The sequence below is a fragment of the Psychrobacter immobilis genome (assembly GCF_904846225.1).
Lineage (GTDB): Bacteria > Pseudomonadota > Gammaproteobacteria > Pseudomonadales > Moraxellaceae > Psychrobacter > Psychrobacter immobilis_F.
This window is the reverse complement of sequence record NZ_CAJGZJ010000001.1, coordinates 57,672-173,014: the sequence shown is the minus strand read 5'-3', so window position 1 is coordinate 173,014 and position 115,343 is coordinate 57,672. Positions and strand designations below refer to the sequence as shown.

Sequence of the window (115,343 nt, the reverse complement as noted above, 5' to 3'; positions counted from 1 at the left end):
GTAATATTATGATGACCTTGACGCACTATGCGACGGGCACTGCACCAGTTATTTTTAACTCTGGCTATGTAACATTAAAAGAGTGGTGGAGCATTGGCGCGATTATGAGTGTGGTGAACTTAGTTGTTTGGATAGGTTCAGGTCTGATTTGGTGGAAAGTACTTGGCTATTATTAAGAAGTAAACTTATATGCTCTAAATAATTAAGGACATTTATAACTAGACATACTCAGTTTCAAAGAGAACCCACTAAAAGCGTTCGTCTAACGTGTCTAACGTATAGTTAAGTGCATCAAAACAGACATCAGTATTAAATCCTCTGTATTGCAAAAACCGCAATTGGCGCGCTTTGTCTTTTTGCTCAATAGGTATATCGTCGCCATACTTTTTGGTACGTGCGGCGACTGCCAACTTCAGCCAATCGACACCGTCAACTAAACTGTCTACGTTGTCATCTACAAATTCGCTGAACTCATCAGACTCGGCGTTGGCCATATCAATAAGCTCATCAATATTATTGGGCATAGCAATCTTCTTACGATAAAACTCTTGCTTGATGCGTCCACGTCCACGACCTTTGCGAATATTTTCACGGATCAGCATCAACGTGGTGCGGTAATCACTTTGATAGCCTTTTTCTTCAAACTCATCGAGTAGGGCATCGATCTTGTTTGGGTCTTGTTCTTTATCGATCAGCTTTTGTTTTAGTTCAGCCTTGCCATATTCACGACGTGATAAATAGTAAAATGCCAACCAACGCAGACGACTTTCAGCCTTAATCGCATCGACGTCTGCTTGTCGTTGTTCAGGTGTGCGTAAATACGCTTTTAAGGCAGCGGGTAAGTTATCGGCTTGGCTATCTGAGTCACTGTCATTCGTCGCTGCTAACGCAAGTGGTTGCGTCGAGCTTTCTGCAGAGGAATCAAGACCAATAATGGAGTCGCTCTCGTCTTCAGTCCCATGAACGTTGCTTTTTACTTCTGCCAGCATCTCTTTGATGCTTTGCGCGGCAGGCGGCTGATAAGCAGGCACATCGCTAGACTCAGCTGTAAAATTAGCAGCTGGATGAAAGCGTTTTTTAGGTTTTTTGGACTTGGGAGGTTTTTTTATATTAGAGAAGTGCTCATTGGTTGCCTCTACTTCAAGGCTAGAGTCATCAATTAATGAATGGTCTTTACGAGAATAAGTCGAGCGTTTGAATATTTTAGCCGATGGTTTAGGCTCATCTTTATATAAGTGCTTAGAAGGTTTTTTTGATTTAGAATGGATGTTACTCGCTGAATCGGTATCCGATTCAGCAAGTATTTCAGCTAAGGTTTTAATTTTCATAACGAGTCATGATTATTGATAGCAGTGGACAGTTAAGCCGTTATTATACAGGTTCAGAAGCAAGATCTTCATTGGCTTCATTAGAGTCCTCTGCTTTGGCTTCTTTTTTCGATCCAAGCTTTTCATCACGAATTTTATCTTCGATCTCTTTTGCAATAGCAGGATTTTCTTTTAAGAACAACACCGAGTTGGCTTTGCCTTGACCGATTTTTTCATCGCCATAGCTGTACCAAGAACCTGCTTTGCCAACGGCGCCAATCTCAACACCCAAATCAATGACTTCCGCTAAATGATTAGTACCTTCACCGTAGGTAATTTCAAATTCGGCTTGGCGGAATGGCGGTGCCATTTTGTTTTTGATAACTTTAACACGGGTTTGGTTACCAATAATTTCATCACCGTTTTTGACGGCACCGATACGGCGTATGTCCATACGTACTGAGGCGTAGAACTTAAGCGCATTACCGCCAGTCGTGGTCTCAGGACTACCGAACATAACACCAATTTTCATACGGATTTGGTTAATAAAGACCACCATACAGTTAGAGCGTTTGGCGTTACCAGTGATTTTACGTAGTGCTTGACTCATAAGGCGTGCTTGCAGTCCCATGTGTGAGTCGCCCATTTCGCCCTCAATCTCTGCACGCGGAGTCAACGCTGCAACTGAGTCGATAACGATCATATCAACCGCGCCAGACCGCACTAGCATGTCGGTGATTTCAAGCGCTTGCTCACCGTTGTCAGGCTGAGAAAGTAGTAGGTCATCCGTGCTCACGCCAAGCTTGCGTGCATAAACGGGATCTAGTGCATGCTCAGCATCAATAAAGGCACAGACACCGCCTTGCTTTTGGCATTCTGCAATCGCCTGCAGCGTCATTGTGGTTTTACCAGAGCTTTCTGGGCCGTAAATTTCAACGATACGGCCTTTTGGTAAACCACCAATGCCAAGGGCAATATCCAGACCTAATGAGCCTGTCGATACCACATCAACGTCCATAATGGCAGAGTTATCGCCTAAATGCATGATGGTATTTTTACCAAATTGTTTTTCAATTTGACCTAATGCTGCTTTGAGAGCTTTGGCTTTATTGTCGTCCATACTGGCTTCCTTGTTTGCAATAATGAATTTGAAACGATTAACTTTAATGCTATAAATGAGATATCTGTAAGATTAAAAGCAACGGTTATTAAAAATGATTGAGCAATCATGCTGACTGTCACTTAAAGCCTTATTCAAAGCGCTAAATATTATTAACGTTTTGCCAAGATAAGTAAGTTGTTATGTTAGTTAGAGAGTGATATTTAAAATATCACCCCACTATACAGTAAAATTAAATAATGAGAGTAGTAAAATTAAGTCCATAGTTAGTAGCCGCCATCGCAATTTTTGAGTTATGTTATTCTCAATAATGACGAACCCATCTCTACAGCGCTATTAATTAGATAAGGCAATTATAACAAAATCCAAGAGCCATATAGAGCATGAAATTATGCTAAACGACATCAGCTGTCGCATGTTATAAACTTTGTTATTTCATAGAAGAGTCGATAATCAATTGTTAGTTTTGGACATTATAACTAGGATGTTTGTCAATAGGTTCGGGACTTGTCCACAATGAATAAAGTGTCTTTTATTTACAGATTGTGAAACATTTGTGACAATAAAATTTTTTTAGAGAATATTAAAAATAATTTTTTATAGATAGATAAATAGTTTAAGTTATTGATTTAAAAAGTTTTTTAAATTGTACAAAAAATGAACGATTTTACCTAGCCCTTTATTCTATCTAGGAAAAATCTTGTCAAGTAGCGACTTATACACAGGGTTATCCACAGCTTATGGGGAGAACTCACGAAACCCTTATAGTGTCATTGATTGAGTAGATAGTTGATGTCACAAGATAGGCATACATTATTTTTTTGGTTCTTATATAAATGGATATTCGTAAAGAAAGTGCCTAATCATAGCGATGTTTCACGTATGAAAATATTATCCATTTTTTTATAAAAACATATCTACAGCCTGTAGATTAAGGGGTATGGCTAGAAAATGAGTAGATATTATCCTCTAATCTTATAAATTCTCAATTAGCAAGTACAAAAAAGCGGCTAAATATCTTAGCCGCTTTATCAAAAAAATATTGAATGTAAAGCGATAAAGGTCACGCTTTGATATAGATTAAATCCCAAACACCATGTCCGCGCTCTAAACCACGGCGCTCAAATTTGGTCATTGGACGAAAGTCAGGACGGTCAGTGAAGTTGCCAATACCTGCTTGATTGGTCAATCCTGCAAATCCATCTAAGACTTCAACCATCCAGAACGCATAATGCTCCCAATCAGTGGCTGTATGGAACCATCCACCTTGCTTTAAGCTATGAGTAACGATGGCCATGCGTTCAGCACTGACGAAACGACGTTTGTAGTGACGCTTTTTTTGCCAAGGATCAGGGAAGTAAAGCTGGATACGATCGATATGGTTTTCTGGTAGTTGTTTAAGCAGCTGAATGGCGTCACCATTGATGATTTTGACATTGGTCAAACCTTGAGTGCCTGCCATATAAGCGCACTTACCAATACCCGGCTCATGCACTTCGACGCCAACGAAGTTACGGGTAGGCTCGGCTGCTGCCATCTCGATGAATGAATCACCCAGTCCAAAACCAATCTCTAAGGTGAGTGGGGCTTCACTGCCATTCGGGCTATCCGTGAATAGTGAGCGCAAGTTATCAATACCATCGAGATTGCCATCACCGAAACTATTATTGACCAGATACGCTGAAAATGCTGGATCAGTCAAAGCCAGCTCGGCATTTTTATTCATGTGCGTACGCCGCTTCATAAACGTATTAACGATACGAATATGCTTATCAGCGGTAGGCTCTGTCTCATTACTGGCACTGGTATCAATATCGATAGGTTTGTTAGTGCGACTAAGGTTTTGCTCATCAGTAATAGGATTACTGTCGGCGTTATCATTGATATCAGGATGTTGACTCATAGGATTTATAAAGCTTAATTAGGTGGGTAAGATTGACTCATTATAAGTTAAATCGATACAACTGTGAACGTACAATCTGATTTTAGCGCGTTTGCTACTGACTTCTCTGATTTCTCTATGCTATGCAAGGGTTTTGGCGTTACCATATAATAATCGTTGATAGCGTATTTTTTCTAGAAACCCATAGAGCGTATTGCCATGCTATTTATTGAGACGGACTCGCCGCCACCATTTTATCAAGAACAACTGACTCCTGCCAAGCGTAAGAAGCTGGATAAAGGGTTCATCGGTCATCGTACCCAGCCTTATTATCTTAAACGCTTCGAGCAGTTTGATACGCAAGGTTATCTGTCCCCAAAATGGCACTGGGCCGCGTTTTTTGTCACCTTTCCTTGGCTACTATATCGTAAGCGTTATATGGATGCGATTGTCTATAGCGTGGCAGGATGGTCATTTATTCAGCTCAATATTGTGATTATATTGGTCGCATTTGAATTTGTGGCGATGTCTTATATTCCTGATGCTTATCAGATGGCCATACGTGTCAGCATTGCCGCAGTGATTTGGCTGTTTTGGTCATTTATGGTAGCACGCTGGACAGACGCTTATTATTACCGAATGGCGCGCCGTGAGATTGCAGATGCTCTCAATGATTATCCGCAAGATGAGGCGGCACAACAAGCGCATTTGCGCCGAGAAGGTGGGGTAAGTTTATTTGGTTTAGGCTTGGGGTTTGGGTTTTTCGCGTTTGCTTTAATAGTGATTAAGGTGCAGTTTTTGCCCATTATCGCTAAGCCAAAAGCGAACGAGGTACTGTTTGACGCTTATGACACGGCCAAAACAGCACAAAATCGTGTGGCATTGATTTATCAGCAAACAGGCCAATGCCCAATAAATTTGCCTTTAGACATAGACACGCAGCAAGTAAACATTGATATCGATACCAAAGTCGCTGGTGTCGCAGAAACCGATTGTGCGGTCATTGCGACCATTCAGGATGTTAAGTTCCCTATACGCTATCTGAATAATCAGACGCTAATCTTTTACCATGTATCTGGTAGCGATAATTGGGGCTGCATGAGTTCATTAAATAAAAAGCAATCGCCCCCAGGTTGTAATGCTAATTAGATAGAGTCGATACTGAATAAAATGGAGACACGACACTATACTGCGTGACTAGGACAAATTTTTCTTGCTTGCTGTGCCTGCGCAGACAGAGGCGACAAAAAATTTATCCCAGCCCCGTTGTCTCTTTTTTATATTGACCTGGCTATATTTATAACGATTAATTTTTAGAATCAGTCGCGAGATCGTCTTCATCATCAACTGCGGTCGCTTGGGTTTTTAGAGCATTTTGGAACTCACTCAAATCTATTTTTCGGGATTTATAAATGTCTTCATCAAATAAACTTTCTAGCTCTGTCATCGCCGATTGCGCCGATTCAATCATACTGGCTTCATCGTCATAGATAGCTTGCTGACGTTCAATTAAATCATCATCGTAGTCGCGGAATGTTTGCACTGTCTCGCGTGCCTTTTCAGGCGAGATGCCAAGCAGCTGTAGCGACTCACGTGACATATCCAAAGACGTTAAGTAAGTCTCACGCCAGATATGACGCACACCAACCTCACGTAAACGATAATAATGCTGACGGTCACGAGCGCGCGCTAAGACCACCATGTCTGGATAATTTTTACGCAAGTATTGAGCGGTCGTAATAGAACGCTCTAAATCATCAATAGCGAGAATAAATATGCGTGCTTTTTTGATACCAGCGGCGCGTAGTATTTCTGGATTTTTGGGATCACCATAATAGACTTGATTACCAAATTTGCGGACGAAATCTACACGATTTGCAGAGCGCTCGATAGCGGTAAATTCGATATTATGCATACGCAATACACGACCGATAATCTGTCCGACGCGTCCGAAACCAGCAATAATTACCTGATGTTCGTGGTCTGGAATGGTATCGTACTCGCGGCTTGGTTTGTTTTTGGCAAATATAGGTTCGCCTACTTTTTCAAGCAATAAAAAAGCCAATGGCGTAAGTGCCATAGAGATGGTTACGATGAGGTTTAGCGTATTGGCCAGCTCAGGTCTTAATACATTTTGGGCAGTCGCCACACTGAACAACACAAAGGCAAATTCACCACCTTGAGCGAGCGTGACACCCAGTCTGATACTGGTCGGCCAGCGATTGCCTGATACTTTTGCAATCCCTGTAATGACACCGAATTTGATCAGCATCAATCCTATGGCGCAGCCAATAATAAATAAAGGCTGTGCCAAAATGAGTTTAACATCGGTCAGCATGCCGACTGACATAAAGAACAGTCCTAGTAATAGCCCTTTAAAAGGCTCAATACTGGCCTCTAATTCGTGGCGATACTCAGAATCTGCTAGCAATACGCCTGTCAAAAATGCCCCTAGCGCCATCGAAAGACCGATCTGTCCCATCAAAATAGACACGCCCATCACGATAAATAGCGCCACTGCTGTCAGTAATTCTGATGCCCCGCTTGACGCGACAAACTTAAAAAATGGTCGAATAATATAACGACTGGCAAAAATGAGTCCAGCAAAAACGGCGAAAACCTTACCAAAATAAATCAAATCATAGCTTTGTTCGCGCACGCCCGACAAGAATGGAATGACGGCAAGTAATGGAATAACAGCAATGTCTTGGAATAATAAAATCGTAAACGCTTCACGACCGTGGGTACTTGAAAGCTGCTGTTTTTCGGTCAATATCTGTAATACAAAAGCAGTGGAGGAGAGCGCGAGGCCAAAGCCAACGATAAAAGCCGTATCGATTTGCAAGGCAAAAAACTGAACTAAAAGCCACATTAACAATGTGCCAGTAAGACCAACTTGCAAACCGCCAAGGACAAATATAGAACGTCGTAATGCCCAAAGCCGTGAAGGCTGTAGCTCGAGCCCGATGATGAACAGCAGCATCACCACACCAAATTCAGAAAAATGCAATAAGCTCTCAGCATCGCCTGCTACATCTAAAGCACTTGGCCCCAATATCAGTCCTGTAATGAGGTAGCCTAACACGGTCGCGATACCGAAGCGTTTGCCAAGAGGTACAAAGAGCAGTGCTGCGCCCAAGAAAATCGTAGCTTGTAACATTAAATTTGGTGAGCCGGCGGCGGCAGCGAACATCTTGTATCCTCAAGGGTGGTGATAAAATAAGCAATATAAAGCGGCAATGATAAAAATAATATAGTGATAAAAAAATATAGTGTCGACGTAAGTTATTTCTTACGATAAATTTTCCAAATGCCATTATCCGCAAGCGGATTAATATAAGCGTCATTACGGCGCTTACGCGGCGTTTGGCGACTGTCTATGATTTTAAATTCAGGCAAAGCATGAACGATAAGTCCTGTGCGATAAAAGCGGACGCGCTCAGGTTCCAACATCTCACCCTTGTTATCGCGGCAAAAAACATACGCTCGCAAATCAATAAACTCACGATGCGCCACCAATCGCGCTTCATCATCATTGTCAAACACTGCTGTCATACGCGCAATTTCATCAGCGGTATAATCACCACATTTATCGGTAAGTGCACCTACCGAGCCAAAACTTTTGGATTCTTTGGCGAAAGTTTTGGTCAGATGCAAGCGTTGAACATGATAGATAAACTGTGGTATCTCAAGGCTGGCTGGTAATGACAGATAGTCAGGTGGTAGATTGGCAGCGGGATAAAACGTCATCGCACGCTCCAGCAAAGGTTGCCATCGCTGCTGATACGTCTGAACCTCGGCTAGGTTGCCTTCGTAAATAGGCATATCACGAATTTGACGTAAAATATCAGGTGGGAACTGCTCATTACGAAAGCGATCAATGTCTTCTTGCAGCGTTGACAGTAAAACCTTGGCGTGTTTTTTGCCGTCTTTTGATAGGGGATCTTCGATATAATCGGGAGCGACAAAGGCTGCTGAGCGTTTAGACATAGTGATGTATCACCAATAGATAAATAAAAAATATTAATAAGTATGGGGATCAAAGTCAAACGACGTTTAGATTGGTTGTTTAGTATTAAGGCGTGTCTTTATTATAACCATATAAGCTCGCTTAGCTCTTATTTTTTTAAATGGGTAAAGCAATGACACAAATGAGCTATTAGGCTGAATCTTTTATTTTGGTATTTTAGCGATCAGCCATCCTAATATTTTAATGCTCAACAGAAACTACGGTTTGATAAAGGACATTTTTAGCTCCTTAATGATTGTGACCCATATGACTATTATCAACAGATGACTGTGCTGAGATATCGCAAACCAGCGCATTGCTATGCGCTTTAATTGGTGGATGTGACCAACTTTCGACCTGAATGGTAGCATGCTGAATACCAAGTGTTAATAGGCGCTGTTCAAGATTGGCAATCAATATACTGGATTCATGAATATTCATTTCGCCGTCAACAACGACGTGACAAGAAAGGGCGTTTAAGCCACTAGTAATACTCCAAACATGGAGGTCGTGAATCGCTCTCACTTGCTCTTGAGACACTAGTGTTTGCTCGATATCGACTAACGATATATTAGCAGGTGTACCTTCCATTAAGATATGGACAGAATTACGCACAACACGATAACCGCTGACTAATATGAGAACAGCAACGATCACCGAGGCTACGGCATCTGCCCAGACCCAGCCAAATCCCATCATTAATAATGCCGCCACAATAGCAGCAACGGAACCCAATAAATCACTCAGTACGTGCAAGTAAGCACTTTGCATATTTAGATTAACAGGTTCTTTTTCAGTCGATGGCTTGGCCTCATGTGCCTCATGATTGTGGCCATTTTCGTCGCTGTTATGGCTGCCTCGATGCATGAGCCAAGCTACCAAGATGTTGACCAGCATACCGATAGTCGCAATGATCAGCATACCTTGGGTAGCGATTTCAGAAGGTGAATTGAAGCGTTGGATGGCTTCATAAAAAATCATTAACGCGATAATCACCAAAGTAGCGCCATTTACCCCAGCTACCAAAATCTCAAAGCGTTTATAGCCAAAGGTTTTTTGGTGAGTGGCGGCTTTTTCGCCAATTTTGAAAGCCATTAAGGTGGCACCAAGTGCTATCGCATCGCTTAGCATGTGACCAGCATCAGACAATAGTGCCAAACTTCCTGTGAGCCAGCCACCGACGGCCTCGATGACCATATAGCCAGTAATAATAAGGAAGCTAAACAGTAAAATTCGTTGGTAGCCTTTAGTATCTCGCGGCGCTGTCGTCTGCTCTAAATGTGCATCGTGATCATGAGTGCCTTGTTTATCATCAACATAGTTATGGTGCTCATCACCAGATTGGTGTTGATGTTCATGCGTACTAGCATCCCCCTGATGATGGGAGTTGTGTTCTGGAACGTTTGAATTTTCTGGATTCATAGCAATACTCAAATTCACTGACATTAAATTGAATTATCAACCTTTGCTTTGCACAAAGCAGTGACAGGCCTTTGACCAAAAGAGCTTAATAGTCATTATGAATTTAACATAGTCGATTATTAGAAGCTGTAACGGTGGCGTAAAAATAATACAAATATAGTCGGCAACCACTAAAACTCATACCAATTGAACTATAGTCAAAAAACCTTAAAACGTTACGGTACTGCTAATATGCATATTTTTGTAATGAGTGTTTTGCAGCCTCTAGAAGCAATGGCACCGCAAGCAAGAAAAATTGATAGCAGCAATGCGTGATGTATCGATATTACGTTTCACTGACTATATGTTTTTTAAATGACTGTTTTCTAAATGGCTGTTTTCTAAATGGCTCGACCATATAGACAATACAATTTAGAAATACTATAAATTTGTGACATGTAGCCTACCAGCCCACAGGATCAATATCTAAAGTAAGTTTGAGATACTTAGTGCTTGGCAAGGCAAGTACTGGCTGCCACCATTGGTTTAATACGTGGTGTAACTGTCGTCGATCTTTGGCTAATAATAGTAGCTGCACGTGGTAGCGGCTATTTTTTTTACTCATTGGCGCATCGATAGGACCCAGTACGGCCAGATTATGAGCATTTGGAAGGATAGCAATCGCATCTTTGAGCGCTTGAGTAGTAGCAATAAGCGTTTTGCCTTCACAGCGTATCAGCGCGGCAAAGCTTTGAGGAGGCAAACCCATCATTTTGCGTTCTTGCAACAATTCACGAGCAAACGACAAATAACCATCTTTAACCAGTTTTAACAATAGCTCATTGTCAGGTTGCAATGTCTGAATCAGCACACGTCCTGCTTTGTCGCCTCGCCCAGCACGGCCTGCCACTTGAATCATTAGCTGCGCGGTATGCTCTGGCGAGCGAAAGTCTGCGGATAAAAAACCGCGATCGGCATTGGGTAGGCAGACAAGTGTGACATTGGGAAAATGATGGCCTTTAGCGACCATTTGCGTGCCAACTAAAATGGCAGGCTTGCCTTCATTGATACGCTGATAAATGTTTTCCCAGCTGTCTTTACGCCTTGTCGTATCGCGATCGATTTGAATGATGGGGTAGAGCACTTTACTAGTTTGGGGATTGGCAAAAATCGCATGCAAGTTTTCGCTCAGTCTAGTAGTACCCATACCTTTGGCGTCTAAATTTTGACTGCCACAATCAGGGCAAACGCTAGGAATATAGGCTTGCCAGTCACAATGGTGGCATTTTAAATAAGAGCTGTTTGAGTGATTATTGTGCTGAGCTTGGCTATTGTAATGAACCGTTAAATGGGCATCACAGCGTGGACAATCTGCCTGCCAACCGCAAGCTTTGCATAATAAAACAGGCGCATAGCCGCGGCGGTTTAAAAATATCAAAACTTGATCGCCTGCTTCTAGCGTTTGCCGTATGGCCCCAATCAAGGTGTCCGTCAGTCCTGTGTCATAGCGAGCGCCATCGTCAGTGGTTTGTTGATGGGTACTTTGCAAGCGCGCATCGATAAGTTGCATGGTCGCAGGCTTAGCATTGCCAGGACGAGTCTGCAATTGGCAATCGACTAGCTTACCATCATCGACTAACTTTAAATGCTCAAGAGAAGGGGTTGCAGTACCGAGCACGACGGGAATGTTGCACTGAAGACCGCGGTAAAGGGCGACGTCCGCCGCATGATAACGCAAAGTATCTTGCTGCTTATAAGAACCATCGTGCGCTTCATCAACGACGATCAGTCCCAAATTTGCGAAAGGATATAGCACTGCTGATCGCGTACCAATGATGATTTGAGCGTGTCCAGTTCGGCAATCCTGCCATCCTTGTAAGCGATGGGTATTGTTCATACCAGAATGTAACAAGACGATATGAGCGGCAAATCGACTGGCAAAACGCGCTCGCGTTTGCGGTGTCAAACCGATTTCTGGTACCAGAATCAATACTTGCTTTCCTGCTTCTAGTACCGCTTGCATCGCTTGCAGATAGACCTCGGTCTTGCCACTACCAGTAATACCGTTTAATAAAAACCCTGTGTAACATTTAGCCTCATGGGCGGCAGTAATGGCGTTAACAGCAATCTGCTGCTCTGTATTTAGATCAAGTGGCATTTTTGCAAGTTTAACAGGCGAAGGGGCTTGTTTTGGCTGAATATAACGCTCGATAAGACCTTTATCTTCAAGCGCTTTTAAGAAAGCTCGTTGCATACCTTCTAATAAGAGTATATCTTCACTAGCGCCGTGCTCGCCGTGCAGTTTTAGCATATCAAATTGTTGCTTTTGCTTTTTTGCATTGGCACGAAAGTCATCATCAGTGATATGAGGCAAAATTCGCCAATGCGTAATGAGAAGGTCTAAAGGTTTGCCTTGACGAACTAAGCTTGGCAGTATGACTGCTAAAACATCACCGAGCGGATAGTGGTAATAACGTGCCAGCCAATAGGCAAGTTTTAGCATGCTAGCATCTAAAATCGACTCAGCATCTAAGCATTTGTTAATAGGTTTCAGCTTGTTGATTGGTACGCTACTATCCGCTTCCAAGATGTGAGCAATGACGATACCGATTAAGGTTTGACGACCAAATGAAACCTCAACGCGGCTACCGATTTGCGGAATTGAAGCGTTTGGTGCAGCGCTCATATCTGTCGGTAAACTATAGTCAAATACCCGATAAAGGGGCACGGGCAAAGCAACTTGTACCAACATAAAATGCATCCCTAAGCTTTAGATATTTTCATAATAAACTTGATAAGAGTAATAACAGTAAGCCCAAATAGTGATATTTGGGCTTATTTTAAAAATAGTATATTGACTCAAAGATTTGAACATTCATGATAATGATATATTAGAGCTACTCACTATCAAGATCATTCAATATAAAGGTTATCCACTATAGAAGTTATTCAATATAAAGAATAGACTCAATTTCGACCACACCGCCTTTAGGTAAGGCTGCTACTTGAACGGCTGCACGGGCAGGATAAGGTTCGCTCAAATTGGCAATAAATACTTCATTTAAAGCGGCAAAGTCATTCAAATCCGTCAACGATACATTAAACTTAACCACATCGTTTAAGCTACCGCCAGCAGCTTCACAGATGGCCTTAATATTTTCAAAGACTTGCTTCGCTTGTGCCTCAAAACCGTCTTTTAATTCCATCGTATCAGGATCGAAACCAAGCTGTCCTGAAATGTAGACCGTATTACCGACTTTTACGGCCTGTGAATAGGTGCCAACGGCTGCAGGTGCTTTATCAGTTTGGATGGTTTGACGAGTCATATCATGTCCTTTTTATATTTTTCGGGGTTGGTTTACAGGGGCGTATCAGTATCTAATATTTCAAGATTGATGACATGCCTAAAATTTATATGCCAGAAATCAAGTAAAGCAGTTTATCATTATTTTAGGTTTTTCTAAAAACTTCTAAGTTAACCAGTCAATGCTATCGTAAATCACAATTGAGGCTTATCCACCACTCTTATTATAATTGATATAGGCGAATGATATTGGGAAAGCCAAGAAGTGAGCGCAGATCTCGAATGCCTTGTGCTAAGTGATTGCGACTACGCACAATAATATGAATGATGGTGTCACTATTACGGACATCGACTGTTTCGACACCGATGTTTAATTGGCGCAAATGGTAGATGACTTCGGTAATCTGTTCATCGCTCAAAGAAATAGACAACTTTAAATAAGCGGGAAAACGAATTTTCCCAGTGTTTTTTATATCATGCTCGCCCGGATCACCTTGTTTTATAGCTTTATCACTGCGCCAGCGCAACTGGATGACCTGATAGGGATTGTCTTTACGAATATCGTCAAGTGAGAAGCATTTATGTCGATGCACGACCAAACCATGACGTGATAAGTGACCGACGATAGGATCACCATAAATCGGATGACAACAATTGGCAAAATCAAGCTCAACGCCTGAAGCATTCACTATAAGCTGCTGAGGTTGAGTCATATCATCGCTATGCTCTTTGACTTGCAGATCATTGACCTCATCACTAAACAAGCGAGTAACCACCAACTGCGGTAACAAAGTCCCCGAACTTATTTGCTCAAATAGGGCATCTTTCTCTGTTAATCCGCGCCATTCTGTCAAGTTTTTCCAATCACTCTCGGTCAAGTCATCGAGGCTTTTTTGGTAAGTTCTAAGGGCGCGATCCAACGCTTGCTGACCATGATGCTGTTTATCGGCGGTGGACAAATCTTTAAACCAGCGCAAAATCTCTTCACGCGCTTTATTGGTCACCACAAATCCTAGCCATTCTGCTTTGGGCTCTGAGTGGCTGTTTACTTCGATTTCAATCGATTGTCCGTTTTTGACGACCGTACCCAGCTTTGCAGGTTTGCTATCGATATTGGCGCCGACAGCCACATTACCGACCATAGGCCCAACCGCATATGCAAAGTCTAGCGCTGTTGCTCCTTGCGGCAGCTCATAGGCGCGCCCTTGTGGACTATAACAGATGATTTTACTGGAGTGAAGATAGTCCATCAGCTCATTAATAGTAGAAACTGCCGCTGAAAAATCGGGACTGTTTTCATTTAAATCGTCTTCATCGACTAAGTCTTTCATGTTGCGTAATGACGCTTGAATGACTGACTGACTAACATCAGACGCATGCTCTGCGCCGATGACGCCAAGCCTTGCTGCGCTTTGCATTTGCTTGGTCAAAATAGTGACTTTTACCACATCGTTATCACGCTCATAAATAAGCGTGAGCGACTGATTGCCTCCTGGTAGCGGACGGCGAATATTATCAGCGATATGACTGTCATCAATCTGATATTTTTTAATCAGATAATAAGCCAGCTTGTCACAGGCCTCGATATTATCGAGCACAATCTCAAACGCATAATGACGTAATAGCGAACTAACCTCACCGCGATTTCGAAAAAACTGGCGATAAATTACGACGCTATTATCTAAAACTTTGACCAGTCCACTCAATTCCAGATTAGTGAGAACAATATTCAGATAGCGATGAATGGCTTCTTTTTGAAAGTTGCGTCCAAGCCCGTACTGCAAAAGCTTGTCAGAAATCTTGTTATACATATCAGAGTCAAGATTACGATAACAGAGCACCTCGATATAATCAGCAATATCATTAAGGCCCATCAGCCGTGCAAATGGTACATAAAAATCCAGGGTTTCTTGGGCGGTGGTACGTTGTTTTTCGGGACGTACCGCATCAAGCGTGGACATATTATGTAATCGGTCGGCAAGTTTGATGATTAAAACGCGTGGATCAGCAAGTGTGGCTGTCAAAATCTTATGAAAAGTGGCCGCTTTATTTTGTTGCTTATTATGTGAGGAGGATTTTAGCTTGGTCACGCCATCGACCAGCCTTGCCACAACCTTGCCATAGCGCTGCTCAAGCTGCTCGTCACTCACCTCGGTATCTTCGACCGTATCATGCAAAATCGCGGCAATAATGGTGTCTCTATCTAAACGAAAACCTGCCAGTATCTCAGCGACTGCAATCGGATGAGTGATATAAGGCTCACCTGATTTACGCTTGTCTTTAATGTGCGCAATATCACCGAACTCACACGCATCAATAATATCACGGCGTTCAGCGGCAGTGAGATAACCGACTGAACGCAGTAAGTTATATTGAGCATCATCAACTTGATAATGACTGAGTTTGGGTAAGGTTTGACTCATAAAGCAACGATCCTATTTTCCATTACCTATTTGCCTGATTGTCTATCAAGCTATCAAGATAAATAATGACGGAATTGAATACTGGCTACTATACAAAGCCTAGTGAATAAGCTAAAAATAGGTAGACCATTCTCTAATTAATCGTAAATTGCATTCAATGTCAACTGCTAAGCGAGCAGGGACTACAAAAATTTAGAAGTTATACTGCAACAGTACATTGTGAAGTATAAATGGCGACAAAAACAATCAATGCAATATCATTACAACCAAAAAACCACAGCCTATGCTGTGGTTTTTATCGTCACTATGTATATCTCATAAAGCAGTCGTCCGCTTTATGAGATATACAATAGGCTTTACCAAAACGACTTGCTAAAAGCTATGATCGCCTGACAATGCCAAATCTAGTGAACTGGTTGCAAAGTGATGCTCTGGCTGATTTAGAATATCACGTGTGATTTTGCCAGCCGCAATTTCACGTAATGCCAATACCGTCGGCTTGTCATTATCCACGTCAACCATTGGCTCAGCAATACCTTTGGCCAATTGACGGGCGCGCTTGCTTGCAACTAAAATCAGTTCAAAGCGATTATCAACATTATCCAAACAATCTTCAATCGTCACTCGTGCCATAAATAGCTACCTCGGTTGTTTTTATTAGTAATGGACGTTGTCCGCCACTCAATAAAAATAATATCAAATACATAAAGGGGAATAGCCAGACATTATAGCATTTTTTGCTCAGCTGCGTAGTTGCTTTTTATCGCGACTCACTGAGAACGAATTTAGTTCTGTATAGCCATTTTATTTTCAGCTGATTATAGATTCAGTCTTCTGCTTTGTTGCTTAGCAAATTGCTAATGGTACGACGATAACGCTGCTGTTGGCGCTTAAGTGTCTGTCTATCAGCCACGATAATCGCTTTTAGCTCAGTCAAAGCCACTTCAAAATTGTCATTAATAATCACAAAATCAAAATTTACGTATTGTGCCATCTCGTTTACTGCACCCGCCAAACGCTGCTCTATCACCTCTATCGTATCTTGCCCACGAGTCGATAGGCGTTGACGTAAAGTTGCGATACTTGGCGGTAAAATAAAAATCATGGTCGCTTCAGTGAATATTTTTTTGACTTGTAGCGCACCCTGCCAGTCAATCTCCAAAATGACATCAACACCTGCCTCTAATTGCGCTCGAACACTTTGCTCTGAGGTGCCATAATAATTACCAAATACCTCAGCATGTTCCAAAAAATTATTGTCACCGATAGCGCTTACAAATTTATCGACGTCAGTAAAATGATAGTGATGACCGTCAATCTCGCCGGGACGTGGCATACGAGTGGTATGCGAGACACTGACGGTCAAATCATTGGTGGTAGCAAGTAGCTGTTTTACCAATGAGGTTTTGCCGGTACCAGAGGCGGCAGTAATAATAAATAATGAACCTGTCATACAATATGTCCTAGTAAAGTCAGTGTGTCCTAGTAAAGGTTGTGCTAAAAAACAATTAAAAAATATCTTAATGAACGGCTAAGGGCTGGTAAAAATAAAAATCGCCATCATGTATGGCGATAAGAGTTGGGATCGATACGTCATTATAAACTGCTTTTATGACTTTTATTTTAATTAAAGATATTGTTGTTAATGGCCGATTAATATATTGCTATTTTCATAGCGTACACTGCTATTTTCAAGAGCAATAAAAGTAAATTATGCTAAAGTAGGGCATTGATTTCATCCCAACTTTTGAATTGAAGCTGTGAACGACAAGCTTTCACTATAAATTATCCAATGATAGGCCTTATTATGCAAATTTATCTTGCCAATCCACGTGGGTTTTGTGCTGGTGTGGATCGCGCGATTGCGATTGTTAATGAAGCACTGATACGTTTTGAGCCACCCATTTATGTTCGTCATGAGGTGGTACATAATAAATTTGTCGTCTCTGACTTGGCAAATCGTGGTGCCGTGTTTGTCGAAGAATTACACGAAGTGCCAGATGGCTCTATCGTTATTTTTTCAGCCCATGGCGTGTCAAAAGCTGTCGAAGATGAAGCTGAGCGTCGTGACCTTACCGTATTTGATGCAACGTGTCCTTTGGTCACCAAGGTGCATATCGAAGTCGCCAAATTTGCACAAGACGGTATGGATGCGGTGCTGATCGGTCATGCCGGGCACCCTGAAGTGGAAGGCACTATGGGACGCTTTAACCGTCGCCATGGTGGTCAGATCCATCTGGTCGAAGATGAAAGCGATGTTGAGGCGTTGACGGTGCAAGATGCCGAGCATGTCGCGTTTGTCACTCAAACCACGTTATCAATGGATGACACGGCTCGCGTTATCGATGCGTTGCGTGACAAGTTCCCCAGTATCCAAGGTCCACGTAAAGATGATATCTGTTATGCCACCCAAAATCGCCAAGATGCCGTAAAAGACTTAGCCAGTCGCTGTGAAGTGGTCTTGGTGGTCGGTTCGCCAAATTCTTCAAACTCTAATCGTCTACGTGAGCTGGCAGAGCGTATGAATTGCCGTGCTTATCTGATTGATAATGCTAGCGAAATGGATATTAGCTGGTTGGAAGGTGTCCAAAGTATTGGCGTTACTGCTGGTGCTTCAGCGCCTGAAGTGCTCATTCAAGAAGTGCTACAACAGTTACAAGATTGGGGTGGTGACCTGCCAAGTGAGCTGTCAGGCATCGAGGAAAACGTGACGTTCAGTCTGCCTAAGGCGCTGCGTATTCCAATTACTCAAGTTGGGAAATAGAATAAGAGTCATCTGTATATCAGCGCTTTTGACGAATGCGATTTGATAAGAAACATCGACTAACAATCATCTAATAAAAGCCACCTACTATGGATAAGGTAGAATGAAAAAACAGAAAACCAAATTTGTCTTGGCAGAAGCGACACTGGATGAGGTGAACAAACAGTTAAAAATAAATATGTTTGTTATTGTCATGATTGCTTTGATACTGCTCCTAAATATCACGAACTTCATGCAAGATTACAGTCTTTTTTATGGGGCATTCGTGGTAGTGATGATTTTTTTCTTATTCATTATTATAAAAAGCCGCCAAATTCTTAATATGAGAAAACAAGTGCTCATTGATGACGTATAAAAGTGAGCAAAATCTTAGAAATCTTGTAAATAATCATACCAACATAAAGACAGAAGTCATTAAATAGAGCGTACTTAGCACGCTTTATTTAATGATTATTTAATGATTAAAAGTCACGATATCTTTCCATATAACGACCTCTCATAGCAATCAAAACACTGAATCAATGAGAAGGACTTGATAAAAAAGTAAGGACAGTCATGTCAGCTTATTACACCTTGATTGAACGTGAACAGCAGGAAGGCGGTGTCAATATTGCGCATTATCAACCAACCAAACACGCACAAGGTGCTTGGAATGAGCATGAGCAACACATGGCACCAGCGACAGGCGTGCTCACGGCTGAGCTAAACAGCTATGCGCCACAAGCCAACATGCGTCTCGCCCGTATTAGCCTTGATATTTTAGGGCTCATACCGCTTGATGACTTTACCATTACCACACGTTGTATTCGTCCCGGCAAGACAATCGAGCTTATTGAAGCGGTAATGAGTAGTCGTGGCCGAGATGCTATTATCGCGCGTGCATGGCGACTCATGACCCAAGATACCAGTGAGATTGCGGGGCTTGAGGATCAAAAGGCGCTACATAATCCTGAAGATTTGCCAGTTTGGGATGGCATGAAAGGTTGGCCAGGCGGCTTTATTGAAAGCGTGCGTCTGGTGACGGATTCGCAGCGTCGTCCAGGCAGCGGTATGGTATGGGTAACCAACGATGTCGAGATGGTCGATGGCATGCTAACGGATGACTTGGTGCATTTATTGGGCATGGTCGATACTGCCAATGGTGTCGTGCCAAGGCTTGGTCTTGGGCTATCAAAATTAGAATGGATGTTTCCAAATACTGATTTGCAAATTCACATGCATCGCGCGCCAAAAGGTTGCTGGCTGGGTATCCAAGCGGTGCAGCAATATGGAGATGATGGCATAGGACTGACCAGTGCCGTACTACATGATCTACATGGGCCTTTTGGTCGCAGTGAGCAAATCCTCACTATTCGTCCAATGCCGCGCTAATTTGGACAAAATAGAGGTTAAACCTGCGCTTACGCTTGAAATTTTCTTCTGTGCCCCTATTAGTATAAACAGCTTAGCGGTACTTAAAACTCTGATTTTCTCTACTGTTTATCTGAGCAAATTTAGAATGATTGCCGCTATCTTATAATAAATTTTCACCACCATTAAAGGAGTTTTTTTATGAGTGAGCAAACCCAAGCGAATGACAAAAGCGCTGACGATATCAATGCTAATAAAAGTGCCACTAATACAAGTACCCCTGAATTAAAAAAACACACCTTCGAAGCAGAAGTGGCGCAGTTGCTGCATTTAGTAACGCATTCGCTATATTCTAATGCTGATATATTTGTGCGTGAGCTGGTTTCTAATGCCTCTGATGCTTGTGATAAATTGCGCTTTGAAGCCACCAATGATGACAGTCTTTATGAAAATGATGGTGAGCTGCGTATTCGCATCGCCGTCGATGAAGACGCCAAAACCATTACCTTTACCGATAACGGTATCGGTATGAATGAAGCCGATGCCATTGAAAACCTAGGCACCATTGCCAAGTCAGGTACCAAAGCATTTTTAGACAAATTATCTGAATCGCAAAAGCAAGAAGGTCAATTGATTGGGCAGTTCGGTGTCGGTTTCTACTCTGGCTTTATCGTGGCTGATACGATCAGTGTTGAATCACGTAAAGCGGGCGAGCCTGCTGATAAAGGCGTGCGCTGGGTATCAGACGGTACAGGCAGCTTTACCGTTGAGCCTATCACCAAAGAGGCGCGCGGCACAGCCATCACTTTGCATCTAAAAGAAGAATATAGCGAAGGCGAAGACAGTTATCTCGACCGCAGTAAAATTAAGCGTTTGGTCAATAAATACTCCGACCATATCAGCTTACCGATTCAGATGCGTAAAGAAGTTTGGCAAGAAGACGTCAAAGAAAACGAAGACGATGATACGCCAGCGGGTGGCGAAATGGTGCTGACGGATGAGTGGGAAACCATCAATAAAGCCAGTGCCTTATGGACGCGTTCAGCGTCTGATATTGAAGACGACGAGTATGTCGATTTTTACAAGAACATTACTTATGACATGGAAGCGCCGCTCACTTGGACGCATAACCGTGTTGAAGGTCGTGTTCAGTATACACAGTTGTTATATATCCCCAAAAAAGCACCCGTGGATTTGTACACTCGCGAGCAGCAACATGGCTTGAAGCTTTATGTCAAACGTGTGTTTATCATGGACGAAGCTGAGCAGTTGCTACCGATGTATTTGCGTTTTGTCAAAGGCGTTATTGATTCAGCAGATTTGCCACTGAACGTGAGCCGTGAGCTTTTACAAGAGTCACGTGATGTAAAATCGATTCGTGATGGTAATGCGCGTCGTATTTTGACCTTGCTAGCCAGTTTGGCCAATAGCGAAGACAGCGATAAGCAAGAAAAATTCGCCCAGTTCTACGCAGAGTTTGGTGACGTCATCAAAGAAGGGCTTGGCGAAGACATGGGCAATCAAGAACGTATTGCCAAACTGCTTCGTTATGCGACCAGCACTCAAGATGGTCTTGAAACCAGCTTTGAAGACTATAAAGGTCGTATGAAAGACGGTCAAAAATCCATTTATTATCTAACGGCTGATAACTTGGCCGCTGCAAAAAATAGCCCGCAACTTGAGCTGTTTAAGAAAAAAGGCATCGAAGTTATTTTGATGACCAGCCGTGTCGATGAATGGGCAATGAACTTTTTGACCCAGTTTGATGAAACTCCGTTACAGAATATCGCAAAAGGCGCTGTAGATTTAGGCGACTTACAAGATGAGGCAGAAAAAGCGGAAGCATCAAAGGCAGAAGAAACATTAAAACCTGTTGTCGATAAGCTAAAAACGGCACTAAGCGGTCGCGCCAAAGACGTTAAAGTGTCTACTCGTTTGGTTGACAGCCCAGCTTGCTTGGTCGTTGGTGAAGGGGAGCTATCACCACAGATGATTCAAATGCTAAAGCAAATGGGGCAGGATGTGCCAGAGAGCAAGCCAACGCTTGAGGTCAACCCTGACCATCCACTTATCAAAAAGCTTGAAAGTAGTGAACAGTTTGATGACCTTGCTCAAGTTATCTTTGATCAAGCATTACTTGCAGATGGCGGTCAATTAGAAGATCCAGCTGCTTATTTAAAACGCGTCAATGAGTTATTGATGAGATAATAGGTAGGGTTTGATAATGAAGGAGGTCTTGTTTACAAGGCCTCTTTTTTGTTCAAATTCAAGCAGATTTTACAAATCAGTCTTATCCTCTTGACCGACAATCCGTTACAATCGCGATAGATTAGCGGGCTAAACTATTAAGTTGTGTTATTTGCCAGCTCTCCTTATTTCTTAGTGAATTAAATATAAAACTAATGTTCGTGTGTCCTGCAAAAAGTGTTAATGAATGACATTGAGCGGCTACTACATCGAGGCATTTATAATGGGTTCACTTTATTTTCTCGGCTGGCTAGAGGTCTAAGTCTTTGTCACTTGCGTCGTTAAAAACCGTATCGCTTCAGCGCTTTTCGCTCAATTTTGCTGCAAATATTATCGCAACGCTATGGATGTTAGTGGGGTCGACACGCGCGTTTTCTTGGGTAAAACCGACCTTCATCCAATTTGCTGTATTTGCACTTTTGGCATTGGGCAGCAATGTGCTTTTTTCGTGGCTAGCGGCTGATAGTAGTAGTATTTTTAATGAGCAAGGGTTGGTCAGTTATTTAATATGGCCGATGATCATTCTATTGGGCGGTATTATTTTGGCACGGCGTGCTGCCAATCAAACGCTGGTTTTTGTGCCCGTGGTACTGTGGTTAGTTGCCGATACATTGTCGGCGCTATTACAGAGCTTGGTACAGCTTTTGGGTAGCTACAACTGGTTACCTAATTGGAGTTATTCATTTTTACCCATCCTGTTTTTAGTGCTGTTTTTGTGGCAGACGTTGGCATTACTATGGATTTTTTCTCGCCGCCTACGTATACCGTGGTGGGAGCGTATTATTGTATTGATAGGTGCGGTCGCGCTCTTGACCATGTGGCAGCGCAATGTCGCTGACCAACCGATATTTAAGCAAATCCCTGTAGAGCCTGTATTAGCAGAAGCTGCAATATATGAGCAGCCTCGTTTGCTACAGCAAGCATTGGATGGTATTGAGCCAAGTATCTCAGGTGAAACTGATTGGTACTTTATGGGCGTAGCGGGATTTGCGGATCAAAACGTTTTTCGCTCTGAGATTAATAAAGTACGAGAGTTGTTTGATGTGCGCTTTGGCACTAGCGGCCGCTCTTTATCGTTGATTAACAATGCTTATAGTTGGCTCGATGAGCCAATAGCCACTAAAACCAGTATTTCACGCGGCTTAAAAAGAATTGGTCAGCAGATGAACGCTGATGAAGATGTGTTATTTCTCACACTGTCCTCGCATGGCAATCAAGATATTATCCAACTGGCAAATCCGCCACTTGCAATGGAAAATCTAGATGCAGCGTGGCTACGTGAGGCACTGGATGCCTCAGGTATTCGCTGGCGGGTCATCGTAGTATCAGCGTGTTATTCAGGCTCATTTATTGATGAATTGGCATCGCCGACCACGGTAGTGATTACCGCGTCAGCTGCTGACAAACCGTCATTTGGTTGTACTAATACAGCCGAGATGACGTATTTTGGGCAAGCGTTTTTTGCCGAAAGCCTTCGAAGCAACACCAGTTTTGAGTCGGCATTCAAAGATGCTCGCATACGGGTTCATGAGCGTGAGAGTGTGATGGGCTTTGAGCCATCAGAGCCGCAGATGTCCATTGGTAGTCTCATGGAGACGGCATTACCGGCGTTTGAGCAAGTGCTATTTGATAAAACACGGCCACCAGTCGCCAGCATTATTAACAGCACTGATTCTACTACTACGGATGTATTAGCTGATGGCGCTTCCAGTCAGCCAGTGGATAACACAGCGAATACCGCTGATTAATATTTGAGCATTATTTAAGTTTTTGCACATGCTAGTATGATTTATAAATGCTTTCTAACTTATAAATGTCTTTTGCTAAATTATAAGCACCTTGTATAAGTCATCGTGTATTTATAAGTCATCTTGTATTTTATTTCGGATAAAAGGGATATCACTCATGAATAATTCTCACAATCACAGTTTGTCTGCTAATACTCAGCTCATACAAAAAAGTGTGAACCGCTGCTTCAACGGCGAGCAGCATTATTATAGCCATCAATCAACGTCTACCAAAACGCCGATGACATTTAGTGTTTATCTGCCAGATGAAGCACTAGCAGGTCAGAGTTGTCCTGCGATATTGTACCTATCAGGTCTGACGTGTAATGCAGATAATGTGACGCACAAAGGCCATTTTCAACAAAAATGTAGTGAACTTGGCATGATATTTATCGCACCTGATACCTCGCCACGCAGCAATGATGATATAGATGTGGCGGATGATGAGCGCTACTTTGTTGGACAAGGTGCTGGTTATTATATTGATGCAACCCAAGCTCCATGGGCTGAGCATTTTAATATGGAAACTTATATCGTTGATGAGTTGTGCGATTTGTTACGCGCTGAATTTCCAATCATCAATATGGGTATCATGGGACATTCAATGGGTGGACACGGGTCCTTATTATTAGGATTCAAGCACCCCAATAAGTTCATTAGTGTCTCAGCGATGTCTCCTGTTTGTGCAGCCAGTGAGTCATCATGGGGTCAAGAAGCTTATACTGAATACTTGGGTGATGACAAAACGCTGTGGGCGCACTCTGATGCCTCAAAGGTGATAGCAAGCGTGGGTCAGCAGTATTCAAACATTTTGGTTGACCAAGGCGGTGCTGATGAGTTCTTTTTAGAAGGACACTTACAAACATCAAAACTCCAAGAGGCTTGTGAAAAAGCCAAGCAGCCGCTGACACTTCGCTATCACGCTGGACATGATCATAGCTATTATTTCATACAAAGCATGATGAACGATCACATCGAACATCATTGGCGCATGGCTCAATTCAGCTAGACTTTGATGTTGGACATGCTTTTTTGTTATATGGTTTGATGTTTAAAAGGTAAATTTTATGGCAAGTTATCAAGATTTAGCAGCTTCTGTTGTAGAGCCTCAGTCAGTAGATTCTACTGCGACGAGCGCGACTATGCAGGCCGATATGAATGCTGCTTTAGAAAGCAAGCAACGTACCAATAGTGATCGATTATCGCAGGTCAAATCAGAAGCCTTCATCGAAAAAACGATTAATAACGCTGGCGATAGAGTGCTTGATGAGTCGCAAATCTCGCGAGTGATAGAGATGGCATGGGAAGATAGAACGCCATTTGGAGCGATAGAGCACAGCTATGGTCTTAATGAATCTGGCGTGATTAAGCTCATGCGCCAAGAGTTAAAACCCTCATCTTTTCGACTATGGCGTCAACGAGTGAGTAATCGTGCCACCAAACATCAAGCGAAACGAGGCTTTGAAATAGGTCGCGCTTATTGCAAAACTCAGTATAAACAACGGTAGTAGTTTGAGTGTTGAGCACCAATATTTTAGAGTCTTTAAAATACTTAAGCCTGTTGCAAATCTCTTTTTAATTTATCAATATCTTATATAAACCTAAATTAGGTAGCTACATTATGATCAGTCCTTCCAAACCTTATCTTATTGCACCCTCGATACTTTCAGCTGATTTTGCGCGCTTGGGCGAAGAAGTTGAGAAAGTATTAGAGTCAGGCGCTGACGTGATTCATTTCGATGTGATGGACAATCATTATGTGCCCAACCTAACTTTTGGTAGCATGATCTGTAGCGCCTTACGTGATTATGGAATTGACGCACCGATTGATGTACATTTGATGGTATCACCGGTCGATGGCATGATTGAGCAGTTCCTAGAGGCGGGGGCTAGTATCATCACTTTTCATCCAGAAGCCAGTGCCCACATTGACCGCTCTTTGCAGCTGATTAAAGACGGCGGGGCAGAATGTGGCTTGGTATTGAACCCAGCAACGCCATTACATTATTTAGACTACGTTATGGATAAGGTGGATCAAATCTTGCTAATGAGCGTCAATCCAGGTTTTGGTGGTCAGTCATTTATCGATAGTACTTTAGATAAGGTTCGTCAAGTTCGTCAGCGTATCATTACCAGTGGTCGAGACATCAGATTAGAAGTTGATGGCGGTATCAAAGCCAGCAATATCCGTGCGATTGCCGAAGCAGGCGCTGATATGTTCGTCGCTGGCTCTGCGATATTTAACCAAGCAGATTATAAGGCGGCTATCGACGCCATGCGTGAAGAGCTGGCATTGGCTCATGAATGGCAGTAAGTAAGGGTCATATAAAGTGATAGCTGAATAAAATCCTAAATTTTTTTAGTGACAAACCATTTAGTCAAAAAAGTAGTGGTAAAATGTGCTGTATAACTCATAACTGTGCATAACGGTAAGTGACATAGAGGTGAAATATGGACACAGAAAAATCAGTTGACTCGTTAGGGATTTCTGAATCTTCTAAAGGTACTATGCAGGCAGCTCAATATGAGTTACCGCAACGTAGCCTGGTGCCAAAAGGTATTACTATCGGCTTGGCAACGTTTGCGCTTGTGTTAAGTTTGGCAGGTTATGGTTTTCGTCTAATGGTAGGCGATGACCTTGCAACAGTACTGCGTCACGCGGCGGTAATTGTACCTACATTTGTAATTGGCATTCCTTTATTTTTTTGGTTAGGTTCGCGAGTGGTCAATAAAGTTAAGGGTTTGCATATCGAGACGAGAAATGCATTGACGCTTGGCTGGCTGACCGCTTGTGTGTCGATGTTATGGTTGATGGGTACTTATAGCTAATTGACTATTTTTCGTATCAAATCAGAGCTTCGTATCAAATCAGACGGTTATCAAACTAACTATCCATTGAAAAAATCTTACTCATCAATAAGTCACGCGGTATCAGCGTGACTGGACGCTAGTATGACAAAGTCATTTACCAAAATCACCGATATTATTTTTCCCAAAGATTTACCAAATTGTTTGTTTATTACGCTGATTATCGCTTGTCTATTATTGGGATTGGCCTCGTTGCGTCATGGGACTGATTTACAAGGCTGGTTGAATGTCATTGAAAACTGGCTAATTATGCTGCTGATCTTTCCTACCGCAACTGCCACCGTTGCATTGCCATTCAAATATCGTGATCCAACCTTTGAGCTGAAACTGTCTTATTATCTTGGTATGTTTGTCGCTTTATTATTTACATTGGCAAAGCTTCGCTACTGGCGTTGATGCCATGGATCATAACAAGCTTAACTATCTTTATATAATAGACTTGTGTGACAGCCCTTGAATTTCAGGTTCAAAGCGTCCATTGTATGAGTAAGACAGTTTTACCCGCATTACTATAAGACGATAGCTTTGCTGCATGAGGTTTTCTTTTCAAGTATGAGACGGGACAATAAGGAATAATTTAATGCCATATGATATCGATAATGATATAGAACTAGATAACGATAGTACTGACCAATTTGCAGGATTTGCTAAAGAGACCACACTTGAGCTGGTAGAGGCTGAGGGCGGTAGATTGTTGTTGCGTGATGCTGAGCAAGATGAAGCGCCATTAATGACGATTGATTTTTCTGAAAAGCTCAAAGAGTTGCTCGGTAGCGACACTCAAGCAATCGGTCAACATATGATTCATGCGGCAATTCAGGTGATTATGCAAAAGCAGATGAGCCAGTGGCATGCGCATGTTTATGATAAAGAACCAACGCACTATAGCTAATTGTGAGATGATTGACTTTTAGCTCAGCGATAACAGAAAATAAAAGTTGTAAATAAAAAAAGGGTTTATCAATTGATAAACCCTTTTTTTTGTTCAAATAAAACCATTTATGAAAATGGGGATTATTTGATTTTTGCTTCTTTAAAGATCACATGCTGGCGTACTTTTGGATCAAATTTTTTGATTTCCATTTTGCCAGGCATAGTGCGCTTGTTTTTGGTAGTGGTGTAGTAGTACCCAGTACCAGCGGTTGATACTAACTTAATTTTATCTCTCATGATGGCTTTCCTGTAAATGAGCGGTCTTCAATCGATAGGTATAAATCTAAAGCATTAAGTGGCTATACAAATATGAAATAAATATAGATTTCATAAATATATCGCTTAAAAGCAGTCTAATCAGCTGATTATCATCAGTCAACTAAACTGCCAATAGTCACTTATACTTTTTGACCTTGTGCGCGTAGATCTACTAGCACTTTATCGATACCCAATTTGTCAATGATGCGCATACCTTTGGTAGACACACGTAGACGTATAAAACGATTTTCAGACTCTACCCAAAAACGATGGTTGTGAAGGTTTGGTAGAAAGCGACGACGGGTTTTGTTGTTTGCGTGCGAAACATTATTACCCACCATAGGGCGCTTTCCAGTCACTTGGCAAACTCTAGACATGGCGAACTCCTAATCTATGAGGTATGAGTTTTTCTCATACCAGTCTGGGCAAGTTGCACGTATTTGCGGCATGGACACAGCAAGCGGCAGCTTTGCACCAAACAAAACTATATGAAGGTTGAGCTGGTTTACTGTCATCTAAAGGCAAATAACAGACTAACCAATTCAGAAAATTTTAAAGCCGACATTTATACCATAAAAGAGATGAATATTCAAATATTTTTATGATTATTGTTGGTCTAAAGGATGGCTATTATACCTTGAAATGCATCGTCTATGTTGTTGATTATTTAATAGTAAAGATTAATTTTTAGTTGTAACTTATAACAAAAGTCAGTAAAGTTGCCGTTATATATTTAATACAATCTGTTAATAAAATTGGCTTTAATGTTAATCTGTGTATCATTACCAGTCTCCTATGAGTCTGTGTGATGATTTTTCCTTATTTGCTCGAATAAATTACTGCTCATGCGGAGTTCAAAAAATGTCATATAGCTCATTGCCTCTTACTTCTAAGTTGTTTCAACTCACTTCTTTGACTTGTGCGCTAGCGTTGGCAGGTTGTGGTGGCGGTGATGGTACTGACACGATTGCGCCAAAACCTGACTTGGGTGTCGAACAACCTGGTAATGGTACAGGTGGGAATAATGGTGGAGGCGAGCAAGTACCAGATGTCGAACCTGATTTCTTTTTACAAAAACTCAGCACGACACCTACTATCATCGAGCTATCTAATGAACAGACAACCTTTAATGTCACTGTCAAAGCTGCTGAAGTAGGCTCTGGTGGTGCTATGGTTGGTAAAGCAGTGACATTAAAAGTCGTTAATTCTGAAAATAATGGTATCACCATCGAAGGTCAGAGTACCCAGACGACGGATAATGATGGCAATGCTATCTATATCCTTAAACTCAATCCTCAAGCAGTTGCTGATACAAATTTATTAATAGCAGAAGGATTTACATTAGTAGCAACTGCTAAAAAAGCAGATGGTACTGCTATTGCACCGCAAGAGTTGAAAGTTTCGGTTAGTAGAAAGGACAGTGGCGATGGAACACCAGTTACTGAAAGCAAGCTTGATATTACTTCTTCATTAAGCACAAGTTCGGTCTCTAATAACGCCCTAAACCCTTATGGTGACGGTGCTCAATTGACCGTAATTGCTAAAAATAGCAAGGGTGCCCGTGTTCAAGACGTTAAAGTTGGACTGGGTATTGATAATATCAAAGGCGTCTCTATCGTAGGTGGTAATAGTAAAGTTACCAATTCTGACGGCGTAGCGACTTTTAATATTAAAGTTGACGAGAATCTTTCAAAAGCTGAGCGTGATAAGTTGCTGCAAGGCCAAGGCATTGCATATGCGATTAATATTCAAGAGCAAAATGGTGCAACTAAGCAAGAAACAGGTAATCTGTCCATAGCCTTGCCAGTTTCTGATTATGAGCTAAGCATAGCTAACGTTTCAAAACCGCTGAGTGCTTATGGTGATACTCAGCAATTGACTCTAACTGCTAAGCCAAAAAATAATAGCGTACCCACTAAGATTGAGGGCGCTAAAGTTACCGTCAAGCTTAATGATGCACCTGAAGGCGTCAGCTTAGCCAATAATCAACTGATTTTAGACAGTAAAGGTCAAACCACCATTGCTTTAATAGTAGCACCTGAACTCAAAGATGCTATACGTAGCGCACTTGCTAAAAATGGTATCAGCTATACAGTGACATTATCAGAGCCCAACCGCTCAATCACTCCTAAAACCTTTGAAAGCTCAGTTGAAATACCACTTGCAAAAAATATAGTGAGTTTTGAAGAAAGTAGCAAAAAACAAATATCAAGCTCAGGTGGTAGTGCTGTTATAAGCTTTAGAGTAAATAACAAGAACGGTGGAGCAGTAGCCAATCAATCAGTTTCGGCCACGCTACCCACGGCGCTAACTAGTAAAGGTTTACTCACTATTGATGGTAGTGCTGAGCAAGTTACCAATGATAAAGGTGTCGTAAGCTACACAGTACGTGTACCTGCAGGACTAAGCGAAGCACAAAAAGCGGCATTAGAAAAAGCTGTTAACTTTGTATTGAGTGTCAACGCTGTTGAAACCTCTGGCGCTAGTAGCATAGCAAGTAGCGAGCGCATTACCATTGGCTCAGATATTGGTAAAAGTGATATTACCTTAACGGCCAAAAGCATTCCTACTACTGTCAATGTATTGAAAGATCAGTTTACTTTGCAAATTTCAGCCAAACGTAAAAACGGTAGTGCCGCAGCTGGAAGAACAGTGAAGCTTGTGATCAATGAAGGTTCGAGTACTGGTGTTACTATCGTAGGCAATCAAAAAACTACTAATGATAGTGGTGTAGCAGAGTTCAATATCGGTATTAGTCAAAGCCTCACGCAGGCCCAACGTGATCAACTAATCAAGTCTGGCATTAGTTATACCGCTATCCTAACCGATCAGGATGGTACACAGTCTAAGATCATTCAAACTATCAAGGTTGAGCAGCCAGTAACGAATATCCAGTTTGCCTCTATTACAACTCCAACGATTAGCGAACTTGGTGGTAGTGGTAATATTGGTATTAAACTCACGACCAAAGGTAGCAATGCTAAACCAGTCGAAGCGAAGTCAGTTGCTATTCAGCTAGGTGCTAAAGCACAAGACTATGGGGTTACTATTACCCAGAATAGTACCACTACCGATTTTAGTGGTGAAGCGACATTTGTGGTTACGATCCCAGCAGGTTTAACTGCCAAGCAGCGTGCCGATTTGAAGAGTGCGGGTATTAACTATCAACTCTCTTATGTCGAAAATGATATTACTTATAAGTCTGAAATACAAAAAGTAAAAATGATTACTCCTACAGTTAATTTGAGTATTCTAAATGCAACAAACAACATCGAAAATCAAGCAGGTTATATTCTTAATAATGTAGGTAGTGCTGTTACGATACAAGCCCAGCTTAACAATCAGTCGTCTGGTGAGCAGATAGCCAGCCAGCCAATCAAACTAACCTTTGAAAATAAATCCTTGGCAAGTTTGCTGACAGTCAACGGTCAGCTTGGATCAGCGAACATTGTTGCCAATACGGATACCAATGGTTCAGTTAGTTTTAATGTTGTAGTTCCAAACAACTTAACTGATGAGCAAAAAGAAACGCTTAGCAAGCAGGTATTGACGGCTACCTTGACAGAAACGCTGACGGGTAAGCAGCAACAAGTCAAAATCAAAGTACAGTCTATGACTTCTGCTATCTCTTTGCTGGCTAGTCCATCGAAAGCTTTAAATTTAAACGGTGGTGAGACACAGATCGAAGTAATAGCAAAAGACAAAAAAGGCAGCATTGTCACCGGACAAAAAGTCTTTCTTGCATTACCTGCATCTGTCGCTAGTAATGGCGTAACTTTGGTGTCAGGCGGTAGTCAGACGACCGATAGTTCAGGTAAAGCGGTGTTTACCATAGCTGTATCAAGCAGTTTAACTGATGAGCAAAAAAATGCTATCGGCCGGAGTATTAATATCGGACTATCCGCGGCTGATGCGAATGGCAATATCGTTACGCAACGTACTTCTGTTAGCACCGTTGCCCCTACAGGTACTACTGAAGCCTTAACTGTCGGCGCGAATAAAGTCGTCAATACCAAAGGTGATACATTTAAAGTATTCGTTCGTTTAGAGAATAAAGAAGGTAGTATTGCCAATCGTGAAGTACGTTTGAATGTCGATAATCCTATAAAAACGGGTGTCAGCATTTCTAATGGAACTGCTAACACCAATAGTGACGGCGTGGCTACATTTGATTTAACACTTAAAGACGGTGCTAACGTTAACCAAGCTATTTTAGAAGCTGGTATACGTTTGACGGCGACCACGACGACTGCAGAAAACGTTAAACTAGTTCAAAACTATATCGTTGCTGTAGATACCGCTACGATTGACAGTTATCAGCTAATAGCCTCTTCTGATAAATCTACCTTGAACACGGGTGGTGATCAAACCAATGCAATTTTCCGTGTTACTGATAATAAAGGCGGTATCTTGGCAGGTGTGCCTGTACAGCTTAGTATTGATAATCTCGAAGCAAGTGGTGCAGCTTTGACCACACCAAGTATGGTAACGACTGATGCTAATGGTCAGATAGATGTCGGGGTTATCTTAGCAGCGAATTCAATCAATTCGCGTCTCAATCATAGTGTTGTGATTAATGCCAAAATTGTCACGCCGCAATATGACAAAGATGGCAATGTTAGCATGCAAGTGCGTGAGGAAAAATCTCTAAGCTTGTCAGCGATAGGTACCGAAATTACTCTCACCTCTACAGAAACTAAGCTCAAAGATGGTGGAACCACAACTATTAGCACCACTTCAGTAGATGGTACAGGCCGTGCTATAGCCAATGCTGGTATAGAGTTGGTAAATGAAAATGGTGATGTTATTGCCACTAATGCTACTGCAACTACCGATGCAAATGGTAAAACAAGCTTTACTATCCGTGAAAGTGACTTATCGTTTGATAGCAACGGTAACTTACGTGTGTATGCACGTGCTTTTGGTGAAAACAAGGTTAACACTCAGCGCAGCTTAACCAGCATTGATCTGGTTAAAGTATCTCAGGCAGGCATCAGCTTTATCGATATTAAAAATGTCTACGATGTTAATACGCCACAAATCATCAAGGTTCAGATACGACGTGATACAGCTGCCCAAGCAGCAGAGTTAATCGGAAAGCGAGTCGAAGTACAAACGACACTTGGTGCCTTTGCCAGTGGTAGTGCTGCGAGTAATAATGTGATCGTTACCAAAACTATAAGCGCAGGCGATATAGCAGGGAATATTATCACAGTACCAGTTACCTTAACATCACAGCTAGCGGGCATTACTGCCTTACAAGCGACTGTATTGGGTGACACATTGCCAAATGGTGAGCCGCGCTACAGAGCCACAGTCGACACGCGTTTCCGTGCTACAACACCTGCTAAGATGCTTTTCCAAGCCGTTAAATCTGTGATTACTCCAGGTGGTAGCACCGAAGTGGTTGCTACAGTTAAAGATAAAAATGATGTGCCAGTAGAAGGGAAAACTGTTGTCTTTAGCCGTGCTTCTGATTCTTCCGCAGGTCGTTTGTCTGCTGCAACAGCGGTGACGAACAGCCGAGGCGAGGCACGCGTAATTTATCAAGCCAATGCCAGCTCCCCCATTGGTGGTGTCATTATTAATGCACGTTTATTAGAAGACACTGCAAACATAGGAAGCAAGACTACTAATATTACCGTATCAAAAGAGGCGGTATATACTACTTTAGCTTTTGGTAACAAGCTATCCTCCGATGACATTTACTATACTGTGCGTGGTTCTATAGCTGTCATGGATGGCTCAGGGCGCGCCGTGCCAAACCAAGAAGTGTCGATTAAGTCTTACGCTACTGAATACGCACAAGGCAAATATTGCCTATTAGATAGCACGGTTACTTATCAAGCAGCTGATATAATAGATAAAGATGGGAACGTAACAATACCAGAGCCACAGTCTTTCTCTGAAAAAACTCCTGTACCTCTAAAGTCTGATTGGTATCCCACGGAAGATGCTAATTATAACTATACTTTAGATAAAGATACTGATCTCATCGTAAATGAAGATAAGAATGCAAATGGTGCGCTTGAAGCCATTAACCCAGTAACTATTTTGGTCAATGGGCAGCTTGCAGACGATAATTATACCCTTACAACAAATTCAGAAGGTCGTGCTGACTTTGAGATTCGTTATCCTTTACACTATTCAAATTGGGTGAAAGTACGTTTTGATACCACTACTTTCGTCAATGGTAGTGAAAACATCCAAAGCATCAATTATCAACTACCGACTTCAGTAGATGACTTGGCAGTGAATGGATCAACTCTAATGACGCCTTGGGTCAATAATACCAGTCCGTTTGGTGACGGTGGTGCGACATGTACCAATAGTATGAGCGTTATGATAAATGAGAATACGCCGCGTACTAGAGTCACTTTATCGCCTTATTCACCAAATTACAGTGTTACGATTGATGGTGAGTCATCAACCAATACGCCAACCACAGGTTTTAATTCTTATATAATAGATTTTGGTAAAGCATTTGAATTAGGCTCAACCGTTAATGTAAGTAATAATGGATTCGGCTTTTCTAAAACACTTAAAGTTGAATAGCAATTGGTCTTACTCTAATATTTATTTTTAACAAAAACCCCCAACCCTATGTTGGGGGTTTTTGCGTTATCATCTTAAATAACCAAAAACAATCAACTCTCTCAGCAAAGTTTCGCGAAAGCGATTAAAATAGACGGTTTTCTATGCTCCTGATAATGTATGATTTCAGTAGCAAGTTTTATTTTATTAATTGGGCGTATTATGTCAGACAATACAAAAACCGCTTCATCATCGAATATAAAGCCGAACACAGGTTCTCTTAACATACCAGCGACTGGTGCTATAGATACCGCCACGCTTTTGATCAAATGTAAAGATCAGGCAGGTATCGTACAAGCGGTCTCTGAGTTTATTCATCGCTATGGCGCGAATATCATTACGCTTGACCAATACTCAACTGCCCATGAAGGCGGTCAATACTTTATGCGTTTAGAGTTTGCCTTAGCAGGATTGAGCGAGATTATTGATAATTTTGAAGTCAGTTTTGGTCACACAGTTGCCAAACGTCATAATATGGATTGGCGGCTACATAACAATGCGATTAAGACCAAAGTGGGAATTTTGGTGTCCAAGTTCGATCATGCATTGCTAGATTTGTTATGGCGACATCAACGCGGCTTGCTTGATTGCGAGATTACTTGCGTTGTGAGCAACCATCCTGACTTGCGCCAAGCCGTAAAAAACTTCGGCATTACGTTTCATCATTTGGCCGTTACCAAAGACAATAAGGAACAGGCAGAAGAGCAGATTCATAAATTGATGGAAGGCAATGACTTGCTCGTACTGGCACGTTACATGCAGATACTATCGTCTGACTTTGTGAAGCGCTGGCCGATGCAAGTGATTAATATTCATCATTCGTTTTTGCCCGCGTTTGTTGGTGCAGACCCTTATCGTCAAGCTTATGAAAAAGGGGTCAAACTCATTGGGGCGACCGCGCATTATGTCACGGCTGAGCTCGATCAAGGGCCTATTATTGAGCAAGATGTCCACCGTGTCACTCATCGCCAAGGTGTGACAGAATTGCGAGCGATTGGTCGTGATATCGAGCGCAATGTACTGGCCCGTGCCGTAAACTGGCATGTGCAAAATCGTGTGATTGTGGCGGGTAATAAGACCGTGGTTTTTAACTAAAAATCAATGAATTTAATGCCTAAGCACGCCATTTCAATTATATTTTTTATTTTGAACAGTTGGGCACTCATTTCATTAAACTTATTTCACAAAATAGTTAAGTGGTAGTCAGAATAGGTATTAGATACGATTGGCTACCGCGCTTTTATACTACGAAACAGGTAACAGCATCTCTACAACAAACTTACTACCAACAAAACCAATGGCCAATAAAATAAAAGCGTAAATAGTAATATTGGCAGCACGCTTGCCACGCCAGCCTGCGCGCCAATTACCTAATAGAAGCGTACCGAATAACAACCAAGACAGCACGCTAAAGACCGTTTTATGTACGATATGCTGAGCCATCAAGTCTTCTACATAAATAAAACCAATGCCTAGCGCGATACTCAGTAAAACAAAACCTACCAACAGCATATCAAATAATAAGCTCTCCATACTTTGCAATGAAGGTAGCTTATTAACCCAAAATCGGTGAATGCTCTGATGCTTTAGTTCGCGAATCTGTAGGCGTAAAAATAGCGCTTGAACAGCTGCCATCAGCAGCACACAATAGGCGGCAAGTGACAATAATATATGTGCCTCAAGACCGGTGCTGATATCCGCGAGCGGCTGATAAGGCGCGTGGCCGATATAGCCTATCGTCATTCCTATCAAGGCCGTCGGTGCGGCTAAAATACCGAGGCTCAGAATAGGACGGTATAAGCAAAACAGCACATAAAAGAATAAAGAAAATACGCTGGTCAGGCTTACCACGTTAAAGACATTGAAATTTAGCCCGTATGAGGTAATCACGTACGGGTAAAGTAGCGTCGCATGAGCCAGCATGCCGATCAATAACAAGCCCAAACTCAGGGGTTTATGGATTATTTTATCCTGAGTCAGCGCCCAACCGATGTGGCAGCTGACAATGATATAAGCCATACTAGCAAGTAAAAATGCAAAGTGCACAGGTAAAAAACCTCATTTCATCATGAGCGCAGAACAGCTGCTCAATGCAACGATAAAGTGATATTATCGGAATGATTAGAATAATCGTCCAATTTATCATAAAATGGTGACCAATTGAGCACCATCTTGCTTATTCCTTATAAATGCTTGGCTAAGTCACTCTGAACCAAAACCCAATAAGTGTCAATTGTGGCTTTAATTACCAAGGCTTTTGCAAAACGATTATAAGTTCTTGACCATCTTAATGATATAGTATTGATAATGTGCTGTTTTTATAATGCTTTTATAAAAACGCGACCTAATATTTTACGAAGTACCTTAATATTGTTTATAAGCCATTCAAATGGTTTAATTGAAAATTATTTTAAATGAGAGTTATTTATGTTTGATACCTTAACAGAACGTTTATCGTCGAGCCTGCGTAATATCGTGGGGACTGGACAGCTGACTGAAGACAATATCAAAGACACCTTACGCGAAGTACGTATGGCATTGCTAGAAGCTGACGTGGCATTGCCTGTCACTCGGGACTTTGTTAAGCGTGTAAAAGAGCAAGCGCTGGGTGCTGAAGTGCTGAAAGAGTTGGCGCCAGGGCAAGCATTTGTCAAAATCGTCCATGACGAGCTGACCGAAATGATGGGCAGTGCCAATCAACAGCTAGAGATGACGGGTAAACCGCCGGTCGTCTATCTATTAGCGGGTTTGCAAGGGGCGGGTAAAACCACCACTGCTGGTAAATTGGCCAAATTTTTACAAGAGCGTCATAAGAAAAAAGTGATGTTGGTGTCCGCTGACGTTTATCGCCCAGCGGCGATTGCCCAGCTTGAGCAAGTCGCTGGTCAAGTGAATGCTAAATTCGTCAACTCCAGCACTGACGAAAATCCGATTGATATTGCGTTGCGTGCTATCGAAGAAGCCAAGATCCAATATCAAGATATCTTGATTATCGATACCGCAGGTCGTCTGCACATCGATGACGCCATGATGGATGAGATTAAAGCATTAACGGCAGCGGTCAACCCTTCTGAGACGCTGTTTGTCGTTGATGCCATGACCGGTCAAGATGCAGCCAATACTGCCAAAGCCTTTAACGATGCATTGCCATTGACGGGTGTGATCTTAACCAAAACCGACGGTGATGCCCGCGGCGGTGCGGCGCTTTCTGTACGTGCCATTACTGGTAAGCCTATTAAGTTTTTAGGTCGCGGTGAAAAATTAGACGCGCTAGAGTTGTTCCACCCTGAACGTATCGCTCAGCGTATTCTTGGTATGGGTGACGTACTGAGTTTGGTCGAAGAGGTTGAGCAAAAAATCGACCGTGATAAAGCCGAAAAAATGGCGAAAAAGATGCAAAAGGGCGGTGATTTCGACCTTGAGGATCTATTGACGCAGTTCCAGCAAATGAAGAGCATGGGAGGCATGGCAGGATTTTTGGATAAAATGCCAGGTATGGGCGGTTCTGACATGCAAAAAGCAGTCGAAGATGCCAAACCAGAAGAAAAAGTGCGTGAGATGGAGGCACTGATTAATTCTATGACACCGTTTGAGCGCAAAAACCCTGATAAGATCAACCCAAGCCGTAAACGCCGAATCGCTGCTGGTTCTGGTCGTGAGATTCAAGACGTCAATCGTTTGCTGAAGCAGCACAAGCAAATGGCAAAAATGATGAAGATGATCTCAAAGCCTGAAGGCATCAGTAAAATGATGAAATCTATGCAAGGATTAATGGGTGGCGGCAGCGCAGGTGGTGGCGGTGGTGGCCCTTTATTTGGTGGCGGTCAGCAAGGCGGTGCGAAAGACGTGAACCCAGAGCAAATGGCCAAACAAATGGGTCTTAATTCTAACAACATGCCAAGTACCGAAGAGATGCAAAAACAGATGCAAGACATGCAAAATCAAGCACCAAAGAAGTTTAAAACGCGCTTTTAACCTTTTGATAAGTAGTGGCTAATTTTTAATGAATGGTGACTAGTTTTATTAACAATACTTTTTTAATGAAAACCTCAAAGCTGATATCGTTTTGAGGTTTTTTTATGGCTATTTGACTTAGTCAAATTCTGATGGAGAAAGTGTGAAAAACGTAGAAATTCATAAAATTCGTTTGTCCTAAATGTTATGATAGGCGCTGTTTTATTCAGCCGCTACTTTTTTATAATACCCACAGTGTAAATCGAGGTTTTGATGTTTTTAGCCATGGATACCGTGTTTGATCAGTGCTCGATTGCCATTTTGGATTCGAATGGTCACGTACTATCTAGTCATACTGAAACTGGTAAGCGCCAGCAGACTCAGCAAATATTGCCGATGATTGATGCTGCACTAAAGAGTAGCCAGCTACGACTTGCAGATATTCAAGCGCTCGTATTTAACCGAGGTCCTGGTGCATTTAGTGGTATTCGGATCAATACAGCGGTGGTACAAGCCTTGTCTGTTGCGCACGATATTCCTTGTGTGGGTGTTTCAAGCTTGCAAGCGATTGCTCAAGCGGCGTATCAGAAATATGGTTTGTCCGAAGTGTATAGCGCGCTCGACGCCCGTATGCAGCAAGTGTATTTTGGTCATTATTGTCTCATTGACGGTATCATGCAGCCAAAGCCTGTGCATACAAAATTGACAGATTCAGCAGATACAGAGCAGTTGCTAGATTATGACAGTCAGACGTTGCTGAACCTAGCTATCGTTGGTAATGGTGCTAACTTACTCAAGCATCATAATGAACAACTCAGTTATGACGATATCAATCCTGATGCGGTGGTGATCGGTCAGCTAGGTATCGCTCAGTTTATAATCGCTGGCGGTACCGATGCGTCGCAAGCCCTGCCCATATATCTACGCAATCAGGCATGGAAAACGCTCAAAGAGCAAGGTAAGGCTTAGAGTTTTAAGAAATTATTAGCTATCACTATAATCATATAAATAAAGCTAAAAGTCTATTTTTAGGAACGAAATTGTGGATATCATTTTATTAATTCAAGCTGTCATCATGGGTATCGTTGAAGGTATCACGGAGTTTTTACCCATCTCCAGCACAGGGTACCTGATTTTATCAGCAGATTTGATGGGCTTTTGGACCAAAGAAAAAGTTGATTTGTTTGTCGTGGTGGTACAGCTTGGCGCTATATTAGCCGTTATCTACGATTACTGGGGCAGGTTGTGGCAAGCGTTAATGGGCCTGTTAACGGGTAAAGCCGATGGTATGAAAAACCCAAGGCAGCTGGGACTGAGCTTAATTGTCGCCACTATTCCGGTCATGATTGTCGGTTTTACCTTTGCCGATGAGATCAAAGCGTATCTATTCAATCCTATCGTCGTTGCCATTATGCTGATCGTTGGCGGTCTGTTGATATTTTATGTCGAAAACCGTCCGAAGGCCGTCGTTGCAGAAGAAGCAGAAGATGTAAGCCTAAAAACAGCGTTAATTATTGGCCTGTTTCAGTGTCTTGCTTTGATACCAGGCACCTCGCGTTCAGGTGCGACTATTATTGGTGCGCTGTGGCTTGGCGTATCGCGCAAGGCGTCAGCTGAGTTTTCTTTCTTTTTAGGTATTCCTGTCATCGTGGGTGCGGCGTTATTAGATTTGCTAAAGCATCATGATGTATTGACCAGTAGTGAAGACTGGCTGGTATTAGGGATAGGAACGGTTGTCTCATTTATAGTTGCTTTGCTCTGTATTCGCTTATTGGTTGCTTGGGTCAGTCGTCGTGACTTTAAGATTTTTGCATGGCTACGTATTATTACTGGCGTGCTAGTGTTGATCGCCGCTTGGGGTTTTGGTTATCAAATGGCAGGCTAAGGTTTTGCGATATTTTATCCGTGTGTCAGTAGTCACAAGGAATAGCAGCAACAAGGAATGACCGTCATGAACCGTTTGCAGCACAACGCTAGCGCACTTTTACACTGCCAACTTTTCTATGTTCATGATTCTCAGCAAAGGCAAGTTGAAAACTTGCAAGCATTGATACATCAACATAAACTGCCGATTATTTTAAATGCTGAATTATTCACAGATAAAATGACTCAAAAACGTCGCCAGCAACTGAGTCAAATAGCGATTCAACCTACCTTATTGCTCGATGAAAAAGACAAACTGTCATGGCTGAGCGATGGGTTAAGTGTTGCACCTGAATGGGATAAACTACAACGGCGCGTGGTGAGTGCGGGGCGCAAGTCTGAATTGTTATTGCAAGCTGCAAAAATCACGTCAGATAGCAGGGTAATCGATGCAACGGCTGGTTTTGGGCACGACAGCCTCATCCTAGCCAGTACAGGTGCAAAGGTCATTATGATTGAGCAGCAGCCATTGATGGCATTGCTATTGTTAGTAGAGCAACAGCGTATGAATGCGTTGGCAAATTGGCAGAAGCTTATGTCGCGTTTGCAGATTATTAATACCGATGCACTCAGCTATTTTGCAAGTATGAACAGCGCCGCCTTTACTGATAATAATAACCAAGCCGTCGATGTGATCTATCTAGACCCTATGTTTCCAGAGGACAGCCACCAAGACAGTAAAACAGGAAAAGGCGCTAAAGTGGGTAAGCATATGCAAGCATTGCATCAGTTGGCTGAGCCGCCAACAGCAGATGAGGAGCGGCAATTGCTTCAAAGCGCGTTGGCAGTCGTTGGTAAAAATGGACAAGCATCTGGTCGAGTCATAGTCAAGCGTCCACAATTTGCTCCGTTACTTGCCAATCAATTACCCAGTGAACGCTGGGATAACGAGGCGGTACGTTTTGACGGTTACTTTGTTTGATAATATCAGCTAATATAGCTTATAAGGTTAGGAGCAAGGAATGTCAGCGCTAATTATTTGGGTCATGGGCGCGGCGTTATTGTTAATCAATATCATGCTGCGTACTCGAATCCTTCGTCTTGAAGCACGTCTAAAAGAGTTGAGTAACCCAAAGAGCAGGTGGCATTTTTGCGTGCACAAGCCGCACAAAAAGAGAAAGCTGCCGCCATCAAAGCATTACGAAAACAGTATCCTGAAATCTCACTGATTGACGCAAATCGATTATGGAAGCAAATATAGAGACTCTTAATCAATGACCAATAATCACGCAACCTTAAATTTTAAAGCCAAATTACACGCCTATATGCAGCTGACACGCTTTGATAAGCCAGTCGGTATTGAGCTGTTACTTTGGCCGACGCTTTGGGGCGTGCTGCTGGCGGCAATGGGTCAGGCGCAGCAACAAGGAGCGACGGCGGGTCTACCAAGTATTAAAATATTTGTGATATTTGCGCTAGGGGCGATTTTAATGCGAGCGGCAGGTTGTGCGATTAATGATTTTGCTGATCGTAAAGTAGATGCTCATGTGACTCGTACCAAAGGTCGACCGTTAGCTGATGGTCGTTTGTCCGGTAGAGAAGCGATCGCTGCCTTTTTGCTATTAGTCGTGTTGAGCGTAAGTCTATTATTCTTTTTGCCTGTCGACGAGTTTTATTGGTCGCTTGGTGCCGTCACACTGGCGTTTATTTATCCTTTTATGAAGCGTTATACGCATTTGCCACAAGTGTTTTTGGCAGCGGCATTTGGTTGGGCGATACCAATGGCTTATGTGGCGATACAAGGCGCACCTGATATCTGGTGCTGGCTGTTATTTATCGCCTATATGTGCTGGACGGTGGCTTATGATACCCAGTATGCGATGGCTGACCGAGAGGATGATTTAAAAATCGGTGTCAAATCAACGGCCATATTGTTTAACAGCTATGACGTGATTATTATTTCTATCTTACAGACCTTATTTTTGCTAATCATGGGTGTGGTGTTGTGGCATTATTTTGCGCCAACCAGCTTGAGCATCACTCCCATATTTGGTTTGGCTTTAGTAGCAATGATGTTTGCTAAGCAAAATAGCGCTTGTACTAGCCGAAATGCGTTGGCATGCTTTCAGGCGTTTTTGGCCAATATATGGGTAGGGCGTTATGTCTTTGCTATCATAGCAGTGGCTTGTATATGGACGACAGTTAATGGATAGATTTTCAAAATTAAAAAAATCCTCTAATACTAAAGCATCTGTAGTGGATTATCAGGCAAAGCTAGCCGCTCATGGGCTAACTCGTGAGCAAGTCATTGCGACTGAGCGCAAGCTGGCAAAGTTCGCAAATACCATGGATTCATTGGTACGTATTCCTTTCACGAGGCAAGGAATGGGCGCAGATGCGGCGCTTTCGACCATTCCGCTGGCAGGGGATTTGGCAGGATTGGCATTAACCAGCTACGCGTTCATACTGGGGCGTCAGTTAGGTGTGCCTATGCATAAAATGACGCCAGCTGTCAGGTTGGCGCTTGTCGATATGGTCGTCGGTATCATACCCGGCATCGGTACGCTGCTCGATATTTTTATTCGTCCCAGTCGCAAAACCTTGGACATTGTCCATAGACATCTACACGATGAGTATGGCATTACTGACACCATAAATATGGATCGTCCGTTTTTACATCAGTCATTAGAAGACAAGCAAAAGCATAGCCGCTTTTGGCGTAATCCAGTCATGGCTTGGTTGTATTTACATATTCCCGATATTCTTGGGTTGATCGTTATTTTGATTATTGGTTGGGGATTGTGGGCATTTATTGGTTGGCTAACCAGTCTATTTGGGCAAGCAACAGGGTTTGGTTAATCGTCAATCAAGGTTTGATTAATCGTAAATGAAGTATGGTTGACTCTGTATAAAAGCATTGTAAAGGCGGCAATAACACTTGTGTTTGTCGCCTTTTTTATGGCTAACGATTGAGCTTGGTAAAAGTTAAAACCAAGTGTGGTTATAGTCAGTGAAAGGTAAGATCGGTTTTATATTGAACAGACTATATTAAAATTATTCTGTAATGACTTCGGCATCAGCACTGACAGCATCAAAGCTCGTGACTTTGCTATTTTGAATAAGGTCAATAGTGCCACCACCCTCATGACTGACCAGCTGAATATTGCCATTACTTGAGCGATAAGTGGGATTATTACCTTGACCTTCCGGTGCCGTTAGCGTCATTTTTGGTTTATTGGGCAAGGTCACAATGGCATTAAGCAGTCCCGCTGCTGATGTCTCAAAGACCACGGACAAAGACTCTCCTGCGGCGCTTTTATAACTTACATCGGTGATTTGCGCACCTTTGATGGCTTGCTCAGGGTTAGGCGTGGCGTTAGCATTGTTTGATGCGTTCTTAGTACTTTCAAGATCATTTTCTAATTGAGTGGAGTTAATATCGCTTTCAGTGCCTTCTGCTGACATGGCTGGATTATTATCTGCGCTCTCATCGTTATCAGCAACGTCAGGTACATTGATATTGGTTGTGACTGGCGTCGTTTGCGTATTTGTTTCAGTCTGCGTCTCATCAGCCGTTTCCGCTTCTGGTGTCTTTTGGCAGGCAGTGAGAAGTAGCATACTCAAAAAAGCGGCAGGAAGTATTTGGTAGTATGGCTTAAGTTTCAAAGCGTTTGATACATGAGTTTTCATGGTAAAGTTTTCGTCCGTTAAAAATATGTTATTTAGGCGCCGTCGGTCGTGAGCGGGATTCTACTATCGTTAAGCTACTGTCTGCCATGCCACTTTCTTTATAGACATCATCCAAATATCGACGGCTGGCGAGTAGTTTGTCTACCACGCCACTCTGGCTTTGAGTATTCAGCTTCTGCGCAAAATCTAAAATCGAGTTTAATTGATCTAGCACGATGTCATGGCTGGTATTTTGTGTATCCGTATCAATAATGACTGTTTTTGCATAATGTTGATCAAGACTAAGATAGTCAGTCATTAGTTCTGGCACACGTATCGCGATGAGTTTATTGAGGGTAAATAGTTGTGACTCAGTGATTTGATCATGATGAGTAGACTCATATTGTTGGCCAATATCATCCATAGTCACTCGAAACGTCTGAGGGACTTTCTCATCATAGATTAATTTAATAAATGGGTGCTGAGCGGAAAATTTAATCACGTTAAGATCATTAACTGGTTGATCATTTGTCTTTTCTTTTGAAGCCATTTCTGTTTGAGATTGGGCGCTAATAAGACTTGCAGATGTTAGATACTCTTGATGCCGCTGTGTAGAGGCAATCTGCGTTTGCTTGGATTTTTCTTTGATGACGAAAAATATAGGCACGATAAGAATGAGACTAAGCAAAATGAGTAAGGTAACAAAAGACATGTCGGGGCTCTGTCGTCAAAAATGTTATTTATTTTAAAAATAATTTTAGATTACAATATAACACGCTTGTGTTATGTTAAGAAAAAATAGAGGTCGATAAAAGTTGTATATCGCTACCAAATATTTGCTTATCTTCTCATTAAGGACAATGATGAATAATGACACGATTACGAAGAGTCAGCTAGCGGCTTACAAACCGACTACTGCTTATGTTGGGACTTCTTGGGCAGTAATGTTGGTCGGTGTACTTGCGTATTTATTTGGATTATGGAATGCACAAGGTATGTTATTAAATGAAAAAGGCTATTACATAGCGGTGCTGGCACTTGGTCTTTATTCAGCGATTAGTTTGCAAAAGACGCTTCGTGATCGTACTGAGGGTATTCCAACGACCAATATGTATTACTTGATCAGTTGGGGCGCTTTAGGATTGTCCATTGCTCTGATTGCGATTGGCCTTCTGAATGCAGTAAGTTTAAGTCTAAGTGAAAAAGGCTTTTATATGATGGCGTTTACCATGAGTTTGTTTGCAGCGGTGACCATCCAAAAGAACACTCGTGATGAAGCACAAATCCGAACCTTAACAGCACCGACGATTACGGCTGATAATGAGAGTAGTGCTAAAATTTCTCATCAAGCGTCGCCTGAATCTGATACTGGAAAAACACTATTTGGTGCGATTAAATCTAAAAAGGAAGATAGTGAATAAAGCCTTTGCCTATGATTTTTTTAGGTAAAAGGCGTCAATTTTTTAGGTGAGAGGCGTTTGCAAGCGTTTACGATTTGGTAATAAACGCGCCAGCATGGCAGCTGATAAAGGGGCAAATGATCCAAGCATCATATCTGTCAACGTCTCAGCGCATAGAGGTGCCAAGGCATAACCTTTAGCGCCCATCGCACTCATTGCCCAAATACGTTTGCTGTCTATTAACTGTCCCACGATGGGATGATAATCAGGCGTTTGAGTACGAACGCCAGCGCGTCCTTGCCAGCCACTCACATCAGTTGGGATGATCGTTTCCATTTCGGGAATGGCTGTGACCAGCTTTTCGCGGCTAATCTGATGCTCTTCACTGCGAGTATTGACATCGGTATCATTGCGTATAAAGCTTGCGCCCAATAAAAACTGAGGTCGGCCTTCTATCACATCGTTTGATGAGCTATCACCCGTTTGTGCAGTAAATAACGCACAGTAGCCACTATACTTAAGCGGTATTTTGGGTAAGCTTTTGAGTTGCTCAGTCGTAGGCGTGAACCAAGAAAGCTGACCACGAATTTTACGGCAATCAAAAATACGCTTGTCTAGTTGATGACTCTCAAATGCGGCGCAAATCACTACATGGTCGGTAATAATAGATATCGCATTCTCATCTAGATCATTCCCCTCAATACAGACATGGCGCTCTGTCTCGCTGATGCTATCAACCTCCAACTGCTGAAAGCAAATGAGCGGATGTAGTAGTATGGTCTGCTTTAATGCTTGTGGATTGACCAAACCAGACTGTGGCAAATATAAGTTCTCTGAGATATCTTGCTCTTTTAAGCCAGTGATGTTTTGTGCGTGTTTATTAGACAGCGTGGTTGCCATATCATCAGGGTAATCAGCGATTTGCTCTGTACCGATATTGGCTTTTATAAGCAGATCGAGAGCACCAGTGGATTCAAGCACTGGCGCTATTTTTTCTTTTTTGGCAGGTATATTGAGCTGTCGATATAGTCTACTGCTATAGAGATAACCAATCGTGTGTAGGTGTTCATCAACATGATGAATCGGTGTCATCTTGGGTGCGAGTAGGGCGCGTGGGTTGCCTGATGCGCCTGCCAGAGGCGCGAACTTGTCTAACAAAGTGACCTGAATACCGCGATTGGCCAGCGTCCAAGCGGTTAGCAGTCCTGAGACGCCAGCACCAATGACGACGGTGTGATCAAACGTGCTATAAGCAGTTTCACAAGTGATATCGCGACTTTTATTACCATCGTCAATATCAATATCAATATCGATATTAAAGTTATCTGAGTCAGTCATGATAGCTGTTAGCATTTGATTCTTGCGACCAAAGCCTTTCACTTTCTTAATTTGAAAGCCAGACGATCTCAGCGAACGTTTTACAATACCTGCGCTGCTGTAGGTGGCGGCGGTCGTAGTGGTGCGTGATAAGCGCTTCACTTGTGTAAAGATAGCTTCAGCCCATAATGTCTGATTGCAAGAAGGGGCAAACCCATCTAAGAACCAAGCGTCAACATAAGGCGTGAATTCAGCTGACTTATCTGACACCAATTTGGCTAAACTCTCTGCTGCGTCGCCAAACCACATATCGATAGTTAGATTGTCATCAAAGAAGCTCAAACGATGACAGCCCGCAATCAGGGGCGGGTAAGCTACTAAAAGTGGCGTAATCAATTCTGTAAGCTCAGGCGCGCGCGTGCCCCACAATGCGAGTATCTTGGTTAAGTCTGCAAGCGGGATAGGAAACTTTTCAGTAGTGATGAAATGCAAGCGTGCAGTCGCCAATTGCGGATGTGTGCCGCGCAGTTGACGCCAAAGTTGCCACGTGGCTAAGAGATTTAGCCCCGTACCAAAACCCAGTTCAGCAATGGTAAAGCACTGCTTCGGTGTAAGCTGTGCTAGGCGCTCTGGCAGTTGGTTGTGTGCTAAAAAAACATGACGCGATTCTGCTAGACCATTTGCATGCGAGAAGTAAACATCGCCAAACTCACCTGATACAGGCACCATATTGCCGGTATCATCCATTTGCCAGTCAATATTAGCAGGCGTAATAGTGGTTAATGGTGGATTTGTTTGGCTAGTGGGCATAGAGCGTTTCTTAGGAGTATTGATGACTTGAACAAGAAAAATTGGCTCTCATAAAGGTTGTCAATACTACCAACGGTCACGGCGTACAAACACCAGCCAAGAGATAAAAATACCGACCAATAGGCTGATTAAGACCGTAAAGGCACCATACAAAAACAACTGACCTTTACTCTCATAGACCAAAACGTTCGTTTGGGTCTGTAAGTCGTTCACTTGGCGCTGAAGCTGCGCGTTACGACTTAATAACGCTTGATTGGCATCAGATAGTGCTTTGCTAGAGGGCTGTAATTGTGCGGCTAATAAAGTATTGTTCGCGTTTGGGGTGGCAGGCGTGGGCGTCGCTGTCGCTTCTGGTTCTGCTGCCGCCGTCAATGAAGGCGTGCCACTACCAATCGTATTGGGGGTTGTTGGAGCAGCATGCAACGATGCCGCCGTCAATAACATAATGCCCGCTAGGCCCGTTTTATAGGCATGACTATTTAGTGAAAATAACCACTGACTCACAATGTGGTTACCTTTTCTGACGGCTTATTTTCAGATTTACTTTCAAGTAGGTCATTAGGTGCTGGTAATGTTTGCACAAATGGCCTGATATCCACATGACTGTACACACCGTCACGTAAATAAGGTTCAGCGTTTACCCATTCTTGTGCCGCATCGAGAGAATCAAAATCAGCAATAATAACACTGCCTGACATCTCGCTTTTACCGTGTTCAATGGGTGTCGGACCTGCAATGATTAATCGCTGTTCGCGACTTAATGCGTGCAAACGTTCCACATGTTCAGTGCGTGTTATCTGCCGCTGTGCGCTGCTATCAGCAACGTCGTGACCGATAATGACAAATAAGGACATGATGCTTCCTCAATAAATAGTAAATAAAGCGCTATTGCCTCTAACCGTACTTATAATCAACGTTATTGATTAATGATTGTCACTATTAGAATTTAGACATCGCTTGTTATTATAAGATAATAAAGATTACTTGACGGTTTTATCTGTCAACGCCGGATTGATATACTTTTTTAATACTAAAAATTGGACGACAATGAACACCAGCATAATCGGAATCCAGCCGTAGGTTTTAAAGTTAATCCACGCCTCATCTGACATCATAAACGCTGTGATATAATGTAAGACAGCCATCAAGGCAAAGAATAGCGCCCAAACAACGGTTAGCTTTTTCCAGCCGCTTAAGGTAAGCGTAAATACTTCTTTCATCGCAAGCTGCATCAGTGGCTTATTAATAGCGGCACTGACCAAAAGTGTCAACGCAAATATACCATTGATAATAGGTGACTTCCAGCGCAGATAGATATCATCGCGCAAGATTAATGTACCACCGCAAAACAAAATGGTTAATAGCAAGACAACCCATTGCTGCTTATCAAATTTGCCTTTTTGACGCACAAAATGAATAGTATAGACAGCAATCGTGGCAATCAGTAAAGCACCTGCTGCCGCCAAAATACCTTGGGTACGGGCGACAATAAAAAAAGCAATTAAGGGTATAAAATCTAATAGGGCTTTCATAGCGTGTGGCATGTCCAACAAAAACGTATGGGGTAGTTTACACGTCTACTGCGCCAAAAAAAAGCAATCAACAAGATAATCGTCTTATATGACATGCCTTGGACGTTTTCAACGCGTTTTACTGATAAAATATTGATATCGATTAACACATTCAAATGGATAACACCTCCAAAACCTTAAGGCCAACTTTATGAAAATTGATCTACATTGTCATAGTACTTGCTCTGATGGTACCTATGCACCAACGGAAGTGGTACAGCGTGCCCATGCGGCTGGCGTTAATGTATTGGCATTGACAGATCATGATACGCTGGCAGGGATTGATGAGGCGAGAGTGGTTGCCGAATCCTGCAATATGCAGTTGATTAACGGGGTCGAAATCAGCTGTGAGCATACGCTAAGTGGCGGTTATGGCAAAAATAAATCCACCAATAAAATCATACATGTGCTTGGGCTGGATTTTACCGATCGTGAAAAAATGCATCAAACACTCCAACAGTTGCAAGACAGTCGCGCGTCTCGTGGGCAGCGAATTGCCGAAAAGCTCAGTGAGCTGTTAGACATTAACTATGATGAGTTATGGCAAGCAGTTCTAGATAAAGCAGGCGGTAACCCACAAGCGGTCGGGCGTGCCCATATTGGGCAAGTATTATTTGAGCGCGGGGAAGTAAAGACAGTCCAAAAGGCGTTTGATAAGTATTTGGCTGACAATAAGCCTGCTTATGTGGCTATCGAGGCGCTGACGATGCAACATGGTATCGATCTGATACATGCTTGCGGTGGCAAGGCGGTATTGGCGCACCCAACGCGTTATCAGCTCTCAGCGACGAGAGTGCGTAAGCTCATAGAAGAGTTTGCTCAGCTTGGCGGTGATGCCTGCGAGCTGCCTGCGGATAGTGAACCACTTAGTACTCGTAAAATGGTCGATCGTAGTATTGCCGAGCATCAGCTGGTGACATCGATAGGTAGTGATTTTCATGGCAGCAATATGCCGTGGCGGCGCATTGGTGATGTACCGACATTAACTCCTGAGCAGCAAGGGGTTTGGCAGTCTTTTGCGACGTTATCTTAAATCAAAATCTACCGCAAAATTATGACTGTTAAATGAGTAAATTTAGGTCCACTATGATCTATTACTCTATCTTTAGCTCAATCAATTTCACTATCTGCGGTATCTCGTTATGGCTTTATCGATATCTCATCTAGGCTACAAAAAACTCTCGCAAGTGATTTTTGAGTGGCAAGCTGCTGATAGGGCATCGCTACTGGCATTGTTTTTTTTGATGGAAGTCTCATCGCATTGGCTATGGTGTTTGTTTGTTTGGTGGCGCCAAGATATTTATGCCCTCTACGTCGATATGGATTTGTTTTATCCTTTGTGGATTGGTGTGACATTAATGGGGGCATTCTGCTTTTGGATGGCAAGCGAATCATCGCCTCTTAGAAAAAACAATGAATCGCTACATAAATGGCAGGCAATTTTAGTAGCGGTCTACAGTATTTATATTGCCGTGGTCATTTTGCTCATGGGACATAGTAGTTTGGTGTCTGGCATTTCGCTAGTTGGTGGGGCGATGTTAGCGATGATGCTCATACGACGTCACTATGTATGGATCGCTTTTTTAGGGCATATTGTGTTGATTTTATTGGTAACTGTGATGCCTTATTTTGGCTTTACGTTGCCCAATTTGCGCCAAATGACGATTACTTCTTTTCCTTTAGCCACCTATAGTTATCTCACCTATAGTGAAATGACAGCGATTGAGAGTGCTATCTATGCGCCTATTTTTCAAAATAATACGCTAAGCTGGGACGGCTTGAGTCAATTGCGTTTTTCGTCAGCGTTTTTTTGGCGTGCCACCCATATTTATATGGCATTGCCAAAAGCGATTTTTATCATTTATACCTTTCGTACTTTGTTATTGATACTAGATGACAGCAAAAAAGAGATACTACAACAGGCCAATCAAGATGATCTGACCCAGCTCAAAAGTCGCCGCTATGGCCTGACGCAAATGCAAGACGCATTGATGGCATTAAAAGATTATCAAGACTTTAGTGTGATTTTATTGGACTTAGATTGGTTTAAAGAAATCAATGACAAATATGGTCATGAGATTGGTGATCGAGTTTTGATGGAGGTGTCACAGACGCTATTGCAGTCTTTAGCTGATGAAACGATTGTTAGTCGGTACGGTGGCGAAGAGTTTTTGATTGTGTTGCCAAATACAAAACACGATAGCGCTATGATCATTGCTGAGCAACTGCGGCTAAGCATTGCAGATCACGTCATAACGCTCGATCATAATATAACCTTTAATGTGACCACCAGTGTGGGTCTATATACGCTGACTCATGACGAGCGCACCAGAATTAGAAAGGCGCACGAAGCGCTGATCCAAAAAGAAACAAAGCATCAGCCCATGCAGGAAAGGCGAATTAAGTCACGTATCAGTAAACGAATGAGTGGTCAGATTAAGAAACAAGTCTCTACACCGCTGCTTCCTCATGATATCTGTCAGCGTTTAATCTGTACGGCAGATAAGGCTTTATATGAAGCTAAGGCCCGTGGTCGTAATCAAGTTGTGAGCGCCAACGAGATGTCCACATCAGAAAATAGTACGATCGTGCCACTTTATGCTAACTAGGGCGTGTCCTCAATTCAAGCAATAATATCTAAATGGGCTAAAAATGGTTAAATTTTGCCAAACATTGTCAAATAGTTGATTAATATCTCGATATTATTTGCGCTATTTTCCTCGTTTGACGGTAATTTATCTCATTTTTATGACCATTTTTAAAATGAGGACACGCCCTAATGTGATATGGTCAATAATTACCGATGTTCACACTCTCTATTCATCTGCTCTGATGTCTTCACTTAAGAGTCCAATTGCTGTACCAAGCTGGCCAATACGCTGGTCGCAAAACTGCCCGTTGTTAAAGTAAAACTCAATACCAAGGTGTGCTCATCCTCCCATTTCCAAGATAACGCTTCGATAGGTAAGCGCAGCGCTCGACGTTGTGCCTTAATATCACGCTTCTCTAATCCCATTGCTAGTTGTGTTAATAACGGATTATCTTGGACAGTGTTATTTTCAATAGCTGCCGCTGTAAGACTGACCTTATCGTTATTCGTGCCCCACAAAACACCAGTTGGGTGAATATCGCCACTGGCAAGACGCGCGCGTAAAGTATCGTCTATTGCTTCGCTCGTAAATATCGATCCTGACCCTTCTAAATTAAACACCTCGCCTGCTAGACCTTGATTCCAACTGCGATCAGTGACTCGTACTGCCAATATCTCATTGAATATCAGGCTACGAGCGGCAGACAGCTCCATGGTGTTTTGCTCACGAGGCTCGCGCTTGCGTTTGCTCTTTTTTGGTTGCGGTCGCGGCTCGCGCGCTGGACGCGCAAACAATGACAGTGCTTCTCTAATATTATTGCCATGACGACCAAAACGCTGTGGGCCAAAATAATTGGGTACGCCAGTGGCACCAATGCTTTTTAAATGCTGCTCGATGCTTTGTTTAGCAGACAATATCTGCTCAGGCGATTGAGCATAGTCGGCATCAACGGTCGCGAACTGAATGTCACGTAAGGTAATGATAAATTGATTGGCGCGGTGCGTCCCACGATTGAGCTTTTTATTATGCCAATGCTGGGCGAGGATAACGACCGATTCATTCTCTCCGATATCTGTCGGTGCAAATTCGGACGTGGGTAATTGTTTTTTTGGTATTCGTAAGCTGAACCACTGCGTTGTCAACGCATGACGGTCTTTGAGGCCTGAGTAACCCACATCACGTAATGGAATATCGGCCCACTCTGATAGCATTTTGGCAAGATAGGCGGTGTTCATGCCGGATTTTTGGATATGTAGCCACAAATGCTCACCCTCGCCAGTAAATTCTAATGGCAAGATCTCATTAACAATAAAGTCGGTTGTATGGGCTTTATAAGTGGCTTGTTTTAATGGCGGTAGCATCGGCTGTGGGAGTTTTGAGGTATCCGTCGCCGCGGTAATATCGATGCCTGAGAGATCAATTGGCTCATTATTAATGATTGTTTTATCAGATGGAACATCGTCAGCGGAAGGATGATTTGTCGTAAGATCTATATTTTCGTCTTGAGAAGTCATAAAAGGTCTTTTATATTGATAATGGGTGTTAAAAAGATAGTAAACGTATGAGCTAAAAGGCAAGATTTACGTTTTGCAACGCAGTAAACATATAAAGAAACATCGTGTGCAAAGTGCTTTTGCTACTATCAGTGAATGTGATTTTTAAATGAATTAAAATTCAATCGAACGTCATAGCCTATTGTAAAACTATAAATAGCAAAACATAACCCACCCATCAGGCAGCAATCGCCACCGTTAAGGATGACCCATGACTAACGCCATTATTAGCACCGTAACTATTGATAAAGCCGACATTTTAAGTGGCGGCATGAAATCATATAAGCAAGACGATGATAGTATCATTTTAATCACCCGTGACGATAATACGTTTCATGCGTTTGATGGTAAATGTCCACATGCAGGTGCAAATTTGGGCGATGGCATCCGTTGCGGCAATCGCGTGGTCTGTCCTTGGCATCATGCTACTTTTGATAGCAGTGATGGCACATTGTTAGAGCCAGTTGCCATCGAAGGACTGACCCAATACGAGATTGTCGATAATGGCGATACCTTGACGGTGGATACGACTGCGAAGATAGACAATGCTATTGCCAATGATAAGCTGACCGAAACCCATACGATTATCGTTGGTGGCGGTGCCGCTGGTTTTATGACAGCGCATCAGCTTCGCAATACTGGCTATGGTGGCAAAATCACCTTGATTAGTGCCGATGATAAAGCTCCTTATAATCGTCCATTATTGTCAAAAGCATTTTTAGCGGGCAATATGCCTGAAGAAAAATTATTGCTAGGTGGTAGCGATTGGGCACAAAAGCACGAAATTACTCTGAGCCTCAATCAAACGGTCAGTGAAGTATTGTCGAATGAGCGTACGATTATTATCAAAGATAAAAATGGCAATAGTGACAAACAAACCGCCGACTTTTTAGTGGTGGCAACAGGCGCTGAGCCAAAGATACCACCTTTTCAAGGGGCTGAGCTTGATGGCGTTTATACGCTACGCAGTATGGATGATGCCAAATTGATAAAAGCGGCCAGTCATGATCAGCGTGTGGTCATTATTGGTACCGGTTTTATCGGAATGGAGGTCGCCTCCGCATTAGCACAAGCGGATACGACCGCTTCTATTACTGTCATTGGACAAGATCATCGTGTGATGGGTAATATTGTCTCTGAAACCGTGAGTAATGCGCTCATTAAGCTGCATGAAGAAAAGGGGATACAGTTCGTCTTTAATGCCAGCGTGACCGAAATCGTTAAGCTCGAAAAAGCGGATGATAGCGAAAGCAATTTCTCTCTAGCGTACGGTATTACATTAGCAAATGGTGAACGTATCGAGGCAGATATCGTGATTTTAGGGACTGGCGTCGCACCACGTACCGAACTGTTCGCGGAAGTAAACGCGCCAGATGGCGTGCAAGTAGACAGTCATTTACAACTGCGTGATGGCGTTTATGCGTTGGGCGATATCGCCAAAGCGACCAACCAGATGGGACGCATGCGCATCGAACATTGGCGCGTAGCCTTGCAGCATGGTTTGGTGACGGCGGCAGCGATATTAGGGGATGACCACGTCCATTCGCTAGAGGAGCGCACGCCTTTCTTTTGGACGATGCAATATGGCAAGAGCCTACGCTATAGCGGCCATGCCGTGACACCCGATAATAATATCTTGTTTGGCTCGCCAGACACGCTAGATTATATCGAATACTACTTTGATGACGGTGGCGAAGACACACGTGCTAGTGCAGCAAGCACGCTCGGACGTGATAAAGAGCTGGTCGCCTTTTCGGAGTTATTGCGCCGTGGTCATGCGCCGACACGCGCGCAAATCAATGCTGGGTTCGATATTATTGACCAAGCGCATGCATTGTCGCGCTAGCCCTCAAAACAGATAAGTATTTGTATTTAGGCTGGCTTAGTGATCTAAGTCAGCTTTTTTAATATAATTAGGGCGTGTTTGATCTTTCGACCATGGCACTGACAGAGACGATTTTTCAGGCGATTCGACGCTAAAAATGGTAAGTATAGTCATTCTATACGTCTATTTTTAGCAATGAAGCGGCAAAAAAGCATTCTGTCCCTGTTTGTTAAGTGAGGGCTGATGCTAAAATTACCCCATACTGCGTTGCAAGTCTCGCTAAGGTATTAACATTATCGTCAACTTGCTCCTTGTCTGGAACAATTTTAGCTATCAGCAGTGCCTATTTGCGAATGTTCAACACGCCCTAAGGAAAGGAAAAATTATAATATGCATAAAAGTCAGATAGATAAAGACCGTTTAGATAGAGAGCCAGTATTTTTACGTCAGGCTGAGATTGATGACATGGGCGCACTTGAGCATTTACTCAACCGTTGTTATCGGCAGACAGAAGGCTGGACCAATGAAGCAGATTTAATTGGTGGAATTCGTATTACGCCAAATGAGCTGGCTAGCATTATCGTTAACCCAAAGCATTATCTTTTCGTCTATCCAAAAACGACGACAGGTAATCGTAATGGAGCAGAGACTGGTGAATTATTAGGCTGCATCGCTGTCGATATAAAGGTGGATAATGAATCTAATAAAAGCGCCTGTTCCAACAAAGCTTATATCGGCATGTTTGCGGTACATCCTGAGCTACAAGGGCAGGGCGTTGGTCATCAGATATTGCAGGCAGCAGAAACGTTTGCAGAGCGACATTTGCAGTCGGATGGGCAAACGTCTCATGAAAAATCGGCGCGTCTCACTATGTCTATATTAAGTCATCGTCCTGAGCTATTGTCTTACTATCAACGGCGTGGTTACCAACTGAACGGTAATAAAATGCCGTTTCCAAATGATGGTAATAATGGTAAGCCAAAGCGTCAAGATTTAGAATTATTAGAGCTAGAGAAAATAGTCAGCAAATAAAAAAAGCTATCTCGATTGACCCCAAAAATAACTAAAGGTCATAAACAGCCCAATACTAAGCAATAAAAATGCCACGACAATCAAGCGCTTAAACCAGTTAAATGCTGGCAAGCGCGTGGTTTGATCATCAGACATGAGGTAAGCAAATAAAAACAACAAGCTGGCTGCCAACGTCATGATCCCAAGACCAATGGGTAATATAAAAAAGTAAACTTGCCACACAGTCATTTCTCAATCATCATTATTAATCGCATCATAACAGTATCCTGATTGTGCTGTCAGCATCAGCCAGCGCTAAATAAAAGCGATATAAGTATGACAATGCGCTACTGATATAAATTTTCCTTGCTTGCTGTGTCTGCGCAGACAGAGGCAGCGCAACATTTATACCAGTAGCACTGTGTTTTTTCTATAGCGGATTGACTATGTGAGCCACACTTTAAGTCTTTTAAAGGTATTGAGCTATAAACCGTCTAGGGTTAAATTAAGGCAAATAAATACCATAAAATTAAGTTGGGTTTTAATTGATAAGTCTATATAGTTTAGATAACTTTATAAAAATAGTGAGAATGACATGACTCATTTTAAAAAATTAGCAGTGGTCGCATTATTAACGCCATTATTTGCCGCCTGTTCGAACGCGCCTCCTGAAAGTACAGTTGAAGATCTAATCGAGGCTCAATATGAGCAAGCAAATACGATGGTAAATGATGCCGTAGCGAATGCTGGCAATGACGAGATGGCAAAAGCCATGAGTGGCATGATGGAAGGCATGATGCCAAAACTTGAAAAAGTCGAGAATATAAATTGTGATACCACGGAGGGTGAAAACACCTATATGTGTACGGCGGATATCACACAAGCAATTGCTGGCAATAGCCGAACCAATAAGACAAATTTTAAGGTTTATCAAGTGAATGATGAGTGGGTGTTGGGTAATTAAAATTGAGTCATTCTTCTACACATTATTCATGAAAAAACTATTGAATCCTATTGAGTGTAATCAGTTTTACTCTCAGAGAGACAACATATTCTTAGAGGAATAGTCGGTTAAGAAACATTGCCTTTCTAACGGTTACCTAAGTACTTATGAAACGATGCTAATATGAGCTGGCACTTTTTTCTATTCTCTCATGTTGTTAAGGATATATATGAATCATTCTTTCATGTCTAAAGGATCACTTAAGTCATCCGTTTTACTATTAGCATTTCCTTTTTTAATATGTCCGGCCGTTGCTCAAACCTATCAAATTCAAGATTTCTCTGACGAATATAATGCCGTCATTAATTCCAATTCCGCTACTAATAAAAGCAGCGAAACAAACAGTACGATAGATATCATCAACACAAAGACCAAGAAAACGCTCCTTAGCCAGCCTACTAATATTGATGTAGAGTCTGAGCTTGATAACAGCAAAAAACACAAGTTGGGCAAAAAAATCACCGCCAATATTGCCAGTCTTCCTTATGGAGAACATAGCGTACTGATTTATGATGACTTTAATTTTGATGGTCAAAAAGACTTGGCATTAATGGATGGTAACCATGGCTGTTATGGTGGACCTTCTTATCAAGTTTATCTAAAAAAAGGCGCTAAATTCGTTCTTAACGAGTCATTCACTGAACTGGCACAAGGGAATTGCGGATTTTTTAAAGTTGATAAAGGCAACAAAACTTTGAGTACCATGACCAAAAGTGGGGCAGCATGGCATCAGTATTCAGAGTATAAAGTCATTAACAATAAGCCCGTTGCTGTCCATATTGTGGAAGAAGAAGGTAAGGCAAATGGCTTGTTTGCCATCACTGACAGCAAGAGAGTTAATGGCAAGATGGTGGTAAATAAATATGAAAAACTACCTGCGTACGATAAGCCAAAAGCCGATGGCAGCTTACCTTTTGTCTATTCGTTTGATACAAATAATGGCAAAACAATGGTGTTAGATAGTACTGACGGTGAGACACTGATTTATATGTTTGCGGACAAAGATGGTAAAATTGAGCTGTCTTATGATGGGCAGTTTGACTATGATGCGTCAAAGAAAACATTAAGCTTTACTAAAAAATCTGTGCGCTATCAAATTAATAATAATGGCATCACGGTAAAACTACCTAACAAGACAGTTTCGTTAAAATCGAACGTCAAAAGCGCGCAAGGCAGTTTGAACAATCTTACCAAATTTAAGAACGTAAATTAAATAGCCTTTCATCTAAAACTACTTAAACCAATCTAGACAATGGCACGGCGTCTATAAAACAACAGTCCAGGGATGGACAAACCCAGCACTAAGGCTGAGGTCACAAACAGCGCCTCAAAAAAATACACCATCATTTGGCTAAATAACTCGTCAGAATAGCCAAAATATCCAATCTGCACCATACTCACCATTGCTTTATAAGCTGCAATACCAGGCATCATACAGATGACACTTGGCGAAATAAGCGCTTTGGGTGGTAAGGTGTACTTCTTAGAAAAATAAACTCCCAAAAAGCTGGCGAGCATCGCCCCAAAAAAGCTAGCAATCACAATATGCACATGCTGATAGACAAGTGCGGTCTTTAATCCAAAGCCAAAAGCGGTCATGAGCAAACACGGCAGAATATAGCGCTTGGGTACGCTGAACATCAGCGTCCAGCCAAGGGTGATAATACAGGACAGCACCACGGCTTTTATGAACCACATTTTAAAACCCCCAGTGCTGTATTTGAAGTAAAACCAGCGCCATCACAATGCCAACGCACGCTGATAAAGTCAACATATAGGTAAATACCGCCCGCCCAACGCCAATATTGACATAGCCTTTTAAGATATCTGAGAAAGAGTTAATCAAAGGAAAGCTAGGCACCAGTAGCAACACACTGGAGGCCACGGCAATATCTGCATTATTACCGATATCAAAATAATAGGTCGTCGCCCCAATGAGCGAGGCGATAAAAGCCGTCACAATGACGGTGATAAAAGGGTTGAAATGGTGTTTGGACAGATAAATACGGGTGAACATCGCTACCATGCCAGCGACGAATGTCACGGCGGTAATCGCCCAACTTCCGCCATTTAAATAAGCAAACGCGGCACAAGAAGCGCCCACAAATAAACTCACTAGCCACGTCGGATAGACGGTCTTATCTAACTCATCAAACGCAAGGGTAGTGCGGTCAATCAATTCATTATGATCGTCTGTGGCTTCCGTTTTATTGACGATTTGCTGGATTTGTACCAATAAATTGACATTGATACTCTGATTGATCGTGTCTCTGGTGGTGGTGATACAGCGTTCATCGCAAATGGTCGTCAAGGTCAGGGCGTTAAAATTGAGCGAACATTCTACGCTGTTCACGCCCAAGGCAAGCCCTAAACGCTTCGTTAAGTCCACTACTACGGCAGACTCAGCGCCATATTGCATGAGGAGTAATCCGCAGCGCACGCATAGTCGAGTAATGCGCTGCTGCTGCACGTAGCTGAGAGAAATCATGGATGAGATACGCAAGTTGGTTGGCGATTGATACGCTATTATAAAGGGTCTGGATGCTGACGCGCAGACATTATCGAATATTATATTGGATGCTATTATAAACTTTTTGGGGAAGGAGGATAAAATGCATATCGCTATTTTGACATTGACGTTTTCATTGCCTGGATGCGGCTCATTAAAAGAAAAACGCCAACGGATGGGTGGCTTACATGCGCGCTTTGGTAATACGCCAAGCGTCGCGGTATGTGAAAGCGGCGAGCGTGACCGGCATGATGCCAGTGAGTGGATGTTTGTGATCGTTGGACTGTCTAAACGTGAAGTGGAGTCGCAATGTAGTCAGATTGAAGAGAAAATAGAGCGTACGGTAGATGCACGGGTAATGAATGTTGAGAGGGAGTTTATTTAGTTTGAGTGGTTCTATCCTGACTCCGAAAAATATCTAATTTTTAGGATGGGCGGTGCTTGCAACGCTAAATAAACAATAGATTAAAATTTAATAGACTTTTGTTTTCTATAGTGATAATCTCTGTCGATAATTCAGACACATTACTTACATAGCATTTACATTATCAATTATATCTTACTCTCAATCAGGACGTCTAATGACAACTTTTCATAAAGTAAAAAACGCGCTATTGCTGACTACTATGACTACTTTGGCGGGTTGTACGACTGTCGCCAATATGTCAGGGTATGATACTGCGACATTGAATACCGATGCGGCTAAAAGTTACTCTCAAGTGATTTCTAAAGCCAGTAGTCAAGGCGCAGTCGATAATACGTCTAATACCGCCGTTCGGGTCAAAAGAGTCTTTAATCGTATCAAGCCCTACGCTGTTCGCGCTAATACCACAGGCGTCCCTTTCGATTGGCAGATTACGGTTATACGTTCACCTGAATTAAATGCTTGGGCAATGCCTGGTGGTAAAATGGCTTTTTACACAGGTGTTGTAGAAAAGTTAAAGTTAACAGATGCGGAAATCGCTGCAATTATGGGACACGAGATGACCCATGCGTTATCTGAACATGGTAAAAAAGATGCTGGGCAAAAAATTCTGACAGGCTTAGCGATTCAGTTAGGTGGTGCGCAATTACAGGCAAAAACAGGGTTAAGTGATGATGCGTTGGGTTTGATTAGTGACTATGGACTTGATAAGCCATTTTCTCGTAGTCAAGAATCAGAAGCTGATGCTGGTGGTTTACGTTTGATGGCGCAGGCAGGCTACAATCCAGAATCTGCAGTTTCGGTATGGAAAAAAATGGAAGCGGTAAATGGTCGTAGCAATACTTTAGCTACTTTGATGTCTACGCATCCAAACTCTGGGCAGCGTATCGCTAAAATTCAAGCACTCTTACCTAAGGTTATGCCGATTTATCAAGCGGCTGCTAAAGCAGATACTAGTGCAGCTACAAAAGTAACTACTAGAACAATTAAACGTAAATAATGCAGTAAATGCTATCAAATCAGTAAATACTATCAAAAAAGGTAAGTCAAACGACTTACCTTTTTTTTGCGAAGGAATATTTAAAGGTGGCTAATTTGAAGTCGTGATGTTGAGTTGCAGGCGGTATACAGTCTACGATGGATTCAAAATTAACTTAATATAATATAGGCTGGTGTCGAGGAACGAGACTCAACAAAATGATTTTTCTTTATATCGGATAATATAATACCCATAGGCATTTTAAATTTGCAGGCATTTTAAAATGACCATGCTAGAATAAAAACCTGCTTATTAATTTAATAATAATTGAGTACCAATATACCTATAAAGGGCTGTCATGACCATTACCACTATCCAGCTATTTACTTTCATCGTTGCTGTATTCGTATTTATTCTGACACCGGGTCCTGGTGTGTTTGCCACTATTGCCAAAGCCATGACACAGGGGTCTTGGGCGGCGCTACCATTAATTATTGGCCTTGCCGTAGGCGATACTATTTATATGGTGTTTTCAGCTTATGGACTAAGCGCATTAGCAAGCAATTTCAATACATTGTTTACTATAGTCAAGTTTGTAGGTGCCGGTTATTTATTTTACTTGGCGTACAAGATGTGGACGACTTTGCCACCTGAGATCGTCACTGAAAATGTTGCGTTAAAAAATAAGAATGAGGGTCTAAAAAGCGTGACGTCAGGCTTTTTGATATCCATTAGCAACCCAAAAGTTATTTTATTCTACATAAGCTTATTACCGAGCTTTTTCCCAGTGACTAGCCTGACAGGAGTCGATATTACGATTCTATGCTTGGTTATTTTTGTCTGCGCTATTGTTGCCATGATGATGTATGCCTTTATGGCGAGTTATGCCCAAAAACGTCTGAAAAATCCTAAAGCGCGTCAAAAATTCAACCGAGTAGGTGCTACGTTTATGGGACTGGCTGGGACATGGTTGATAGCGAAAGGTTAAGTTTATCATTATGGTAATACTATGATTAAACAACGGTTTCAAGAGAATAAGGAAAATGGGCTGTCTATTAGTAAGCCTACTAGAGATGATCCTACGCTCGTTTATTGCCCAAAATGTCGATCTAAAGCCGTCGTTACCCTACATGATGATGAAGCTCGGTTGAGTTGTCTAAGTTGTGGCTATAATCAAGCAAAATCAGCCGAGCACAGAATCTTTTATTGGGGTGGAGAAAATCCAACGGACAGTTATTTTGGAGTAAATTTATGGTTGCAAACGGATTGTGTTGGGCAGAGTCTATGGGCGTTCAATAAGCGTCACTTAGAATATTTAGAAGGTTTTGTTTCAGCTAAGCATAGACAGCGTAACCCTAACAATGAAACTTGGAAAAATAGCTCTTTAGCTAGCCGTTTACCTAAATGGCTTAAAGCTGCCAAAAATCGTGAGCAGGTTTTAAAGGCAATTGCGGTTTTGAAAGTTAAGTGAAGTGAGGGGTAAATTGATAAATCTATCTTCTCGTTGATTGAGAAAGTTGACTATACCTGCTATCTTTTTTAAATTTTGATTCAAAATGGTAATACCAATTCCACATGAATTTGGGTAGAAAACCATTTTCAGATTTCACCTCATTCATCATGATGAATAATTCAACTTTAACATCATAGTCTATTCGGACAGGTGATTTTGTACCTTCAGCTATTAAGTCTTTTAAAATATTAATCTTATCATTTCCAAAGTACGTAAAATAAACAGATAGTATTTCTCTATCCTGTTTAGATAGATTCTCTTTATAGAAAATATACTTTCCAGCCTGACGAAAATCATTCTTTTCAATATACAAGTTGGCAAGATTCTCACACAAAAAAGGATGTCCGTAACGAAGTCGCATATATCCTTTTATATTGTGAATAGCAGTATCTATATCATTATTGCGAATAATTTTGTCAATACCATTTCTCAGCTCAGCTTCAGTCACATGCAAACTCCTTTAATATATAGTGTTGAATAAAAGATATTATTCTAAAACATAAAAAAAGGCCACCCCCTAAAGAGTAGCCTTTTCTTAACAATTAACAATTAACAATTAACAATTAACTAATTTCTACTAACTCACTTCTTTCAACCCTTGCTCAAGCATCGGCTTCAAGAACTCACCCGTATACGAGCCTTTCACCTCTGCTACTTCCTCAGGCGTACCTTCCGCGATAATGAGTCCGCCACCTTTACCGCCTTCAGGGCCAAGATCAATTACCCAATCAGCTGTTTTGATGACGTCAAGATTGTGCTCGATGACCACGATAGTATTGCCTTTATCGCGTAGGGTATGCAGGATATGCAACAGCTTATCGATATCATGGAAATGCAAACCAGTGGTTGGCTCATCCAAGATATAGAGCGTCTGTCCGGTATCACGCTTAGCAAGCTCACGTGCCAGTTTAACACGCTGGGCTTCACCACCTGATAGCGTTGGCGCAGACTGACCAAGGCGGATATAGCCAAGACCGACATCCATCAACGCTTGCAAACGGCGATAAATTGCTGGAATGGCGGAGAAGAACTCAGTCGCATCCTCAACCGTCATATCGAGCACATCGGCGATACTCTTGCCTTTATAATGAATCTCTAACGTCTCGCGGTTATAGCGTTTACCTTCACAGGTATCACACGGTACATACATATCAGGTAAGAAATGCATTTCGACTTTGATGAGACCATCGCCTTGGCACATCTCACAGCGTCCGCCTTTGACGTTGAAGCTAAAGCGACCAGCTTTATAACCACGAGCACGCGCTTCTTGCGTTTGCGCAAACATTTCACGGACAGGGGTAAAGACGCCCGTATACGTCGCTGGGTTTGAGCGCGGCGTACGACCAATTGGGCTTTGATCGATATCGACCATCTTATCCAAATGCTCAAGACCACTGATGCTGTCATGCTTGTCCGCAATCAGCGTCGAAGCATTATTCAACTGAGTGGCGGCCAATGGCATCAGCGTACGATTAATCAAAGTCGACTTACCAGAACCGGAGACACCCGTGATACAAGTCATGATGCCAATAGGTAAGGTCAAATCAACATCGTGCAAGTTATTACCAGACGCGCCTTTTAACTCAATAGTCATCGGAACTTGTTTGGGTTTCGCTTTACCTTTGACTTCCATATCTATCGTTTTGGCTTTATGACGAATAGTAGGAATCTCGATTCTTTTCTTACCAGACATATATTGTCCAGTCAGCGATTCTTTGTTTGCCATGATGTCATCGACCGTACCCTGAGCGATCACATGACCGCCATGTACGCCTGCACCGACACCGATATCGATGACGTGATCCGCTTGGCGAATGGCATCTTCATCGTGCTCCACGACCAGCACGGTATTGCCCAGATCACGTAAGCGCGTGAGGGTTTTTAGCAAGCGATCATTGTCGCGCTGATGCAAGCCAATGGACGGCTCATCAAGGACATACATCACGCCCATAAGTCCGGCACCAATTTGGCTGGCAAGACGAATACGTTGCGCTTCACCGCCTGATAAGGTTTCGGCAGAGCGGGCGAGTGATAGATAATCAAGACCGACACTGACGAGGAAGTTTAAGCGCTCATTGATCTCTTTAAAGATTTTTTCTGCGACTTCGCCTTTATGACCGCCAATTTTTAGCGTTTTATAATAGTCAGCCGCGTCACCGATAGACAGTTTGACGATTTCGGCGATGGTGTGATCTTCAACGCGGACATTGCGTGAGATTTCATTGAGACGCGCGCCATCACAGACGTTACAGGTAGTATCAGCCAAGTATTTCGCCAGCTCATCACGCACGAGATTGCTTTGGGTTTTGGCATAACGGCGTTCTAAATAAGGCAGTACGCCTTCAAATGGCACGGTCTTGTTGGTTTTACGACCGCGCTCATCAGTAAAGTTAAAGGTCAGCTTTTCTTTGCCAGAACCTTGCATGATGAGGTCTTGTTGCGCTTTTGACAGGTCTTGCCACGGGCTGTCCATATCAATTTTAAAATGATGGCAAACGGTAGAGAGCAGACCAAAGTAATAAGCATGACGCTTGTCCCAACCATTGATTGCGCCTTGATTGAGCGATTTTTCATGATGAGTAATGAGTTTTTCGGCAGAGAAATACTGACGTTTACCGAGGCCATCACAGCTTGGGCACGCACCGTATGGATTGTTAAAACTGAACATACGCGGTTCAAGCTCAGAAACCGCGCGATCACAGATGGGGCAAGAGTGCTTGGCTGACATTACTTGGTTAGCGTCGCCGCCTTCTTTTGGATTGCCATCCATAAAGTGTAGCGTCACCAAACCTTGACCCAAACGCAATGCTGTCTCTAGACTTTCAGCGACGCGATTGCCCAAGTCATCACGGACTTTGAAGCGATCGACCACCACTTCGATGGTGTGTTTTTTCTTTTTATCTAAGGTCGGCAGCTCATCAGTGTCATACACGTCACCATCGACGCGCACGCGTACAAACCCTTGACCAATTAATTGCTCAAGCAAGACGGTATGTTCGCCTTTACGTTCACGAATGACGGGTGCCAAGATCATGATCTTGGTGTCATCTGGCAATGCCATGACTTGATCGACCATTTCAGTGACCGATTGCGCGACCATCGGTTCGCCATGTTCAGGACAAAAAGGCGTGCCGATACGTGCATAAAGCAGACGTAAATAGTCATAAATCTCGGTAATCGTTCCGACTGTTGAGCGCGGGTTATGGTTGGTGGATTTTTGCTCGATAGCAATCGCTGGCGACAAGCCTTCGATACTATCAACGTCCGGCTTTTCCATTTGTGAGAGGAACTGACGCGCGTAAGCCGATAAACTCTCGACATAGCGGCGTTGGCCTTCGGCATAAAGCGTATCAAACGCCAATGAAGATTTACCAGAACCTGATAAACCAGTAATCACCACAAATTTATCTCGTGGAATGTCTAAGTCGATGTTTTTTAAATTATGAGTACGTGCGCCGCGTATTGCGATATGGTCATGTGCCATCGGTGATAGGTTTCCTATTTGCTAAAATGGTATTTGAAAGATATCTAAAACGTAAAAAGGTCAATAAAGATGAGTTAATGGATTAATCGAAAGCTTGAATAGTTGTCTATGCATTCTATGCGTTTATTATGTCTATATATTTCTTATAGGGATTTTAATTTTACTAGGGCGTATCATCATTTAGATTTTAAGACCACTACATGATTAAGTGTGCTAATTGATGACATGCCCCAAGTGAATCTAAAGCAAATGAGTGTTGAGTAACAGCCGTCGTCTGTTATAAATTTGGTCGGATATTGTCATTTTATCGGAGTATTTGTCACAATGCTTATTAAGCAATACTATTTATGACGCCTTACTTTATTGTCATGATAGGCGCATTATTCAAGGTATGATGATGTATCAGATGCACTTGGTAACAAAATTATTGCGTAATATGAATGACTTGAGTGATTGTTGTATACGTTACTGAATCGTCGCGACAAAAGTCTCGGCAACCAAGCGGCGAATGTCTTATACTAGAGAGCTTGATTTATAGGTTGACGCCTTGATAAAGCAGCAATGACAGTGATAAACCAGCGAGGCAAGTATGAATAGCGTAGAAAAACGAGCAATCCTCGGGGTCGGTGGTATTTTTGCCTTGCGGATGATTGGCTTGTTTATGATTGTGCCTGTGTTCTCTGTTTACGGTAACAATTATGCGCATGCCACACCATTTCTGATTGGTTTAGCGGTCGGTGTTTATGGGCTGGGTCAGGCTATTTTTCAGATACCGATGAGCCTCGCTGCTGATAAATTTCCCCGCAAACCGATTATCTTTTTGGGTTTAATTTTATTTGCTGTTGGCGGAATCATCGCCGCCAATGCGACGGATATTTATGAGGTTATTATAGGTCGTGCGCTGGCAGGTAGTGGCGCTGTCTCTGCGGTCTTGATGGCGCTACTGGCCGATGTGACTCGAGAAGAGATGCGTACCAAAGCGATGGCGACAATGGGATTGACCATTGGCACGTCCATCATGCTCGCGTTTGCCTTTGGTCCATTGCTAGTGGGTTCGCTTGGTATCTCAGGACTGTTTTGGTTGACCTCAGGTTTTGCTGTTTTAGCGATGCTGCTGCTATTGGCAGTACCATCTCCACTGCGGGTTCTAAAACACAATCTGGACAATAAATCAATTGGTCAGCAGCTGGCGACTGTTCTCAAAATTGGTGATTTGAATCGCTTGCATATGAGTGTTTTTGCCCTACATCTGACGATGACGGCGATATTTGTCATTTTGCCCCATCAGCTCAATGAAGTAATGGGCTTATCCGTACGCCAGCAGGGCATGATTTATTTGCCTTTATTGTTTGTAGGCTTTGCCGTTGCCATTCCTTTTATTATCATTGCAGAAAAAAAGCGAAAAATGCGCCACGTGTATTTGGGCGCGATTGCCTTAATGGCTGTAGCATTGACGCTACTTGCGTTCGGCAGTCAGCTCAGTGTTGGCATTATCTTTGGCTTGTTATTGTATTTTATGGGTTTTAACGTGCTAGAAGCAACGATTCCTTCGTGGATTTCTAAGCGCGCGCCCGTTGCCAATAAAGCGACCGCCATGGGACTCAATTCATCCAGTCAGTTTTTGGGCGCGTTTGTCGGCGGCTCTATGGGTGGGTTATTATTGAACCAGCCCAATTGGCTAGCATGGGGTATTTTGGCAGTGGTTATGGTAGTGGCGCTTATCCTCATTATACCCATTGCTCAGCCGCCTTATCTATCCAGTACCACCGTCACCATTCCTAAAAATATTGACATACAAAGCTGGTCACGACAAATAATGGCGGTAGAAGGCGTTGATGAATTAGTGGTGATGGCAAAAGAACAAGTCGCGTATCTCAAACTCGATAAAAAACAACTCACTGAGGTATCAAGACAAGAGCTGTTGCATCTAGCACAAAGCCCCCTAGACATTTAAAGGATTAATTGTTTAGTTGGCTAACTATCTAAAAACTGACTATTTAAAAGGAATTAATATGAGTAAATTTAAGGCGTTATCTAGTATGGCTGTCGGTAAAAATCCTACTATTGGCTTAAATAAGATCAATAAATCAGTTACCAAGCTTGTGCTAGGGTTTGGTTTATCAGCCGTTTTATTGACCTCAGGCTGTGCCACCCAAAATATTCAGACGTATCAAAATAACAAACCAACCCTCAACATGCATGAATTTTTTTCAGGTCAAATTGATGGTTGGGGCATGTTTCAAGGGCGCAATGGAGAGGTCAAAAAACGCTTTTATGTCGATATTGATGCCACTCATGAAGGCAATAACGTGATCGTTTTAGATGAAAAATTCTCATGGGCAGATGGCACAAAATCGCAACGAATTTGGCGATTGACTAGGCAAGCAGACGGTAGTTGGAGAGGCACCGCTGGCGATGTGGTGGGCGAAGCAACAGGCGACGTTATTGGAAATACCTTGCATTGGCAGTACGTATTAGACTTACCTGTGGGTGAGAAAACCTATAAAGTGAACTTGGATGATTGGATGTACTTGATTGACAAAGATGTCATATTGAATCGTTCTGTCATGAAAAAGTTTGGCGTGGAGCTGGGTAGCATCACCTTAAGCCTGCATCACAAGAATTCTGATGCCAAATAATGAGCTAATGTAGTCGATCCACGATAAAAAAACAGTGATACTGGGATGAATTTTTTGTAGCCTCTGTCTGCGAAGGCACAGCAAGCAAAGAAAATTTATACCAGTAGCGCGTGATAATATCTGACCTTATTTTATTTAGGATTGACTATAGAGTATTATCTCTATCGTGAGCTGATTATAGTAGATAAATACCCCACGACATTAGCTGTCGTATATAGCTAAAGCATGCTAGATATTTAAACAAAAATTGGTTAAAGTGACTCATGTTACTGAACCCATATTACTGATAGACTGAGTCAGTCATCTTAAATAGTGATTCAAGTTATTTATTAAATTATTCATAAGTAAAAGGACGGAACTATGCGCGGAGTTAATAAAGTTATCATCATTGGTAACCTAGGAGCAGACCCTGAGGCACGTCAATTTAATAATGGCGGTAGCGTAACCAATATTTCGGTTGCGACATCGGAGCAATGGACAGACAAACAAAGTGGTGAAAAAAGAGAAGCGACTGAATGGCATCGTATCTCATTATTCAATCGTTTAGGAGAGATTGCCGCGCAGTATTTGCGTAAAGGCAGCAAAGTCTATATCGAAGGCAGTTTGCGTACCCGTAAATATCAAGATCCCAATGGTCAAGATCGTTATATTACCGAGATTCGTGCTGAACAAATGCAAATGTTAGATGGTCAGAGCGGCGGTCAAGAGAGCGGTAGTGGATTTGCTGGTCAAAACCAAGGGCAGGGTGGCTATGGTAATCAAGGTGGTCAAAGTAATCAGAACAACTTTGGGCAACAAGCAAACAATCAGCCAGCACAACAAGGTGGTTATAACCAAGCGAGTGGCGGTCAGAACAGCTTTAACAATCAAAATGCCCCTGCTCAGCAAAATCAGTTTAACCAACCAACGCAGAAACCTGCACAATCTAAGCCTACCGCCATGCCAGATGGTCCTGTAGATGACGATATTCCGTTCTGATGAATACGTACTTTAATAGTGTTGATTAAGTTAGATAAGAGACTCTGCGATGGCAGAGTTTTTTTATGTCTGTTTATAAATAATATCAATACTTACGGATATTCGGAATATTTTTAAAAGCAATGCAAATAAAATAATGTTGAGAAAGTAATTAAATATTTGTTTGATCTTAATTGAATAGCCAGTCTTTATTAATAATAATTATAATTTTTGTATGGTTATGACTTAACAGCTTTCGCATGGAAAATTGTAAAAATTACCTTTCATACTCTATATGAACCGTTTGTTCTATTGGATTTAATTAATTCTAGTAGTTTATTAAAACCGGTTGTTATAATTCTTCTGAATGGATAGTTCAGACGATATTCAAGATATGTCTTCTTTTAAAAATAATTTTCAAAGACCAATAAAGACCTGATTTTTTACCATCTAATGGCTGAAAAAATTAAGGATTAGGGAGTCAGAAATTTATAATAAAGAGACATCTACTTTACTGTTATTGGTAGGTATAGAGTATGAATAATAGTAATGTGTTTCTAAAAAGTGAGTTGGGTAGAGCAGAGATAAAATCTCAACATTTAGGTATATTGCCGCGAGAAGCCAGAACATTACTGATTATGATTGATGGCAAGCGGACGTATCAAAACTATATTGATACGCTTGATAAAAGCAAAATGTTTGCAGATTTTGGTGGTGTGAAGCCAATCTTTGAGTTGCTTCTAGAGCTTGAATATATCGAAGTTGTAGAGGTCAATAATACGACTCTCCAAATGCCTATAACTTCTCAGTCACAACCGACACTACTGTCCTCTAATACGAATAGCGATATAACGTTCGATAGTAAGAACCCAAAAGAAGTGATAGCAATAGGCAGAAAATCCATAAGCAGTATTTTTAAGTCAAGAGTATCTGATGCTAACTATGGAACTATCAGGTCAGACTTAGCGATCTATATTGAAAAAAATGCATCACCTGCTGAAGCTTGGAGTTATTTACTAGCGCTAGAACAATGTGAAGACAGCTCGCAAGTATTGATGTTGGCACAGGAAATACAGGACACAAGTATTGGTAATTTACCGCATGGAATGAGTGGGTTTATTAAAAGAATTCAACGTTGATATTAGTGATTTATAAATAGCATTTAATCAAAAATTGATCATTGAATTAAGCTTAATCGTTAGATTTAGAAACCTTAATTAGTAAAAATATAACAATTCACTATTGTTATAATATAAATTTATGTTTATATTGTCTGCGCTTATAATTAAATATTTTATAATTTTTAATTAATTTAAAAATATGCCATTAAATGATTGTCTGTTTAATGGTAGCTCAAGAAATAATTTTTAGTTCTTAATAGCTAGTAATAGCTCTATTAAGGTTGTATTTTTTATACCTTTTATATAACAGTTGGACTTACTATGAGCAAAAATAACGTTATTGATTTAGACAGTTTAAACGTAGATGAGCTACGCGCCATCACCGAAAACGCCCAACAACTTATTGCTAAAAAACAACATCAGCGTTTGTATGACGCTTACATGCAGTTTGAAAAAATCTCAGAAGAGAGCGATGCGACTATCGAAGAGATTTTACAAGCTGGAGAGAAATTAGAGAAAAAACGCAATATTAAATATCGCAACACTAACGATAATGAAGAAACATGGACGGGCCGTGGTCGCAAGCCAACTTGGCTAGTCGAAGCACTCGCTGCTGGTCATGATGTTGAAGATTTTGCTATTTAGAAGATTTTGATATTTAATAGGTAGAACTCATTTATTGAGACGCAAAACGCTAATCTCTACTTTGCCTGCAACGTATAATCATTACGTTTCAGTTATAATTATTAAGCTTTATAGCAATCAGTACCAACGCTTAGAAGTAGAAAAAAGCCAGTATCTTTATTGCCAGTATTTTGGTAAAAAGATACTGGCTTTTTTTCTGTCATCTGTATGCCATTGTTTGCTATGATAATGACGATTTTGTCTTATATAAGAGTTATGCAACCGTGCCTCAAGTATCCGCGTCGTCTCATAAGCGCCCTCGTAAGCTATGGTGGCTAATTGGGTTTGTATTATTTGCATTATTTGCCATATTGCAAATGCCAGCGGCATGGCTACTTGAAAAATATGCCCCTGATACGCCTTATGTTCAGCATGTGTCTGGGAATTTATGGCAAGGCTCAGTCATCTGGCAGATGCCTTTGTCAGCGACACCGCTCACCGGTACTGCCGGATGGTCATGGCAACCATGGCATCTATTGTTAGGCAAGCTAGGTGCAGATGTCGATATTGATTCTGATCAAACCAGACTTAATGGGCAAGTAAAAATAGGCACCAGCTCTTGGGAAATTGATAACATGAGCGGGAAAATTGCTCCTGAAACGTTAGCCAGTGTGGTCGATTGGCAATTGCCCAATACACCCATTCAGATCAATAACGTCTCACTAAAGCGTCTATCTGATACAAAGTCTGTAGATAATGACTCAGGTAAAAACCTGTCTGGATTCAGTCAAGCGGATGGTCAATTGACATGGGTTGGCGGTGAAGTGGGTTATCCTAGCGGTGGTAAAGTTTTTTATATTACGATGCCTGCGATGCGTGCGGAGCTAAGTGCTGAACAAAAAAACAATAAAAACCTGCTACATATCAATCTGCTAAACAATCAGGATAAACGTCTGGGTGACTTATATATCGATGGCGACAATATGCTAGATGTCAGTTTGACACAGCGTCTATTAGAAAATATGCCCGAGTATAAAGGAAAAGCGCCGCAAGATACGCCTGTCGTCAGTGTGCGTCAGCCACTGCTGAACCAGTTGGGGACACGCTAAATAATGAATGTCTCTACAAATTTAAAACCTGTGCTTAATACTGTCAATCGCTTCTCAGGCTGGCTGTTGCTATTGGCAATTGCTTGGTTATGCTGGACAGCAGCGCGATTATTATGGCTGCTGCTGGCGGCGCCATTAGCGCCTACACTGCCGCTAGCACCTTTGCAAAATTCGGCTTCATCTGGCAAAGATTACAGTAGCCTATTCGCTATTTTCGCTGATCCCGATCCTATTGCAGCAGCAGTACAGCCGCCGCCCAATGTTGGTTTGAAAGGGGTGCTGCTTGCCATACCTGAGAGCCTATCTTCAGCACTACTGGACGTTAATGGTGAAGTAAAAAATTATCGTATCGGTGATAGCCTAAAAGACAGCGGCTTTACGCTTGTCGCTGTCGATTGGGATTCGGTTATCATCGCTGATTCTAGTGATAAACAAACCGTCATTAGCCTGCCAAAAGCGATGCCATTAGACCAAAGCGACATGATCGCAGGTGCCGTTAGCAACCAGCGCTTGCCAGACAACAGCATGTTACCTACTGTCCCTCAGCCCGCGCAAAATACTGATGCTGAGTCAGCTGAGCCTAGTAGCGAGAATAACGCGCAATCTGCAATCGATGAGGCGGTCACGGCGTTGCAAGAGAACCCTGCCAGCTATTTAAGCAGAATGGGTGTGATGGCGTCAGGTGAAAACTATCAAGTGACGGCAGCGATGCCGGCTAAGCTGCGTAATCGCCTAGGACTTGAGCCAGGCGATCAGGTATTAACCGTAAATGGTCAAAGTGTGGGTAACAATCCTGCACAAGATGCTGGTGTGCTAAAACAAGTACAGCAATCAGGATCGGCGCAAATAGAGGTGAAACGTGGCGAGCAAGTCATTACCATTCGTCAGCAATTTTAGGCTCAATAAATGGGTTAACAATCTTATTTTAAATGTACAAGCATTTGGTTTAAACATATAAGCATTCGGTTAGTGCTATTGTGGCAATGCGCTAACTGAGCACTCTCAGCACATACTAAATTCAGCACATACTAAGCGACATCACTGTAGGTAATCATCAATATGGTAAGTTCTCATAATTTTACAGTCACGCCTTTGCATCATATCTTGCAGCGTCTGATGCGACTGTGTCGTCCTCTTTGCATAGCAGTGCCTTTGTGGGCTGCCAGTACCGGTCTTGCCAGTGCTGAGAGCTGGAAGGTCAACCTACAAGATGCCGATATCAAAGCCTTCATCAATGAGGTGGCAACCATCACTGACCAGAACTTTGTCCTTGATCCACGTATCAATGGTAATGTAACGGTGATATCCAATAAAGCCTTGTCTCGTGATGAAATTTATCAGCTGTTTTTAAGCGTGATGCAAGTGAACGGTGTAGCAGCGATTGAGTCGGGAACGACCATCAAACTGGTACCAGACAATGTCGCCAAACAATCTGGCGTGGCGGTGGATTTGCGCGGTGATAGCGTTGGTGAGGCGCTGGCCACTCGCGTTATTTATTTGACCAATACCCAAGCGGCAGAAGTACTGGGTGTGATTCGTCCACTGATGCCGCAATCCGCTCATGCCGCCGCCGTCCCTGGTGTTAACGCATTGGTATTGTCCGATCGTGCAGACAGTCTGAACCAATTAACAGAGCTTATTCGTGATTTAGACAGTAATGTCAATGATAGCTTACGCGTGATAACGCTGCGCCATGTCGATGCCGAGCGCATGATGGACTTGATCAGCGCTCTGGTGTTGAGTGCCGGCACTGGACAAGCACAAGGGGCGACTAATCAACTCAAAGTCATTGCTGATACCTCTAGTGATCGACTGTTGGTTAAAGGCAGTCCAGAGATGATTGCTAAAGTTCAAGAAATGGTCAATCAATTGGATACGACGCCTACCAGACGCTTGAGTGGTCTGCGGGTCTTCCGATTAAAATATGCCAGTGCAGGTCACATTGCTGAAATGCTGCGTGGGTTGCTCGCTAATCAATCGATTAATAGCACGGGTGAAACTTCCTCTTTGGAGTCAGCATCATTGAATGATGCGAGTAGTGCAGGGTCTACCTTGTCTAATGAGGCAAGTAGTATTAATAATAATAGTGCTGCGACCTCTGCTGCATCGAGCACAAGCTCAGGAAGTGGTGCGAGTACAGGTATTGGCGGCAGACCTTTTAGTATTATCGCTGATGAAACCCAGAACGCAGTCATCGTCAATGCAGCGCCTGAGCTAATGTTTGAGATTGAAGATGCCGTCAACCAGTTAGACAATCGCCGTGCGCAAGTATTGATTCAAGCCGCTATTGTGGAAGTTTCAGGCGATGATGCGACCCAACTTGGTGTGCAGTGGGCGCTCGGCAATGCCAATAGTGGTTATGGCGTCGTCAACTTTAATAACGTGGGTGCGAGTGCGGCTTCTCTTGCGGCAGCCGCTTTAGGTGGCAGTACAGCGGGTATTAGTGCAGCAGCAAGCTCGATAGCGGGCGCTTTGATTGGCATCGGTGATAGTAGCAAAGATAGCAACGGCAATGCTCAGTTTTATGGAGCTATCTTGCAAGCACTTGACTCTTCTACCAGCGCAAATCTACTGTCTATGCCATCGATTTTGACATTGGATAATGAAAAAGCCAGTATTTTAGTCGGTCAAAACGTGCCTTTTGTCACAGGCTCTTTTACCACCAGTGGCAATAATTCAAACAACCCGTTCCAGACCATTGACCGTCAGGATATTGGTATTAACCTTAATGTGATACCGCATATTGGTGACAATGGCACAGTACGCCTAGAAGTCTCGCAAGAAGTCTCGTCAGTGGTGCCCGGCAGTACTGGCAATGCAAGTGGTTTAATTACCAATAAAAGCCTGATCAATACAACCATTTTAGCCGACGATCAGCAGACCATTGCTCTTGGAGGCTTGATGCGTGACAATACCACAACTCGCCAACAAAAAGTCCCAGGCTTGGGTAATGTGCCCCTCATTGGTCGCTTGTTCCGCTCTGATAATGATACAACGCAAAAGAGTAACTTAATCATATTTTTACAACCAACCATCCTTCGTGATGGCGGCGCGGTCGCTAGCGTCACTGAGCGTAAGTTTAATCAGATGCGCGTATTGCAGCTGGTTATTGATAAAAATGGTACGATTAAACAACTGCCTTTGAGTGGGACAGAAGGTTGGAATGGCAACGTTAGCGCAGATTACGAACTGATGCCGCTTAATCCTCTTGTTCCTAAGCGCGATCAAACGCCAAAAGCTGCACCTCAGGGTTTCACGAAGGTAAATACGCCTAGCAGTGGCATTACAACTTATCCCTTAAATCGTTAATATTTCAATAATTTTTATCAATGATTTATTAGGGCGTGTCCTCAATTCAAGCGATTGTATCTAAATGGGCTAAAAATGGTTAAATTTTGCCAAACGTCGTCAAATAGCTGATTAATATCCCGATATTATTTGCGCTATTTTCCTTGTTTGACGGCAATTTATCTCATTTTTATGACTATTCTTAAAATAAGGACACGCCCTAATCCAGCAATTTTTTCTTGTTATCGCAATCCTTAGATGCACGGTATAATAAATAATATTTATACCGTACATTAGCTTGCGTATTTATAACACAGATAAACACAGCCATTTTTATATCTCGGTATAATAAATAATAATTAGATAGTAATTATGAACACTGATATGAACAATGACAGATAAATATTATAGGCTATGATATAGACGTAGGGAGAAAAAGAGTAATGACTGCCACAAATAAAAGAAAATGGTTTTTATTAGGTACTGTTGCGATGGCGTTATTGATTATCCCTCGGCGCAGCAGTCCAAAGGCTGATGTAAAACTGTCTGAGAACAACAATGTTAAAACGGATAATGGCAATGTTAAAACCAATAATAATGTTGATTTTGATTAAATAAAATTTAAGCAGAAACTATAATAATAAAATTTTTCTAGTGCTTTTTTATACCAGTGTTTTTTTATAAAAGCGAAAGTAGCTATTCATCAATTAATTATTAATTTAAATGTTTTTATAAAATTGGCAATAAAGAAATTCTTAGATAAAAATATTAATTTTGGAGCCTATCAATGATCGCTGATTCATCCAAAATAACGAAACAGATATTACCCAGTATTTATCCTTTGATTGATACGCATACTCATTTTGACGCGCCAATATTTGATGATGATAGAGAAATATTGGCACAGAAGACTTATGAGCAGGGCGTATGTCATCTGGTATTAGTGGGTTATTTGCATACGCATTTTGAGCGTATGTATGAGACCAAGAAACTGCTTGATCAGATGTCGCAATCTCCTACAGTAGCAGGTTCTATCCAAGATAAATCACATACTGATATCCATATTGCGTTAGGTTTGCATCCTTTTTATATTGAACAGCACAGCGATGACCATCTCAAAGACATGGCAAAGATGATTACTGAAAATCGCCCCTTAGCTATTGGTGAGATCGGCTTGGATACCTTCACCGATGCTATGAAAGAGCCAGATGTATTTGATAAACAAAAGCGATTTTTTAAGGCGCAATTGGATATCGCAGTGACGCATCATCTGCCAGTGATGCTGCATATTCGTAAGGCACACGCAGAAGCGTTGGCCATACTAAAAGCACATGATTATGATGCGCACAAGTTGGGCGGTATCGCCCATAGTTTCAGTGGCGGCGCGCAAGAAGCAAAGGCATTTGTGGCGTTAGGTTTTAAGCTTGGTGTTACGGGTCAAGTCACCAATCCAAATGCCAAAAAATTACGCCGCGCTATTCAAGCAGCGGTTGATAGTCATGGCATTGAGTGCTTGGTGATAGAGACAGACTGTCCAGATATGACACCTATTATGTGTCAGAATTTAGATGAAAATTCATCTGAGCTCGTATCAAGGCAAGGCGATAAATGTGGCGATACACCTGCCCACGATAGAAACGTACCAGCCAATTTGCCATGGGTATTGCTTAGCCTAAGTGAATTGCTTGATGTGCCGCCCTCTATCCTTGCTGAGCAGTTATGGCATAACAGTTGTACGGCTTTGCAGACGACATGGACTTATCCAACATAATGGTTATGCACGCTATAGGTTATCATTTTTTACTGGTATTTCTTGAAATAGCCAATGCATAAACCAACAGTATTTAAATAGATTAATAGTCGCTAAAGAAAAAACAACTAAAATGATTCAAAATAAAAGAGCACATAACCGGTATGAGTGAAACACGACTATTTGAGCAGCCAATAACAGAGACGCTCGTCACTGAAAATGCTGTCATACAAGAGGTGACAGAAGAAAGTAGCGATCAATATGAACGCCGTTTTCAAGGCACAAAAACGCTTTATGGCGCTGCATCCGTTAATACTTTCGCTGACGCTCATGTCTATGTTATTGGCGTGGGCGGCGTTGGTTCTTGGGCAGCAGAAGCATTGGCTCGAACAGCAGTCGGCACGATTACTTTGATTGATTTGGATGTGCTGGTTGCCTCAAACGTCAATCGGCAGTTACCAGCGTTAGACAGCACCTTTGGTCAAAGTAAAATCGCAGCGATGGCAACACGTATGCGTGAGATCAATCCCAAAGTCAGCTTAAACTTAATTGATGATTTTTTGACAGTAGATAATATAGAAACACTATTGCCAAGCCGTCATGAAGCAAAAACTGCGGCTGATCAAGGCAAGCCAATTGTGATATTAGACTGCGTAGATGACATGAATGCCAAGTTGGCCATTGCCCTTCATTGCCGTTTTAATAAACTCAAGCTGGTCTGTGCAGGCGGAGCGGGTGGCAAAATAGATCCAAGTCAAATTAGGGTAAGCGATCTACGTGAGAGTTACCAAGATCCATTACTTGCCAAATTACGCAACAAACTACGTCATGAAAAAGGCATCAATAGTGCGCTAAAAGAAAAATTCGGGATTAAATGTGTTTATTCTACAGAGCCACCTCGCGTAGATAAAAGCTGTCAAACAGGTGGATTACATTGCGGCGGTTACGGCTCAGCAGTCGTTGTTACCTCCGTTGTAGCGATGATGATGGTGAGCGAAGCGTTACAGCTTTTAATAAAACAGACAAGCATAAAGCCGAGCATCTGACATTACTTAAGGGAGTCTATTGTGTCTATACTTAACTCACCTAAAACCAATTACCCAGTAGCGGTAGACGAAGCAGAACGCATCAATAAGCTGAGAAAGTATCAAGTGCTTAATAATAATGATGAGCCTGCATTTAGACGTATTGTTGATCTTGCAAAGTTGTTTTTTGACATGCCCGTCGTTACGATCACATTTATGGATGAAGAGACACAGTACTTAAAATCCGTTTGTGGACTTGGTGATACCTGTAGAACAACGCGCGAAGTTGCTATTTGTAATTATACAGTACTCTCTAATGACGTTTTCGTCGTACCAAATCTATCAAAAGACAGTCGTTTTAGCGATAACCCATTAGTGACAGACGATCCTCATTTGCGGTTTTATGCTGGCGCGCCAATTATTTTTTATGAGGATCATAAAAGCTATCGTTTGGGCTCATTGTGTTTAATGGATATGAAGCCTAACCATCACTTTGATGAAGCGCAAGCGAAGATATTGGCTCAATTTGCGATGATGGCAGCAGATGCTTTGCGGCTACAAGACAAACAGCGCGATGCTAAACATGCCAATGATATGAAATCAGATTTTTTGGCCAATATGAGCCATGAAATTCGTACACCGATGAATGGCATTATTGGTATGGTAGAGATGCTGGGTGATACTCAACTCAGCAAAGAACAACAAGAATGTGTCGATAACATCAAAGTTTCTAACGAGCATTTGATGTCAATTATCAATGGTATTTTAGACTTATCGAAAGTAGAGTCTGGAAAAATGACCATCGATGCTATTCCAGTCAACTTGTCTGCATTGTGCAATGAAGTGGTCAGTCTCTTTGCCGTAAAAGCCCGTCAGCGCGGATTGATTTTAGGCTATCATTATACTGAATCATTGTCTCCTTATGTACAAGGCGACCCTGTCCGTCTCAAACAAATTTTAACCAACCTTGTTAATAACGCGATTAAATTCACTCGTGAGGGCGGGCGAGTTAGCATTGATGTCAAACACGTGCCAAATTGTGATTGTAAAGATCATGATGGATATAGCACTGACAAACACTATACTGAAAATAAAGACGTTCATAAAAATAGCTTGAGCCATATTACTGCTGACGATGCTGTCGATAACAGTACTGTCGATAATGGTAATGTCAATCAAGAGATTATGACCTTATGTATTGAGGTCAAAGATACGGGTGTTGGTATAAAAGCGGAATCATTGGAGGCGATATTTAATGCCTATGATCAAGCAGATAAATTCACGCACCGTCTCTATGGAGGAACGGGTCTTGGGCTCTCTGTTTGTAAGTCTTTGGTTGATTTGATGGGTGGTTATATCGATGTAGATAGCGAAGTGGGTGTCGGCACTACTTTTAGCGTTTTGTTACCTCTACCCGCCATCAGTGAAGACCATTATGAGACATGGCAACAATCAAATGACTTTACCCTGATTGAGCCTATGCATGAGCTATCTGGTCATATTCTGCTGGTTGAAGACGATGCTGTCAATGCCATTATCGCTAAAAAAGCCCTCAACAATGGTGGCCATACCGTCACGCATGTCACTGATGGACAACAAGCCATTGAAGTTTTTGCTTTGTTCCCTAAGCGTTATGATATTATTTTGATGGATCATCATATGCCAATTTTGGATGGTGTACAGGCAACCATTAAATTGCATGAACTTTATGACCCTCAATCATTACCGCCGATTATTGCTTTGACAGCCAATGCAATGGATGGCGAGCGCGAAAAATACTTGAAGGTGGGAATGCAGGATTATTGCACCAAGCCTTTTAAAAAAGAGCAGTTAAATGCGTTGATACAGTACTGGCTGATACAAAAGCAATCACTAGAAGAGTAACGGTTTGAAAGACGCTTCAAATAAACGTCATCCATAGTGGCTGGCATTATTATGTAGTTACTTTCACATACTTATTATCATGTAATTATTGTTATGTAATTACAGTGGCTATAAACAAAAAACTGAACCGCTTATTAAGCGGTTCAGTTTTTTTTGAAAAATAAATAGAAGCTAGCTATTCTTTTACATGCTATTGGCTGACTCGAGTTTGATAGTCACCAGTACGAGTATCGACACGTACAAACTCACCTTGTTGTACAAACAGTGGTACACGGACGACCGCGCCTGTTTCTAGCTTGGCAGGCTTACCGCCGCCACCTGAGGTGTCACCACGTACGCCAGGATCCGTTTCGGTAATTTGCAATTCAACAAAATTAGGCGGGGTTACTGATAGAGGTGCGCCGTTGAATAGAGTAATAGTGCATAGTGCATTGCTGTTTTCTTTTAGCCATTGAGGTGCATCGCCCAGCGCGTTTTTGTCCGCTTGGATTTGCTCAAAGCTTTCAGGATGCATAAAATGCCAAAATTCACCATCGTTATATAGATAGTTCATTTCAGTATCCATCACGTCAGCGGCCTCTAAGCTGTCGCCAGATTTAAACGTTTGTTCCAATACTTTACCACTACGAAGATTACGCAACTTGACGCGGTTAAAGGCTTGACCTTTACCTGGTTTGACAAACTCGTTTTCGAGGATGGCGCAAGGATTGCCATCAAGCATAACTTTTAGACCAGCTTTAAATTCATTAGTAGAAAAACTTGCCACAAGAGACTCCTAGGGTTGTAAATATGATGATAGGTTGTGCTTACTATACAAAAAGCTGCTGTTACGCCGAGTGCTCAGAGAGTAACTGGTATACTTTGATAGGGTACACCATAAGGGCGTATAATATCGCCTTTTAGGCACAGATAGTAGGCTGTCATGATAAACCATTTAATCACACAAAAAAACTGGCAAACGCAATTATCCGAAGCCATTACCTCGGTTGATGAGTTGCTTAGTATCCTAAAGCTCGAATCACTACGCGAAAACGTCTATGTGCCTAAGCATTTTGAGCTGCGAGTACCACGTGGATTTGTGGCAAAAATGACCATCGGTGATCGTGATGATCCTTTATTAAAACAAGTACTACCAGATCAACGTGAGCAAGTTAATGTCACGGGCTATGTGGCGGATCCCTTGAGCGAGAATACGCAGAACCCAGTTAAAGGTATGCTCCATAAGTATCAGTCAAGAGTGTTATTGACCATTACGGGTGCTTGCGCCATTCACTGTCGCTACTGCTTTCGTCAGCATTTCGATTATAGTGCCAATATGCCAACTGCCGATGCGAAAGAAAATATCGTCAACTATATTGCCGAACATCCTGAGATTAATGAGGTCATTTTGAGTGGCGGCGATCCATTAAATGTGACAAATAGGCGTTTGTTTGCATGGTTGGATACGCTAGAGTCCATCCCGCAACTGACCACTATTCGACTGCATACTCGCTTGCCAGTGGTCATTCCAGCACGTTTAGATGAAGCGTTGTTGGAGAGGTTGTCCCAAAGTCGCTGTCATATCGTGATGGTGATCCACTGTAATCATGCCAATGAAATCGATGTGCTGACGTCAGAATATTTGCAGCGCGCACGAGCTGCTGGTATTACTTTATTGAATCAAGCTGTTCTATTAAAAGGTATCAATGATAGCGTTGAGGTTCAGACGCAATTAAGCCAACGTTTGTTTTCCGCTGGCGTATTGCCTTATTATTTGCATGTACTAGATAAAGTGGCTGGTGCTGCTCATTTTGATAAAGACGAGCAGTCATCAATCAAACTTTATTGGTCATTACTAGCAGCACTGCCAGGTTATCTCGTGCCAAAGCTGGTAAGAGAGTTGCCAAATAAGCTTTTTAAGGTGCCAATTGATATTTACAATAATGATTAATATAGGCATTATAATATATGAGAAAGTGAATGAATGAAAAGTGATGGTTGGAAAGCAGGTAGACTATTTTTGATGCTTACTTAATATTTTGTATTCTTTTGTTTGGTGTTGTTGCATACTGCATTATAGAATTTTGCTTAGGGCACGATCCTAACTAGATCAATGAGTGTTTTAGTGTGCTAAAAAGGCTAAATGCATATCAAACGATGTTGAGTGGTTGATTTATAGATTTATATTATCTGTCATGTTGTTGTTATTTGACGAAAATTTAGCTCGTTTTTATAATAAAAATGAGCACTTACCCTAGGGCGTGTCCTCAATTCAAACGATAATATAGTCAGTCCTAGATAAAAGATATACAGCTATTATCATGCACTACTGAGATAAATTTTCCTTGCTTGCTGTGCCGTTGCTGCCAGAGGCTACGCAAAATTCACCCCAGTAGCACTATATCTACTTTATAGTGGATCGACTTTATCTAAATGGGCTAAAAATGGCTAAAGTTTGCCAAACATCGTTAAATAGCTAATTAATATCCTGATATTATTTGCGCTATTTTCCTCGTTTGACGGCAATTTATCTCATTTTTATGACCATTTTTAAAATGAGGACACGCCCTAGTTCTTAGGAATGCCGATGATAACTTTATCAATGTTTCAAGAGTATCTGTCTTTTACAGAGTCACAGCCATTATCATCGAATCAATCGATCAACGGTCAAGAAAGTTACTTACTCAAATTATTGGTAGAATTGCCTTCACAGGTGCCAGCACAGCAGGCTGAGCAATTAGAAAAAGTGCTCACCGCATTACGTGGGGCCAATATAGAAGAGCGGCAACGCCTCAAATTAATCGCCACCGTTATAGATGCCTCGGATCAATTGATTGCGACGTTACGGCAACATTATATTTATGAGACAGGCGCGCTTAGTGACGACCAGTTGGTCTATGTGGATCAGATAAAATCACTTTACTACCTCATTATTATGGCGTACGACACAGTCATACGCCACAAAGAAGCATTGCTAAATAGTCAACAAAAAGACTCTGCTCGTAAAGGCTGGCAACGTTATTTTAACACCAATAAATCTGTATCAATGACACTTGCTGTTGCTATTTATCAAACGTTGGTAACCTATCAAAAATTACTGGCTGAAGAAGCAGTTTGTTATCAAAACCCTTCACCTCTGCTATGGTCTAAAATCAATCAGCTGTATGATCTTGCGTATCAGCATCACGTCTCTGATATTGATTTAAATGTAACAACGGTCACAAGGCAAGCTGATAATATACATGGTCTGTATTGTCAAATTTGTTTGCACAGTTTGTTAAACGTATGTGCCATGCAGCGCCCTAACATTTTGCTGGTGCAACGTTTGTTACCTGAATGGGCCAAGCATATTGTTGCGACGATAGAGCCAAAGACCGAGACACGGGTATTCGTTGATTTGCACAGCGATAAGCCGCCGAGGTATTTGACGGCCAATTCTGATATCAACCCGTACGAAGATCGCTATCATTGTCTATTTATAGAACTGACACCGATGATTGAGTATCTTGAGTCACGTATAAAAATATTATGTGATAACGATAGCGAAGGGGTTGAATGTTACTTGCTGACCAAAATCTCGATGATGGTTAGTTATCGATATTTACAGCCGCCACGCATCCTAGCCACTCAGTACTCCATTAAAAAAGAAGCTGTCTTGATTACGGGTTTTAACAACATTCATTACCGTGTCAGTCATTCGAAAAATTTTGCCAGCTTGATTGCGATGGATGAGCTGCCAAATGAGTATCGACCGCTTTATGATACAGTCAAGCAGAAGCACGGCAATAAAGGAATACTAATTAGCGAAACGGTGCATGGTAATGAGAGTTCACCACATTTTCGCACCCTGAATTTTTCAGAAAAGTCAGAAGGTCTGCTAGCGGCTGAAAGAGAGAAATTACAGGTAGCGTCAGAGTTTTCCGATGTAGTAAATGTCATCAAGGAAAGCACAACGCTCTTTAATACAGAAAACCTAACGGTAGTGAGCGTTGATGATGAGGTTACTACGACTGCACCGCCACCATTATGTATTATGAATTTTTTCTTAGTCTGCCGATCTGAGACGAGTACACCGCCTGATTGGTCAATGGGAATAGTACGCTGGCTCAATCTTGATGGCAAAAATCCCGAAGTTGAGTGGCAAGTACTGGGACACACGTTAGTGGCTTGCGGCTTGCGTATCGAGGGGAGAGACGCACATATTCAACATTTTGTGCCCGCATTTATTCTTGGTAGAGATGAGCAGCTACAAACCACAGGTACGGTCATTGTGCCGACTTCCTATTTTAGTACGAATGATAGAGTAATCATGCGTATTAATAATAAGCAGACTTCTTTGCGTTTGGGACAAAGGTTGCTATTCACTGATGAATTTAGCCAGTACGAGGTACTAAAGTTATAGTCCGTCTATATTTTCGTTTAAATAGCACAACTAAATAATGATAAGGGTAAGTTAACCTGCAACCCATTGAATTATTGTCTATAATGACGGCTATGGTTACTCTCAGCTGTATGATCGCTTAATCCTATAAGCATAGCATTCTCATGAAATAAGCGTATAAGTATCATAAAAATTACTAGACCCAATCCTTATAGTGCATTCTGTACTAGGGCGTGTCATCATTTACATTGTAAGTCTTAAAATGATTAAGTGTGCTAATTGATGACATGCCCTAGTGGTGTTGTTGGAAAAGGTGTACGGTATTAAAAGTCAGCTATCAAAACAAGACAACCATATTCAAAAGGCTTCTTATGCGCATTCAGTCCATCTTAAATCTATTAGTCATTGACGATGATCAGCTCTACGCTGAGCGTCTTGTGAACCTGCTGGGTTATTATTATGACACCATAAATTTAGGATTTTTGGATGACAAGGATGAGCTATTAAAGCTACTGCGACAGCCTTGGGATGTCCTAGTATTTGGCAATGCCTATGATATGAGTTTTACAGATGTTGTGGGTATCGTTCAAGAACAAAGTATTGATCTGCCGATGATCTGCCTAATGAATGATGACATGGCAGCGGTTAGCTGCAATGATGCGGGCTTACCTAACATTGTTAGCGGTACGATGGTCAAAGCGCTGAAAGTCGATCAAGAAATGGCTGTAGTGATGTCTATTTGTTTGCAGCATGATAATTTACGCAGTCGCCGCGAGCTCAAAACCTTACGGCATGTCATCTCTGAAGCAGAGCAACGTGCCAATGTATTGATTAAGAATTCTAAAAGCGCCGTTGCCTATATAGATCAAGGGATTCATATTTTCGCCAATGACCCTTACCTTCAGCTTTTTGGTTTTGAGTCGATGAACGATGCCATAGGTGTTCCTATTGTTGATCTGATTGCAGGGGTCGATAACGTCAAGGGTTTCAAACAATTTTTGCGCCAATTTGAGAAGGGTAGTCGGCAAGAAGTAGAGTTTAAATTTGAAAGCCTACGAACGGATGGCAGCACTTTTGAAGCAAAACTACAGCTGGCAGCAGCGACGTTAGATGGCGAGCCAGTGATTCAGGTTATTATCCAGCAAAACCATAGCAATAGTGCGGATGTTGCCAAGCGGTTGGCGGCGGCTGAGCGTAAAGACAGCTTGACAGGGATTGACAATAGACGCGGCTTTGAAGAGCGAATGGAAATAGTATACCAGCAAGCGCGGGAAGGGATACTGACAGCAGCACTATTGTATATTCAGCTTGATAATGTCGGTAAAATCAGTAGTAGTATGGGTTTACAAGGAATAGATGCGACTGTTAAACAAGTCGCTTATACATTAGATGAGCTGGTATCAGACGGTTATGTGAGCCGCTTTAGTGATACCGCTTTTACTATATTAGTAGAAGACAAGACAACTGAAGAATTAGAAAAACTGGCTGAACACATTGGTTCACTTATCAATGATAAGCCGATTGAAGTGGATAAGCGTACCACAAGCACGACGGTTAGTATTGGTATTGTCAAAATTGAGAAAAATACGGCAGAGCCTAGTATATTACTTGAGCGCGCTATGGATGCCATCGCTCAGATCATGGCTGATACAGCCAATCATGGTGGCACCTATCATGTATACGATCCAAGTGAACATGCCAATAGTGATGATCATGCACTCGCTGAGTCTTTGGTTGATGCTATTACCAATAATCGTTTTGAGTTATTGTTCCAGCCTATATACGATATCAACCATGATCGTAGCGACTTTTTTGAAGTATATCTGAGGTTACCATTAGCTGATGCTGACAATACCGTATTGACTCCTCGGCAATTTATGGCAGTTGCGAAGACGCATCAATTGCTAGAAAAAATAGATCGTTGGGTACTGATCAATGCTTGTAAAAAAATAAATGACGTACGTAAAAATCATCCTGAAGCCAAATTGCTGGTGCAACTGACTAGCGCCTCATTGATTGACAAAAAACTGCCCAATGTTGTCAGTCAACTTATAAAAGCAGTAGGCGGTGTCGCTGGGACACTAACCTTACAGTTTAGTGAAAAAGATATCTCGGATCATTTAACAGTGGCAAAAAACCAGTTTGCCGCACTGAACCAAGTCAGTTGTCAAATGGGCATTAATAACTTTGGCTCTTCTGCCAAATCTATAGAAATTGTCAGTCTCTTGCAGCCGGACATGGTACGTTTGGCTCGCAGCTACGTGGAAGGCCTTGATTCAGAAGACAATTTGGAAACGGTTAAATCACTTATCATGCGTACCAATGACGTCAATGTCGACGTGCTAATGCCTTATATTGAAGATGCAGCGACTATGTCAGTCGCGTGGAGTGTGGGCGCACGCTACTTGCAAGGTTACTATTTAGAAGAGCCTAGCAGTACGATAAAGGTGGCGAATTGAACTGAAGACGCTATAGAGTTTTGATAGTTACCTATGAGAACGGCTACGTATTATAAAGGCCATTTATTATTGTTGTTATTTCAGCGTTATTCGTTGGTTTAAATACTGATAAATAACGCTGCACTCTTATAGCCAGCTGTTTATAAAAGATGATTGATTTTGCTTGCTACGTATCTCACTGCTGCATTATTATTTATATCGTTTATCTATAGCTGTCATCTCTCAACCAAAGATTGCTAAAAATGCCTATCATCCGTAAATATCAAATGAGTGGTCTTTTTGCCGCTGTTTTATTACTCACTGCCTGCGGGGGAAATACACCACCTGACCACCGTTCACCGGTCACCCTGCCACTATATACTGAAGGTGATGCCGATAATGGCGCTATAATCTATAAAGATGCCTGTGGTCAGTGTCATCAGCTCAATGCGGGTCTTAATAAAAAAGGTCCGCAGTTGATGAATATATATGGAGCACCAGCCGCAGAGCTAAAAGATTATACCTATAGCGAGGGGTTGAAAAAATCAGGTTGGGTATGGGATGCAAAAACGCTCGACCCTTATATCGCCGATGCAGAAAAAGCCATGCTAAACTCAAAGATGCTATCAAATCCAATGCCGGACGCTAAAGAGCGGGCGGATGTGATCGCCTATTTATCAACGCTTCGTGCGGCCGCGCCGATCGTTGAAGATGATAAAAAATAATCTCTGATTTATAATCATTACTCCCATAAAAATGAGCCAGTAACTCAATATGACCCATTCAGCGACCGACTATCGTCACAATCAGCAAAAAATTGCCCAGCTTATGGCGCAGTTAAATCAAATCGTATTAGATAAGCCGCAAGCCATTAAATTGGCGCTCAGCGGTATATTGGCAGGTGGTCATCTGTTGCTACAAGACATTCCGGGTATGGGTAAAACCACTTTGGCGCAAGGCTTGGCGCAGTTGTTAGGCTTGAGCTTTAGCCGTGTGCAGTTTACCAATGATATGTTGCCAGCAGATATCTTAGGAATGAATATATACGATCAAAGTAAACAGCAATTTGAGTTTCGTTCTGGTCCTATCTTTACTCAACTGTTACTCGCTGATGAGATCAACCGCTCCAGTCCCAAGACGCAAAGTGCCTTACTAGAAGCGATGGAAGAACGGCAAGTGACCCAAGATGGGCAAACCTATCCTTTGCCTCAGCCGTTCTTTGTGATCGCAACTCAAAACCCTTTGCAGCAAGCAGGCGTCTATCCGCTCCCTGAATCGCAGCTAGATCGGTTCTTGCTATGCTTATCGCTCGGTTACCCGTCACCTACCGCAGAGCGCGAGCTACTGAAAGGTCAGGATCGCCGTGAGTTATTAAAAGAGTTGGCTGCGGTACTTGATACCGAGGCGGTACTATTGGCACAGCAAGGCGTTAAACAAGTTTATGTCGCGGATGTGGTCTTGGATTATCTACAAAGATTGGTTGCAAAGACACGAGCAAGCCAAGAGTATCACGGCTTATCGCCACGTGGTGTGCTATCTCTACAGCGTGCGGCACAAGCTTATGCCTATGTATCAGGACATATGGAGATGACGCCCGAAGACATTCAAGCGGTGTTTGCTGCAGTCACCGATCACCGTTTGGGTCAGCGTTTTGTACCTGCGCATGTGGCTGGAGGACAAGCGACACAAACCATCGCGCAACGCATCTTGGCAGACGTAGCGGTTGTTGTTTAAAAGCTCGTTATGTAATCGCCTATTATTTAATAGCACGCATATTTTTAAAATGACTATTCAATGATCGATGAGAGTATCAATCGATGAAAGCAAAAATCGATAAGAATATCAATGTGATGGTAAGGATAGGGTAGTCATGAGCCTTTTGCCAAAAGCCTTAACCGTGCCAGCCACTTCCGCACTCAGCCGTTGGTTTGCTTCGCGTGCGCCCAAAAGTGATAGCGCCACGCTCAATTTTCGTAATGTCTATATCTTTTTTAGCCGTGAAGGATTGCTATTTGCGGTGTTATTGGTCATCACCTTTATCGCTGGTATCAACTATGGCAATAACTTGGTATTGGGTTTGTGTTTTTATCTAATCAGTGTTTGGCTTATCAGCTTCCATGTGACTTTCGCCCATATCTCAGGTTTAAAGGTACAACTAATAGAAGTGACGATGGCAGAAGCGGGTGCGCCTGTTTGGGTCACCTTGCAACTGCATAGCGAGAGTCGCCAGCCAAGACGACAGTTATTGTTCAGTTTTGAGCAGACTGACAGCACGATTGGCAAGCAAAATAATAAAAAAGCCAATAAGAAAATTAAGCATAACGTGGATGGTCAGCATTCTGTGCTCGTGACACGGCTACAAGGTGAGCAGATTATTCGTTTGCCTGCTCAGACACATCATCGTGGGCAGTTTGAATTGCCAAGATTAAAAATAAAAACCGTTTACCCTTTGGGTATTATGCGGGCATGGTCTTACGTCTATTTTGTGCGTAACGCTTGGGTCTATCCAAAACCTGAAGTATTTGATTGGCAAACACAGTATTCGGTCGCAAGTTTGAAAGATTTGCCAACAGGTGGGCAGTATCGGCAAGGTCAAGATGACTTTGAGCGGCTGGATAATTATATCGAAGGTGAGTCGCTGGCACGAGTTTCTTGGGGTCACGTGGCGCGCGGTCAAGGCATGTTTACCAAGCATTTCGCTGATCCAGTCGGTGATGAGCAAACGTTAGATTATGTCGATATGCCAGCCGCCCATCATGAGCAGAGGTTGGCACAAATGGCGTATGGCGCGATGAAGTTAGGTGAATTAGGCGTACCATTTAACATGCGTTTACCGAATGATATGCCTTCTGATGCACCGATGGGTGAAGGCGATGGCTTTGCACAAACTTGCTTGTTAAGATTGGCGAAAGCGCCATGACCCACTCTAAACAACATTCTAAAAATGAAGCTGAAGATAAATATACGGGCTTCTCTGAAACAAATCGTGCAAGCTTTGAGCAGCTGGCTCTAGGTTATGACATCAACGCTCATGTTATGCAGGATGGCGATGCTAAGTGGTATCGCAAGCTATTCGCTTTGCCAGCATACTATTGGGTATTAATTGCTCAGATGCTCGTTATTTCACCCCATGCGGCGCATCTGCCATTATGGTTGATTGGATTTGCTGTGGTTAGTATTGCCGCGCAACTGCCGCGCATAAAAGCCAAGTTTAAAAAAATTGCGTATTTAAAACGTGTCTATCAAGGCATGCAAATGCTCGGCTTTTTATTAGGTTTGGCAGGTCTATGGCTGACTTACAATACCGCGTTCGGACTGGATATGGGCGTGGCATTTTTAGTGCTCTGTCTTATCAGCAAGCTATGGGAATTGTACAAGCGCCGTGATGCTTATGTGGTATTGAATTTATCGTTATTTGTACTGGCTGCGCTATTTTTGATGGATCAAGGTCTGGTTACGACTTTAGAGGTGATTGTCGGAGCGGTTATCATACTATTGGCATTTATTGCGCTCAATGATGATGGCAATACTCGTGGTGATGGTCGATTACGGACTTTGGGTGTGTTGGGTATTGGGGCATTGCCGTTGTTGGTGGTTTTGTTTTTATTCTTTCCACGTTTGCCGCCGCTGTGGTCAGTACAGCTGTCAGGAAATCAAGCAACTACTGGCGTGTCTGATAGTATGTCGCCCGGTGATTTTGCCAATTTAGGACAATCGACTGAGCTGGCTTTTCGCGTAGAGTTTGAAGACAACCGTCCACCCCAACAAGAGCTTTATTGGCGGGGTTTGGTATTTAGTGATTTTGATGGCGTCACGTGGCGTCCTAGTCCGCAGCAGCGACAATGGCAACCGTCATCACGACCGCCTGCTTGGATCGAAAATGCGCTTGCCACTATTCCTGATGCAGCAAAAAGTACGCCTGCAACTTATAAGATTGTCCTAGAACCCACGCAGCAAAACTGGCTATTTGGACTCGATTATCCTTTTTCTCAGCGCCAAGATATCAGTATTACATCAGACTTTACCTTATTAAAAGATCAGCCCGTCACTCAGCAGTTGCGCTACGATGTATTACAGTTTGCGCCGATGCGTATCGACCCCGTTCTGTCTGATGAGTCGCGGCGTTTGAATCTTACCTTACCAGATGAAGGCAATCCTAAATCAAAAGCATTGGCTAAGCAGTTATTTGCCCAATCAGGTTCTGATCCAGTGCGCTATATGGCGGCTATTGAGCGCTGGATTAATCAAACAGAATTTCGCTATACGCTATCACCGCCACGACTCAGAAATAACCGCATTGATGAGTTTTTGTTTGACACAAAGGCGGGGTTTTGTGAGCATTATTCTTCTAGCTTTACCTTTATGCTGCGCGCTGCGGGTATACCAGCACGCGTCGTCGCGGGATATCAAGGTGGCGAGCTGAGCCGTGGCGGCAATGTTTGGGAGGTGCGGCAAAAGGATGCGCATGCTTGGACGGAAGTGTGGCTTGAGGGTCAAGGCTGGGTACGTGTTGATCCGACAGCGTTTGTTGCGCCTGAACGCGTTGAGCAAGGGATGAATGCGATTACGCAATCACAAGGGGCGGCGATGTTCGGTGATGGCGCTGGTGCACAAATCAATTATCAGCAGTATCAAATGCTACAAACCTTACGCCGCCTCTCAGATCAAGCCAGCTACTATTGGCAAAAAGACGTCGTTGGTTACGATCAGGACAAACAAGCCGACTCACTGTTTAAGTGGTTTAACATCACCTCAATCATGCAGCAAATTGTCTGGTTGGCGTTGAGTGCTATTATTGTCATGAGTATTTTAGTCTTCGTCATTTGGCAACGCCGCCGCAAACGCTGGCATCCAGCAGACCTGCCGCTTGCACAATTATCCAAACGCATTGGCAAATCTGATAAATCGCTGGCACGCGATGAAAGCGAAGGGCAATTGGCTTGGCTTGAGCGCTTGGCCACGGCTATTGACTTAAATGCTCTGAGTGGGATTGAGATCAACACGGCGAGTCAATCAAAAGACAGTCATGATCCAAAAGCGACTCAAACAAAAATAGCGCAAGCAAAAATAATAGAGATTCAACAAGACTATCGACAGCTACGTTATGGGCGGCTAAGCACACTTGAAATCAGTGACAGCGACTACCAAAAAGTCTTAACGCAATTAAAGAAGAAGGTAAGCGAATTACTTTGACTGTTCTTTTAATATGAATAAGAGAGGCTCTCATATGGCAATCTACGTGGATTTTGTGCAGATAGAATTTAAAGGCTATAAATGGTGTCACATGCTGGCAGACACACTGCAAGAGTTGCATGATTTTGCCGCGCTGATTGAAGTGGATAAGCGCTTATTTCATCGCAATGCCAGTTATCCTCATTATGATGTCACCGTACAAATGCGAGAAACCGCGATCCAGCACGGTGCTATTGCTGCTGACAGAAAAAAGATTATCGAATGTGCTAAAAAGTTAAAAGTAGAGCTAAATGCTCAAATGATGCAATCCTATAACGCTTAATGCAATTTTAACTCAAATATAGTCAGTTCAAAACAAAATCGATACGTTAGTAGCTACGTGCTAGTGGGGTAAATGCTTATGGCGTGCTGTTCGCAAGCGTGACAGAGGCTGCAAAAAATCTACCCCAGCAGCACTGTATCGGATTTAAAGTGAATCGGCTATATAAAAAAGGTGGACTATGCTTTTGCTAGCCACCTTTTATTTACTCGGATTTTCACATAATACTCATTTTGCAATGGCTGCTTTACTAACGCCATCAAGGGCCTTTGAGATGCTAGCAATCTCCCTATCACACCCTTTGATATTGTGACGGGTCTTTAGGTATTCAGGATTGTTGTATGACAACCAGACCTTTTTATTGGTATCTTCACTGATTAAGATTTTTTGTGGTAAATCAATGGCAACGCTTTGCTCGCAATTCATCAATGGCGTGCCTGCTTTTGGGTTACCAAACATAATAACTTGCGTCGGTCTCAAGGCCAAATTAACGCTTTGCGCATTTTTCTGATGGTCGACACGCGCAAATACTTTCATACCTTTACTTTCAATAATCGTTACCAGCTTGTCAGCGGTATCTTGGACAGAATGATTACTTTGCATCGTAACCAAACCTTTTTCAGCATTGATGGCAGTCATCGTGTCTGGCGTTGATGGCATCTTATCAGGCACATTTAAAATATTTTCAACACTAGCGCAAGAGGAAACGGCTAAAGCTAAAGCGGTTATAGAGATCATCTTAAGCATAAAACTTCCTTTTATTATGGTGATTTACTCAGCGTGTAATGGCTGGAAATATCTAATATTCATTGTGCGTAATAAATTGTGCATAGTAAAGCGTAGCATTGCAAAACGATTTACTAAGCTAAATACTCTGCCAAATAGTCTACTAGCAACCTAATCTTTGGTGATAAATGACGATTATGCGGATAGACGGCCCAGATACTTTCTTCGGGTTCTCTGTAGTTATCTAACACACTGACCAGCGCACCTGATGCTAAATGTTTTTGCACATAATAATCAGGTAATTGGACGATCCCCAAACCTTTTAAGGCAGCGTCGACTAAACTGTGACCACTGTTATATTGCACACTGCCAAAGACGCGTAAGTTTTTTTCTTTATCGGCGTTCTTACCATCTTCTATAAAGTGCCAATAGTCACGCGTGCCAAGTAAACAATTATGTTGATTCAGTTCGGTCAGAGAATGTGGGATGCCGTACTTTTTAAGATAATCAGGCGCGGCACAGACGAAATTAGTACGATGGCTAAGCTTTTTTGCCATCATCGTCGAATCGCTTAACTTGCCAATACGAATCGCCAAATCATAGCCGCCATCGATTAAGTCAATCTTTTGATTACTCAAAAAAGCCGTCACTTCGATATCGCTATATTGCACCATAAAATTATTGACCAGTGGCAACAATTGCTGCTCACCATAAGTGACAGGGGCGGTCAGCTTAATTCTGCCTTGCGGCTTTGATTGTAAGTTACTAACCGCTTGCTCAGCGGCATCCAAGCCATCGAGCACCCCGCGGCAATGCTGATAAAACACACGGCCTTCTTCAGTCAGCGATACTTTACGCGTTGTGCGATATAGCAGTTTAATATTAAGACGCTTCTCTAAAGCACTTATCTGTCGACTGACTTGTGCGGTTGAGACGCCCAATTCTTTTGCGGCGCGGGTGAAGCTCTCATATTCCGCCACATAAACGAACTCGCTAATACCATCCCAGCGCATGATTATTACCAGTGTGTAAAAGATATTTGCAAATATAGCACATTGTTATCATTACAGAAATGACTATAATAGTAAGCATAAAATCAAGACTTTACCAGATTGCGACAACGATGGCTTGCCTCTACTCAGTAAGCAATATAAGCTAAATTGGTTTGTGTTTAATCAATAATAAAATGAATTATAAGAGAGATGACTATGTCAGATAAATTTATTAAATCTAGAGCCGCTGTTGCGTGGGGGCCAAATGAGCCACTATCGATTGAAGAAGTGGATGTCATGTTGCCCAAAAAAGGCGAAGTATTGGTAAAAATTATTGCCAGCGGCGTTTGTCATACCGATGCATTTACGCTATCTGGTGAAGATCCAGAAGGCGTATTCCCCGCGATTTTGGGTCATGAAGGTGGCGGTATCGTTGAGCAAATTGGCGAAGGCGTGACCAGCGTCCAAGTTGGCGATCATGTCATTCCTTTATACACAGCAGAATGTGGCGTCTGTAAAATGTGCCGCTCTGGTAAAACCAATCTATGCTCCGCTGTACGTGAGACCCAAGGTAAAGGCCTCATGCCAGATGGCACCACGCGTTTTTATAAAGATGGTGAGCCAATTTATCATTATATGGGTTGCTCAACCTTCTCTGAATATACGGTGTTGCCAGAGATTTCTCTAGCCAAAGTAAATGTCGATGCGCCGTTAGAAGAAGTTTGTTTATTGGGTTGCGGCGTCACGACCGGTATGGGCGCGGTCATGAATACGGCAAAAGTCGAAGAGGGCGATACGGTTGCTATCTTTGGTCTGGGCGGTATTGGATTATCAGCCGTGATCGGTGCAGCCATGGCAAAGGCCAGTCGTATCATTGCCATTGATATCAACGAGAGCAAATTTGAATTGGCCAAAAAGCTAGGCGCAACGGATTGCATCAATCCCAAAGATTACGACAAGCCAATTCAAGAAGTCATCGTTGAATTGACCGATGGCGGCGTGGACTATTCATTTGAATGTATCGGTAACGTCGATGTCATGCGTTCAGCCCTTGAGTGCTGTCATAAAGGCTGGGGCGAATCAGTCATCATCGGAGTCGCAGGCGCAGGACAAGAAATATCGACGCGTCCATTCCAGTTAGTGACGGGTCGAGTCTGGCGCGGCTCAGCATTTGGCGGCGTCAAAGGTCGTACAGAGTTGCCCGGCTATGTTGAGCGTTATTTAGCGGGCGAAATTCCGCTACAAGATTTTATTACCCACACCATGCCATTAGAAGATATCAACGAAGCCTTTGACTTGATGCACAAAGGTGAAAGTATCCGTACGGTTATTCATTTTTAAGAGATGCTTTTTAAAAGTAACGGTTAATGATATTGGTTATAAATTTAGCGTTATTAGCGTTATAAAGTATCAATATGACAAAACGAAAAATGCCGCTCCTATGTATGGAGCGGCATTTTTTTATGGCATAAGATATCATTAATATTCAACACAATGACAAGTGAGATCTGGTCATAGGACATGAGCCTTTTTATCATCGATAATACTTTAGTCTGTCATGTCAGCCAACTGCTGCAAAATATTGGTGAAATTCTCCACGCCTTGAGCACCGCTGACCAGATGACGCTCATTAAAAATAATGGCTGGCACGCTTTGAATGCCTTGCTGTTGCCAATGTTGTTCAGCTGCGCGTACTTCTTTAGCAAAAAACTGGCCTTCTAATACGGCTAGCGACTCACTACGATCAAGCCCAATCTCTGCTGCGATGTCAGCAAGCACGTTGATGTCGGAGATATTTCTGCCGTTGGTAAAATGCGCCGCGAACAACGCTTGTTTTAACTCATGCATGCGTCCTTGCTGATCCGCGAAATGCAGGAGCTGATGCAAGTTAAAAGTGTTGTGCATACGCGTGTCGTCAGTGACGTTGAACTCAAAGCCAACATCGTTCCCAGCTTCAGTCATCCGCTCTCGGCTGGCATCAGATTCTTGCTTGGTCGAGCCGTACTTCTCGATAATGTGCTCACGCAGATTTTGACCCTCGCTTGGCATGTTGGGATTCAATTCAAATGGATGCCAATGGATAGTATGAGCCGTTTTAGTTTGCTCAAGCGCTTCTGCCAGTTGGCGATAGCCGATGAGGCACCAAGGGCAGACAACATCTGAGACAATGTCTATTCGGATTGGTTTTTCTGATGATTTCATAATGCCTCGCAAATTATTATTTGTATTTTATTCAAAAATTGATGGAGCGATCTATCACTTGACAATAAATCAGTTAACGAAAACGTTGCTAGTTTTATGGTGTTCTAGATTAAAAAATACACCCTAATGACTACAAAGTAAAAACAAAATAACTTTTTTGATACGTCATAATAAATTCATTGGCGCTGTTTTATGAGGCGTTTTTTATCATTCTGTTTTTTATCATTCTATTATGTTTATCTGCCAGCGAGAAGCCAGCATGTCTACTTTGACGTTAACAATTAATAAGCAAGATTATGAGTTTGATAATCTTGATACGCGCACGACACTACTTGATGTCTGTCGCCAACATTTACAAATAACAGGCCCCAAAAAAGGCTGTGATCACGGTCAATGCGGTGCTTGCACCATGCTCATTAATGGCGAGCGCGTGAATTCATGTCTAACGCTAGCGGTGATGCATGATGGCGATGAGATTACGACGATTGAAGGCATTGGAATGCCTGACTCGTTATCAGAGCTGCAACAAGCCTTTAAAGACCATGATGCATTCCAATGTGGTTATTGTACCCCTGGGCAGATTTGCTCAGCGACGGCATTGATAGAAGAGGTCAAAAACAATTGGCCAAGCCATGTCACTACTGACTTGCAAAACCCTGATGGGTTGCTGGTACAAGAAATTGCTGAGCGTATGAGTGGCAATATTTGCCGCTGTTCTGCGTATCCTAATATCATTAAAGCCATCTCTCAAGTGTTAGAAAATCAAATGGCTGATAAATCTACAGCGTCTATGAGTGATTCAGTACAAGACTCAGAGGTAACTGGTATTTGGTCACCACCGCCTAGTGAGGCCCAACTTGGTAAAGCATCATCAAAGAACCCTCAAGAAGCCAACACGCTAGGAGATCGCTCATGAAACGATTCGAATATATTCGTGCCGATGCGCCCGAGCAAGCCGCGATGTCAGCTAGTGCTAAAGAAGCCTCATTTATCGCTGGCGGAACCAATCTATTAGATTTGATGAAGCTTGAGATTGAGACGCCCATCAAGTTGGTCGATATCACTCGTTTAGCATTGGAAAAAGTAGAAACCACTGCGGATGGTGGACTGCGTATCGGTACGCTGGTCACCAATAGTGATTTGGCCGCTCATGCTGAGGTCATTGCCAATTATCCCGTATTATCAAGAGCGATTTTGGCTGGAGCCACAGGACAGCTACGTAATAAAGCCACGACAGGCGGTAACTTTTTGCAGCGGGCTCGTTGTTACTATTTTTATCAGACAGACAGTCCCTGTAATAAACGTGAGCCGGGGACGGGTTGCCCAGCTATCAATGGCGAAAACCGTACGCTTGCCATTTTGGGCACTAGTGAGTCTTGTATTGCTCAGCATCCCTCTGATATGGCGGTAGCGATGCGTCTATTGGATGCCAGTATTGAGACCGTAAAAGCGGATGGTTCAACCCGTAAAATTGCGATCAAAGATTTTTATTGCTTGCCAAAAGAAACACCGAATATCGAAAACGTTTTGGCGTTGGGCGAGCTTATCACTCATATTGTTCTGCCAGCCCCTATCAAAGGCATGCACACTTATGACAAAGTGCGCGACCGTGCGTCTTATGCGTTTGCCTTGATCTCCTGCGCCGCAGTAATAGACGTAGATGATAAAGGTGATTTAGCAACTGTACGTCTAGCATTTGGCGGCATCGGTACTGAGCCGTGGCGCAATGAAGCAGTGGAGACATTATTGACTGACACTGATGGTAATGATGAGGTTATTACGCAGGCGGCGGATTTATTATTAAAAGATGCCAAAGGCCGTGGTCAAAATGATTTTAAAATACCACTAACACGTCGTCTACTAAAACAAGTTATTCAGCGCGCATTAGCGGGCAAGGGAGCATAATCATGTCATTATTGGACTCAGTACTTCCATCAGAATCGACCAAAAAAATGACCATGGACCAGCCTGTTGACACTTTGTTCGACAAGACAGCGAGTAAACTGGTCGGTCAGCCAATCAACCGCGTTGACGGCTCATTAAAGGTTAGTGGTCAAGCGCACTATTCGGCAGAGATTCATCGAGAAAACCAAGTTTATGGTGTTTTAGTCAGCGCAAAAATTGCCAAAGGACACGTTGAAAGCATCGATAGTAGCGCGTTAGAGCATATTCCTGGCATTATAAAAGTCGTGACTGATCCAACGCATTTTTTGCGTAATTCCCAGCAAGGAACAGCAACCAAAGCGCCTACTCAAGGTGCTAGCGAGATTTTTTATCATGGTCAGCCGATTGCCGTTGTGATTGCCGAGACTTTTGAAGCAGCGACAGAAGGTGCTCATGCGGTCAAGGTTAGTTATAAAGACGAGACCGAAAAAGCGGCGCTAGATTTTACCAAAGAGCTGTCTAATGCCCATGATATTGACGAGAAAAAAGGCTCAGATCAAAATGCCATAAAGGGTGATCCAGAGCAAGGACTTGCTGAATCTGCGGTGACCCTCGATCGTCTTTATCATACTCCAAGTCAGAACAGCTCTGCGATGGAGCCTCATGCTACGTTGGCTTATTGGGAAGAAGATAAACTTATCCTATACACATCGAATCAAATGGTTGCGTCATGTAAGCAGCAAGTGATGGATGCCTTAGACCTAAAGAAAGATCAGGTGCAAATGATCTCTCATTACGTCGGTGGTGGTTTCGGTAGCAAGCTGGGAATTGCACCTGAGTCGATTGCAGCCGCTATTGCTGCCAAAGATTTGGACCGTCCTGTTTTGGTTTGCATGACTCGTCCACAAGTCATGGAAGCGACGGTCAGGCGGTCAAACACTCGTCAGCGTATCGCAATTGGCGCTGATAATAACGGTGTCATAAATACCTTGATTCATGAGTCTACTAGTGGCAATTTGCCGGGCGAGGCTTTTTTTGAACCATCCGCGTTATCTACTAAATATTTATATCGCGGTGAAAATCGCCGAGTAAATTATAAAAAAGTAGATATGAATCAAGTCCTTTCCGGCTCTATGCGTGCGCCCGGTGAAGCGGTGGGTATGATTGCCCTCGAATGTGCCATGGATGAGCTGGCCACACAATTGGGTATTGATCCCATTGAGCTGCGCCGCCGTAATGAGCCTGCGCAAGATCCTAGCCAAGATATTCCGTTTTCTACGCGCCAACTCACTGCCTGTATGGAACAAGGCGCTGAACAGTTCGGCTGGGAGCAGCGTAATGCCAAACCTGCCAGTCAATTAGAAGGTGATTGGTGGATAGGCACAGGAATGGCAGCGTCGTCTCGCGGCAACTCGGTACAGCAGTCAGAAGCCCGAGCAACTCTGCAAGTTGATCCATCAAAAGCACTGGGCGTCAAAGCAGTGATTGAGACGGACATGACAGACATTGGCACAGGTTCTTATACTGTGTTTTCGCAAGTAGCCGCTGACCTATTAGGATTACCAATCGATCATATTGAAATGAAATTGGGTGATAGCGAATTGCCGCCAGCGTCCGGTTCGGGTGGTAGTTTTGGGGCGGCGAGTTCTGGTAGTAGTATTTATCTTGCTTGTGAGCAGCTGCGTGACATGCTAGCAGAAAAAGTCGGACTCTATCCTGATACCATTCAGCTTGATAAAGGTCAAATTAAACAAGCAGGCGAGCATGAGCCCAGCTTAGTAGAGTTGGCTATTGCAGCAGGTAAAGAAAAAACGGCAGATTTGACCGATAAGTTGACTGATAAATTGGTGGATTTAAAAGAAAAAGTGGCTGATAAAACAGGATTGTCGCTACCAGAATCAACATCAGAAAAATATGATTTTAATCACTCTCAGTCCTATGCTTTAGCTGATATCGTTGCGAAATACGACGACCAAAAAGTCAGTGCCAAAGGACAAATCAAACCCGGTAAAAATGGCAAAAGCCATCGCCAAGCTTCTTTTGGTGCCAACTTCGCTGAAGTGGCCGTACACCGAGTAACTGGTGAGATTCGTGTTAAGCGGATGACGGGCGCATTTGCGGCAGGACGTATCTTGAATCATAAAACAGCCACTTCACAGTGCTACGGCGGGATGGTGTTCGGTATTGGTTCCGCTTTGATGGAAGAAGTCATCCATGATAAGCGCGACGGTCGTTTATGCAACCATGATCTTGCTGAATATCACGTCCCAGTCAATGCGGATGTGCCCCAGTTAGATGTCATTTTGGTAGAAGAAGATGATCCTTATACCAATCCTATGCATATCAAAGGCATCGGTGAAACGGCAATTTCGGGTGCTGCTGCTGCCATTGCTAATGCCGTCTATAATGCGGTTGGTGTCAGGGTGTATGACTTTCCAATTACGCTCGACAAGTTACTCGCTGAGATGCCAGAGTAGTTTTTGATAGTAATTTTTGTATCAAAGAAACCCGCTTAAGTAGCGGGTTTTTATAACCTGAATGTTCATAATATGAGTACGTATAAATTCAAAAAGTACTCTATTAAATATCACATATAATTAAAGTAAGAGGCGTTATGAATCAAATCGCTGACATTCTTAAGCTGGCAAGCGCCGCTCAACAACAAAACGTTGATGCTGTATTGGCGACGGTTGTACGTACTGAAGGCTCAGCGTATCGCCGTGCTGGCGCTATGATGCTCATTTGTGAGGATGGACGTTCGGTTGGGATGATTAGTGGTGGCTGCCTTGAGCCGCATATTATTAAACGCGCCTTTTGGTTGACTCGTCATGGCGCTAATGTGCAAGTTTATCAAACGGGTGATGATATTGATTACACTGAAAATGGTAAAGCAAAAAAATCCACTCAGGGCAATGAAAAACACCATGCTGAGCTTTTAGATGTTGATTTTTATGATGACCATTATGCTGCTTTCGATAGTGAAACGTATGATGAGCTAGATAGTGAAACGTATGATGAGTTAGACGAATTAAATTTTGGTCTAGGATGCAATGGGCGGGTGCATGTCTTATTTGAGAGGTTAGCAACGGCAAAATCGTTGTTAGAGGTCATCACTCAGGTTCGTCGTACTCAGCAACCTATTACAATGGCCACTTTAATTCGCTCTAATGGTAGTCAGCCTCAAAGCTCTAAGTTAACCGTTGGCATGCGACTCAATCTAGAGGTAGCTGATGCTTCCAACGCACTTATAGACACAGTGAATAAACTAGCAAAACATAAGCTGTCTGATAGCAATGCTGACTATGTGATTATAAAAAATGATCATAATAATATGACAACAGAATGGTTGGTTCAGCGACTACAACCGCAAATACGACTATTGATTTGCGGGGCAGGCAATGATGTCATGCCGCTGGTCACCATGGCAAAACTGCAAGATTGGCATGTGACGGTCATCGATAGCCGATCGCAATATGCAACACGCATGCGTTTTCCGCAAGCAGATGAGGTGGTGGCTTTGACATTGGACGATACCGAAACGTTGCTCAGACTCAGTCATAATGCTGCTGTCGCTTTGATGTCGCACAGCCTTAGTCAAGATCGTGCTCGACTTGCTGTATTACTAGAGCATCCTAAAAATTATAGATATATAGGACAATTGGGACCACGCTATCGCACCGAACGTTTAATCAATGAGATTAGTGCCACCATAGCCGACCCTAAGACGTTAACAGAAGGTATCGGCAAATTGCATTATCCCATTGGCTATAAGCTTGGTGGTGACGGCCCTGAAGCTTTGGCACTTGGGATCATGGCACAGATAAACGCGGTTATGCATCAGCAAACGCTGTCAGCTGAATATTCAGATGCAAACTTCTCAAATATTTCTACGATACGCGGCGATGCCAAGTTGAACATGGCATGACTCATAATAATGCCACGTCACAAGCGCTAATTTTGCAAGATCAAGAGGCTTTCCAAGATCCAGAGGCTTTCCAAGATCCAGAGGCTTTGAAAAACGATAATCATGCGGTGATTATTTTAGCCAGTGGTCTTAGTCAGCGTTTGGGTCAAGCAAAGCAGTTACTGTTTAAAAATGATGAACCTTTAATATGTTCCATAATCAAGCTGGCCTTGTCTACCAAACCGCAAACAATTATCGTCGTCATTCCTGATAATAAGCCAGCTATTAAAAGTACAATTGCTGAATTGGCTTTGCAGTACTCCATCATTCAAACGGTTATAAATCCTACGCCTGAAACAGGTATGGCGCATAGTTTGAGCTTGGGTATTGAGGCATTAATGAATCTTGGCGACAGTCTTGTCAATCGTGTGTTGATAATGGGAATTGATCAAGTATTACTTGATGAGGCACATTTGCTGGCGTTGCTGGCAGGAAAGCAGATAGTGGTAGCCAGTGGTTATCATAGCTGGTCACGCTTAGATGAAATGCACTTAAATAAAAATGCTGCTACCAATACATCTACACAAAATATCATCGGATTACCGTTAACGATTGATTGTACGTTACTCAGACAATGGCAATCAGAATTGATAGGCGACAAAGGACTGCGTCATTTAATTAGAGGACTGCCGCCAAGTCAGATACATGCTGTCAGCAATGAGCAGCTAAGCTATGATATCGACACCCCCGAGCAGCTTGCTTATGCCAAGCAACAAGGATGGATAGATGAGTAGTATTAACGATGGCGAATATTCTATGATACCTGTGCTAGAAACCAAACGTCTTTATCTAAGACAATGGCAAGCCAGCGACTTTGCGATATTCGCTGAGATGAATGCCGATCCAGAAGTCATGCGATATTTCCCTAAGGTATTATCTGCTAAAGTAAGCGATATCATTGCCAAAAAATGTCAGCAGTTGATTGCAGATAAAGGCTGGGGATTGTGGGCTGTCAGTGTAAAAGACGACGCAAAAAACAGCGATGCTTTCATTGGTTTTGTCGGTTTGAATGACACGCACGCGGATATGTCTTTTGGCCCTGCTGTCGAGATTGCTTGGCGACTGCATAAAGATTACTGGGGATATGGTTATGCTACTGAGGCGGCAAGGGCGGCGCTGAATTTTGCTTTTGACGAGCTGGCACTCGATGAAGTCGTCTCATTTACCGCGGTCATTAATAAGCGCTCACAATTGGTTATGGAGCGACTTGGTATGACAGATATGAAGAAGAATTTTTATCACCCTATGCTTGCTGCTGAACATCCACTTGCCACGCATGTGTTATACAAAATAACTCGGCAGCAGTGGCAAAATACGGTCGCAAATTAACTCGATTTACAATTGCTACTTACAGAATTTATTTACTACTATCTCGCGAAAACGTCAAAATATGCCCTTTAAATGGCAAATCAAGATAAGTGGTATTCTCCGGCTTAACGTGCTGACTACTAAAACCATATTCAAGCATCTTATTGGTTAGCTTGTTTTTGCGCCCACGACCAGGATCAACGACGATGACTTCACATTTTGGCAACGCATGACGCTCGATAAATTCAGCTAAAATATCGATGTGTTGGTCTTCATAAAGCAAGTCACTACCGATAATCATATCAAACTGCCCAAGATGGCTATTATCTTCTGCCCAGTCCAAGCGCTCAAAATTAATCTCTTTATTATTATTGAGCGTGGTATTACGATCAAGAAAATACTCAACCGTTGGGTGATAGTCGGTCGCTGTGATATCTGCTTGCCGGTGATTGAGCAGTAAGCTTGATAACGCCATACCGCAGCCCACCTCCAAGATACGTTTGCCCGCAATATCATAGTCGAGCATATGATTGGCCAGCACCAAGCTTGACGGCCATATAACGCCAAACATCGGCCAAGAAGCTGAGCAAATACCCAAATTTAACGCTTCATCATTAGGGTCGCTGAATTGTTGATTGTCACGCAGGGTGCAAATATGGATGTCGGTATTGCCAATTTCAATCGTTTGATAACGCACGCGCACAGTGGTCAGCGAAGTCATAAACTGTCCTAAAAAATAAGCAAGAATGCAAGGTTTGGCAAAGGTTGCCACTTTCGATAAGGGTAGTCAGTAAAGGAAGTTATTTGAATGGTCGAAATTTTATAAAATTTTCAATAGAAAGAAAAAAGTGAGGTTCAAATAGTGATAATAGTATGAACTAACATTGGACAAGTTGTTGTTAATTCTCAGGGTATTCTTATTACTAGGTAAAAATTAGCCATCATACTTAGCCTGTTTGCTGCTTTTAGGCTGCAACCAAACTATTAGGCTATAACCAATCTATGCCACACAAAATCTTGTTGATGACAGTAAAAATTAACGTTCTAACATTTCAGTATGGACTATTGATTGCTTGTCTCTATTTTACGCCAATAGACAATAAGGCCTAAATTGTACTCATCAGTTTTTATGCTAATGATATTTACTAGACTTACCTTATTTAAAAATGATATACATTATGAGATAAAATTATTTTTGTCTTTGAGCTTATAGCATTGATGAAAATAGCATTGATGAAAATAGTATTGATGCAAATAGTACTGACACAAATTCTGTCAGATTTTTTAGCGCCATTCGTTTCTGTACAGGACATCGCATAGAATCAACTATATTAGCGTCCGCAATCCTCTCGTTTGTTGTCACACGACGCGACGTTGATATAAATAAATATAATCACCATTTTTATTCCAAGGAAGATATATGAGTATCAGTCAGGCCATCGAAAAAATCGAAGCACGTTATGCCCATCAACCTGAATTTATCCAAGCGGTGAAAGAAGTTGCCATTACTATCAAGCCGTTATATGACGCTCATCCTGAATATGAAACCTTAAAAATATTTGAACGTTTAGTAGAGCCTGATCGCGTGGTTGGCTTTCGTATCAATTGGGAAGACGATAAAGGTGAGGTTCAAGTCAATCGTGGCTGGCGTGTCCAGTTCAATAACGCTTTAGGGCCTTATAAAGGCGGTCTCAGATTCCATCCTACTGTTAATCAATCTGTTCTAAAATTCTTAGGTTTTGAGCAAATCTTCAAAAACGCCTTAACGGGCTTGCCCATTGGCGGCGGTAAAGGCGGCTCTGATTTTGATCCTAAAGGTAAGTCTGAAAGCGAAATTCGCCGTTTTTGCTATGCTTTTATGCGCGAGCTATATCATTATGTGAGCAAAGACATCGATGTACCAGCAGGCGATATTGGGGTAGGCGGTCGTGAAGTCAGCTACATGTATGCCATGTATAAAAACCTCACTCGCGAATCTACCGGTGTTCTCACGGGTAAAGGTGTGGGTTTTGGCGGTAGCTTAATGCGTACGGAAGCGACTGGTTATGGCGCGGTATATTTCTTAGAGAATATGCTTACTGCTCAAAATGATAGCATCAAAGGCAAAAGAGTATTGGTGTCAGGTGCGGGTAACGTCTCACTCCACGCCGCCGAAAAAGCGCATATGTTAGGTGCTATCGTACTGACTGTGTCTGATTCACAAGGTACGCTCTATGATGAAAAAGGTCTGAATCAAGAAAAAATCGACTGGTTAAAAGTGCAGAAAGCACAAAGTAAACCTTTAGCAGAATATGTCGATGTCTTTGGTGGCGAGTGGCTTGCCAAGCAAAAACCATGGACTATCAAAGGTGATATCGCTCTCCCATCAGCGACGCAAAATGAAGTGAGCGAAGACGATGCCAAATTAATGGTTGAAAACGGCATAAAATACATTGCTGAAGGCGCTAACATGCCATTGACAGCGCAAGCGATTGACCATATTCGCCTGCACCGTGTCCATTATGCGCCAGGCAAAGCCGCTAATGCGGGCGGTGTGGCAGTATCTGCGCTTGAGATGTCACAGAACTCTATGCGTCGGTATCAAACCTTTGAGCAGGTTGACGAGACTCTAAAAGTAATTATGAAAGATATCCATGATAGTTCAGCTGCCGCGTCAGAACAGTATGGTCAAACAGAAGACGGCTACATTGACTATATGGCGGGTGCTAATATCGTTGGCTTCAAGCGCGTTGCTGATGCACTGGTTGCTTATGGAATTTTAAACTAAGTATGATGTAGGGCATGTATCAATTAGCACACTTAATCATTTAGTGGTCTTAAAATGGCTAAATTTTGTCAAACGTCGTCAAATAACTGGTTAATATCTCGATATTATCTGCGTTATTTTCCTTGTTTGACGGCAATTTATCTCATTTTAAGCCTCACAATCTAAATGATGACACGCCCTAACTTTGTATATAAATTTACCAATGTCATTGGGGCGTGTCCTTATTTTTAGCGCATTTAGATATGATCGCTTGAAATGAGAACGCGCTTTAATTCACTATAAAGCTATCAAGTTAATGACAGTTCATTCTATGGTCGATTCACTTTAAATCCGATACAGTGCTGCTGGGATAAATTTTTTGTCGCCTCTGTCTGCGCAGGCACAGCAAGCAAGAAAAATTTATCCCAGTCACGCAGTATTGTGTCGTGTATCCATTTTATTTCGAACTAACTATAACAACACTGATTTTTTTAAATTGAATCAACTACAGTCAATTCAATTTGAAAGTGATACAAGGCAACCGAGTTCAGATGTATATTGAATACTTCAAGAGAGGTTAACGCTGTAACACTTTTATAGTGGATTGACTATATCGTCTTGCGCCACTGTCCTTGAACCATAATACCTTCAATAGGATTCAGTCCTATCTGATACGCCAAATCAGCAGGGCGGGCGATATCCCATCGTACAAAATCTGCATCACAGCCAACTTCTATACGCCCTTTTTTAGCCAATCCTAACGCTTGTGCAGCATGAATGGTCGTCCCTGCTAGCACTTCTTCAGGGGTGAGATAAAATAGCGTACAACCCATATTCATTGCCAGTAACAGCGACGTGAGCGGCGATGTGCCCGGATTACAATCGGTGGAGATTGCCATAGGCACTTGATGTTTACGAAGTGCATCAATCGGTGGCAACTTGGTATCGCGCAAGGTATAAAACGCGCCGGGCAATAGCACGGCAACCGTATTACTTGCGGCCATTTTTTTGATATCGGCTTCTGACAAATGCTCTAAATGGTCACTGGATAATCCTTGGTATTCTGCAACCAACGCACTTCCGCCTATGTCAGATAATTGCTCAGAGTGCAATTTGACTGGCAAATCTAGTGAGCGTGCGACTTCAAACACTCGCTTGATTTGTTCGGTACTAAAAGCGATATTTTCACAAAAACCATCGACTGCATCGACCAAACCCTCTGAATGCAATATAGGAAGCCATGCACAGACTTGCTCAATATAGTCATCTGCACGGTCCTGCATGTGAGACTGGTACTCTATTGGTAGCGCATGCGCGGCTAAATAAGTGGTGCTAACATGAATATCATGCTGGTCACCAAGCTGGCGAGCGACCGTCAGCATTTTGCGTTCCGTTTCTAGGTCTAAACCATAACCGGACTTGATTTCGATACTGGTAACGCCTTCTTTGATGAGTGCGAGTAGACGTTTTTCACTTTGTGCAAATAGCGATTCAGTAGTGGCGGCGCGAGTGGCGCTGACGGTTGCGACAATACCGCCACCTTGGGCGGCAATATCTTGATAACTAGCACCGTGCAAACGCGCTTCAAATTCGTTACTACGATTGCCGCCATAAACGATATGCGTATGACAATCGATCAATCCTGGGGTGATCCACTGATTATTGGCATCTGTGATTTGCTGGCTTTGATAATAAGTCAGATAGGATGTCATTTGCTCATGCGTGCCAATCCAAGCAATCTTGCCCGCTTTGATACCGATCGCTGCATTTTCTAGCTGACCATAAGGTACGCTATCTACTGACGTTGATTGATCATTGGCTTCGTTATTGGCATTGATATCAAAACCATATTGTGCTGAAAACGTGGCAAGGTTGGCATTGACAATAATGTGGTCAAACGAGGTCATGGCGGACTCGTCTAGTGTCTGCTCTACAGGACTTTTCGATACGAATTTCTGTGATGTATTCATAATACGCTCCAGATTTTTTTGAAGTCAATGGGCTTAGTTGGCAAGCAAGTGTTGTTCTATAATAGTGGCTAGCAATCGAGCAGCAACTTTGCAGCTACGATTGTCAACATCGAAAGTAGGGTTGATTTCAGCGATATCGGCTACTTTTACTTTGCCTGATGACATGATGAGTTTGACCGCGCGCTCAACGAAACTTAGCCCAATGCCATAAGCAGCAGGCGCACTGACCCCAGGTACGACGCTGGATGGCAAGCAATCCATATCAATGGTCATATAAATGACATCAACGTTATCGACAAAACCCGCTATTTGAGCAGCAATTTTTTTCCACTTCTTATTGGTACAATCTTCATCACTGATTATGTGGACGCCTAATTGCTCAGCGCGATCAAAGAGCGCAGCGGTATTAGAAAACCGACTGACGCCGATGCAGCAGTAGTGAAATGGTTGACCATTTTCAGCAAGGTGTTCGGCAATTTGGCGAAACGGTGTGCCAGACGTTGCCACATCAGACTGGCGAATATCAAGATGCGCATCAAAGTTGATAATGCCAATACGCGGCGTCAAGTTTATATCAGTCGAGTTTATATCAGTCGAGCTTATATCGTTGGTAGCATCGGTTTGTGGTAACGTCTGCCACAATCCCAAAAAACTGCCATAAGCGATGGCGTGACCACCGCCCAGTCCGATAGGTAGACCGCCTTGCCCAATAATGTGACTTATCTTATCGGCATAAGTGACTTGAGCTTGTTCAAGTATGCTTACCGCAAAACCATCATTGTCATGACAATTTATATCGCCAGCATCGCCCAGTAGATTTGGCAATTGACCATCGAAGCGATCTTGCAACGCTTTGATGACAGGCAACGCCGCAAATGCCTGACGAATCAACGGTGGTGCGGTTCTTGCACCCACGCGTCCTTGATTACGCCGGACGCCTTGGTCGCAAGCGAAACCCACCAGACCGATATATTGCTGCTCATAAGGCTGTGCGAGCTGATACCAGTAGCGGGCGCGTTCCGTTTCAAATGGCTCTGCACGTCCTGTCCATCGGTTCATGTCAGCGGCCGTGTGATTAACCGTTGCTATCGTCATCGCGGACTCCCTTTCTCTAAAATAGGCTCAATCAATATTTTACTTAGACTCATACCAATCGCTACGTAATTCTTGCCAATGCTCCGCAAGGGTACCAGCCAATACTAACTGCTTTGCCGCTTCAATGTCAGGCGCTAGGTAGCGGTCTTTATCATAAAAAGTCACTTGCTCGCGTAGTTTCTGATGCGCGGTCGTCAGCATCTCTGAGGTATCGAGTCCGCGACGAAAGTCGATGCCTTGACCCGCAGCCAGTAACTCAATACCGATAATAGTGGCGGTGTTTTGTACCATCTCATATAAACGGCGTGCACAATAGGTCGCCATCGACACATGATCTTCTTGGTTCGCAGAGGTCGGGATACTATCAACACTGCCCGGATGCGCGATAGATTTGTTCTCTGAGGCAAGCGCTGCTGCGGTCACATGGGCAATCATAAAGCCTGAGTTCACTCCTGCATTATCAACCAAGAATGGCGGCAAACCACCGGATAGAGTCGCATCGATTAGCAAAGCCACACGGCGCTCAGACATAGAGCCAATTTCAGCAATGGCTAAGGCCAATATATCAGCGGCAAAGGCAACTGGTTCAGCATGGAAATTACCACCTGAGATCGCCACAGGACCGTCATCGTTATTGAAGATAAGCGGATTGTCAGTCACTGCATTAGATTCAATGAGTAAGGTTTTGCCTGCTTGATTAATGATATCAAGGCACGCGCCCATGACCTGCGGCTGACAACGCAAACAGTAAGGATCTTGTACTCTATCGTCTTGCTCGCCATCATGCGAGGCGCGAATAGCACTGCCTTTAATGAGTTGACGATGTGCTTTAGCGATTTCAATTTGACCATGATGACCACGTACTTCATGAATACGAGCATCAAATGGCGAATCTGAGCCTTTAGCAGCATCGATAGACAGTGAGCCGACGATGGTGGCTGTCTCCAGCAAATCACGCGCCAAGAAATAACCACGCAATGCTAATGCGGTGGATACTTGCGTACCATTAATAAGCGCAAGACCTTCTTTGGCAGCTAGTGTAATTGGCTCAAGACCATGCTGTGCCAAGGCCTCAGCAGCGGGCACTTTTTTACCAGCGACATAGACGTCACCTTCGCCCATCATTGCCAATGTCATATGCGATAAAGGGGCTAAGTCACCAGAAGCGCCAACTGAGCCTTTGGCAGGAATATTGGGGGTAATTTGGTTATTAATTAAGCCAAGTAAGCTATCGACCACCGTGCGGCGTACGCCAGACACACCTTGCGCCAAACTGGCCACCTTCATGATCATAATCAGACGAACCACATCATCTGGCAACGCCTCGCCCGTACCCACTGAGTGAGAAACGATTAAGTTATGCTGAAGTAGCTCAAGCTGATCATCGCTGATACGCGTCTTTGCTAACAGACCAAAACCCGTATTGATGCCATAAGCGCTCTTATCACGGGCAATGATGGTGCGTACATCTTCGTGTGAGGCATCTATCGCCTCATAAGCGCTATCAGGTAGGGTCAATATGACCGGTTGATCATAGATATCGCGTAGTATCTCAAAACTAAGCTGACGCGGGTGTAGTACGAATTTTTTGATATCAGTCATGGTGCTAATCCTAATTTTATAAGTGCTATTAATGATATAGTCGATTTACTTTAAAAGTGATACAGGGTGATGTTTCTTATTCAATCTGGTTGATCTTAACCAATCCAATTCAGGTACATGGCCAACTGTCCAAAGGCGGCCGCCAGTAAAATACTGAGTACCACACGCTGGAACCAAACGATGACCATTTTGCCAACAGAGATGGGTATTTCAGTCGCCAGCACACAAGGAATCATGGCAGAAAAAAACAGGACGCTGCTAATGGAAATCACGCCTGCAACATAACGGGTCAACATATCCGCATCACTAAGTAATAGCGCTGGCAAGAACATCTCAGCCAATCCCGCTGACATACCTTTGGCAGCCACAAGCGGCTCTGGCAAGCCACCTAACCACGTAAAGGGATAAAGTAGCAACCCTAACGCATCAAACACTGGCGTATACTTTGCCAATAATAGTCCCGTTAATCCGACCGCGATAATAGAAGGCACAATCGCTGCGGCCATAGTCAAACCATCACGGAAATTAGACCATAAAATCTGCTTGAGATCCGTTGCACTCCGTGACGTGGATAAACCCAACTCATACGCCGCCGCCAGTCGCGTGCCACGTTTATAATCGAGGACTGGACGATCAACATTGTTATCAAACAGGCTGATTGGCGGAATACGAGCAGTAATGGCAGTGACAATAAAAGTAATGACCAACGTCGACCAAAAGAACAGATTCCAAAATTCCATCAGGCCAAGCGTTTTTGCCACAATCACCATAAACGCCGCTGACACGGTAGAAAATCCAGTCGCGATGATAATGGCTTCACGCGCCGAATACTGCTTTTGTAGATAAACACGATTGGTAATCAATAGACCAATAGAATAACTGCCAACGAATGAAGCGACCGCATCGATAGCGGATGCTCCTGGTGTTTTCCAAATGGGTTTCATGATAGGTTGCATCAGTACACCAACCATCTCAAGTAAGCCAAAACCGACTAAAAATGCCAGAATCAAAGCGCCAAGTGGCACGATCATACCGACTGGCAAGGCCAATTTTTCGAATAAAAACGGCAGCATGTCGGTTTCCATCATGATGGCAGGTGCTGTGCCCGTAACATACATCACTGCCAAAATCAGACCAATGATTTTAAAAACAGTCATAATTATATGGGTGATGTTTTTACGCCACGAGCCATCTATAAATGGTTTGCTTACCCCAAAAATCATCAGCAAAAATAACAAGGTGACAGATAAGGTATGCTGTTGATTGACCAAATAAGTCGCGCCATGATCGAACAAAATCGTGCTTTTTTCACCGATGGTAAAGGGCACAAAAAACATAATTAAACCAATAGCACTAAATACGATGAGCTGTATCAGCGCCACAGGTTTGGACAGCAGCTTTTCTGGTGTGGGCGTTGCCGCATCGTTGCCGTTGGACGCTGTATTTTGCTCAATCATGTTATCCTCCTTGATAAAATGTTGTAGATGACTTACTTAATCATTGGCAAGTTTAAGCCGTAATCTTTGGCTGTTTTGATTGCCAACTCATAACCTGCATCGGCATGACGCATGACACCTGAACCGCAGTCATTAACCAGTACTCGCGCTAAGCGTTTGGCTGCTGCATCCGTACCATCAGCGACGATCACCATGCCAGAATGCTGCGAGTAACCCATGCCAACACCGCCGCCATGATGTAGTGATACCCAAGTAGCGCCGCCTGCGACATTAAGCATACCGTTCAATAGCGCCCAATCAGAGACAGCGTCTGAGCCATCTTTCATGCTTTCTGTTTCGCGATTAGGGCTGGCAACAGAACCTGTATCCAAATGGTCGCGACCGATGACGATAGGGCCTTTTAGCTCGCCATTTTTGACCATCTCATTGAATGCCAATCCTGCTTTGTCACGCTCACCCAGACCCAACCAGCAAATACGCGCAGGCAATCCTTGGAATTGAATACGCTCTTTTGCCATATCTAACCAGCGATGGATATGTTGGTTTTCTGGAAACAGCTCTTTAATCTTTTGATCGGTTTTATAGATGTCTTCTGGATCACCTGATAATGCCACCCAGCGGAATGGACCTTTGCCTTGGCAAAACAGCGGACGAATATAAGCAGGGACAAAACCAGGGAAGTTAAAGGCATTTTTCACGCCTTCATCAAAAGCCACCTGACGGATATTATTGCCATAATCAGTGGTTGGAATGTCCATGTCTTGTAGATCGAGCATGGCTTGTACGTGTACGGCGCAAGATGCTGCTGCTGCCTTAGTTAGCGTTGCGTGTTGGTCTGAATCTTCTTGTGCTGCTTTCCACTCTTCAACCGTCCAGCCACTTGGTAGATAGCCATTAATTAAGTCATGTGCTGATGTTTGGTCAGTGACCAAGTCAGGCTTCATGCCGCCTGCATTAGCGCGCTTGACCATCTCAGGCAAGATGTCGGCGGCATTACCCAGTAGCGCGATTGAGACCGCTTCACCAGCGTCGGTATGCTGTTTGATTAACTCGTAAGCATGGTCAAGATCATCTGCTTGCTTATCGACATAACCGGTACGCAAGCGGAAATCGATACTAGATTGTTGGCATTCGATATTGAGAGAAGTCGCTCCGGCAAAAGTCGCGGCCAATGGTTGCGCGCCGCCCATACCACCAAGACCAGCAGTTAAAATCCAACGTCCTGCCCAACTACCATCGTAATGCTGACGACCTGCTTCAACAAAAGTTTCATAAGTGCCTTGAACGATGCCTTGCGTGCCGATATAAATCCAGCTACCCGCCGTCATCTGACCGTACATCATCAAATCTTTGCGATCCAGCTCATTGAAGTGCTCCCACGTTGCCCAGCGCGGTACAAGGTTGGAGTTGGCAATCAAGACACGCGGTGCGTTCTCGTGCGTTTGAAACACACCAACGGGTTTACCAGACTGTACCAATAAGGTTTCGTCGTCTTCTAATTCTTTCAATGACGCTAAAATTTGATCGTAGCTTTCCCAGTTACGGGCGGCGCGTCCGATACCACCATATACCACCAAGCTTTTTGGGTTTTCAGCGACATCAGGATGCAGGTTGTTTTGTAGCATGCGATAAGGCGCTTCGGTGAGCCAGCTTTTGCAATGCAGGGTACTGCCAGTAGGCGCGGCAATATTACGACTCTCATCACGTCGGGTAAACTCGTTATTTGCGATTTTTGCGTTTTTACTCATTCCATTATCGGTCGTCATGATTATTCCTTTTGATTATTGATTATTGATTATTGATTATTGATCTTTTGATTATTGCTACCGTTTTCTAATGATGTTATTTGAGACAATTCATAAGTTGTATATACAAATTATCAAAAATTATTTTCTCATGCAAGCGGTTTTTTATAAATGACTGAATTATTCATGGTATGAGTAGATAAGATAGGATAAACGAATAAGGGTTATCACGATTGTCATGATATTATGGCGCTATTCTTACTAGCGGAACGATGGTTTAAAACGGATATGACAAAAACGATTCCGGCATATCAGCGGATTAAAAATGCGATATTGGATAATATTCATTCTGGCAAGTGGCAGGCGGGTAATGCAATCTCTACAGAAATGGCCTTGGCAACAGAGTTTGGCGTCTCACGTATGACGGTTAACCGCGCTTTAAAGGAGCTGAGCGAGGAGCGAGTATTGGAGCGTCGGCAAGGGTCGGGGACGTTTGTCGCGCAGCAGCAATTCAATCATACCTTTGTGGAAGTGCGTAATATCGCTCAGGACTTGAAGTCAGCCAATCGTGATTATCGAGCACAGGTTGTGAGTAAACGCGTCATTACTGCTGGCATGTTGGACGATGAGCTGAGGCGTAAGTTTGATATGGATAGCATTGATAGCTATCGTGAGGACAGCCAAAATGAAGATGATCATAATCAAGATAGTCACAGCGATGAAGCGCCTGTTTTATATGAAGTAAAAATTGTACATTTTGCGGATGATCAGCCCATACAATTCGAAGAGCGCTGGGTTGATGCAAAAAAAGTACCAGCATTCATTGAGCAAGATTTTAGTGTGGTCAATACCAGTGATTATCTGATTGCCCAAAGCCCGCTAGAGCGTGGCAGCTACACTATTCGAGCACTCGCTGCACCTGATAATATTGCCACTGTGCTCCAAATAGCGTCGCAATCACCAACCTTAGTACTGTGTCGTCAAACTTATTCAGCAGGTCAAGTCGTAACCTTTGTCAAAATGTGGCATGCAGGCGAACGTTATCAATTCTCAGGCGAGCTATAAATACCTTACGCATGCTCACGGTATTTGTACGTTTATTCTTTCTAAAATACGATAGTATATAAAAGATCTGCTACTAAATTGGTCGCAATAGTATCGAAACTTGCTGCAATAAATGTTGTAAAATCAAATATAATATCATTATAGTATTGAAAAATAG

The 115,343-nt window shown here is 42.7% G+C and carries 98 protein-coding genes (1 of these 98 only partly in view); 62 read left to right on the top strand and 36 right to left on the bottom strand.

The annotated features are described in order from the left end of the window. A protein-coding gene (locus JMX48_RS00760) for an anion permease (RefSeq protein ID WP_201533231.1) crosses the window boundary here: on the top strand, positions 1-176 show its final stretch. Its footprint begins 1,282 nt before the window's first position; only the last 176 of its 1,458 coding nucleotides appear in the window; its start codon lies off the left edge, out of view; it ends in the stop codon at positions 174-176. Between the two features lie 72 nt (positions 177-248). Here JMX48_RS00760 and JMX48_RS00755 read toward each other — a convergent pair whose 3' ends face one another. From JMX48_RS00755 to trmB, 3 genes are all read right to left on the bottom strand, one after another. Beyond that, positions 249-1,328, bottom strand: coding sequence for a regulatory protein RecX (locus tag JMX48_RS00755; RefSeq protein WP_201533229.1), 1,080 nt, complete (start codon positions 1,326-1,328; stop codon positions 249-251). 43 nt (positions 1,329-1,371) lie between these two features. Then, entirely contained in the window at positions 1,372-2,427 is a 1,056-nt protein-coding gene (gene recA / locus JMX48_RS00750) for a recombinase RecA (RefSeq protein ID WP_201533227.1), read from the bottom strand. A gap of 1,063 nt (positions 2,428-3,490) precedes the next feature. Further along, positions 3,491-4,330: a tRNA (guanosine(46)-N7)-methyltransferase TrmB gene (gene trmB, locus JMX48_RS00745; RefSeq protein ID WP_201533225.1), complete on the bottom strand. Its 840-nt coding sequence runs from the start codon at positions 4,328-4,330 to the stop codon at positions 3,491-3,493. A 198-nt stretch (positions 4,331-4,528) separates the two neighbouring features. Here trmB and JMX48_RS00740 point away from each other — a divergent pair, with 198 nt between their 5' ends. Further along, positions 4,529-5,458, top strand: coding sequence for a DUF2628 domain-containing protein (locus tag JMX48_RS00740; protein WP_201533223.1), 930 nt, complete (start codon positions 4,529-4,531; stop codon positions 5,456-5,458). 157 nt (positions 5,459-5,615) lie between these two features. Here JMX48_RS00740 and JMX48_RS00735 read toward each other — a convergent pair whose 3' ends face one another. The 8 genes from JMX48_RS00735 to gmk all read right to left on the bottom strand — a co-directional run bounded on the left by JMX48_RS00735 (position 5,616) and on the right by gmk (position 16,899). Continuing rightward, positions 5,616-7,502: a monovalent cation:proton antiporter-2 (CPA2) family protein gene (locus JMX48_RS00735; RefSeq protein WP_201533221.1), complete on the bottom strand. Its 1,887-nt coding sequence runs from the start codon at positions 7,500-7,502 to the stop codon at positions 5,616-5,618. Positions 7,503-7,594: 92 nt separating this feature from the next. Continuing rightward, on the bottom strand, positions 7,595-8,299 hold the full coding sequence (locus JMX48_RS00730; RefSeq protein ID WP_201533219.1) for a hypothetical protein: 705 nt from the start codon (positions 8,297-8,299) through the stop codon (positions 7,595-7,597). Between the two features lie 268 nt (positions 8,300-8,567). Beyond that, the gene (locus JMX48_RS00725; protein ID WP_201533217.1) at positions 8,568-9,740 is read right to left on the bottom strand and encodes a cation diffusion facilitator family transporter; all 1,173 of its coding nucleotides are present in this window, start codon (positions 9,738-9,740) and stop codon (positions 8,568-8,570) included. Between the two features lie 442 nt (positions 9,741-10,182). Beyond that, positions 10,183-12,471, bottom strand: coding sequence for a primosomal protein N' (locus JMX48_RS00720; RefSeq protein WP_201533215.1), 2,289 nt, complete (start codon positions 12,469-12,471; stop codon positions 10,183-10,185). Between the two features lie 193 nt (positions 12,472-12,664). Next, a complete protein-coding gene (locus JMX48_RS00715) occupies positions 12,665-13,045 on the bottom strand; it encodes a RidA family protein (protein ID WP_201533213.1) in 381 nt (126 codons plus the stop codon). 202 nt (positions 13,046-13,247) lie between these two features. Next, positions 13,248-15,446, bottom strand: coding sequence for a RelA/SpoT family protein (locus tag JMX48_RS00710; protein ID WP_201533211.1), 2,199 nt, complete (start codon positions 15,444-15,446; stop codon positions 13,248-13,250). Positions 15,447-15,818: 372 nt separating this feature from the next. Beyond that, entirely contained in the window at positions 15,819-16,079 is a 261-nt protein-coding gene (gene rpoZ / locus JMX48_RS00705; protein WP_193004758.1) for a DNA-directed RNA polymerase subunit omega, read from the bottom strand. A gap of 193 nt (positions 16,080-16,272) precedes the next feature. Further along, positions 16,273-16,899 (bottom strand): guanylate kinase, encoded by a 627-nt coding sequence (gmk, locus tag JMX48_RS00700; RefSeq protein WP_201533209.1) that lies wholly within the window; start codon positions 16,897-16,899, stop codon positions 16,273-16,275. Between the two features lie 354 nt (positions 16,900-17,253). On the opposite strand from gmk, the gene ispH reads away from it, so the two are divergent. From ispH to JMX48_RS00645, 11 genes are all read left to right on the top strand, one after another. Then, the gene (ispH, locus tag JMX48_RS00695; RefSeq protein ID WP_201533207.1) at positions 17,254-18,210 is read left to right on the top strand and encodes a 4-hydroxy-3-methylbut-2-enyl diphosphate reductase; all 957 of its coding nucleotides are present in this window, start codon (positions 17,254-17,256) and stop codon (positions 18,208-18,210) included. 103 nt (positions 18,211-18,313) lie between these two features. Further along, positions 18,314-18,565, top strand: a complete 252-nt coding sequence (locus tag JMX48_RS00690) for a hypothetical protein (RefSeq protein WP_201533205.1) — start codon at positions 18,314-18,316, stop codon at positions 18,563-18,565. Between the two features lie 200 nt (positions 18,566-18,765). Then, positions 18,766-19,581 carry a thioesterase family protein gene (locus JMX48_RS00685; protein ID WP_201533203.1) on the top strand — a complete coding sequence of 272 codons (816 nt, stop codon included), beginning with the start codon at positions 18,766-18,768 and terminating at the stop codon, positions 19,579-19,581. 180 nt (positions 19,582-19,761) lie between these two features. Continuing rightward, positions 19,762-21,768 (top strand): molecular chaperone HtpG, encoded by a 2,007-nt coding sequence (htpG, locus tag JMX48_RS00680; RefSeq protein ID WP_227687831.1) that lies wholly within the window; start codon positions 19,762-19,764, stop codon positions 21,766-21,768. 305 nt (positions 21,769-22,073) lie between these two features. Continuing rightward, entirely contained in the window at positions 22,074-23,555 is a 1,482-nt protein-coding gene (locus JMX48_RS00675; RefSeq protein ID WP_201533201.1) for a C13 family peptidase, read from the top strand. Between the two features lie 157 nt (positions 23,556-23,712). Continuing rightward, positions 23,713-24,603 (top strand): S-formylglutathione hydrolase, encoded by an 891-nt coding sequence (gene fghA / locus JMX48_RS00670; protein WP_201533199.1) that lies wholly within the window; start codon positions 23,713-23,715, stop codon positions 24,601-24,603. Between the two features lie 250 nt (positions 24,604-24,853). Next, a complete protein-coding gene (locus JMX48_RS14200; RefSeq protein ID WP_320158138.1) occupies positions 24,854-25,102 on the top strand; it encodes a TIGR03643 family protein in 249 nt (82 codons plus the stop codon). Positions 25,103-25,215: 113 nt separating this feature from the next. Next, a complete protein-coding gene (rpe, locus tag JMX48_RS00660; protein ID WP_201533195.1) occupies positions 25,216-25,908 on the top strand; it encodes a ribulose-phosphate 3-epimerase in 693 nt (230 codons plus the stop codon). A 194-nt stretch (positions 25,909-26,102) separates the two neighbouring features. Further along, positions 26,103-26,423 carry a hypothetical protein gene (locus tag JMX48_RS00655; RefSeq protein WP_201533567.1) on the top strand — a complete coding sequence of 107 codons (321 nt, stop codon included), beginning with the start codon at positions 26,103-26,105 and terminating at the stop codon, positions 26,421-26,423. Positions 26,424-26,546: 123 nt separating this feature from the next. After that, complete coding sequence (locus tag JMX48_RS00650; protein WP_201533193.1) at positions 26,547-26,858, top strand: hypothetical protein; 312 nt, start codon at positions 26,547-26,549, stop codon at positions 26,856-26,858. Positions 26,859-27,042: 184 nt separating this feature from the next. Further along, a complete protein-coding gene (locus tag JMX48_RS00645) occupies positions 27,043-27,354 on the top strand; it encodes a hypothetical protein (protein WP_201533191.1) in 312 nt (103 codons plus the stop codon). A 122-nt stretch (positions 27,355-27,476) separates the two neighbouring features. On the opposite strand, the gene rpmG is transcribed toward JMX48_RS00645, so the two are convergent. Both rpmG and rpmB read right to left on the bottom strand, forming a co-directional pair. Then, entirely contained in the window at positions 27,477-27,632 is a 156-nt protein-coding gene (rpmG, locus tag JMX48_RS00640; RefSeq protein ID WP_010201403.1) for a 50S ribosomal protein L33, read from the bottom strand. A gap of 161 nt (positions 27,633-27,793) precedes the next feature. Further along, positions 27,794-28,030: a 50S ribosomal protein L28 gene (gene rpmB / locus JMX48_RS00635; protein WP_201533189.1), complete on the bottom strand. Its 237-nt coding sequence runs from the start codon at positions 28,028-28,030 to the stop codon at positions 27,794-27,796. A gap of 484 nt (positions 28,031-28,514) precedes the next feature. Here rpmB and JMX48_RS00630 point away from each other — a divergent pair, with 484 nt between their 5' ends. Continuing rightward, a complete protein-coding gene (locus tag JMX48_RS00630) occupies positions 28,515-34,208 on the top strand; it encodes an Ig-like domain-containing protein (RefSeq protein ID WP_201533187.1) in 5,694 nt (1,897 codons plus the stop codon). 201 nt (positions 34,209-34,409) lie between these two features. After that, the gene (gene purU / locus JMX48_RS00625; RefSeq protein WP_227687830.1) at positions 34,410-35,342 is read left to right on the top strand and encodes a formyltetrahydrofolate deformylase; all 933 of its coding nucleotides are present in this window, start codon (positions 34,410-34,412) and stop codon (positions 35,340-35,342) included. Between the two features lie 150 nt (positions 35,343-35,492). Here the strand turns inward: purU and JMX48_RS00620 are convergent, their stop codons facing one another. Next, complete coding sequence (locus JMX48_RS00620; protein ID WP_201533565.1) at positions 35,493-36,266, bottom strand: cytochrome c biogenesis protein CcsA; 774 nt, start codon at positions 36,264-36,266, stop codon at positions 35,493-35,495. Between the two features lie 408 nt (positions 36,267-36,674). On the opposite strand from JMX48_RS00620, the gene ffh reads away from it, so the two are divergent. The 7 genes from ffh (at position 36,675) to JMX48_RS00585 (ending at position 42,923) form a co-directional block, all read left to right on the top strand. Then, complete coding sequence (gene ffh / locus JMX48_RS00615) at positions 36,675-38,222, top strand: signal recognition particle protein (protein ID WP_201533185.1); 1,548 nt, start codon at positions 36,675-36,677, stop codon at positions 38,220-38,222. Positions 38,223-38,474: 252 nt separating this feature from the next. Next, entirely contained in the window at positions 38,475-39,170 is a 696-nt protein-coding gene (tsaB, locus tag JMX48_RS00610) for a tRNA (adenosine(37)-N6)-threonylcarbamoyltransferase complex dimerization subunit type 1 TsaB (RefSeq protein WP_201533183.1), read from the top strand. Between the two features lie 73 nt (positions 39,171-39,243). Further along, the gene (locus JMX48_RS00605; RefSeq protein WP_201533181.1) at positions 39,244-40,086 is read left to right on the top strand and encodes an undecaprenyl-diphosphate phosphatase; all 843 of its coding nucleotides are present in this window, start codon (positions 39,244-39,246) and stop codon (positions 40,084-40,086) included. Positions 40,087-40,152: 66 nt separating this feature from the next. Then, positions 40,153-41,046 carry a class I SAM-dependent methyltransferase gene (locus JMX48_RS00600; RefSeq protein ID WP_201533179.1) on the top strand — a complete coding sequence of 298 codons (894 nt, stop codon included), beginning with the start codon at positions 40,153-40,155 and terminating at the stop codon, positions 41,044-41,046. Positions 41,047-41,086: 40 nt separating this feature from the next. After that, positions 41,087-41,293, top strand: coding sequence for a hypothetical protein (locus JMX48_RS00595; RefSeq protein WP_227687825.1), 207 nt, complete (start codon positions 41,087-41,089; stop codon positions 41,291-41,293). 45 nt (positions 41,294-41,338) lie between these two features. Beyond that, positions 41,339-42,277: a 4-hydroxybenzoate octaprenyltransferase gene (gene ubiA, locus JMX48_RS00590; protein WP_201533177.1), complete on the top strand. Its 939-nt coding sequence runs from the start codon at positions 41,339-41,341 to the stop codon at positions 42,275-42,277. Continuing rightward, positions 42,270-42,923, top strand: a complete 654-nt coding sequence (locus tag JMX48_RS00585; RefSeq protein ID WP_201533175.1) for a DUF4112 domain-containing protein — start codon at positions 42,270-42,272, stop codon at positions 42,921-42,923. Before ubiA ends, JMX48_RS00585 begins: the two co-directional genes overlap by 8 nt. 195 nt (positions 42,924-43,118) lie before the next feature. Here the strand turns inward: JMX48_RS00585 and JMX48_RS00580 are convergent, their stop codons facing one another. Together JMX48_RS00580 and JMX48_RS00575 are read right to left on the bottom strand one after the other, a co-directional pair. After that, complete coding sequence (locus tag JMX48_RS00580) at positions 43,119-43,754, bottom strand: hypothetical protein (RefSeq protein WP_201533173.1); 636 nt, start codon at positions 43,752-43,754, stop codon at positions 43,119-43,121. Positions 43,755-43,782: 28 nt separating this feature from the next. Continuing rightward, on the bottom strand, positions 43,783-44,445 hold the full coding sequence (locus JMX48_RS00575) for a hypothetical protein (RefSeq protein WP_201533171.1): 663 nt from the start codon (positions 44,443-44,445) through the stop codon (positions 43,783-43,785). Positions 44,446-44,596: 151 nt separating this feature from the next. Here JMX48_RS00575 and yiaA point away from each other — a divergent pair, with 151 nt between their 5' ends. Continuing rightward, complete coding sequence (gene yiaA / locus JMX48_RS00570) at positions 44,597-45,154, top strand: inner membrane protein YiaA (protein ID WP_201533169.1); 558 nt, start codon at positions 44,597-44,599, stop codon at positions 45,152-45,154. Positions 45,155-45,196: 42 nt separating this feature from the next. Here yiaA and mnmD read toward each other — a convergent pair whose 3' ends face one another. From mnmD to ispZ, 4 genes are all read right to left on the bottom strand, one after another. Further along, entirely contained in the window at positions 45,197-47,260 is a 2,064-nt protein-coding gene (gene mnmD, locus JMX48_RS00565) for a tRNA (5-methylaminomethyl-2-thiouridine)(34)-methyltransferase MnmD (RefSeq protein WP_201533167.1), read from the bottom strand. 66 nt (positions 47,261-47,326) lie between these two features. After that, entirely contained in the window at positions 47,327-47,764 is a 438-nt protein-coding gene (locus tag JMX48_RS00560; RefSeq protein WP_227687824.1) for a hypothetical protein, read from the bottom strand. Further along, a complete protein-coding gene (locus tag JMX48_RS00555) occupies positions 47,761-48,114 on the bottom strand; it encodes a YciI family protein (protein ID WP_201533165.1) in 354 nt (117 codons plus the stop codon). The genes JMX48_RS00560 and JMX48_RS00555 overlap by 4 nt, the downstream gene beginning before the upstream one ends. A gap of 126 nt (positions 48,115-48,240) precedes the next feature. Then, positions 48,241-48,792 (bottom strand): septation protein IspZ, encoded by a 552-nt coding sequence (ispZ, locus tag JMX48_RS00550; RefSeq protein ID WP_201533163.1) that lies wholly within the window; start codon positions 48,790-48,792, stop codon positions 48,241-48,243. Between the two features lie 190 nt (positions 48,793-48,982). Here ispZ and JMX48_RS00545 point away from each other — a divergent pair, with 190 nt between their 5' ends. Then, complete coding sequence (locus tag JMX48_RS00545) at positions 48,983-49,864, top strand: PHP domain-containing protein (protein ID WP_201533161.1); 882 nt, start codon at positions 48,983-48,985, stop codon at positions 49,862-49,864. A gap of 109 nt (positions 49,865-49,973) precedes the next feature. Beyond that, positions 49,974-51,440 (top strand): GGDEF domain-containing protein, encoded by a 1,467-nt coding sequence (locus tag JMX48_RS00540; protein WP_201533159.1) that lies wholly within the window; start codon positions 49,974-49,976, stop codon positions 51,438-51,440. A gap of 233 nt (positions 51,441-51,673) precedes the next feature. Here the strand turns inward: JMX48_RS00540 and truD are convergent, their stop codons facing one another. Further along, positions 51,674-52,936 carry a tRNA pseudouridine(13) synthase TruD gene (truD, locus tag JMX48_RS00535; RefSeq protein WP_201533157.1) on the bottom strand — a complete coding sequence of 421 codons (1,263 nt, stop codon included), beginning with the start codon at positions 52,934-52,936 and terminating at the stop codon, positions 51,674-51,676. A gap of 250 nt (positions 52,937-53,186) precedes the next feature. Here truD and JMX48_RS00530 point away from each other — a divergent pair, with 250 nt between their 5' ends. Together JMX48_RS00530 and JMX48_RS00525 are read left to right on the top strand one after the other, a co-directional pair. Next, entirely contained in the window at positions 53,187-54,821 is a 1,635-nt protein-coding gene (locus JMX48_RS00530; RefSeq protein ID WP_201533155.1) for an FAD-dependent oxidoreductase, read from the top strand. Between the two features lie 369 nt (positions 54,822-55,190). Further along, a complete protein-coding gene (locus JMX48_RS00525) occupies positions 55,191-55,832 on the top strand; it encodes a GNAT family N-acetyltransferase (RefSeq protein WP_201533153.1) in 642 nt (213 codons plus the stop codon). 6 nt (positions 55,833-55,838) lie between these two features. Here the strand turns inward: JMX48_RS00525 and JMX48_RS00520 are convergent, their stop codons facing one another. Then, positions 55,839-56,060, bottom strand: coding sequence for a hypothetical protein (locus JMX48_RS00520; protein ID WP_201533151.1), 222 nt, complete (start codon positions 56,058-56,060; stop codon positions 55,839-55,841). A gap of 346 nt (positions 56,061-56,406) precedes the next feature. On the opposite strand from JMX48_RS00520, the gene JMX48_RS00515 reads away from it, so the two are divergent. Both JMX48_RS00515 and JMX48_RS00510 read left to right on the top strand, forming a co-directional pair. Beyond that, on the top strand, positions 56,407-56,775 hold the full coding sequence (locus tag JMX48_RS00515) for a hypothetical protein (RefSeq protein WP_201533149.1): 369 nt from the start codon (positions 56,407-56,409) through the stop codon (positions 56,773-56,775). A gap of 208 nt (positions 56,776-56,983) precedes the next feature. Further along, positions 56,984-58,027 carry an XAC2610-related protein gene (locus tag JMX48_RS00510; RefSeq protein WP_201533147.1) on the top strand — a complete coding sequence of 348 codons (1,044 nt, stop codon included), beginning with the start codon at positions 56,984-56,986 and terminating at the stop codon, positions 58,025-58,027. A 32-nt stretch (positions 58,028-58,059) separates the two neighbouring features. Here the strand turns inward: JMX48_RS00510 and JMX48_RS00505 are convergent, their stop codons facing one another. Continuing rightward, entirely contained in the window at positions 58,060-58,512 is a 453-nt protein-coding gene (locus JMX48_RS00505) for a threonine/serine exporter family protein (protein ID WP_201533145.1), read from the bottom strand. A 1-nt stretch (position 58,513) separates the two neighbouring features. Continuing rightward, entirely contained in the window at positions 58,514-59,302 is a 789-nt protein-coding gene (locus tag JMX48_RS00500; protein ID WP_201533143.1) for a threonine/serine ThrE exporter family protein, read from the bottom strand. Positions 59,303-59,426: 124 nt separating this feature from the next. Here JMX48_RS00500 and JMX48_RS00495 point away from each other — a divergent pair, with 124 nt between their 5' ends. The 4 genes from JMX48_RS00495 (at position 59,427) to JMX48_RS00480 (ending at position 62,197) form a co-directional block, all read left to right on the top strand. Beyond that, entirely contained in the window at positions 59,427-59,708 is a 282-nt protein-coding gene (locus JMX48_RS00495) for a DUF503 domain-containing protein (RefSeq protein WP_201533141.1), read from the top strand. Positions 59,709-59,904: 196 nt separating this feature from the next. Then, positions 59,905-60,747, top strand: coding sequence for a M48 family metallopeptidase (locus tag JMX48_RS00490; protein WP_201533139.1), 843 nt, complete (start codon positions 59,905-59,907; stop codon positions 60,745-60,747). Positions 60,748-61,084: 337 nt separating this feature from the next. Beyond that, positions 61,085-61,714, top strand: a complete 630-nt coding sequence (locus tag JMX48_RS00485) for a LysE family translocator (RefSeq protein WP_201533137.1) — start codon at positions 61,085-61,087, stop codon at positions 61,712-61,714. A gap of 21 nt (positions 61,715-61,735) precedes the next feature. Then, a complete protein-coding gene (locus JMX48_RS00480; protein WP_201533135.1) occupies positions 61,736-62,197 on the top strand; it encodes a hypothetical protein in 462 nt (153 codons plus the stop codon). A 22-nt stretch (positions 62,198-62,219) separates the two neighbouring features. On the opposite strand, the gene JMX48_RS00475 is transcribed toward JMX48_RS00480, so the two are convergent. Both JMX48_RS00475 and uvrA read right to left on the bottom strand, forming a co-directional pair. Continuing rightward, on the bottom strand, positions 62,220-62,687 hold the full coding sequence (locus tag JMX48_RS00475) for a DUF6584 family protein (RefSeq protein ID WP_201533133.1): 468 nt from the start codon (positions 62,685-62,687) through the stop codon (positions 62,220-62,222). Positions 62,688-62,816: 129 nt separating this feature from the next. After that, a complete protein-coding gene (gene uvrA, locus JMX48_RS00470; RefSeq protein ID WP_201533132.1) occupies positions 62,817-65,723 on the bottom strand; it encodes an excinuclease ABC subunit UvrA in 2,907 nt (968 codons plus the stop codon). A 589-nt stretch (positions 65,724-66,312) separates the two neighbouring features. On the opposite strand from uvrA, the gene JMX48_RS00465 reads away from it, so the two are divergent. From JMX48_RS00465 to JMX48_RS00410, 12 genes are all read left to right on the top strand, one after another. After that, entirely contained in the window at positions 66,313-67,677 is a 1,365-nt protein-coding gene (locus JMX48_RS00465; protein ID WP_201533131.1) for an MFS transporter, read from the top strand. Positions 67,678-67,735: 58 nt separating this feature from the next. Beyond that, positions 67,736-68,362: a DUF3833 domain-containing protein gene (locus tag JMX48_RS00460; RefSeq protein WP_201533130.1), complete on the top strand. Its 627-nt coding sequence runs from the start codon at positions 67,736-67,738 to the stop codon at positions 68,360-68,362. Positions 68,363-68,722: 360 nt separating this feature from the next. Further along, the gene (gene ssb / locus JMX48_RS00455; RefSeq protein WP_201533129.1) at positions 68,723-69,340 is read left to right on the top strand and encodes a single-stranded DNA-binding protein; all 618 of its coding nucleotides are present in this window, start codon (positions 68,723-68,725) and stop codon (positions 69,338-69,340) included. Between the two features lie 515 nt (positions 69,341-69,855). Continuing rightward, the gene (locus JMX48_RS00450; protein WP_201533128.1) at positions 69,856-70,458 is read left to right on the top strand and encodes a hypothetical protein; all 603 of its coding nucleotides are present in this window, start codon (positions 69,856-69,858) and stop codon (positions 70,456-70,458) included. A gap of 303 nt (positions 70,459-70,761) precedes the next feature. After that, a complete protein-coding gene (locus JMX48_RS00445) occupies positions 70,762-71,085 on the top strand; it encodes an H-NS family nucleoid-associated regulatory protein (protein ID WP_201533127.1) in 324 nt (107 codons plus the stop codon). A 263-nt stretch (positions 71,086-71,348) separates the two neighbouring features. Further along, the gene (gene gspN, locus JMX48_RS00440; RefSeq protein ID WP_201533125.1) at positions 71,349-72,173 is read left to right on the top strand and encodes a type II secretion system protein N; all 825 of its coding nucleotides are present in this window, start codon (positions 71,349-71,351) and stop codon (positions 72,171-72,173) included. A 3-nt stretch (positions 72,174-72,176) separates the two neighbouring features. After that, positions 72,177-73,070, top strand: coding sequence for a type II secretion system protein N (locus JMX48_RS00435; protein ID WP_227687823.1), 894 nt, complete (start codon positions 72,177-72,179; stop codon positions 73,068-73,070). A 162-nt stretch (positions 73,071-73,232) separates the two neighbouring features. Then, on the top strand, positions 73,233-75,482 hold the full coding sequence (gene gspD, locus JMX48_RS00430) for a type II secretion system secretin GspD (protein ID WP_201533123.1): 2,250 nt from the start codon (positions 73,233-73,235) through the stop codon (positions 75,480-75,482). A 422-nt stretch (positions 75,483-75,904) separates the two neighbouring features. Then, positions 75,905-76,075, top strand: coding sequence for a hypothetical protein (locus tag JMX48_RS00425; protein WP_201533122.1), 171 nt, complete (start codon positions 75,905-75,907; stop codon positions 76,073-76,075). 173 nt (positions 76,076-76,248) lie between these two features. Next, positions 76,249-77,232, top strand: coding sequence for a TatD family hydrolase (locus JMX48_RS00420; protein ID WP_201533120.1), 984 nt, complete (start codon positions 76,249-76,251; stop codon positions 77,230-77,232). Between the two features lie 143 nt (positions 77,233-77,375). Continuing rightward, a complete protein-coding gene (locus JMX48_RS00415) occupies positions 77,376-78,257 on the top strand; it encodes a ThiF family adenylyltransferase (RefSeq protein ID WP_201533118.1) in 882 nt (293 codons plus the stop codon). 21 nt (positions 78,258-78,278) lie between these two features. Beyond that, the gene (locus JMX48_RS00410) at positions 78,279-80,120 is read left to right on the top strand and encodes a GAF domain-containing hybrid sensor histidine kinase/response regulator (protein ID WP_227687822.1); all 1,842 of its coding nucleotides are present in this window, start codon (positions 78,279-78,281) and stop codon (positions 80,118-80,120) included. A gap of 190 nt (positions 80,121-80,310) precedes the next feature. Here JMX48_RS00410 and efp read toward each other — a convergent pair whose 3' ends face one another. Next, positions 80,311-80,886: an elongation factor P gene (efp, locus tag JMX48_RS00405; RefSeq protein WP_201533116.1), complete on the bottom strand. Its 576-nt coding sequence runs from the start codon at positions 80,884-80,886 to the stop codon at positions 80,311-80,313. 156 nt (positions 80,887-81,042) lie between these two features. Here efp and epmB point away from each other — a divergent pair, with 156 nt between their 5' ends. From epmB to JMX48_RS00365, 8 genes are all read left to right on the top strand, one after another. Then, positions 81,043-82,050, top strand: coding sequence for an EF-P beta-lysylation protein EpmB (gene epmB / locus JMX48_RS00400; protein WP_201533114.1), 1,008 nt, complete (start codon positions 81,043-81,045; stop codon positions 82,048-82,050). Between the two features lie 636 nt (positions 82,051-82,686). Next, positions 82,687-84,501 carry a hypothetical protein gene (locus JMX48_RS00395; protein ID WP_201533112.1) on the top strand — a complete coding sequence of 605 codons (1,815 nt, stop codon included), beginning with the start codon at positions 82,687-82,689 and terminating at the stop codon, positions 84,499-84,501. A 350-nt stretch (positions 84,502-84,851) separates the two neighbouring features. Then, the gene (locus JMX48_RS00390) at positions 84,852-86,939 is read left to right on the top strand and encodes an EAL domain-containing protein (RefSeq protein WP_201533111.1); all 2,088 of its coding nucleotides are present in this window, start codon (positions 84,852-84,854) and stop codon (positions 86,937-86,939) included. A 242-nt stretch (positions 86,940-87,181) separates the two neighbouring features. Then, complete coding sequence (locus tag JMX48_RS00385; RefSeq protein ID WP_201533110.1) at positions 87,182-87,643, top strand: c-type cytochrome; 462 nt, start codon at positions 87,182-87,184, stop codon at positions 87,641-87,643. 49 nt (positions 87,644-87,692) lie between these two features. Further along, positions 87,693-88,652 (top strand): AAA family ATPase, encoded by a 960-nt coding sequence (locus JMX48_RS00380; RefSeq protein WP_201533109.1) that lies wholly within the window; start codon positions 87,693-87,695, stop codon positions 88,650-88,652. Between the two features lie 136 nt (positions 88,653-88,788). Beyond that, a complete protein-coding gene (locus tag JMX48_RS00375; protein ID WP_201533108.1) occupies positions 88,789-89,838 on the top strand; it encodes a hypothetical protein in 1,050 nt (349 codons plus the stop codon). Beyond that, positions 89,835-92,111 (top strand): transglutaminaseTgpA domain-containing protein, encoded by a 2,277-nt coding sequence (locus JMX48_RS00370; protein WP_201533107.1) that lies wholly within the window; start codon positions 89,835-89,837, stop codon positions 92,109-92,111. The genes JMX48_RS00375 and JMX48_RS00370 overlap by 4 nt, the downstream gene beginning before the upstream one ends. 34 nt (positions 92,112-92,145) lie before the next feature. Then, a complete protein-coding gene (locus tag JMX48_RS00365) occupies positions 92,146-92,433 on the top strand; it encodes a DUF4031 domain-containing protein (RefSeq protein ID WP_201533106.1) in 288 nt (95 codons plus the stop codon). A gap of 225 nt (positions 92,434-92,658) precedes the next feature. On the opposite strand, the gene JMX48_RS00360 is transcribed toward JMX48_RS00365, so the two are convergent. Both JMX48_RS00360 and JMX48_RS00355 read right to left on the bottom strand, forming a co-directional pair. Further along, complete coding sequence (locus JMX48_RS00360) at positions 92,659-93,177, bottom strand: DUF302 domain-containing protein (protein WP_201533105.1); 519 nt, start codon at positions 93,175-93,177, stop codon at positions 92,659-92,661. A gap of 113 nt (positions 93,178-93,290) precedes the next feature. Then, the gene (locus tag JMX48_RS00355) at positions 93,291-94,169 is read right to left on the bottom strand and encodes a LysR family transcriptional regulator (protein ID WP_227687821.1); all 879 of its coding nucleotides are present in this window, start codon (positions 94,167-94,169) and stop codon (positions 93,291-93,293) included. Positions 94,170-94,364: 195 nt separating this feature from the next. Here JMX48_RS00355 and JMX48_RS00350 point away from each other — a divergent pair, with 195 nt between their 5' ends. After that, entirely contained in the window at positions 94,365-95,489 is a 1,125-nt protein-coding gene (locus tag JMX48_RS00350; RefSeq protein WP_227687820.1) for an S-(hydroxymethyl)glutathione dehydrogenase/class III alcohol dehydrogenase, read from the top strand. Between the two features lie 207 nt (positions 95,490-95,696). On the opposite strand, the gene JMX48_RS00345 is transcribed toward JMX48_RS00350, so the two are convergent. Further along, the gene (locus tag JMX48_RS00345) at positions 95,697-96,350 is read right to left on the bottom strand and encodes a DsbA family protein (RefSeq protein ID WP_201533103.1); all 654 of its coding nucleotides are present in this window, start codon (positions 96,348-96,350) and stop codon (positions 95,697-95,699) included. Between the two features lie 259 nt (positions 96,351-96,609). Between JMX48_RS00345 and JMX48_RS00340 the strand changes: the two genes are divergently transcribed. The 6 genes from JMX48_RS00340 to JMX48_RS00315 all read left to right on the top strand — a co-directional run bounded on the left by JMX48_RS00340 (position 96,610) and on the right by JMX48_RS00315 (position 103,527). Then, positions 96,610-97,266 carry a 2Fe-2S iron-sulfur cluster-binding protein gene (locus tag JMX48_RS00340; protein WP_201533101.1) on the top strand — a complete coding sequence of 219 codons (657 nt, stop codon included), beginning with the start codon at positions 96,610-96,612 and terminating at the stop codon, positions 97,264-97,266. Then, positions 97,263-98,255 (top strand): FAD binding domain-containing protein, encoded by a 993-nt coding sequence (locus tag JMX48_RS00335; RefSeq protein ID WP_201533099.1) that lies wholly within the window; start codon positions 97,263-97,265, stop codon positions 98,253-98,255. The genes JMX48_RS00340 and JMX48_RS00335 overlap by 4 nt, the downstream gene beginning before the upstream one ends. Before the next feature lie 2 nt (positions 98,256-98,257). Further along, positions 98,258-100,711, top strand: coding sequence for a xanthine dehydrogenase family protein molybdopterin-binding subunit (locus tag JMX48_RS00330; protein WP_201533097.1), 2,454 nt, complete (start codon positions 98,258-98,260; stop codon positions 100,709-100,711). Between the two features lie 137 nt (positions 100,712-100,848). Continuing rightward, positions 100,849-102,159: an XdhC family protein gene (locus JMX48_RS00325; protein WP_201533095.1), complete on the top strand. Its 1,311-nt coding sequence runs from the start codon at positions 100,849-100,851 to the stop codon at positions 102,157-102,159. Next, positions 102,156-102,932, top strand: coding sequence for a nucleotidyltransferase family protein (locus JMX48_RS00320; RefSeq protein WP_201533093.1), 777 nt, complete (start codon positions 102,156-102,158; stop codon positions 102,930-102,932). Before JMX48_RS00325 ends, JMX48_RS00320 begins: the two co-directional genes overlap by 4 nt. Continuing rightward, entirely contained in the window at positions 102,925-103,527 is a 603-nt protein-coding gene (locus tag JMX48_RS00315) for a GNAT family N-acetyltransferase (protein WP_201533091.1), read from the top strand. Before JMX48_RS00320 ends, JMX48_RS00315 begins: the two co-directional genes overlap by 8 nt. A gap of 28 nt (positions 103,528-103,555) precedes the next feature. Here the strand turns inward: JMX48_RS00315 and JMX48_RS00310 are convergent, their stop codons facing one another. Further along, positions 103,556-104,227, bottom strand: coding sequence for a class I SAM-dependent methyltransferase (locus JMX48_RS00310; RefSeq protein ID WP_201533089.1), 672 nt, complete (start codon positions 104,225-104,227; stop codon positions 103,556-103,558). 699 nt (positions 104,228-104,926) lie between these two features. On the opposite strand from JMX48_RS00310, the gene gdhA reads away from it, so the two are divergent. Continuing rightward, the gene (gene gdhA / locus JMX48_RS00305) at positions 104,927-106,273 is read left to right on the top strand and encodes an NADP-specific glutamate dehydrogenase (RefSeq protein ID WP_201533088.1); all 1,347 of its coding nucleotides are present in this window, start codon (positions 104,927-104,929) and stop codon (positions 106,271-106,273) included. A gap of 587 nt (positions 106,274-106,860) precedes the next feature. Here the strand turns inward: gdhA and hutI are convergent. From hutI to hutU, 5 genes are all read right to left on the bottom strand, one after another. Further along, a complete protein-coding gene (gene hutI / locus JMX48_RS00300; RefSeq protein WP_413786329.1) occupies positions 106,861-108,159 on the bottom strand; it encodes an imidazolonepropionase in 1,299 nt (432 codons plus the stop codon). Between the two features lie 96 nt (positions 108,160-108,255). Then, a complete protein-coding gene (gene hutG, locus JMX48_RS00295) occupies positions 108,256-109,317 on the bottom strand; it encodes a formimidoylglutamase (protein WP_201533086.1) in 1,062 nt (353 codons plus the stop codon). A 39-nt stretch (positions 109,318-109,356) separates the two neighbouring features. Then, positions 109,357-110,919 carry a histidine ammonia-lyase gene (gene hutH, locus JMX48_RS00290; protein ID WP_201533085.1) on the bottom strand — a complete coding sequence of 521 codons (1,563 nt, stop codon included), beginning with the start codon at positions 110,917-110,919 and terminating at the stop codon, positions 109,357-109,359. A 95-nt stretch (positions 110,920-111,014) separates the two neighbouring features. Beyond that, positions 111,015-112,376 carry a YjiH family protein gene (locus tag JMX48_RS00285; RefSeq protein ID WP_201533084.1) on the bottom strand — a complete coding sequence of 454 codons (1,362 nt, stop codon included), beginning with the start codon at positions 112,374-112,376 and terminating at the stop codon, positions 111,015-111,017. A gap of 32 nt (positions 112,377-112,408) precedes the next feature. After that, on the bottom strand, positions 112,409-114,124 hold the full coding sequence (hutU, locus tag JMX48_RS00280) for a urocanate hydratase (protein WP_201533558.1): 1,716 nt from the start codon (positions 114,122-114,124) through the stop codon (positions 112,409-112,411). Positions 114,125-114,409: 285 nt separating this feature from the next. Here hutU and JMX48_RS00275 point away from each other — a divergent pair, with 285 nt between their 5' ends. Further along, positions 114,410-115,186: a UTRA domain-containing protein gene (locus JMX48_RS00275; RefSeq protein WP_201533083.1), complete on the top strand. Its 777-nt coding sequence runs from the start codon at positions 114,410-114,412 to the stop codon at positions 115,184-115,186. The last annotated feature ends 157 nt before the right edge of the window (positions 115,187-115,343 follow it).

What these genes read in the sequence shown, in the direction of transcription:
- JMX48_RS00755 (WP_201533229.1), bottom strand. Translation starts at nt 1,328, where the DNA reads ATGAAAATTAAAACCTTAGCTGAAATACTTGCTGAATCGGATACCGAT.
- recA (WP_201533227.1), bottom strand. Translation starts at nt 2,427, where the DNA reads ATGGACGACAATAAAGCCAAAGCTCTCAAAGCAGCATTAGGTCAAATT.
- trmB (WP_201533225.1), bottom strand. Translation starts at nt 4,330, where the DNA reads ATGAGTCAACATCCTGATATCAATGATAACGCCGACAGTAATCCTATT.
- JMX48_RS00740 (WP_201533223.1), top strand. Translation starts at nt 4,529, where the DNA reads ATGCTATTTATTGAGACGGACTCGCCGCCACCATTTTATCAAGAACAA.
- JMX48_RS00735 (WP_201533221.1), bottom strand. Translation starts at nt 7,502, where the DNA reads ATGTTCGCTGCCGCCGCCGGCTCACCAAATTTAATGTTACAAGCTACG.
- JMX48_RS00730 (WP_201533219.1), bottom strand. Translation starts at nt 8,299, where the DNA reads ATGTCTAAACGCTCAGCAGCCTTTGTCGCTCCCGATTATATCGAAGAT.
- JMX48_RS00725 (WP_201533217.1), bottom strand. Translation starts at nt 9,740, where the DNA reads ATGAATCCAGAAAATTCAAACGTTCCAGAACACAACTCCCATCATCAG.
- JMX48_RS00720 (WP_201533215.1), bottom strand. Translation starts at nt 12,471, where the DNA reads ATGTTGGTACAAGTTGCTTTGCCCGTGCCCCTTTATCGGGTATTTGAC.
- JMX48_RS00715 (WP_201533213.1), bottom strand. Translation starts at nt 13,045, where the DNA reads ATGACTCGTCAAACCATCCAAACTGATAAAGCACCTGCAGCCGTTGGC.
- JMX48_RS00710 (WP_201533211.1), bottom strand. Translation starts at nt 15,446, where the DNA reads ATGAGTCAAACCTTACCCAAACTCAGTCATTATCAAGTTGATGATGCT.
- rpoZ (WP_193004758.1), bottom strand. Translation starts at nt 16,079, where the DNA reads ATGGCACGAGTGACGATTGAAGATTGTTTGGATAATGTTGATAATCGC.
- gmk (WP_201533209.1), bottom strand. Translation starts at nt 16,899, where the DNA reads ATGACAGGTTCATTATTTATTATTACTGCCGCCTCTGGTACCGGCAAA.
- ispH (WP_201533207.1), top strand. Translation starts at nt 17,254, where the DNA reads ATGCAAATTTATCTTGCCAATCCACGTGGGTTTTGTGCTGGTGTGGAT.
- JMX48_RS00690 (WP_201533205.1), top strand. Translation starts at nt 18,314, where the DNA reads ATGAAAAAACAGAAAACCAAATTTGTCTTGGCAGAAGCGACACTGGAT.
- JMX48_RS00685 (WP_201533203.1), top strand. Translation starts at nt 18,766, where the DNA reads ATGTCAGCTTATTACACCTTGATTGAACGTGAACAGCAGGAAGGCGGT.
- htpG (WP_227687831.1), top strand. Translation starts at nt 19,762, where the DNA reads ATGAGTGAGCAAACCCAAGCGAATGACAAAAGCGCTGACGATATCAAT.
- fghA (WP_201533199.1), top strand. Translation starts at nt 23,713, where the DNA reads ATGAATAATTCTCACAATCACAGTTTGTCTGCTAATACTCAGCTCATA.
- rpe (WP_201533195.1), top strand. Translation starts at nt 25,216, where the DNA reads ATGATCAGTCCTTCCAAACCTTATCTTATTGCACCCTCGATACTTTCA.
- JMX48_RS00655 (WP_201533567.1), top strand. Translation starts at nt 26,103, where the DNA reads ATGCAGGCAGCTCAATATGAGTTACCGCAACGTAGCCTGGTGCCAAAA.
- JMX48_RS00650 (WP_201533193.1), top strand. Translation starts at nt 26,547, where the DNA reads ATGACAAAGTCATTTACCAAAATCACCGATATTATTTTTCCCAAAGAT.
- JMX48_RS00645 (WP_201533191.1), top strand. Translation starts at nt 27,043, where the DNA reads ATGCCATATGATATCGATAATGATATAGAACTAGATAACGATAGTACT.
- rpmG (WP_010201403.1), bottom strand. Translation starts at nt 27,632, where the DNA reads ATGAGAGATAAAATTAAGTTAGTATCAACCGCTGGTACTGGGTACTAC.
- rpmB (WP_201533189.1), bottom strand. Translation starts at nt 28,030, where the DNA reads ATGTCTAGAGTTTGCCAAGTGACTGGAAAGCGCCCTATGGTGGGTAAT.
- JMX48_RS00630 (WP_201533187.1), top strand. Translation starts at nt 28,515, where the DNA reads ATGTCATATAGCTCATTGCCTCTTACTTCTAAGTTGTTTCAACTCACT.
- purU (WP_227687830.1), top strand. Translation starts at nt 34,410, where the DNA reads ATGTCAGACAATACAAAAACCGCTTCATCATCGAATATAAAGCCGAAC.
- JMX48_RS00620 (WP_201533565.1), bottom strand. Translation starts at nt 36,266, where the DNA reads ATGGCTTATATCATTGTCAGCTGCCACATCGGTTGGGCGCTGACTCAG.
- ffh (WP_201533185.1), top strand. Translation starts at nt 36,675, where the DNA reads ATGTTTGATACCTTAACAGAACGTTTATCGTCGAGCCTGCGTAATATC.
- tsaB (WP_201533183.1), top strand. Translation starts at nt 38,475, where the DNA reads ATGTTTTTAGCCATGGATACCGTGTTTGATCAGTGCTCGATTGCCATT.
- JMX48_RS00600 (WP_201533179.1), top strand. Translation starts at nt 40,153, where the DNA reads ATGAACCGTTTGCAGCACAACGCTAGCGCACTTTTACACTGCCAACTT.
- JMX48_RS00595 (WP_227687825.1), top strand. Translation starts at nt 41,087, where the DNA reads ATGTCAGCGCTAATTATTTGGGTCATGGGCGCGGCGTTATTGTTAATC.
- ubiA (WP_201533177.1), top strand. Translation starts at nt 41,339, where the DNA reads ATGACCAATAATCACGCAACCTTAAATTTTAAAGCCAAATTACACGCC.
- JMX48_RS00585 (WP_201533175.1), top strand. Translation starts at nt 42,270, where the DNA reads ATGGATAGATTTTCAAAATTAAAAAAATCCTCTAATACTAAAGCATCT.
- JMX48_RS00580 (WP_201533173.1), bottom strand. Translation starts at nt 43,754, where the DNA reads ATGAAAACTCATGTATCAAACGCTTTGAAACTTAAGCCATACTACCAA.
- JMX48_RS00575 (WP_201533171.1), bottom strand. Translation starts at nt 44,445, where the DNA reads ATGTCTTTTGTTACCTTACTCATTTTGCTTAGTCTCATTCTTATCGTG.
- yiaA (WP_201533169.1), top strand. Translation starts at nt 44,597, where the DNA reads ATGAATAATGACACGATTACGAAGAGTCAGCTAGCGGCTTACAAACCG.
- mnmD (WP_201533167.1), bottom strand. Translation starts at nt 47,260, where the DNA reads ATGCCCACTAGCCAAACAAATCCACCATTAACCACTATTACGCCTGCT.
- JMX48_RS00555 (WP_201533165.1), bottom strand. Translation starts at nt 48,114, where the DNA reads ATGTCCTTATTTGTCATTATCGGTCACGACGTTGCTGATAGCAGCGCA.
- ispZ (WP_201533163.1), bottom strand. Translation starts at nt 48,792, where the DNA reads ATGAAAGCCCTATTAGATTTTATACCCTTAATTGCTTTTTTTATTGTC.
- JMX48_RS00545 (WP_201533161.1), top strand. Translation starts at nt 48,983, where the DNA reads ATGAAAATTGATCTACATTGTCATAGTACTTGCTCTGATGGTACCTAT.
- JMX48_RS00540 (WP_201533159.1), top strand. Translation starts at nt 49,974, where the DNA reads ATGGCTTTATCGATATCTCATCTAGGCTACAAAAAACTCTCGCAAGTG.
- truD (WP_201533157.1), bottom strand. Translation starts at nt 52,936, where the DNA reads ATGACTTCTCAAGACGAAAATATAGATCTTACGACAAATCATCCTTCC.
- JMX48_RS00530 (WP_201533155.1), top strand. Translation starts at nt 53,187, where the DNA reads ATGACTAACGCCATTATTAGCACCGTAACTATTGATAAAGCCGACATT.
- JMX48_RS00525 (WP_201533153.1), top strand. Translation starts at nt 55,191, where the DNA reads ATGCATAAAAGTCAGATAGATAAAGACCGTTTAGATAGAGAGCCAGTA.
- JMX48_RS00520 (WP_201533151.1), bottom strand. Translation starts at nt 56,060, where the DNA reads ATGACTGTGTGGCAAGTTTACTTTTTTATATTACCCATTGGTCTTGGG.
- JMX48_RS00515 (WP_201533149.1), top strand. Translation starts at nt 56,407, where the DNA reads ATGACTCATTTTAAAAAATTAGCAGTGGTCGCATTATTAACGCCATTA.
- JMX48_RS00510 (WP_201533147.1), top strand. Translation starts at nt 56,984, where the DNA reads ATGAATCATTCTTTCATGTCTAAAGGATCACTTAAGTCATCCGTTTTA.
- JMX48_RS00505 (WP_201533145.1), bottom strand. Translation starts at nt 58,512, where the DNA reads ATGTGGTTCATAAAAGCCGTGGTGCTGTCCTGTATTATCACCCTTGGC.
- JMX48_RS00500 (WP_201533143.1), bottom strand. Translation starts at nt 59,302, where the DNA reads ATGATTTCTCTCAGCTACGTGCAGCAGCAGCGCATTACTCGACTATGC.
- JMX48_RS00495 (WP_201533141.1), top strand. Translation starts at nt 59,427, where the DNA reads ATGCATATCGCTATTTTGACATTGACGTTTTCATTGCCTGGATGCGGC.
- JMX48_RS00490 (WP_201533139.1), top strand. Translation starts at nt 59,905, where the DNA reads ATGACAACTTTTCATAAAGTAAAAAACGCGCTATTGCTGACTACTATG.
- JMX48_RS00485 (WP_201533137.1), top strand. Translation starts at nt 61,085, where the DNA reads ATGACCATTACCACTATCCAGCTATTTACTTTCATCGTTGCTGTATTC.
- JMX48_RS00480 (WP_201533135.1), top strand. Translation starts at nt 61,736, where the DNA reads ATGATTAAACAACGGTTTCAAGAGAATAAGGAAAATGGGCTGTCTATT.
- uvrA (WP_201533132.1), bottom strand. Translation starts at nt 65,723, where the DNA reads ATGGCACATGACCATATCGCAATACGCGGCGCACGTACTCATAATTTA.
- JMX48_RS00465 (WP_201533131.1), top strand. Translation starts at nt 66,313, where the DNA reads ATGAATAGCGTAGAAAAACGAGCAATCCTCGGGGTCGGTGGTATTTTT.
- JMX48_RS00460 (WP_201533130.1), top strand. Translation starts at nt 67,736, where the DNA reads ATGAGTAAATTTAAGGCGTTATCTAGTATGGCTGTCGGTAAAAATCCT.
- ssb (WP_201533129.1), top strand. Translation starts at nt 68,723, where the DNA reads ATGCGCGGAGTTAATAAAGTTATCATCATTGGTAACCTAGGAGCAGAC.
- JMX48_RS00450 (WP_201533128.1), top strand. Translation starts at nt 69,856, where the DNA reads ATGAATAATAGTAATGTGTTTCTAAAAAGTGAGTTGGGTAGAGCAGAG.
- JMX48_RS00445 (WP_201533127.1), top strand. Translation starts at nt 70,762, where the DNA reads ATGAGCAAAAATAACGTTATTGATTTAGACAGTTTAAACGTAGATGAG.
- JMX48_RS00435 (WP_227687823.1), top strand. Translation starts at nt 72,177, where the DNA reads ATGAATGTCTCTACAAATTTAAAACCTGTGCTTAATACTGTCAATCGC.
- gspD (WP_201533123.1), top strand. Translation starts at nt 73,233, where the DNA reads ATGGTAAGTTCTCATAATTTTACAGTCACGCCTTTGCATCATATCTTG.
- JMX48_RS00425 (WP_201533122.1), top strand. Translation starts at nt 75,905, where the DNA reads ATGACTGCCACAAATAAAAGAAAATGGTTTTTATTAGGTACTGTTGCG.
- JMX48_RS00420 (WP_201533120.1), top strand. Translation starts at nt 76,249, where the DNA reads ATGATCGCTGATTCATCCAAAATAACGAAACAGATATTACCCAGTATT.
- JMX48_RS00415 (WP_201533118.1), top strand. Translation starts at nt 77,376, where the DNA reads ATGAGTGAAACACGACTATTTGAGCAGCCAATAACAGAGACGCTCGTC.
- epmB (WP_201533114.1), top strand. Translation starts at nt 81,043, where the DNA reads ATGATAAACCATTTAATCACACAAAAAAACTGGCAAACGCAATTATCC.
- JMX48_RS00395 (WP_201533112.1), top strand. Translation starts at nt 82,687, where the DNA reads ATGATAACTTTATCAATGTTTCAAGAGTATCTGTCTTTTACAGAGTCA.
- JMX48_RS00390 (WP_201533111.1), top strand. Translation starts at nt 84,852, where the DNA reads ATGCGCATTCAGTCCATCTTAAATCTATTAGTCATTGACGATGATCAG.
- JMX48_RS00385 (WP_201533110.1), top strand. Translation starts at nt 87,182, where the DNA reads ATGCCTATCATCCGTAAATATCAAATGAGTGGTCTTTTTGCCGCTGTT.
- JMX48_RS00380 (WP_201533109.1), top strand. Translation starts at nt 87,693, where the DNA reads ATGACCCATTCAGCGACCGACTATCGTCACAATCAGCAAAAAATTGCC.
- JMX48_RS00375 (WP_201533108.1), top strand. Translation starts at nt 88,789, where the DNA reads ATGAGCCTTTTGCCAAAAGCCTTAACCGTGCCAGCCACTTCCGCACTC.
- JMX48_RS00370 (WP_201533107.1), top strand. Translation starts at nt 89,835, where the DNA reads ATGACCCACTCTAAACAACATTCTAAAAATGAAGCTGAAGATAAATAT.
- JMX48_RS00365 (WP_201533106.1), top strand. Translation starts at nt 92,146, where the DNA reads ATGGCAATCTACGTGGATTTTGTGCAGATAGAATTTAAAGGCTATAAA.
- JMX48_RS00360 (WP_201533105.1), bottom strand. Translation starts at nt 93,177, where the DNA reads ATGCTTAAGATGATCTCTATAACCGCTTTAGCTTTAGCCGTTTCCTCT.
- JMX48_RS00355 (WP_227687821.1), bottom strand. Translation starts at nt 94,169, where the DNA reads ATGCGCTGGGATGGTATTAGCGAGTTCGTTTATGTGGCGGAATATGAG.
- JMX48_RS00350 (WP_227687820.1), top strand. Translation starts at nt 94,365, where the DNA reads ATGTCAGATAAATTTATTAAATCTAGAGCCGCTGTTGCGTGGGGGCCA.
- JMX48_RS00345 (WP_201533103.1), bottom strand. Translation starts at nt 96,350, where the DNA reads ATGAAATCATCAGAAAAACCAATCCGAATAGACATTGTCTCAGATGTT.
- JMX48_RS00340 (WP_201533101.1), top strand. Translation starts at nt 96,610, where the DNA reads ATGTCTACTTTGACGTTAACAATTAATAAGCAAGATTATGAGTTTGAT.
- JMX48_RS00335 (WP_201533099.1), top strand. Translation starts at nt 97,263, where the DNA reads ATGAAACGATTCGAATATATTCGTGCCGATGCGCCCGAGCAAGCCGCG.
- JMX48_RS00330 (WP_201533097.1), top strand. Translation starts at nt 98,258, where the DNA reads ATGTCATTATTGGACTCAGTACTTCCATCAGAATCGACCAAAAAAATG.
- JMX48_RS00325 (WP_201533095.1), top strand. Translation starts at nt 100,849, where the DNA reads ATGAATCAAATCGCTGACATTCTTAAGCTGGCAAGCGCCGCTCAACAA.
- JMX48_RS00320 (WP_201533093.1), top strand. Translation starts at nt 102,156, where the DNA reads ATGACTCATAATAATGCCACGTCACAAGCGCTAATTTTGCAAGATCAA.
- JMX48_RS00315 (WP_201533091.1), top strand. Translation starts at nt 102,925, where the DNA reads ATGAGTAGTATTAACGATGGCGAATATTCTATGATACCTGTGCTAGAA.
- JMX48_RS00310 (WP_201533089.1), bottom strand. Translation starts at nt 104,227, where the DNA reads ATGACTTCGCTGACCACTGTGCGCGTGCGTTATCAAACGATTGAAATT.
- gdhA (WP_201533088.1), top strand. Translation starts at nt 104,927, where the DNA reads ATGAGTATCAGTCAGGCCATCGAAAAAATCGAAGCACGTTATGCCCAT.
- hutI (WP_413786329.1), bottom strand. Translation starts at nt 108,159, where the DNA reads ATGACCTCGTTTGACCACATTATTGTCAATGCCAACCTTGCCACGTTT.
- hutG (WP_201533086.1), bottom strand. Translation starts at nt 109,317, where the DNA reads ATGACGATAGCAACGGTTAATCACACGGCCGCTGACATGAACCGATGG.
- hutH (WP_201533085.1), bottom strand. Translation starts at nt 110,919, where the DNA reads ATGACTGATATCAAAAAATTCGTACTACACCCGCGTCAGCTTAGTTTT.
- JMX48_RS00285 (WP_201533084.1), bottom strand. Translation starts at nt 112,376, where the DNA reads ATGATTGAGCAAAATACAGCGTCCAACGGCAACGATGCGGCAACGCCC.
- hutU (WP_201533558.1), bottom strand. Translation starts at nt 114,124, where the DNA reads ATGAGTAAAAACGCAAAAATCGCAAATAACGAGTTTACCCGACGTGAT.
- JMX48_RS00275 (WP_201533083.1), top strand. Translation starts at nt 114,410, where the DNA reads ATGACAAAAACGATTCCGGCATATCAGCGGATTAAAAATGCGATATTG.